The sequence below is a fragment of the Croceitalea sp. MTPC6 genome (assembly GCF_036985525.1).
Taxonomy (GTDB): domain Bacteria; phylum Bacteroidota; class Bacteroidia; order Flavobacteriales; family Flavobacteriaceae; genus Croceitalea.
The window spans coordinates 113,494-228,836 of record NZ_BTGR01000002.1 but is presented as its reverse complement, the minus strand read 5'-3'; the positions used below and the strand labels follow the sequence as shown (position 1 = coordinate 228,836).

Below are 115,343 nucleotides of genomic sequence, written 5' to 3'. Positions count from 1 at the left end.
CCCTTCCCTGCTCATTTCTGTTCGACCCGCAGATAACCGAACTTGTGTTTTTGGCATTACGATACGAGTAGTAGCTACCATGCGTATCATTTCCCAAATGGGTACAGGCTCAATATCTTCCATAGGAGTACCTTCTACAGCAACAAGCGCATTAATTGGAACTGATTCTGGTTGTGGGCTTAAAGAAGCCAATGCTACTAACATACCAGCTCTGTCTTCAACTTTTTCACCCATACCGATAATACCTCCACTACAAACCGTAACATTGGTTTTACGAACATTGTCTATAGTTTCTAAACGGTCTTCGAAAGCGCGTGTAGAAATTACGTCCTTATAGTAATCTTCCGAAGTATCTAAATTATGATTGTAAGCATAAAGACCCGCTTCCGCCAAACGTTTGGCTTGGTTTTCTGTAATCATCCCAAGTGTACAGCAAACCTCCATATCCAATTTATTAATAGTACGAACCATCTCTAAAACTTGATCAAACTCAGGGCCATCCTTTACATTACGCCAAGCTGCTCCCATACAAACTCTAGAACTACCAGATGACTTGGCCCGAAGAGCTTGAGCTTTAACTTGTTGCACAGACATTAAATCATTACCCTCAATATCTGTATGGTAGCGCGCAGCCTGCGGGCAATACCCACAATCTTCTGGGCAACCACCTGTTTTTATTGAAAGTAAAGTGGAAACTTGTACTGTGTTAGGGTCATGGTATTTACGATGTACCGTGGCCGCATCATAAAGCAATTCCATTAAAGGTTTGTTATAAACAGCTAATATTTCTTCTTTGGTCCAATCGTGTCTGATCTCGCTCATAAATCAAAAATAGGAATTCAAAGTTTATTTCTTGTTATCCTTTTCCCTATTTCTAATTAAATAGAGACCTCCAAAGGCAAAAGCAAATTGAATTACCCAAATCATGGTCCTATATTCACTATCCTTTAAAATAGTCCATTTTAAAATCATGATTAGTAAGGCTAAACCAATCAATATTTGCCCAATCAACTTTTTATCCATTTTCTATTGGAATAAAAAAACCAAAGTATGAACTCCGGTTTTGGATTTCATTTATATCTTATTCCTCCTTCTTCTTAGGAGCAGTTGTTTTTTTAGTCTCTGCTTCTGTTTCTTCAGCAGTTACATCTTTACCTTTTAAATATTCGGGCAACTGCATTCCCGCCATATTAAACATTTCCTGCAAAGGAGGAACAGATTTGTACATTCCAGAAATGAAATTAGCTGTGGAATTTTTACCGCCTTCTGACTTTTGACCAGAATCCCAAACCGTAACCTTATCAATTTTAATATTCTTGATAGCTTCAGCCTGAGTTTTAACTAACTCTGGCAACTTATCAGCTACCAATAATAATACGGCATCTTTAGGATTATCTCCCGCAGCTTGAACAATTTTATCCAAACCTTCAGCTTGCTTGCTCAATACTTCAAGGATACCCTGTGCTTCAGCTTGTGCTTTAAATAAGATTGCATCAGCTTCGCCTTTTGCTTTTCTACGTATCATTTCTGCTTCAGCTTCTGCATCAATCTCTACTTTCTTTTTATCGATTTCCGCAGGTACCACAATATCAGCCATTTGAGAACTACGCTCTCTTTCAGCTCTGGCAATTTCGGCGTCTTTTTCCGCAGCGTAAGATTCCTCCAACGCTTTTGCAGATTGTACTTTCTCTGCAGCAATCGCGGTTCGCTCCGCTTCTGCCTCGCGCTGTCTACGTAAAGAATCAGAATTTGCAACATCGATTTTAGCTATGTTCTCACCTTCTACAGCCTTTGCGTTTGCAGCAGCTACTTGAGTTCGTTCATCCTGTAAAGCATTTGCCTCACCAATAGAACCATCCCTATTTTTCTCCGCAACAGATTTACGTGCCGCGTTAATCGCATGTGCTGCAGCTTCTTTACCCAAAGCCTCAATGTATCCAGACTCATCAACAATATCTGTGATATTTACATTGATAAGCTTTAAACCAACTTTCTTTAATTCTGACTCTACACTCTGCGAAATATTGGTCAAGAATTTATCTCTATCCGAGTTTATTTCTTCAATATCCATAGAAGCCACAACCAAACGTAACTGCCCAAAAATGATTTCCTTAGCCAATTCTTGAACTTCTGGCATTCCCAAACCTAAAAGACGCTCAGCAGCATTTTGCATAACACCTGGCTCAGTTGATACCCCAATGGTAAACCTTGAAGGTACATTTACACGAATATTCTGCTTACTCAGGGCATTTGCCAAATCTACTTCAATAGAAATAGGCGTTAAATCCAAATACTCGTAGTCTTGAATTACTGGCCAGATAAAGGCCGCACCACCATGGATACATTTAGCAGAATTCCCGCTACCAACTTTTCCATAAACAACCAAAATCCGATCGGATGGACAGCGTTTGTATCTTCTGATAAATGAAATAATAATGATAAAGAAAAAGAGGATGGCAAACCCGATGGCCAATAATGACGCACCTCCTCCCAATTGTAACGGTATTAGCATATGTTTATGTATTTAAAAGTTGAACGATTAATATTCCATTGTCTGTGACTTCTTTGACTTTCACAACATTACCCTGCACCAAGTCATTATTTTCATCAGTAAGTGCTTCCAATTCCCGTAAAGTACCCTGTACGTTGATGCTCACTTTTCCAATGCTGGAGCGTTTTGCACCAATGGTAAGATATACCTCACCAATTTGGTTTAAAGCATTTTTAAGTTTTAGTGTTCCGCTGTGCTGTAATTTAGCCAGATAGTAAAAAAGTGCTGCCATCGCAGTCATCATCAAAAGACCACAAATGACCGAGACAAATACGGTTATAGCAGTAGACAATCCATTATCCAAACAAGCGATGCCAGACCATCCAAAAATGGTAAAGAAGCCCATTAAATTCTTGAATGATAGAAACTGAAATCCTATGCCTGAATCACCATCAACTTCTGCATCAACGTCCCCACCCATATCATCTGCATCACCACCAACTAGGGTTAGAATTATTAAAACAATAAAAATAGCCGAAGATATTAGTGCGGTAACCCAATATATTTTCTCGAAAAGGCTCAAAGCCGCAAACCAGTTTTCCATGGTACAAAGATGTTGGTTAATAAATCATTTAAGATAAGACATTGCCGAGAATATCGGAAGGCTTATTTTGAAAGTAATATTGAAACTGCATTTCCGCCAAAACCCACTGCATTTACTAAAACACTTTTAATCGATTTGGGACTTTCTTGTTTCTCCGCAAATGGAACCGAAATTGCTTCTTGCTTTTGAAGCATCAATATGGCCATTTCCACGCTGAGCATTCCTGATGCTCCAAAGGTGTGACCTACTTTCCATTTATTTGTAGTTAAAAAAGGCCTTTTGTTACAAAAAACTTTTTTTATTGCATTGACTTCTGACAAATCACCTTTGACAGTACCTGGTGCATGCATAACGATAACATCAACATTATCAGTGGGTTTACCGTCCAAAGCCATCTCCATCGAATCCTGAAAACATTTTGCATCTGTAGATATGGAAACATTATGGATTAAAGGTTCCGTAGCATAACCGACACCTATAATTTTAGCCAAGCTATTAGTAGGATTTCCATTTTCCAAGCAAGCAACAGAAGCTCCTTCTCCAAGGACCATCGTATTTTTGGTTTTTTCTAAATCATGTGCACGACAAGGATACCCTTCGACAAGCTCAGGATGAAAGCTACGCGAAAATGAAACCACATCTTTAGAATAAATTTTTAATGCCTTCATCTGCGCAATAGTGAAAGGAGTTAGCGGCGCTTCACTACCACCAACTAAAAATTTGTCAGTCATTCCGCTGTTAATCCATGCAACACCATTCAACATTGCATGTAAAGCTGTTGAGCAAGTAATAGAATGGGAGATTTCTGGGCCTTTTGTTTTTAAATCATGTGCCACCCAAGATGAGATATTTCCCAACGTTGTAGTTGGTGATGCCAAAGTAGATGTGCCATCCTCTTTTAAGAATTCTTCATGAAATTTTTCAAATAATTCTGTCGCCCCACGAGAAGAACCTAAGTTTATTCCAAAGTTATCGAACGAGGACCAATCGGCTTGCTCAACAGCTTTTCTTGCAGCATAAATCCCATACAGCACAGAAGCATCTAAATTTTTGTATTTGCTATCTGAAGATGCAAGTGCCTTAATTTCATCATTCAATAGTTTAGGAAGCTTTCCAGCCCAAACTAGGTTATTGCCAATTGAAGTTTCTTTTAGGTAATGTGATTTATTTTGGTAAGCTTCCCAAGCTTGCTCTAAGGAATTACCTATGGGAGAAACCGAAGAAATTGCTGTTATAGCTATAGGGTTTTTCAAGTCTAAATAGTAATTCCAACAAAGGTAAAAGTTCTTATCTTCATAAACTTATAATTATATCAACAATGAACAACGAATTAGTACCTCAACCAAGCTGGTGGAAAAGAAATTGGAAATGGGTGGTGCCTGTTGGTGGTTGCCTAACTTTAATTATTGGAGCAATTATCCTTTTCTCTTCTATTTATTTTGGAGTGAGTAATATAATGGAAGAGTCTCAACCTTATGAATATGCGCTTGAATTGATAAATAAAGACGAGCAGCTCTTGGAAATTTTGGGCTCTCCAATTGAAAAAAATGGTATGTTTCAAGGTAATATTAGTTGGACAAATGGTAACAAAAGTGCAAAAATAACCGTACCTATAGCTGGATCAAAAGGAGTGGGTAAATTATATATAGATGCTACAGGGGAGGGTGATGAATGGAACTATCATGAAATTCGTGTAGAAGTTAATGAACAAGAATTTAATTTTTTAGAAGACCCTTCTTCTGAATTCTAATTCTCTAATAGTTCTAAAATCGAATTATAGATTTTTTCCAATTGCTTATTAGTAATTACATAAGGAGGTAGTGCATAAATAGTATTCCCTAAAGGACGAAGATTAACGCCCCGAGACATAAAAAATTGATATAACTCATCTCTTGATTTGCCATAACGATCCATTTTCACGGCTAAGTCAATTGCTAAGATTACTCCAATACTCCGTGCTGCTTTTACCTTTGAATGACTCTCGATTTTGGAAACAAATTTTCGATGTTCGAGTGCTATATAATTCCTTCTTTCGAGAATCTTATCAGAAGACAATAGGTTTATCCCAGCAATTGCTGCTGCACAACCCAAAGGGTGTGCACTAAATGTGTGGGCATGAAAAAAACCCTTGGTCACCTTATCGCTCAAAAAAGCGTCAAAAATCCTTTGAGAACAACTCGTTATACTCAATGGAAACATCCCTGCAGTTAGTGCTTTACTTAAACATATAATATCTGGCTTGTTCTCTAAATAGTCAGATGCAAAGTTTTTACCCGTTTTTCCAAAGCCGGTCATAATTTCATCAGCAACACATAAAATATCTAATTCTTGGCATTTTTTTATAAGTAAGTCAAGGTCTCTAGCCGAATGAAATTTCATGCCTGCTGCTCCTTGTACCAAAGGCTCAAAAACAAAAGCTGCGCAAGAATTGGTTGTAGCAATGGTTCTTATTTGTTTTAAAATAGCATCAATGGTGTCTTCTTGAGGAGTTGGTATTCGTTCTACTTTTAATAGGAAATCCTCGAAAGGACCGTTATAAGAAGATAGTCCCGAGGCACTCATAGCTCCAAATGTATCACCATGAAAACCATCTTCAAAAGCTATTAGGGTATCTCGCTTCTCTCCTTTGTTATGATAATATTGTAAAGCCATTTTTATAGCGGCTTCTACTGCTGTGGAACCATTATCATTAAAAAAGATTTTAGCTTGATTACTTGGTAAAATCTCCACTAATTTCTCAGACAATTCTATCGCTGGCTTGTGAGTAAAACCGCTGAACATCACAAAGTCCAGTTCTTGCATCTGAGCAGCAATTGCATTGGTAATGTATTCATTACAATGTCCATACATTGCAGTATACCAAGAAGCAATACCGTCTATGTATTCATTGCCATCTTCGTCCCAGATTAAGGCTCCTTCAGCCTTAACAATGGCCAAGGGTGGAGCAGCTGTTTTATGCTGGGTTAACGGGTGCCACAAGTATTTTTTATCGCGTTCAACTAAATTTTTTATCTGCTCTAAATCTTTCAAATCCTTCAATTTGGCTACCTTGCAAAGATGGTGATAAAACCAAAAAATAGTAGCTGCCTTGCTTAAAAAAACCATTGCTTACTTTACTTCTTTCTATCATTCCAGCAATGCGAGAAAAACTTTTTTATTCTTCTTTTTGGTTTCACTTGCTATACGGTTCCCTTTTTTCTTTAGGGATTATATCGATAGGGACGAGAGTACTTTTATCTTAATGGGGCAGTCTTGGGTAGATGGTTTTTTACCCTATACACAATTGTGGGATTTAAAACCTCCTATTACTTTTCTGTTTTTTGCAGCTCTAATTTTTGCTTTTGGGAAAAGTTTTCTAGCCATTAGAATAGCTGGGGCTCTTTTGGTCGCTATAACTGCTTTATTCACTTATAAAATTGGGCTTTCCGTATCAAACAAAAAAGTGGCATTTTGGTCAGGGCTGCTCGCAGTTATATTACAGAGTCTTTTTGGAAGCTTACAAGGTGTAATGTCCGAGCATATTTCAATGGTATTTTTTATTCCTGCACTATATCTACTAATCTCTAAAAACAGTACTATTAACTATTTTCTGGCTGGTCTATTATTAGGGCTTTCCCTAATGACCAAGCTGAACCTAGCATACCCAATTCTATTTATTTTTCTTTTCCTGTTCTGGAAAGCTATTAGGCAAAAAGAATTATCTCTCCAACTAATCAAAATTTTAGTTTTGGGAAGTGCAATACTTATAGTCATTCTAGCTACCGCAGCTCCCTATTATTTTAATAATGATTTTCAGTTATGGTGGCAATCTGTCTTTGAAGCACCTATGGCTTATTCCGGTTCTAAAGAGCACTCAATTCTCAATGTTCTCCCTTTTGCTATCGTGGTATTTGTCTTTTTTTACTGGGGAATTAAAAAACAGTTTTTAAATTATAAAGAACCTGGCATACTACTATTGATAATAACTTCTGTTGGAATATTATTTTCGTTTATACAGGCTGGCAAGGTAAATGGGCATTATCTAATACAACTGTACCCTACTTTAATTCTCTTGATTACCATTTCCATATATGAGCTAAGGATTCTTAAAAATCTTAATTACAAGCCAATTGTATTTTTTATTTTGTTGTTAATTCCGATGGAATCCTATTTAGAGTTAAAAAATGTTACACAACACAAAATAAACAAAGGTTCCTTTCATAATGGTGAAGGTGTTACTGTCCCCAATTATTTTAAAGAACACAAATTATCAGCTGATAAAGTGTTGTTTATGGAATATCATATTGGCTATTGGCTATTGAATGAGAAACCTCCAACTAAAGCCGCCACTCATCCCAGCAGTATTTTGAGAGAAGAACTATTCCCTTATATGGAAAATTCAAGAACCACTGAAAGTGAAGAACTTCAATTTATCCTCGAAGAATTTCGGCCAAATTTTATTATTACTAGAAAAAACAGAAGGGTTTTTGATAGAAAAAAGTTAGCTGCAAATTTTTATATGAATTTACAGTTATCAAAAAATTATACTCCTTTAGATACTGTTGATAATGCAATTATCCATCAACGTTTAAAACTCAAGTAATGCTTGTCTAAATTCATTTGCATACTGGCGAACCACCTTTTTGTCAAATTTCTTTTCTTCATTGATCCTTCCTAAAAAAGCAATTCCTGTTTTCTCAAGAATAATACTTTCTGTGGTTGGGTGTTTATCTCCACTGAAGATGATACCTACCTTAAAATTACGTTGTTGCAATGCTTCAATAGTAAGCAGGCTATGGTTAATACTGCCCAGATAATGTCGGGATACAACAATTACTTTATAGTCTGGTTGAATTAAATCCAATATAGTATCAGATTCATTTAAAGGCACCAATAAACCTCCTGCTCCCTCAATAACCAAATGATTCTCTGTTTTTGGCTCCCGAATAGCATCTAGATTAATTTCAACTCCATCTATTTCAGCAGCAGCATGTGGGCTCATGGGCGTTTTTAAGGCATAACTGTTAGGGTAAATAACAGATTTGTCATTGGGAATCAAGCTTTTTATTTTATGACTATCAGAATCCTCCAAATCTCCAGCTTGAATCGGCTTCCAATAATCTGCCTCTAGTGCTTCTGTAATTATTGCTGAAGCAATGGTCTTGCCAACCTCAGTCGAAATTCCAGTGACAAATAATTTCATTGCTCAGTTTTAGTTATAAATTCACAATTGGTACAACGGTACTTTTTGGGCTCAAAGAAAGGAAAGAGTTTATAAAATAGCGTATTGCGTAAATAATGAACTTCAGATTTTCGTTCTTTACAGTTAGGGCATTGAATTAAATTTCCTTTATCATCAACAGCATAGTTACGGACCTCATTAAAAATTTCTTGAGCTCTTTCTTTATCTACACTAAACACCTGTAATTTAATCCCACCAATAGCATTACTAGCAAAGGGCTCCACACCGATAGTGTTCTCGTCTTTTAAGGTTACGGTTATTCCTTCAGACTCCAACCTGCCCTTAATGATCTGTACATCTGCCAAAAATTCAAAACTACCAAGTGTTACCAAATCTTTACTCATACATCCCCTTTTAATATTTGTACAACATTTGTAATTTCTTCTTTTGTATTGAATGAATGTAAACAAAACCGAAGTCGCTCTTTTCCCTCTGGTACTGTTGGCGAAAGAATAGCTTTAACATCAAAACCTTCTTTTATAAGTTTTTCTGAAATATTCTTAACTCTTATATTTCCCTCTATTTCCATACTTTGGATTGCGGAATCACTTTCTATAAAATTATCCTCTAACCCTTGTTTTTTTAACTCTTGCTTAAAATAAACAATGTTTTCCAATAAAAGCTGTCGGCTTCTTTTCCCTTCTGGTGAATTTATAAAATCATAAGCAGCTAAGATTGATGCAATTGCATGAGGTGGTAGAGCCGTTGTATAAATAAAACTCCTTGCAAAGTTTATTAAAAACTCCTTTAACTTTCCACTTCCTAATATAGCTGCTCCGTGACACCCCAATGCCTTACCAAAAGTTATAATTTTAGCGAAAACTTCATTTTGCAAGTTATTCTCACTTACCAATCCTTTTCCGAAAACACCTATTGCATGTGCTTCATCTACCACTAAATGATAGTTATTCTCTTTACATAGCCTAGCTAAAAACCGTAAATCTGGAGAATCTCCATCCATTGAAAAGACAGATTCAGTGACAATATAAATTTCCTTATCCTGGATTCCCGACTCCTTTTGAAATAACAACTTTATTTTAGCATTTAAATCATCTAAGTCATTGTGCTTAAACTTGTATTTTTTTGCATTACTCAATTGAATCCCATCTCGAATGCTGGCATGGCACAATTCATCGTAAAAAATGAAATCTCCCCTTTGTGGAACACATGCAAAAAGTCCAAGGTTTGCATCATAACCTGAGTTAAAAACCAAAGCTGCCTCAACATTATGAAAATTGCTAAGCTGATTTTCTAAAACTTGATATAGCTTGTGATTCCCTGAAAGTAAACGTGACCCTGTTGCTCCATTTTTTGGGGCAGAGGATTTTAAAATTTCTTGCGCTCTTTCTCCAATCCAAGTTTCTTTAGAAAACCCTAGGTAATCGTTAGAAGAAAAATCAATTAAATTATTGCCCAACGGTAGCGTCCGAAAAGAATTTTCAGCTACTCTTTTTTTAAGTTTTTCGATTAGCTTTTTAGGAAAATCAGGCATAGTTCAAATGTAATCTGTTTATTTAAAAACAAAAAACCACTCTAAAAAGAGTGGTTTTTTGTTTTGTAAGAATTGTTTAGCTTAATCTGCCAATACAATCACTTTATTATCTTTCATTTCAATAGTTCCACTAGAGATAGCTAAAACAGTTTCTCCGTTAGCACCCTTTGAGAATTTACTTTGAAAGTCTTCATCAATAGAAATATCTCCTTGTACTTTCACATCACCTTCTTGTAACAATGAAACGATTGGAGCATGATTTTGCAACATCTGAAATTCACCGTTTATTCCTGGAACTGTAACAGATGTTACCTCTCCTGAAAATAAAGTTGCTTCTGGGGATACAATTTCTAAATACATATTTTAAAAGTATTCAGTATTCAGTAGTCAGTAGTCAGTAGCTTTTTTGCTAACTGTTTACTTTTTACTGCTTACTTATTTTATGCTTCAGCTAACATTTTTTCTCCAGCCTCAATAGCCTCTTCAATAGTCCCTTTTAAGTTAAAGGCAGATTCTGGCAAGTGATCTAATTCACCATCCATAATCATGTTAAAACCTTTGATAGTTTCTTTAATGTCTACCAATACCCCTGGGATACCAGTAAACTGTTCAGCTACGTGGAATGGCTGAGAAAGGAAACGCTGAACACGTCTTGCTCGACCAACAGCTAATTTATCTTCTTCGGACAATTCTTCCATACCAAGAATAGCAATAATATCCTGTAATTCTTTATAGCGTTGTAACAACTCTTTTACACGTTGTGCACAAGCATAATGCTCATCTCCTAAAATCTCGGCAGTTAAAATCCTTGAGGTAGAATCCAATGGATCTACAGCAGGATAAATACCCAACTCTGCAATTTTACGTGAAAGTACCGTTGTAGCATCTAAGTGAGCAAATGTTGTAGCAGGTGCAGGATCCGTTAAATCATCCGCAGGTACATATACCGCTTGTACCGATGTAATAGAACCTCTTTTAGTTGAAGTAATACGTTCTTGCATCGCACCCATCTCAGTTGCCAACGTAGGTTGGTATCCTACTGCTGAAGGCATTCTTCCAAGAAGTGCAGATACCTCTGAACCAGCTTGTGTAAAACGGAAGATGTTATCAACAAAGAAAAGTACATCCTTACCTTGACCATCACCAGCTCCATCACGGAAATACTCAGCAATAGTTAATCCTGATAATGCTACTCGAGCACGTGCTCCAGGAGGCTCGTTCATTTGACCAAAAACGAAAGTCGCTTTTGACTCTTTCATAGCTTTCTTGTCTACTTTAGACAAATCCCAGCCACCTTCTTCCATAGAATGCAAGAAGTCATCACCATATTTTATAATTCCTGACTCCAACATCTCACGAAGTAAGTCATTTCCTTCTCTTGTACGCTCACCAACACCAGCAAATACGGAAAGACCACCGTGTCCTTTAGCAATATTGTTAATCAGCTCCTGAATTAATACTGTTTTACCAACACCGGCACCACCGAACAATCCAATTTTACCCCCTTTTGCATAAGGCTCAATTAAATCGATAACTTTAATACCTGTAAAAAGTACTTCGGTAGAAGTGGATAAGTCTTCGAATTTTGGAGCTTCACGGTGAATTGGAAGTCCATTATCTCCAGTTTTAGGCAATTCTTCCAGTCCATCAATTGCATCACCGATTACATTAAAAAGGCGTCCATAAACATCTTCACCTATTGGCATTTGGATTGAACTACCAGTGGCAAATGCTTCAACACCTCTACTTAAACCATCAGTAGAATCCATAGAAATTGTTCTAACGGTATTCTCTCCAATATGTGACTGTACTTCAAGTACTAGTTTAGAGCCGTCGGCGTTATCAATTTCTAATGAATCGTAAATTTTTGGGATTACGGTTCCTGATTCAAATTCAACATCAATAACCGGTCCGATAATCTGTGCAACTTTACCTGTAACTTTCGACATTACTTGCTTATTTCTATTATTCGATTTTTTGGTTAGAAAAAACCCTGTTTTTTCCGGCTGCAAAGATATGTTATTAGGATTTGAAATAGAAACTTCTGAATTCTTTTTTTATATAAAAAAAGGCATCTGTAAGAGATGCCTTTTTCAAATCTTATAAAATTGTTTCTTAAGGGTTTATGGTCCAGGAAACATAGTAAATAGAACCTATTAATCCAGAACCTATAGCTTGAAAGTATTCATCAGCTAAGAGATTTGAACCACCAGCCTTAAATACTGACTTAATACTTGGAACTGAGTAGTTAATCTGAGCATCCAGTACAGAATATGCTGGCACATCTCCATCAGCAAAAGAAGCTTCCCAGAAGAAGCTATCGCTCCATCTATAGTTTACTCCAAAACCAAAGTTTTTAAATAAATCTGTCTTTCCTAAAGATAACTTTACTTTATGCTCTGGAGAGTTAAAATTAACTCTTATGCCTCTAGCTCTCAAATCTTCAGCATCTTCAAGTTTAGTATAAGTATAATTTGCACCTATATCAAAGCCTGCTAATTTAGTGTCAATTCCCAATGTACCACCATAAGAAGTTATTTCTTCTTGCGAATTAGTATACACTTGATAAACTTCAAAATCTCCATTTTGCAATGCTAACAATGATAAACCGCCATCGCCTGCTTCTCCATACAATGGCACTAAAGTTTGCGTTTGAGATATAAAATTGTCGTAGCTGTTATAATAACCGCTTGCATCTATCGTAAATTTACCAACTTGTGCTCTATAACCCACTTCAAAAGCTGTAATCTCTTCGGGTTGAACCAAAGGAGTATTTACTGCTGTAGGATTACCTGCTTCTACCGAAGCTCTAGAAAATGCATTTTCGTAAGCTGCCCTACCCACAATATCAACTGTTGGAGAACCAGTAAATGCTTGACCTTGTTGACTGACGTCAAAAGTCCTTACATCCCTGTCCAAGTTGTCCGGTGCAGAACCTATCAGAACAGCGAGACCAGCGTTCAATCCAATAAATAAATCTTGGGTTGTCGGATTTCTAAAACCTTGCTGAACTGAAGCCCTAAGATTATGATTTCTATTCTCACCTAGAGTTACAGAAAGACCAGCTCTTGGCGAAAAGAAACCATCGAAAAACTCATTCTTATCGTATCTTCCCGATAGTGTTACCTTTAACCTATCGTCCATCATTTTCTTTTGAAATTGTGTATAAGCTCCATACTCTTGATAGCTAATTGGTCCATCAAAATCTGTAAAAATTGTTCCTTGAGAGTTTAGTTCATACTCTCTCCAAGAACCCCCTACTTGAATGTCTGCCCAATCATCTATTAGGTGAGCTAGGTTATAATTTCCATTAACGTGTCTAAATTTAGTATTGTCAATAAACTTTGATCCAGTTGTTAAATCTCCGTCGCTAGTAACTGCATTAAAAGCACTCTGAAACTCAGGAGTGCCTGGAATAAGTCTTCCTGTGTCGGCCACAGCTCTTGCAGCAGCATGGGCTTGCTCATCTGTTGCTTGCACACCAGTACCAACACCTAGTTTAGCACCTATAAAGGTTTGCGCATATTCAGTGAACCATTGCGTATCTGACTTCCACCTTCTATTAATATTGATTCCTGTAAATCTGGTATCGTATGCATCTCCTGAGTTTTCTGCAACAATGTAACCGCGAATAAAAAAGTTATCATTTTTTAGCTCCAGCTTATGTTGCTGCATTTTAAAGCCTGCAACTGAGTAACGATTCGCACCTTGATATATGGTAGTTCCTCGACCAATCCGACCATTATATATTAACTCTAAATCATTGCCAAAAGGTCTGTAGTTAAGCGACCAATCTGCTTTAACACTCTGGGCATTGTAATTAGCTAAATCAGCCTCATTATAACCTGTACGGGTTACAAAAGCAGAACCAACCGTACCTGTTGGAAGACCAGCTGCCGCATCAAAGTTTATTGGAACACCAACTTCATCACCGTACACATTTAAACCATCATACGCGGGGTCTGTTCTATCTGCACCAGGATTATTTAAATCGTCGGTTCTATTGGCATGCCAATCCTCTCCACTTAAAAATGAAAAACTTACTTTACCAGCAAATTTATCACTGAAAGCGTGAGCCGCACGTATACCAAAGTCATAGTAGTTATTGTCTCCAGCAGCTTCTTGAGAGGTAAGGCCGGTCTTTACATAGGCACTTATCCCTTGAAAATCGAATGGGTTTTTACTACGCATAAATAGAATCCCATTAAAAGCTCCTGCTCCATATAAAGCTGAAGAAGCTCCTGGAAGAATTTCAACACTCTGTACATCCAGCTCGTTCATCCCAACCAAATTACCTAATACAAAGTTTAATCCTGGTGCGGTATTGTCCATACCATCAACCAATTGTAAAAAACGAGTATTTGCAAAAGTTGCAAAACCTCTTGTATTTACAGATTGAAATGTTAAACTATTGGTATTGATATCTACTCCTTTTAGGTTTTGAAGACCCCCATAAAAAGACTCCGCAGTTGTGTTTTTAATTTCTTTTAATCCAAAACGTTCCACAGAAACTGGAGATTCAAAAATTCGTTCTGGAGTTCTAGAGGCTGAAATCACTATTTCATCCAGTAAGGTTGATGCTTCATTAAGAACTATTGATAATTCCTGATTATTAGCAGTAACATCAACAGTAGTATCGGTATAACCAATACTTGAGATTCTAAGTTTAAATGGAGGTGTTTCACTTGTAGAAAATGTAAAATTTCCATCAAAATCAGCTACTGTACCCTCAGCCTTGCCAAGTAGTAAAACATTGGCACTTGGCACTGGTTCTCCGTTCTGATCCACTACTTTTCCGGCAACCGTGGTTTGGGCAATTAGTGTTGATCCAAATAGTAAGAAAAAGACAAAAAATAATTTTTTCATTAGTCTTGAATTTGCGTTAAGTCAGTTTTAATTAAGCGTTAATTAATCAAGGCGGAATATACATTTTTTTTGACTTTTGTCTTACTAAAAACAAAAAAATTATGCATGCATAGTACTTTTTTGTGAAAAAATGTGTGTTTCCTCTATTAAATTAATAAAAAAACGACCTGATTAGGTCGTTTTTAATATTAAATATCCTGTAACAATAGTTACTCTACAGTAACTGACTTTGCTAAATTTCTCGGTTGATCTACATTACAACCACGCATTAATGCGATATGATATGATAATAATTGCAATGGAATAGTAGTCAATAATGGAGTCATAGGTTCAGAAGTTTCAGGTACTTCGATTACATGATCAGCAAGCTCTTTAACGGTTTTATCTCCCTCAGTAACAATAGCGATTATTTTTCCACTTCTAGATTTAATTTCTTGAATATTACTTACTACTTTTTCATAATGACCTTTTTTGGTGGCAATAACTACTACTGGCATTTCTTCATCAATCAATGCAATAGGGCCATGCTTCATCTCTGCAGCTGGATATCCTTCAGCATGGATATAACTAATCTCTTTTAATTTCAATGCCCCTTCTAAAGCTACAGGAAAATTATAACCCCTTCCTAAATATAAGCAGTTGGTAGAGTCTTTATATACTTCTGCTATTTGCTCTATCAGTTCATTTGATTCAAGGGTTTTTTCCACTTTGCTGGGAATACCTTCCAATTCGGTTAAAAACTCGTGAAATTTAGATTCCGAAAAAACTCCTTTTTCTTTAGCTAATTTTAATGCTATTAGAGAAAGTACCGTAATTTGAGTCGTGAATGCTTTTGTAGAAGCTACTCCAATTTCTGGACCTGCATGTGTATATGCACCAGCATGTGTTTCGCGAGCTATCGAAGACCCCACAACATTACAAACACCAAAAACAAATGCTCCTTTTTCTTTGGCCATCTTTATGGCTGCCAAAGTATCTGCAGTTTCCCCAGATTGAGAGATTGCGATTAGCACATCTTTATCAGTAATCACCGGGTTTCTATACCTAAACTCTGAAGCATACTCTACCTCTACAGGAATTCTTGCTAAATCTTCAAAAATATATTCTGCCACAAGACCAGCATGCCATGATGTACCACATGCTACAATGATAATTCTATTGGCATTGGTGAACTTTTCTAGGTTTTGATCTATTCCCGCCATTCTTATCAAACCTTGATCAGCTAAAAGTCTTCCTCTATAAGTATCTAAAATTGCCCGTGGTTGCTCATAAATTTCTTTTAGCATAAAGTGATCGTAACCACCTTTTTCTATCTCCTCAAGATTTAATTGAAGCTCTAAAATATTTGGATAGGCAATAGCATCATCCTTGATTTTGCGGAGCTTGATTTCTTTACCAATTCTAATAATGGCCATTTCTTCATCTTCTAAGTAAACGGCATTGTTGGTGAACTCTATAAATGGAGATGCATCAGAGGCAATAAAGTACTCGTTTTCACCAATACCAATAGCCAATGGGCTTCCAAGCTTGGCTACAACGATTTCATCAGGCTTGTTTTTATCAAAAACAGCGATTGCATAAGCTCCAACCACTTGGTTTAGGGCAATTTGAACAGCCTGCCCCAATTTTACCCCTTCTTTCTTTTTTACTTCTTCGATTAGGTTTACAAGTACTTCCGTATCAGTATCCGATTCAAAGGAGTATCCACGTTTAATCAACGCTTTCTTGATAGACTCGTAGTTTTCTATGATTCCATTGTGGATTATTACTAAATCTCCAGAATTTGAATAATGTGGATGTGAGTTAACATCATTTGGAACACCGTGGGTCGCCCATCTAGTATGTCCAAGTCCTAACTTTCCATTTGTGGAAATAGTAACTTCTGCTTTATGTTTTAAATCTTCAACTTTTCCCTTGGTTTTAGCCAAATGGGTTCCTTCCCCATCAAATAAAACAACTCCGGCACTGTCATAGCCCCTGTATTCTAGTCTTTGAAGACCTTTAATAACGATTGGGTAAGCATCTCGGTGACCTATATATCCTACAATACCGCACATAAGTGTATAATTTTTAAGAAGTTAAATGCAAATAGACTATTGCAAATTTAAGGTATGATTTAAAAAATAGTTTAAAAGATAGATTAACTAACGTAAAAAAACTATAAGTCGTACTACTATGCTCTAAGAAAGCTAGTTTGCCTCTGTGTATGAAATTTGAAGCTTTAATTTTTTGGCTTCATCCGCTGCAGAAACATTACTTCCAAAGAGTATCGTTCCCAATGGGTTGACCGAAGACATAATTGGCACATCAATTTCATTTCCAGAACTGCTCATAGCATTAGCAACGTTTAGAATACTAATATTTGAGGTCAAGGTAAGGCCTAGTTTTGCATTGGTTGAATCTCTAACTAGAATATTATTTATGTGCTCGGTGATTTTAACCGTATAATTAATTCCTTTATCACCATCTTTTTCAATAATTCCATCATAGTTTAGAAATAGGCCAAGGGGTGTATCTGCTGTACTGAATTCTGTTGATGAATTATATAAAGGTTGGTTGGTTTCTGCATTGAACAAGTAGAGTCTAGGTGGTTCGATAGTCCCACCAGCCGCGTCTAAGGTCTCTCTGTCAATTGAAAAAACTAAATTTGCCTCATTTATTATCCAATTGTTCTGTTTAATTTCATTAATTATTTCAGAAGCATCAACTTCGTCAAAAAGTTGTATTTCAGTAAATGTTCCCGCGCCTCCTTTTAAATAAATCCGCTCTGCATTCTCGTTATTATCAAGACTAGCTGTAACAGCTGCTGGGTAAGTATCATTATTAAAAGTGTTAACTGCATTCCCTATTACAACATTATTGCCCCTTTGCAGAAAAGTGAGTACATAGTCACGTTCTGCCCTTTCTGTTGAATTAACAGACCCACTATCACCAGAATCATCAGTAACAAAATTATCATATTCATACGTAACAGTTAGATTAGCTCGAGTTAAGTCTAATAATATCATAATATCCGAAGAAGAGTCAATTGAAAAGTGCAACCCTCGTAAAAAGTCATTAAAATTAGATTGACTTAAAAGCTCTGAACCTCCTTCTTTGTCCAACAAATTTGTTTGGAAGAAATCTTTATCCAATTTGATTCTGATTCCTGGATCTAAACGCGTATCAATGGTAAGGGACTCATCCACATCGCTGGTTTCCGGGTCATCTTCATTAAAAAACAAATATTCTTCGTTGCTTACGGTAATCAAAGTATCTGCTAAAACTTCATTTACGAATGCCGGCGAAAACTGTTGGTTTGAAAAATATTCTTGGGATTCTTCAAAATTACTGTTTGGGTCCAAATCTCGGAGAAAGAAGGTAGAATGTTCCACCTTAATTCGAAAAGGTGCATTTCGGTTACCAAAGATACTATCCAAATCAAACTTTCTAGAGAAAGTATTTGCCACAAAGTCGTCATCAGCAGCATCACCTACTCCATCACCATCTGTGTCTGGATTAAAAGGATCCGTTCCCCTAATCCTCTCGTCATTATCTGATAAACCATCTCCATCCTCGTCAGAGTTTGGGTCCAAAGGGTCATCATCAAACTCATCTTCAACCCCATCCCCATCAGAATCTCTATTTGCCTGAGCCAATTGGTATGGTAAATATAGAATTACCTCTTTAACCGTTTCATTTTCGGGTATAGTTGATTCTATATCATCGGTTCCAGCAATATCCTCTGTAGATTGTGACAAATCTCCAAAAGTATTTGAAATACTTCCGTTGTTTGTTGCCAATCTTAGTTGAGAGGTAATCCTAGCTTCTGTTTTACCATAAATTGGATCGTTATAATTACCTAATTGATAAATAGGCAACCTATTGGTCTGTACGGCTTCTATATTTTTGTTGAACGCAAAAACATCAAATTCTGCACTGCCCGTAGTAAAAGGTACTCCAGCTACGACGCCTTCACCAATCGTATTTAACTCTTCTTCACAGGAAGCTATCAACACTACAACAAATACAACGGCTAAAGCCGAAAGTATGTTTTTACCAAAAAAGCTCATGTAATTTATTTTAGAACCTCTGTTTTATAGAAATTAGAATACGCCTCTTCAGATTCTTGAACAGAGACATAGGGCAGAACAGGCTTTTGAAGACTTTCGATATGTTGCTTTAAATCGTCAGAAACCTCTTCTGAGGCTAAAATAATTGCATCTGAATAATCTACTGCTATCTTTAACAAATTATTATAGTCGGGTTCACTAAGTGATTCTATTTTGCCTTCATCAATACCATCAAATGCTATTTTCTTAATCATTTGTTGGTCCAGTTCTCCTTCATAACCTTTACTGTAGACTGAAGTTACAATCTTGCTATCCGCAAAAATTGGTTCATCTGCATAATATTCTCTCAGGTAGAGTGGTAGAAGAGAAGCCATCCAACCTTGCACGTGAATAATGTCTGGGGTCCAGTTGAGTTTTTTAACGGTTTCCACAACACCTTTAGCAAAGAATATTGCCCGTTCATCATTATCAGGGAAAAGATTTCCTTCTTTATCTGTAAATGTTCCTTTCCTCTTAAAATATTCTTCATTATCTATAAAGTAAACTTGAATCCGTTCTTTAGGGATTGAAGCAACTTTAATAATTAAAGGCATATCCATATCGTTGATGACCAAATTCATCCCTGACAAACGGATTACCTCGTGCAGTTGATGCCTTCTTTCATTAATATTCCCATACCTAGGCATGAAAATACGTATTTGACCCCCATTACTGTTGACCATTCTAGGGGCTTCGTAAGACATTAAAGAGACTTGATTCTCTGGGAGGTAAGGCACTAATTCAGAAGATACAAACAATATCTTTTTACCATTCATAAACGCAATTTTTATGTATCTGAAAAAACGTAGCTGCAAAAGTACAAAAATTATGTAGATATGCAGTATTTATAGTATTTTTGCGAGCTTTTATGCTATTTCATGCAAGTAATACATTACAAAAAAGAACTACAAGACGTTTTACTTTCCAAGGATTACAAAAACTGTACCATAGGTTTTGTCCCTACAATGGGAGCATTACATGGTGGTCATATTTCACTTGTTGAAAGAGCAGTAAAAGAAAATGACATTGCTACAGTAAGTATTTTTATCAACCCCACCCAATTTGATAAGAGGGAAGATTTAGAAAAATATCCTGCAGATTTAGAAAAGGACATCTCGTTGTTAAAAAAGGTATCCAATAAGATTTTAATCTTTGCACCTTCTGCTTCAGAAATCTATAGTGGAAATATAACATCTAAAGAATTTAATTTTAATGGCCTGGAAAAAGTAATGGAAGGCGAATTTAGACCTGGTCATTTTAATGGGGTAGCTACCATAGTTGAGCTTTTTTTACTTACGGTAAAACCTACTCGGGCTTATTTTGGGGAAAAGGATTTTCAACAACTTCAAATCATTAGAAAATTAGTTGAACTCAAAAAATTCCCTTTTAAAATAATTGGTTGTCCCATCGAGCGAGAACCTAATGGATTGGCAAGAAGTTCCCGTAATGAAAGACTATCAAATTCAGCCAGGGGAAATGCCGGTTTTATATATGAAACCCTTAAATCTGCCAAAGCAAAATTTGGCACGGAAAGTGCTAAAGTAATTTTGGAGTTCGTAGAAACTGAATTTGAAAACAATGAAATTTTTGAATTAGAATATTTTCAGATTGCAGATGTAGAAACACTGACTCCCATTATAAAAAAGCAAGAAAATATAAAATACAGGGCGTTCATTGCCGTTTACGCTGAAGGCATTCGTTTAATCGACAATATTGCACTGTAAATCAGTAAATTTGTACCATGCAAATAGAAGTTGTAAAATCAAAGATTCATAGAGTGAAGGTCACAGGTGCCGACCTTAATTATATCGGTAGCATTACCATAGATGAAGATTTGATGGATGCTGCAAACATAATTCGAGGTGAGAAAGTTCAGATTGTCAACAACAATAATGGAGAAAGACTGGAAACTTATGCAATACCAGGCCCTAGAGGCTCAGGAGAAATTACACTAAACGGTGCGGCATCAAGAAGGGTGGCCGTTGGTGATGTTTTAATTTTGATTACTTACGGCAGCATGGATATTGAAGAAGCGAAAAGCTTTAATCCTGCATTAGTTTTTCCAAATGAAGAGACTAACTTACTCAACTAGTTTTGAGTGATTCGACCAAAAAATTTCTAAAGACATTTATCCCTATTGCATTGGGAACCTTTCTGGTGTGGTACTCTTATTCGTCTACCTCAGAGGAAGACCGTAAAAATATTTACAGTGCTGTAAAGAATGCAGATTTGTTATGGGTTTTCATATCTATATCCATAGGTGTTCTAAGTCATTTTTCAAGAGCCATTCGTTGGGTTTATTTATTAAAACCTTTGGGCTATAAACCAAAATTATCCAATAGCTTCTTGATTGTCTTAATTAGTTATTTTGCCAATATTTTAATTTTACGTTCAGGTGAGTTTTTGCGTGCAACTGCACTTAACACATATGAAGACATCCCTTTTGAAAAGGGTTTTGGAACTATTGTGACAGAACGTATTATAGATGTTATAATGCTTCTTTTAATCATAGTACTTGCGCTATTCTTGCAAGCAGATATAATATTGGAAATACTTAACAGCAACGGCATTGGTCTTTTTGGCTCATTAGCAGTTCTCATTACAGGAGTATTTGGGCTTATCATAGCAATACGAATCATAAAAAAATCAACTTCGCCATTCGCCTTAAAAATTAAGAACTTTCTAACCGGAATGCTAGATGGGGTACTTAGTATCTCAAAAATGAAAAACAAATGGGCTTTTGTTTTTCATACTTTCTTTATTTGGGGTTGTTACATAGCCATGTTTTGGGTTATTAAATTTACCGTATTAGATACTATTAATTTGCCTGTGGGAGCTTTTCTAGTGGCATTTGTAGCAGGTGCTTTCGCGATGGCCACAACAAATGGTGGGCTTGGTTTTTTCCCTATTGCAGTATCTGCAGCTTTAATGGTTTATGGGGTGAGCGAAAATTCTGGGTTAGCTTATGGGTGGATTATGTGGACTGCACAAACCTTAATGGTGGTTGTATTTGGGGCAATATCTTTTGTCCTCCTTCCGTTATTGAATCGAAACCGATAATACTGATTATCAAAAGTCTAACAAATGACAAAATTCCTTTTGCCACTACTGGCCCTTATTTGCTTTGGTGTAAACGCACAAGTACAAAAAGAAATTTTCGAATCGTTTAAACTTCAAGAAAGAAGGGGTGTCTCTTATTATTTTCCAGAGGATTATACTGAAGACAAAAAGTATCCTTTAATCCTTGTTCTAGATGCAGATTATCTTTTTGACCTCGTTGTAGCCAATGCTAAGTTCTATAGCGAACACAATAGAATGCCACAAGCTGTAGTAGTAGGCATTCATCAAAGCGAAAATGATATAAGGTGGGAGGATTGTGATTATGAGCAAACAACTGGTTTGCCTACAGAAAAGGCAAAATTATTTTATGAGTTTTTAGGTACTGAATTAATTCCTTACTTAGAGACAAACTATAATATTGCTCCGTTCAAAATGTTTATTGGCTATGACATCACTGCTAATTTTGGAAACTACTTTTTGTTTAAGGATACGTCTTTGTTCAATTCTTACTTAACCATATCACCAGTACTCGCTACAGAGATGGAAAGTCGTGTGCCTTCCAGGTTATTGGATTTGGACCAAGAAATATTTTACAATTTAATTTTAGAAAAAGAAAAGACTGATGGTAGGCAGCAAATTTTACAAATGGATAATGCCATCAAATCTATAACTAAAGACAATATTCATTATTTCTTTGATCAATATGATGAACCAGATCATATTTCAATAGCGGCATATGGTATCAGCAAAGCATTTGATAACGTTTTTAAACTGTTTAGACCCATTAGCCCTAAAGAATACAAGGAAAAAATACTAAAATCTGAGGAACCTGTATTCAAATATTTAGAAGATAAGTACGCCCGAATCGAAGATTTGCTAGGTTTTGAAAAAGCAGTAGAGCTCAATGATGTAATGGCAATTTATGCCGGCTCGGCAAAAAAAGAAGATTATGAATCTTTAAAGGAGTTGGCTAAACTTTGCAAAAAGTTTTATCCAGAAACTATGATGGGCTTTTATTTTGAAGGAGAATATTTGGAGTTATTGGGAGAGCCTAAAAAAGCAATGAAAGCCTTTGAAAAAGCCTATCAAATGGAGGAAATTGACTTTTTGACCAAAGATTTGGCCATTGAAAAAATAGATGCTCTAAAAGCAGACTTTGGCTACTAAAATTTAGAACTTAAAACTTATCTTTAGCCAAATTCCTTAACGGTTTATGGCAAAGACCAAAACAGCTTTTTTCTGTCAAAATTGTGGCACTCAATACCCAAAATGGATTGGGCAGTGTACATCCTGCAAACAATGGAACACTGTTGTTGAAGAGGTGGTCCAAAAAGAAGAAAAAAAGGCTTGGAAAACCAATTCAAGTACCCTTCAGAAAACTTTTAAACCTTTGCGGGTTAATGAAATAAGTAGTGATAAGGAAATTCGAATCAATACTCAAGATATTGAGTTTAATCGTGTTTTAGGAGGAGGTTTAGTCCCGGGCTCATTAACATTGCTTGGCGGAGAACCTGGAATTGGAAAAAGTACATTATTACTTCAAATCGCTCTTAAGTTAGCTTACAAAACGCTCTATGTTTCTGGTGAAGAAAGTGAAAAACAGATTAAGATGCGCGCAGATCGCATTCATCCAAATTCTGAGAATTGCTTTATCCTAACCGAAACAAAGACTCAAAATATCTTTCAGCAAATCGTAGCCTTAGAGCCAGATTTAGTTGTTATAGATTCTATCCAGACCTTACATTCAGATTATATTGAGTCAGCCGCAGGTAGTATTTCTCAAATACGTGAATGTACTGCAGAGCTGATCAAATTCGCTAAGGAAAGTAATACTCCCGTTATCCTAGTTGGGCACATTACTAAAGATGGAACTATTGCCGGACCCAAGATTTTAGAGCACATGGTAGATACTGTTCTACAATTTGAAGGTGATCGTAATTATGTGTATCGGATTTTACGCTCTTTAAAAAACAGATTTGGCTCAACTGCAGAATTAGGGATTTACGAAATGCAAGGCAGTGGCCTTCGTGAGGTGAACAACCCCTCTGAAGTTTTAATCTCAAAAAATGACCAAGAATTAAGTGGCACGGCCATCGCAGCAACCGTTGAAGGTATGCGCCCTTTACTTATAGAAATTCAAGCTTTAGTAAGTACTGCAGTTTATGGAACACCTCAACGTTCAGCAACTGGTTTTAATGCTAAACGTCTAAATATGTTGCTGGCTGTTCTAGAGAAAAGAGCAGGGTTTAAGCTTGCTGCAAAAGATGTTTTTTTAAACATTACAGGTGGAATTTCCATTGATGACCCAGCTACCGATTTAGCTGTTATAGCGGCAATTCTTTCAAGTAATAGTGACATTCCCATCGAAAAGGGAGTTTGTTTTGCGGCTGAAGTAGGTTTAGCAGGTGAGATAAGGCCAGTGCAGCGTGTAGACCAACGTATTTTAGAAGCAGAAAAACTTGGATTTCAAACAATTTATGTTTCCAAAAACAATAAAATTGGATTAAAGAAAACCCAAATTCAAGTGAAATTAGCTTCAAAAATAGAGCAAATCGTAATAGAACTCTTTGGCTAGAAAAGTCCTTATCTTTAGGAAACCAATCAGCCGATAATGAAAAAAATCTTCTCATATTTTCTACTTGGAACAGTCATTTTCTCGACTTCTTGCAAAAAAGATGATACCAACAATTCTGAACAGGCAGACTATAGCAATTGGAATGATTATCTAGGAGATTCTGAAAGGTCTCACTACAGTAAATTGACCGAAATTGATACTGTTAACGTACAACAATTGGAACTGGCTTGGAGCTATAAAAGTGGTGGACTTGAAGAAGGCAGGACTACACAAATACAGACCAATCCATTAGTTGTAGGTAACAAACTCTTTGGAGTAAACGCAGCAATAGAATTGTTCGCTATTGATGCAAAAACTGGAGAGGAACTTTGGAAATTTGAACCCAATAGTAAAGACAATTCAGGCTTAGGTTTAAATCGTGGGTTGAGTTTTTGGAAATCCAACTCAAACGAGCAAAGTCGTTTATTTTTCACTTCTGGAAGCAAGTTATATGCGGTAAATATTAAAGATGGAAAAGCAATATCATCATTTGGAAATAACGGAAACATTGATTTAAGAGATGGTTTAGGTCGTAATCCTGAAAAGCTATCTGTGGTCGCCAACACTCCAGGAGCTATTTATCAAAACACCTTGGTCATGGGTACACGTGTTGGTGAAGGTCCTGGTTCTTCTCCAGGTCATATCCGAGCATACAATGTCTTAACTGGCAAAATAGAATGGACATTCCATACTATCCCCCAACCAGGTGAATTTGGTTATAACACTTGGCCAAAAGATGCTTATAAGACAGTTGGTGGAGCAAATAGTTGGGCAGGAATTGCCATGGACCAAGAAAGAGGAATTGCATATGTCCCAACTGGTTCTGCAGCTTTCGATTGGTATGGTGGGGATAGACATGGTGAAAATTTATTTGCAAATTCACTTTTAGCGCTTAATGTAAAAACTGGTGAACGTATTTGGCATTTTCAATTTGTACATCATGATATTTGGGATAGGGATTTACCAGCTCCTCCAAATCTTTTTGAAATGCATCGTGATGGAAAAAAAATTCCTACTGTTGCACAAGTGACTAAAAGTGGCCATATTTTTGTTTTTAATCGTTTGACCGGTGAACCTTTGTTTCCTATTGAAGAAAAACCATATCCAAATTCACTTTTAGAAGGAGAACAGGCACATCCAACACAACCCTTACCAACAAAACCAAAACCTTTTGCAAAACAATTACTAAACGAAGCTGATTTATATGCCCCAAATCAGCCTGCATTTGTGGATGATTTTGTGGACAAAGACCAAAATATAAATCCGCCAACTGTCTTGGATAAATTCAAACAGATTACTTCTAAGGGGCAATTTATACCCATTGACACCACTGGTGTTTTGTTATATCCAGGTGCTGATGGTGGTGCTGAATGGGGCGGGGCTGCATTGGACCCGACCAAAGGAATTATGTATGTGAATTCTAATGAAATGGCTTGGATTGTACGAATGAAAAAAGTAGGAAGTAAAACTGGTGAAAAATCAGACTTTGGTGGTTCCTTAACCCAGATTCATTGTGCTCGCTGCCATGGGGGTGAATTACAAGGTTTAGGCGCAATCCCAGAACTACACAATGTGAAAGCGCGTTTTTCCGTTGATTCTATTCAAAAAATCATTGAAAATGGAAAAGGTGCAATGCCAGGAATGCCAAATCTATCCAATAATGAAATAGAAGGTATTTCCAATTATATTTCTGGAATAGAATCCACAACAGACCATCGTGTGAAAGAAAGTTCCATCAAAGTACCTTATGCAGTAGCCGGTTTTGGTCGTTTTAAAGATAATCGAGGGTTTCCTGTAATGAATCCACCATGGGGAACGCTAAATGCGATTGATTTAAATACGGGCGAATACCTATGGAAAATTCCATTCGGTCATGAAGAAGATTTAAACGACCCTAAATATCCTGTATCCGGCTTAGAAAATTATGGTGGCCCCGTAATAACTGCTAGTGGTGTCTTATTCATTGCTGCCACAAAAGATGAAAAGTTTCGTGCCTATAGCATGAAATCTGGGAATCTCCTTTGGGAGAGTAATTTACCAGCAGGAGGTTACGCTACACCCGCAACCTACGAAATAGATGGAAAACAATATGTGGTTATTGCTTGTGGTGGCGGTAAAATGGGCACAAAATCCGGGGATGAATATCGTGCTTACGCATTGCCAGATTAAGGCGCAGGATTAGGAATCTCATTGTGTATTGCTTCAATCCCTTCCAAAACTTCAGCTGACAAATCAATATTAATGCTATCAATGTTTTCCTTTAATTGCTCCATGGATGTTGCACCAATAATGTTACTGGTTACAAAGTTCCTAGTATTGACAAAAGCAAGTGCCATTTGGGTCAAAGACAAATCATGTTCCTGTGCTAAATCATAATATTTTTGGGTTGCGGTCATAGAGTTTTCACCACTATAGCGATTATAATTGGGAAACAAAGTAACTCTCCCTTTACGTGGTTTTTGTCCACCTAAATATTTCCCGCTCAAAACACCAAAACCCAGAGGAGAATAGGGCAATAATCCTATTTTCTCTCGTATGCAAACTTCAGAAAGTCCTACTTCAAACAATCGATTTAATAGATTATATGGATTTTGAATCGTGACCATTCTAGGCAAGTCTTGATGAACTTTAGCTTCTTCTAAAAAACGCATAGCTCCCCATGGGGTTTCATTAGAAATACCTACATTTCTTATTTTACCTTCTTTTACCAAATCCCTCAACGTTTCCAATATCTGATGGATATTATCCTCCCAAAAATCTGGAGAATCTGCATTAAAACCGCGATGACCAAAAAAGTTGGTATTTCTTTCTGGCCAATGTAGTTGGTACAAATCTATATAATCTGTCTGGAGTCTTTTTAAACTCCCCTCTACAGCTGTAAGAATAGAATCTCTACTAAATCCTGTAGTTCTTATAAACTTGGTATAATCCCCAGGACCCACAACTTTACTGGCTAAAACTATTTCTTCTCGCTTACCTGTTTTTTTAAACCAATTCCCTATAATCTCTTCGGTAACCGCGTACAGTTCTTTTTTTGCAGGAACAGGATACAATTCTGCGGTGTCAAAGAAATTAATCCCCTGTTCCACAGCATAATCCATTTGTTCATGACCTTGTTCTTCCGAATTTTGGCGACCCCAAGTCATGGTCCCCAGACAAATTTTACTTACCCTAATTTTAGTATGTGGAATAAAGGTATATTTCATTAAGACAATTTTTTTGTAAACTTAAATAATTCTATAGCTGTGTGAGTAATAAAACCTGAGGAAAAGAAAAATTACCTGTGCTGTTAGTTATGCTCATCATTTCATTAATGTCATAAATAAAAGTGCCTAACATAACGTCTTTTTTACCATCTAAATTAAAATCTGCCACCTCCATTGTAAGCCAATTCCCGTGTATAGAATTATTAATAAAAGCTGGTTTAAAATTCATGTTCCCAATATTTTCTAAGTAAATCAAACTTTCTTCCGCTTTTCTGTTTTCTGAATATTTGGCAAAAAAAGAAGCTGCCACTATGTCCAAATCGCCATCCTTATCAAAATCTTCGGCCATGGCTTTTCCACAATCATACATTGGGAAGAAAAAAGATTCTTCAAAATTATCTGCACCATCATTTAAATAAATCCTAACACCATGGTATGGCTTTTCTATTGCTGAAAAATCTCTATTATCACCATTGGTAACCATTAAGTCTTGATATCCATCCTCGTTAAAATCATGTAATTCAAAATAGCTTGTGCCATTAACTGGAGAGAACTTAAGTACTATTTTTTCATCAAATTTCCCATCTCCTTGGTTATAATAAATCATTATTTGTTCTCTTGCTTGAGTCATCAAAGCAACTATATCTATTCTACCATCATTATTTAAGTCTTTAGCTTTTGCTTTTCTTGTTCCTGGCAAATAACTCAAAATATTTTCTTCTTCTTTTTTAAAATCATTATACAAGGATAGCGTGCCTTGGTTATGCCCAAAATTGCACACAAGTGCATCTAGTTGACCATCATTATTAAAATCTTCAATCTCAAAATTAACAGGTCTTTTTAGTTGGGAAATGGTCTTTCCTTTGTTTGATTTATCTAATGGCCCAAGACTTCCTAAGTATTGGTCCGATGGTTCTATTTTTCCAATAGTCAATAGAAAAGGGTTGTCCTTTATCGTGAAGTCTATATCAGATGCGGGGCTCTCAAGTTTCATATTTTCTGTGATATTACCAACTGCATCAATTGCATAAAAATTCAGGTAATCCCCAATGTAAAGTTTTGAGTTAGCTTCATCATATTCCAAAAGGGTTACATGTGGCAATGTGCTTTTTCCAATCTCAATAGACTGAAGTGCAAATGGAAATTCATTCGTTTTAATAGTTTCATCTCTTTGGATGACAGCTAGTTCTTGAGGCGCGTTTTCTAGATAGTAGTCTCTAATTAAATTCCATTCATCCTTTTTTATAACAGGCTTCTCTGGATAAACATTCATCTTTTTAATCGCTGGTAATTCTGAAGGGTCTATCCCATCATACCAATTTTTACCTTCAACTTTTAACCCAAGTCTAAAAGCCATATTAGGTAAAACCGTAGTCTCCCAAGTCTCTTTATCTAACTCTTTTGGTTCTGGAAATTTATGACAAGATGAACAATAGATTTTTGCTAAATCTAAGCCCGTTCTTTGTTCCTTGGGATTGGGAAACACTTCTTGATATCCAAAATCACTTTTTGGTTTCTTTATTTTATCTAAAAAAAGAACCCCAACAATCATAGAAACAACTACAAAAACAGAAAAAACTATGTTTTTTGTCATAAGCAATTTTAATCTATCTCTAAAAGAATAGGGCAATGATCACTATGTCTAGCTTCGTTTAGAATTACGCACCTCTTTAATCTGTTTTTTAAAGAATCGTTGACCATACCATAATCCAATCGCCAGCCTTTGTTGTTGTTCCTAGCATTTGCACGATAGCTCCACCAAGTATAGTTATGGGGTTCTTTATTAAAATGACGAAAGCTATCAATAAAGCCACTCTCGATAAAGTTACCTATCCACTCGCGTTCAACAGGCAAAAACCCTGATACATTTTTTAACCCGACCGGATTATGGATATCTATTGCTTTATGACAAATATTATAGTCTCCACAAACAATTAGATTTGGATGGGTTTTACGAAGCTTATTGGCATACTTCTGAAAATCTGCCATATAAGTAAGTTTAAATTCCAACCTGTCCATATTACTACCAGAGGGTAGGTACATGCTCATTACAGAAAGGTCTCCAAAATCCGCTCTAATATTTCTTCCTTCAAAATCCATGTAATCTATTCCTGTGCCATACTCCACATGGTCAGGCTCTTTTCTGCATAGAAGTGCAACCCCGCTATATCCTTTCTTTTGGGCACTGAACCAATAGTTGTATTTGTATCCTGCAGCTTCAAAAAGTGAGACATCCACTTGCTCTTCCATGGCTTTTGTCTCCTGTATACAAACTACATCTGGGTTTACAGATTGTAACCATTCTATTAACCCTTTGTTTAATGCTGCACGGATACCGTTTACATTGTAGGAAACAATTTTCATTAATCAAATTTTGTTTAAAAATAGCTAATTTTAGTGCTTATCATTTACCTTAATTCATCAAAATAAAACCCATGTCAACTATATAGGATTTAAGACCAAAAATCTTAAGAAAACAATCACCAAAGCTGGCGGAAAGATAAGTCAAGATATTTCCTCCTTCCCTAGCGGAAGTCGTTTTCATTTTACAGATTCTTCGGGAAATGATTGGCCATTTCGTTTGAGAAATAAATAAAAAAGCACCCCAATAAAATCAGGATGCTTCTTAGCTATACTTATTTTGGAGTAATTACTTTAAATCAAAACGGTCTGCATTCATCACTTTGGTCCAAGCGGCAACAAAGTCTTTTACAAACTTTTCATTTGCATCATCAGTACCATAGACCTCAGCAACTGCTCTTAGCTCTGTATTGGAACCAAAAATCAAATCTGCCCTAGTTCCTGTCCAAGCTACATTCCCGGTTCTTCTATCACGACCTTCAAAAATGGTTTGACTATCATCAGTAGCTTCCCAAGTATAAGTCATGTCCAATAGGTTTTTAAAGAAATCGTTGGTTAAACTTCCAACGCTATCTGTAAACACTCCATGCTCAGAGCCATCATAGTTTGCCCCCAAAACACGCATTCCACCCACTAGAACTGTCATTTCTGGAATGGAAAGTGCCATTAAGTTCGCTTTATCTACCAATAGGTCTTCTGCCTTAATATCTAAATTAGCATTAAGATAGTTTCTAAATCCATCTCCCAAAGGCTTTAGGTAATTGAACTGCTCAATATCTGTTTGTTCTTGGGTTGCATCACCCCTGCCTTGTGCAAAAGGAACTGAAATATTGTGCCCAGCATTTCTAGCAGCTTCTTCCACACCAGCCGTACCAGCCAATACAATTAAATCTGCCATTGAAACGGTATCCTTAAATTCTTTTTGGATCCCTTCTAGCACATTCAATACTTTATTTAGCTCTTCTGGATTGTTCACTTTCCAACTACGTTGCGGCTCCAATCGTAAGCGTGCGCCGTTAGCCCCTCCTCTTTTATCAGAGTCTCTATACGTTGAGGCTGAAGCCCAAGCAGTTTTCACCATTTCTGAAACAGTTAAGCCAGATGCCAATATCATCTTCTTTAAAGAATCGATATCTGAATCGCTCAAGGTGTAATTCACTTTAGGAATTGGGTCTTGCCAAATCAGCTCTTCACTAGGAACTTCCGGTCCTAAGTAACGGTCAATCGGTCCCATATCCCTATGTGTAAGCTTATACCAAGCACGAGCAAAAGCATCTTCAAAAGCGGCATGGTCTTCATGAAAACGCTTTGAAATTTTAAGATACTCAGGGTCGGTTTTTAACGCAATATCCGCAGTGGTCATCATCAAGGCTTGTTGTCCGTTAGGGTCATCTGCCGTTGGTGCCATTTTTGCTTTAGATGCTGCTGTTGGTGTCCATTGATGCGCTCCTGCTGGACTTTTGGTCAATTCCCAATCGTAGTTCAATAAAACATCAAAATAATCTGCATCCCATTGGGTTGGGTTGGGTGTCCAAGCACCTTCAATTCCACTAGTGATAGTATTTTCTAAAACACCACTTTTGTAGGTGTTTTTCCATCCAGTACTCATCTGCTCAATGGAAGCTCCATGTGGTTCTGCACCCACATATTTGTTGGGGTCTGCAGCTCCGTGCGCTTTACCAAAAGTATGTCCTCCTGCAACTAATGCAACGGTTTCTTCGTCGTTCATTGCCATACGTCCAAAAGTTTCACGAACGTCATGGGCTGAACCCATTGGGTCTGGATTCCCGTTAGGACCTTCTGGGTTTACATAAATCCAACCCATCATCACAGCAGCGAGTGGATCTTCTAGATCCCCTTCTGCATATCTATCTTCATTGGCACCCCACTCTGTTTCGCTACCCCAGTATACATCTTGTTCTGGCTCCCAGATATCTTCTCTACCTCCTGCAAAACCAAAAGTTTTAAAGCCCATAGATTCCAAGGCACAGTTACCTGCCAAAATCATTAAATCTGCCCAAGAGATTTTTCTTCCGTATTTCTTTTTAATGGGCCACAACAAAAGCCTCGCTTTATCAAGGTTCCCATTATCTGGCCAGCTATTGATTGGAGCAAAGCGTTGGTTACCGGTTCCTGCGCCACCACGACCATCACCCACTCTGTACGTTCCTGCGCTATGCCATGCCATACGAATCATAAACCCACCATAATGACCATAATCTGCAGGCCACCAATCTTGCGAGTTTGTCATTAAATCGATTACTTCTTGTTTGAGTTCGTCATAATTGATGCTGTTAAATTCAGCTGCGTAGTCAAAATCTTCACCCATAGGGTCAGATTTTGTAGCATGTTGCCTAAGAATATTCAATTTTAATTCATTTGGCCACCAATCTCTGTTTTTTACGCCACCCCCACCAGTAGCATTTTGTTTTCCACTTAAAAAAGGACATTGGCTTGGGTCGCCATTTCCATTGTGCGCATCGCTCATAGTATGTTGATTTTTTGATTTACGTAATTAATACCCTTAAAAGTAATGCTCTTATAATAAAATAAAAGTGGCAACTAATTTTTTTGGTTTATTCTATCATTAGGAATGCTTATGCTTAAAGTAAAATAGCGTTGGTTTTGGTTATCTTAGTTCCGTACATAAAAGATATATATACAATTGTTAGGTAGTATAATCGAGTAAGTCATGAGCAAACCATGGAAAGATGACGAGTTAAAATCTGCTATTGAGGCTTACATATTCATGCTCGAAAAAACCAGAAATGGCGAGAAACTCAATAAAGCTAAGACTTATCGAGAATTAGCATTGAAACACGGTCGCGATGCTAATGCATTTGAGTATCGGATGTCCAATATCTCTTATGTTTTAGCTCTACATGGTAGACAATGGCTTAAGGGACTTTCACCTCTATCAAATGCTGGACACAATATAGTTACAAGAATGGAGTCAATTCTTAGTAAAATTGAGAATAGACCAATTAACCATTCTGTTATAGTTGAGTCCAAGGTTAATCAGGAGCTATCCAAAACTAAGCTATCAGAACCTAGAGGTAAAATTAAACCGAAAAAGTCAATCTCAGAAGGTATAGTTTACGATAGAGACCCTTCAGTAAAAGCTTGGGTATTAAAAATAGCAAAAGGAGTTTGTGAATTATGCAATAACAAAGCTCCATTCAAGTCTGTTGGCGGGGTGGAATTTTTAGAAGTTCATCACGTAGTTAGGCTGGCTGACGGAGGTCCAGATGTGATTGAAAACGCCGTTGCATTATGTCCAAATTGTCATCGTGAAATGCACTATGGAATAAAACAGTTTGAAAAAATGGAAGTAATTTATGGTAATGTCGGAAGATTAAAGAGATTCTAACGCTGCCTAACAATGGCTATAACTCATGGTTCCCCGCTTGGTCATTTTTTCCTAACTTCAATTAACTAAAAAATGTCTGGCGCTGGCCACGAAGCCATAGCCAAAGCCGATGGTGTAGCATACGCCTGTGACTTTGAGCAATTATTAAATACCATGAACAGAATTGGAATTCAATTTATTGTTGAAAATGTTAAGGAATCTATTGATTTCTACTCAAAAAAAGTTAGGCTTCAATATCGACTGGATTGGTGAAGGACCTTTTTTTGCGATTTTAAGTCGTGATAATTTTAGTGTGCTTTTAAGGCAGTTAAAGCAAAAAAACCTGTCTAGACCCAATAGGGTTCCTTTTATAGAATCCGGCTGGCATACTAAAGGTCAAGAAGCCTGGGATGCTTATATATGGGTTGATAATGCAGATGTATTATTTGAAGAGTTTTCAGAGAAAGGAGTTTCAATCATTAAAAGTTTACAAAACACTGAATATGGAAACAGGGATTTTGAAATTGAAGATTTAGACGGCTATATTCTTTGTTTTGGTCATCACCGTCAATAAATAAAATTTACTCCCTCAGTTTTCATTTAAGGTTAATCCGAGTAGTGGTTATTATTCTTTAAGTTTTGTATAAACTCGTATCAACAACACCTTTCCCATCCTCTAAAACAACAGAAGATAATACTGTTTTCTCCTTTATTTTTAAATTAAATGGCGGAGCTAATAGGTTCACCCCACTTTTCTTATTTAATCGAATTCCTTGTCCTGAGATAATATCCTTATTAGGTATAAAATCACCGTTGGGTAAGTGTTCTGTTACAATTACATATTTAAAATTTACCAGCTTGGAAACTATATTTTGAATTTCAGCATTGGACAAATGTTGCAATACTTGTCGCAGCAATGCGCAATCTCCAGGGGGCAAATCAGTGGTTGCAACATCTAAACAGTGGAATTCTAAGTTTTCTGCTCTAAAATTTTCTTTATTATATGCAATTAGTTCGGGGACAATATCTACTGCAACATACTTTTCAGCATGTTTTACCAATTGCTTGCCCACGTTAAAATCCCCACAGCCTAAATCACATACTATAATTGGATTTTTAAAGGAAGTTAAAAAAGAGGTGACAGCTTTTAGGTAAGGATTTACAATTTCTGGTTCATGCGAACCCTTCCCAGAATAAAATTGGGTATGATTATCTCCCCAAAGTTTTTGCTCGTAAATCTGTTCCATGGCATCTTTCGTGGGCCATGGTTTTTTTATTTTTCTAACTTTGTTAGTGTCCTCCTTCAAAAAAGGAAATATTAGGTTTTAGATACGTTTTAACCATTCTCGCATATCAACTTCTTTGGCGATAATACCTTTTACTTCAGAGAGTTTTACGCGCTGTTGTTCCATAGTATCGCGGTGACGAATGGTGACAGTGTCATCCTCTAAAGTCTGGTGGTCTACAGTAACACAAAATGGGGTTCCATTGGCATCTTGACGACGGTAGCGACGCCCTACGGCGTCTTTTTCGTCATAGGCCACGTTCAAGTCCCACTTCAATTCATCAACCAATTTTTTAGCAACTTCTGGTAAGCCATCTCGTTTGAGCAAAGGAAGTATAGCTGCTTTGGTTGGTGCTAAAACTGCAGGTAACTTTAAAACCGTTCTTGTAGTGTTGTTTTCCAACTCCTCCTCTTGAAGTGAATTAGAGAATACCGCTAGAAACATTCGGTCCAAACCTATTGAGGTTTCTAATACATAAGGCACATAGCTTTTATTTTCCTCTAGGTCAAAATACTGGAGCTTTTTACCTGAATGTTTTTCGTGCTGACTTAAATCAAAATCAGTTCTTGAGTGAATACCTTCTAATTCTTTAAACCCAAATGGGAATTTAAATTCGATATCTGCAGCGGCATCTGCATAGTGAGCCAATTTTTCATGGTCATGAAAACGGTAATTATCCTCACCCATTCCTAACGATAAGTGCCAGTTCATTCGCTTTTCTTTCCAAGTGTCATACCATTCTTGTTGAGTGCCTGGTTTTATGAAGTATTGCATCTCCATCTGTTCAAACTCACGCATTCTAAAGATAAACTGGCGCGCCACAATTTCGTTACGAAAAGCTTTTCCGGTTTGGGCAATCCCGAATGGAATTTTCATTCGACCCGTCTTTTGAACATTCAGAAAGTTCACGAAAATTCCTTGCGCTGTTTCTGGGCGTAAGTATAAATCCATTGCTGAATCCGCCGAAGCTCCTAGTTTTGTACCGAACATGAGATTAAATTGCTTTACATCGGTCCAATTTTTAGAGCCAGAGAGTGGACAAGCGATTTCCAATTCTTCAATCAATGCTTTTACATCAGCCAAATCTTCATTTTCCAAAGATTTTCCCAAACGCTTTAGGATTCCATCTGCCTTTTCTTGATAACCAACTACACGTCCATTGGTTTCCAAAAACTGTTTTTTATCAAAGCTGTCACCAAAACGTTTAGCCGCTTTAGCTACTTCCTTATCAATCTTAGCTTCAATTTTAGCCACATAGTCTTCTACCAAAACGTCCGCACGGTAACGTTTTTTTGAATCTTTATTATCAATTAAAGGATCATTAAAAGCATCAACATGGCCAGAGGCTTTCCAAGTGGTAGGGTGCATAAAAATGGCCGAGTCCAAACCAACGATATTGTCATTGAGTTGTACCATCGCCTGCCACCAATATTCTCGAATATTCTTTTTGAGTTCTACCCCATTTTGGGCATAGTCATAAACAGCACTTAACCCATCATAAATTTCACTGGATTGAAATACATAACCGTATTCCTTAGCATGTGAAATTACCTTCTTGAAAATATCTTCTTGATTTGCCATTGGGCAAAAATAGTACAATGGTCAAAAAGAGTGAAGTTTATTTTAATTGAAATTCTGTAGAGGAAAGTAGGCGCTCATCCTCAAAAACATTTAAGGTATAAATGCCTTCTTCCAAAGAACCTTCTGGAACCGTAATTGCATCACAAACGCTGATTTCTTTACCCAAGTAAACCAGTTCCACTCGCTTACTGTAAGTATTACCCCCAACAGAAACAGTTGTTGCATTATCTTCAATAATGGTCATATTGGGTCCTAAAAATTGGAAATAAATAACTTTTACATTTCCTCTTTCATTTGGATTGCCGAGAACGGTAACACAACCACGAAGTTTTTCAATTGTGGACGCCTTATTGGTATTTAGAGGTCTGCCAGCACGCAAACGGAAGCCCGCTCCCTCAGCATTGCTCATTTTTAAATAACTCTTTACTTTGAGTTCTTTAGCCAATTCTTTGTTTTTTTGGCGCTGTAAGGCTTCAGCCTGTTCCAATGAGGTGGTTTTCCCTCTTAATTCTTGAATCTCTCTACGCGTTTTTTCATACTTATCCACTAAAAGGCTATTGTTATAACGTAAGAAATTGTTCTTCACTTTTAAACTATCAAACCTTAGTTCCAAAACTCGGAGTCGTTTTTGGCTTTCTTTAAGTTTAACGATACTGAAGTTTAACCTACCTACCGAATCTAAAAGCTGTTGTACACGAGTGCGCGATGTCTGTAGTTCTATATCATTAACTTCATTAAGACCAGATAACCTATCTACCTCAACTTTCATTAATGTCAAATCCTTTACCAAGAGTTCTTTCTCGTCTTCTAAATACTTTAATTGAGAAGTAGATTGGGCATAACTGTAGTAGAAAGCGATTAGAATAGCGATAATGACCGCAACTAATGCCGTAAGAATTATTTTATAATTGAATTTAGTATCTTGAGATTCCATCGATAAGAAGCTAATTCAGTAGGTAAAGATTTGACATACTACAGGTTTTCAAAGATAATAAACGATATTAACTACATCCTATTGCCAAAGCTTTGTTTTGGATGTAATACCCAATTATATAGAGGAGAACACCTACTGTGTACCGTTTGTCGAAATGATTTACCGATTACCGATGATAACTTTCTGAAAGAGAACAGGGTAGACCGTATATTTTATGGGAGAATTCCTGTTAAAAAGGCTGGAGCCTTCCTTTTTTTCTCCCAAAATGGTATTGTAAAACAACTTTTGCATCATTTAAAATATAAAAACCAAGAACTGATAGGGGATTTTTTAGGTACTTGGTACGGAGAAATTTTAAAAGAACAAGGAGGGTTAGAAGGCATAGATATGGTAATTCCAGTACCGCTACACCATAAAAAACTTAAAAAACGAGGGTATAACCAAGTTGATGCTTTTGGTGAACAGCTCGCAAAACAACTAGGAGTTCCATTTCTAAAAAATATATTGATCAAAACGGCCAATACTAAAACATTAACGAAGAAAAGCCGATTCAACAGGTGGATGAGCACAAAGGAACTATATAAAATATCCGACTTTGAGCTTTTGAAGAACAAAAAAGTTCTATTGGTAGACGATGTTATTACCACTGGTGCGACTATTGAATCCTGTGGTTCTGCTTTATTAAAAATTGAAGGCTTAGAACTTTATGTAGCTTCCATGGCTATAGTCCCTTAAACTTTTAATGATACTTTAACTATCAAAGTTTTCTAAAATTGAAAGTCATTAATTCTATAATACTGGAAGATGTTGTTTATTTGTTTATCAATTTGATTTTATGCCCTTCTTGAAAAAGATTTTTAGTTTGCTTTTTCTGTTTTTTATTACACTTGCCCTTTGGCAATGTGCAAGAAGGGGCACTCCATCTGGTGGGGATAAAGACATTACTCCTCCCGTCCTCCTTAAGACCGATCCAGAAAACCTGAGTATTAATTTTGACAAAAAGAAAATCAAACTTTATTTTGATGAATATATAAAGCTACAGGATGTTCAAAACCAATTGGTTGTCTCCCCACCTTTAAAATATATCCCAGAAATAAAGCCACAAGGTGTTGCAAGCAAATTCATAGAAATTACGTTTAAGGATACTTTACGAGAAAACACTACCTACACTATTAATTTTGGACAAAGCATTGTGGATAATAATGAAGGAAACCCCAATAGCTTTTTGTCCTATGTTTTTTCTACTGGGGATTATATTGATTCCCTTTCTCTTACTGGCGCTATAAAAGATGCTTACAAAAGAAGCGCAGAGCAGTTTGTGAGTGTCATGCTTTACGAAATTGACAGTATTTATAATGACTCTACCATCTACAAATATCCGCCCAATTATATCACAAATACATTGGATAGCCTTCCATTGTTCTCATTAAAAAATTTAAAAGCAGGGGAATATGCATTGGTTGCCATAAAAGATGAGGGTAAAAACAATGTGTTTGATCAAAGGGCCGATAAAATTGGTTTTTTAACAGATACCATACGTATACCAACGGACAGTATTTATTTGTTGAATCTTTTTAAAGAAAACCCTGACTACAGTATTTCTGTCCCTAGTTATGTTGCTAAAAATCACATTATTTTCGGTTATCAAGGCTCAAAAGATGATTTTAAGATTGAAACATTGACATCATTGCCCGATTCTGTAAAAACATTAATGACTAAAAACCGTGAAAAAGACACTATAGACTACTGGCTTACCCCTACCGATTTAGACTCTATAATTTTCACCATCACTAACGAAAAGAAAGAGCTTATAGATACTTTTACGGTAAAAACCAGAAAGCTCCCTTCCGATTCATTACAGCTGGCGCCAAGCCATAGGGGGAAGTTAAATTTTGAAGAATCCTTTCACATTTTGGCCAACACTCCAATCATTAAAATTGATACCACAAAAATTGCAGTTCTGGATAAAGACACTTTACAAATAACATATAAAGTTCGATTGGATTCCATCATCAATAAAGTTGACTTTGATTTTGAATTAACCGACAATCAGAAATATAATATAGTGCTTTTACCAGGTGCTATTGAAGACTTTTTTGGATTGCAAAATGATACCTTGGTGTCTAATCTTTCCACGGGAAGCTACGCTGATTATGGAAATCTAAGTCTAAGTTTATCCGGTGAAGTAACTTATCCAGTAATTGTTGAGTTAACCGATGAAAAGGGTGAAAAACTTCGTGAAATTTATGCGGAACAACCAAAAACCTTTGAATTTAATAACCTAGAACCAAAAAACTATGGTATTCGAATCATTTTTGATGAAAACAAAAATGGAAAATGGGATACGGGAAATTACCTTAAAAAAATTCAACCGGAGGTCATTAAATACTATCCTGATATTATTGAAATACGGGCAAATTGGGAAAAAAACGAAACCTTTGTCATAACAAATTAAAATGATCTCTGTCTTCCAAAAATTTTAACTTATCCCTATTTAACTTTATATGTTCCTTGGATAAGAATCCGTATAAAACTTCTTCTTTTTCTGAATATACCAAACGCTTGCCCAAAACATCGTAAACCGCAGAATGGCCAGAATATTCATGGCCCAAACCATCTAAACCTATCCTGTTAACACCAATACAGTAACTCATATTTTCAATGGCCCGTGCTTTTAATAAAGTATCCCAAGCTTCAATTCTGGGCTTAGGCCAATTGGCAACATAAATTAAAACATCATAGTCTTCTGTATTTCTTGCCCAAACAGGGAATCTAAGATCATAGCAAATAAGGGGACAAATTTTAAATCCTTTAAAATCAACACTCGTTTTTGACTTTCCCGATTCATAAATTTTATGTTCCCCAGCTAAAGTAAAAGTGTGCTTTTTATCATACTTGTCTACCTTTCCGTTCGGGTAGACAAAAAATAGACGGTTGTAGAATCGTTTACCTTCTTTAAAAACTACGCTACCCATAATAGCAGTTTGTTTTTTAGAAGCTTCCTTTTTCATCCAATCCAAAGTTTCATCCCCTTCCCCGACATTAATATTTTCTGGTTTCATTGTAAAACCAGTGGTAAACATCTCTGGTAAAATAATTAAATCTATTGCAGAAGTGATTGAGTTTATTTTTTCTGAAAAAACTTTTCTGTTCGCTTCAGGGTTTTCCCAAAGTAAATGGGATTGTATCAATGCGACCTTAAGCTCATTCTCCATTAGCTATTTGGGGTATTTTCAAGTAGTTCAATTAGCGGTCTAGAACCAATTACTTTTGCATGGTCTAATGCAGTGTTCCCTTTGGCATCCCTAATATTTGCATCTGCACCATTATCCAGTAAAAGTTTTACTATCTCTGGATGATTAAATGTTACTGCATAGATAAGGCAAGTAGAGCCCATTGCATTTATATGGTTAACATCTGAGCCAGCCTCAATCAAAATCTTTGCGATATTGTTATATCCTTTAAAACAAACCCCCATTAGTGGAGTATTCCCTGACTCATCTTTTCCATTGCCATTTGCTCCTTTCTTAAGAAGAAGCTCCACAACTGGAGCGTGGTTATAATAAGCGGCCAAAATAAGTGGTGTAGAGCCCCTTTTGTCCTTTATTTCAATTAGTCCAGGAGTTCCTTTAAGTAATTTTTCTACTTTATCTAGATCTCCTTTTCTAATGGCTTCAAAAAAAACCTCTGCAGTGTTCATTTATTGTACAATATTCCAGTTATAAATATCGGTTTTTAAATTTATAATAAGTCATGCAAAATGAGCGTTTCTATCATAAAGAGTTAAGTAATTTCCTACTTATTGTCGATTTTTCTTAATTTCACGTGAATTAAATAATACATGGTCAATCCCAAAACTAATATAGATTTTTCAATTCTATCGCAATTGTCATTGCCCGTTGCCCTATTGGACCGTAGGGACTGTTTTGTAGAATGCTCCAGTGAATGGTGCAAACAATTTGGAAAAAACAAAGAAGACTTATTAGGGGGAAAAATTTTTGAGGCATTACCACTGCTTGCTTCCAAGTTTTCATCAATACTTGCTGAAATTGAGGAAAGTGGACATTCAAATTACATTAGTGAAAAAGTAACTTTTGATGATGGACTTGTTAAATGGTTAAAATGGAAAGTGGATTCTGTTGTAATCGCCAATGAAGACTATAAACTCGTCAGCATTGAAGATATTACCAAGAGAAAAAAGAGAGAGGAGCTTATTAACAAGGCAAAAAGAGTAGCTAGAATTGGATATTGGGAGGTAGACCTTAAAGATAATTCTGTTATTTGGTCAGATATAACCAGGGAAATCCATGAAACCAGTGAAGATTATGAGCCTACCTTAGAAGAAGGAATCAATTTCTATAAAGAAGGTAGGTATCGAGAACATATTTCAGAATTGGTAAATAAGGCCATAGCAGAGGGAATACCTTGGGACACAGAACTTATAATCGTTACAGCCAAAGGGAATGAAGTTTGGGTTAGAGCAAAAGGAGAAGCAGAGCGTGTAAATGGAAAACCTATACGGCTTTTTGGAACTTTTCAAGATATAGACCAGAAAAAAAGAGCTCAATTAAAATATACGGAAACATCGGAACGCTTGGCACTTGCCGCCAAAGTGGCAAAAATAGGAATATGGCAATATAACCCTATTGAAAATGAACTTATTTGGGATGATAATATGTTTTCGCTTTATGGTATAAAAAGAGCTGACTTTTCAGGAGCTGTAGATGCATGGGAGTCGAGCATTCATCCTGAAGATAAAGAACGTGGGCAACAGGAATTGGAAATGGCTCTAAAAGGTGAAAAAGAATTCGACACCACTTTTAGAATAGTTAAGCCCAACGGTAACATACACCATATTAAAGCCTTTGCTAACGTAGAAAGAGATGGTAAAGGGAACCCTACTAAAATGTTAGGTACCAATTGGGACATTACCGACTTAAAAACCACCCAACTTCAATTGCAGCGAAGTGAAGAATCATTTGTTGGAGCTTTTGAGAACTCCACAATAGGAATGGCCTTGGTTGGTCTGGACGGAAAGTGGATTCAAGTAAACAAGAGCATCTGTAAAAGCCTTGGTTATGATAAAGACGAATTATTGAAATTAACTTTTCAAGACATCACCCACCCAGAGGATTTGGGTAAGGATATAGACTTATTGCATGATTTAATAAATGGCAATAGGGAAAGCTACCAAATAAATAAGCGCTATTTCCACAAGAATAACAGTATAGTTCACGTATTACTAACAGTTACAGCTGTTCATGGGGTAGAGGGCCATCTTTCACATGTAATATCCCAAATTGTGGATCTATCCAAAATGGTGGAAAGTGAGCATAAGCTTCAAGACTATTTAAAGGTCACCCGTGAGCAAAACAAAAGCCTTTTAAACTTTGCCCATATTGTTTCGCATAATTTAAGATCGCATTCTACCAATATGTCCATGTTGATAGATTTTTTGATTAAAGAAGAAAACATAGAAGAAGTTGACAAAATTAAAGCCATGCTTAAATCTGCTTCTGGTGGTTTAACAGAAACGGTTTCACATTTGAACGAGGTAGTACAGGTACGTACCAGTACCCTTGAAAAAATGAAACCAATAAATTTAGAGAAATCCGTTTATGGGGTCTTAAGAAATTTAGAAGCACAGATTAACGAAATTAACCCTTTTCTAAAAATAGACATTCCCAAGAATCACTTTGTAAATGTAGTTCCTGCTTATTTGGACAGTATTTTGCTAAATCTATTCACAAATGCCATGAAATACAGCTCACCTAAGCGGAAACTTAAAATCAAAGTAGAATCAAAAGAAGAAAATGGAAAAATCATTGTGACATTTGTTGATAATGGATTGGGCTTAGACCTAGACCGTTATGGAACTCGGGTCTTTGGCATGTTTAAAACCTTTCACAAACATAAGGATGCAAAAGGCATTGGGCTCTTTATAACCAAAAATCAAATAGAGGCCATGCGTGGAAAAATAGAAATAGAAAGTAGCGTAGACGTGGGGACAACGTTTATTATGAAATATGAAAAGCCAGTATTATGAAGAAAATTAGCTCTGCATGTATAATTGATGATGACGATATTTTTATCTACGGTACTCGTAGAATAATGCAAGAAGTGCGTTTTTGTGACGACATCGTTGTTTATAAAAATGGAAAGGAAGCAATTGAAGGAATGCAAAATTACTTGAAAGAAGGAAAAAAACTACCCGATGTTATTTTCTTGGACATTAACATGCCCGTAATGAACGGTTGGGATTTTTTAGAAGAATTTATGAGTATCCCAAATTTGAACGAAGGAGATATTTTACTCTATGTAGTTAGCTCTTCTATAGATCCCGCAGATTTGCAAAAAGCAAAAGAATTTAAGCTTGTGAGCAATTACATCCTAAAACCTATAATGCCCAAACAGTTGAATGAAATTATTGGAGCGCCAGCAGATTAAGATATTTAACTGTATTATTGTCTTAAATAACTAAAAAAATCCGTAGAGATGTCCAATCTTTATCTTTACAATCGTTATTCAAGTAATCCCTAACACTAAAGTCTATCACAATGAAAAAATTAATTTTACTAGTAGTTGTCATTCTATTATTCAGTTTTACTACTGAAGATTACGGCATTACCGAACAAGAGCGCGAAAAGGCAATTGAGCATTTGACAAAAACCAGAGACCACATGATGGAAGTCCTTGATGGTTTAACTGAAGAACAATTAGAGTTTCAACCTGCGGAAGAAGCATGGTCTATTGCAGAATGTGTAGAACATCTTGCTATTTCTGAAAATACGTTTAGCGGTCTAATTAAGCAAACTGTTGCCACAGGAAACAATCCTGTACTTAAGGACTCTGTAAAAATGAGTGATGACCAATTGGTTACCATCATCATAGACCGTAGTAATAAAGTTAAAACCAGTGAGCCTTTTGAGCCAAGTGGAAAATTTGGAGACCATGATGCAACTGTAGCGGCTTTTGCAAAGAAAAGGGCAGAGCATATAGAATATGTAAAGACCACTCAAGATGATTTAAGAAACAGATTTAATTCCAATCTTCCTTTTGGTACCGTTGATGCCTACCAACTATTGCTTTTTACTTCTGGCCATACGGAGCGCCATGTGTTGCAAATGGAAGAAATAATGAACGATAACCTTTTCCCAGAAGAAGAATAGAATTTTTATACATACCTGTAAACCGCTTTCTCTCTTTGATTAAGCGGTTTTTTATTCCCTACTACCAGGGGTAAAATCCTCTGGAGCATTTTGAGGCAGATTAGTAGTACCTGCATTACCCATATCGTTGAAGATTGTCCATTCAGAAAAGGTGTAGATGGCATTTGCTTCTGAGATTTCTAAATTTCTTACTGCCCTTCCATCTTCAAATTCATGGTTGGTAGAAGAGCCGTCTTCTCCAACTACTCCGAAAACATCAATCACAGTTCCAAAAGGGTCTACCAATTCTAAATTATCATCTCCATTGGAATCTGCTGGACTGTTAGTGGAAACTCCTAAATCTGGAGGAAAACCATAAACCAGTTCAAACTCTTGGGCATTTGGAGAGATTACGAATGTACTTTCTGCCCCAATATTAAGCCCTGTTAAATCAATGGTTGAGCTTACCTCTGTGTTCGCATTGGTATAACGTCTTAATGACCACCCTTCTAAATCAATCGGTTCAGAAGAAGCATTATACAATTCAACAAAACGGGCACTAGAATTATTATTCGGATCTGCCAATTCTGAAAAGAAAATCTGGGTTGACGTTGTCTGTGATTCTACACAACGTTGGTTTGAAAAATTGATGTCATCCAAATCTCGAATAACCAATAAAAAATCTGTATTCTCTTGAAGCAAGACAGCCGTAATTGTGCCATTGGCTTCTGGAAGTATTTCGCTCTGGAAATCTGAAAAACCCGAATTGAGCACTTTAACTTCATCACCATTACAATCCCTTAAAGTACGTTCTGTTTCTTCGCGAAGCTCCGCAAAAGGTAATCCAAACTCATCCACTATAAATTCCAAACTATCAATCTGTATCAATGTGTTTACCTGATTTGCTCTTAAGTCAGTAATGCTAGATTTGCTTGGCTGTACTTCTACAATGTTATCACAACTCAAAAAAATATGTTCTGGAATTTTTAATGCCGGTAATCTTCCAACAGATGTAGTGCCAAAAGCTGCAAAAGTTCCTCCCAATTTAAAAACCCCTCTGCTTTGCCCTAGATATAAGCCTTTTAACTTAATCAGTATTCTACTCCCAACTTCAAAAAACAAATGAGATTCTCTTAAATCAATCTCTATCTGAAATCCTTCTGTTGGGTCAGTTGGACTATCTTGAAAATGGAGTACGCTAAAAAAGTTTCCAGCTTTGTCAGAAGATATTACATAACCTTCTATTATTAAATCTTCTTGTATCTGTACCAATTCATCTTGATACAAATCTTTTACCTGGGCAAAAGTTGCGTTAGCAATAAGGTTATCTGAACAAGCACTGGAAATAGAATCAAATTCTGTGTTTTTAACACAAGAATCGGTTAGTATTATTAAAAATACGAGTATAAAAATTTGTCTTTTCAATTCTCTTTCATTTATGCCGTCATTTTGAATAAAATGAGAAATCCACTTTTGAGGTTTCTCCCTATGGTCGAAATGACGTTTTGTTTTAAAAACTTATTGCCAAGTTTAAAAAGTAAGTTCTACCAAAGCCATACCAATATTTTGGTGCAAAAGACGGATTATCACGCAAACTGTCCTGTTGCAATTGCCCAAAATTTCCGTTTCTACTCTGTTCATAGCCTCCTGTTCTAAAAACAGTATCAAAAGCATTATTTATGCTTGCAAATACACTAATGTATTTTCCGTTTTTTAACCAAGATTTTCCTCCCACCAAATTCAACAAATAGAAATCGTCCAATTTTGATTGCCTTAACAGATTGGCAACATTCTCATCAGTTGCGTTAGAAAATCGCTCACCTGTATCTGGGTCAAAAAAGAAACTTTGTGTTCTAGTTATCGTAGAAATATTTGCATAATTATTAGCTAAATAATTTGCCGTAGCACCAATCCACCAATATTTTGGGTCGCGGTACTCTATACCTAAAGCAAACGCTTGTTGTGGACCCTGGGCTAAACGGTAATCCTTAATGTTCGCTGCACCCAAATCGATATTGCCCGCAAGATCGATTAAATCTTCTTCCGCCCCAGCAGTATCAAAATTTATCGTAACCGATGGGTTACTTGCGTAAAGGTATTTGGCAACATTTGCAACGGCCGAAAGCTTTACTTGGGATGATAATTGATATTCTAAACCAAGCTCAATTCCCATATGTAATTTATCCAAATCTGTAAGCACTTCCTGTACAAAGTCCGAACCTACCCCAGAATCAACAAAAAAGAAATTTATATCCGTAGTGTTCTGGAACCTGGTATAGAAACCTGAGATCCTTCCAGTAACATCTGGAAGACGAAGAAAATAATTTACATCGACAGTTGAAACGGTTTCACTTTGAATATCAGGGACAATCGCATTGTTCTCTCTAGGATTAACAAAGCTATTTTGTAATACTGGCGCTCTATTAATATAAGCTCCATTTGCCTTGAGCCAATGCCTACCTGTAATCTTATAGGTTAATCCACCTTTAAGTCCATAGTTGGAAAAACTTATTTCTTCGCTTTCGCCCAGTGAATTTTCGACAAATCTTTCGTTTTGAAACAAGCCATTTCTTTGATATTTAGTATTTGAAACTGTTCCAGAAATAAAGCCCAACCACTTTTGTCTTTCAAAGCTCAGTTGCGCAAAACCATTGAGAAGAGTTGCATTCATTTCATAATGATAACTAAAAATGTCATTCTCATTTTTAGTTAGGTAACCATTAATATCATTTTGTGTGTCCGAGAAAGGGTCTATGTCTTCGTGGAAATCAGCTCCTAACAAATCCTGTATTTCTGCATAATTTTCAGAATCTAGCTTGTGATAATTAATTCCAAAATCAATTTTAAAGTGTTGATTTATATTGAGGTTTGCTACCGTTGAAAGTGAGATTTGGGTATCATCCACCGTATCATTATAGTAAACATATGCAGCCTTACCATTACTGTTGGCTTGATAGAAATTTCCCCAATTAACTTGTCTATTCTTTAAAAAGCCTTCCCGTGCCAGAGCCGCATTGGTAAAATCAGCACCTATTGGGTTGTTTATATAAAAACTTGGTAAATATCTATAATAGGTAGGTTCTGGATTAGGTGCATTAAAATAGCCTAAACGACTGCGCGCATTGGTTCCAAATTGATAAGATACACCCGAAGTGACTTTTATTTTTTTGGATTCATAATAATGATTAAGCATTACTATTGGCTCAAAAATATCCCGCTCCCTAGAGTTACGGATGTCCCCATTTTGGTTACCCCAATATGGGTTATATTTATTTCCAACCAATTCAAAGACTTCCTCGGTTATGGCAGAGGAACGCCCTCTCCTGTTCTTTGCCAAAATAGTACTTAGCATAAATGTATTCTTGTCATCTAATTGATATTCCAAACCGCCAAACATGGAATAAGCATCATATAAAGTACCATCTATATAACCTTCTTTGGCCCACCTCCTGGAAGCGGAAAATGTATATGCCAGTCCATTGGTATTTAGACCAGATGTATAGGTGGCCATTAGCCGTCCAAAATAAGTTCTATTTGAAGCAGAGGAAGATAATCGAATCCCTGGCCTAAGATTTGAAGGTCGGGTATTGATATTGGTGTTTCCTAATATACCGCCAAAAGTAAAGTCTGAAGCCTCTAAACCGTTAGAAAATTCTTGATTCCTGATTATATCATTAAGCCCTCCCCAGTTATTCCATTGTGGACGTCCATCAAAAAATTTGTTCATTCTTATCCCATTGATAAGTACTTGACCGTTTTGGGAATCATAGCCACGAACCCTAAAAAATGCTTGACCAAAATCGAAAGCAGCCCTATTTAAAAAGACATCTCTAGTTGCTTGCAATAATCCAGCGGACAAAGACACCGTTTCATCATCATCAGATAAATCTGATTCCGTTAACGTAATCAGATTATCAGTTTGTTCAAAAGTAACATCACTGGTAAGGAAAATTAATCCCAATTCCACATCTGTAGTTTCTAATAAAATAGGCAGGCGTTTTGTAGTATAATATGGAGCAGAAATTTTTAAAATATAAGCCCCTACCAAAGCTGTAGTTAATGAAAATTCACCTTGAGAATTAGACAGACTGGTCTCGCTAGTGCCCTCAATTGAAATTGATACGTTGTCAAGGGGTTCTTTGATGGCAGCCTTTGATATTATTCCAGAAACTGTCAATGTTTCTTGAGCATAGCCTGAAAAGGATATGCAAAAAAACAAGAAAAGTATACGCATGCAATGGTTATGTCTCATTCAATGTTACAATAAAATGTCAGAAAAAACTTGGATTTTTGACAAAACCTTAAATTGTTATTCTATTTTTATACTTCAATGAGAGTTCTTTATTCTTTATTTTTTTTACTTCCTTTTTTCCTGTTTGGACAAACTAAAAAAACATATAAGATTAGAACTATTGCCTTCTACAATGTAGAAAATCTATTTGACACCATAAATGATACTCTAATTTTTGATGACGAGAGAACCTCACTTGGGAGTTACCACTGGACCCAAAAACGCTATCAAAAGAAGATAAATCATATTTCTAAAGTACTTTCTGAAATTGGAAAAGATATTACGAGTACTTCCCCAGATATTATTGGATTATGTGAGGTCGAAAAAGCAGCAGTACTTACAGATTTAGTGCAGCACCAAAACCTCAAGGAAAAGGACTATGGGTTCATTCACTTTGATTCTCCTGACGAAAGAGGTATCGATGTTGCCCTCTTGTATAAAAAAGCATCTTTTCTACCAGACACTTTTAAAAGTCATCGTTTGCTACTATTCAATGAAGAAGGGCATCGTGATTATACTAGGGACCAACTTGTTGTTAGCGGTCTTCTGGATGATGGGCAAGTTTACCTTATCATAAACCATTGGCCTTCCAGAAGTGGTGGTGAAGCAAGAAGCAAACCTTATAGAAAAAAGGCTGCAGAATTAAATAAGCGCATCATAGACTCTATTCAACGGTTGGACGTTACCGCAAAGATTATTAGCATGGGTGATTTTAATGATGACCCACGTGATAACAGCTTTAAAAAGGTTTTAAAAACACGTGGGAAAATAAAGCAATTGGATAGCACATCTTTATATAATCCAATGGAAAAACTATATAAGAAGGGTGTAGGTTCTTTAGCCTACAGAGACAAGTGGAATCTATTTGACCAATTCTTTTTTACATCCAACCTAGTCAAGAATAAAAAAGATAGTTACTCTTTTTGGAAAGCTGGAGTATTTAGTCCCAATTACCTTAAAACTCCAAATGGCCGGTACAAAGGCTATCCCTATCGAACTTATGTAGGCACTACTTATCAAGGGGGATATGCTGATCATTTTCCAGTTTATCTTTACCTGATAAAAGAACATAATTAACACTTTGCTAAACGCAACGCTATCGATTTTTAGCATCTTGGATAAAAACAGCTATGAAAAAGATTGTTTTATACATTGCAGCATTTACACTAATATTATCTTGTAGTACAGATGATGGTAATCCTTGTGCACTGCCCGAAGGGTCTTCTGTAGATGTAGTTACTCAATCTATTTATATAGAATTGGTTGATAGTAATGGTGCCAATCTAATTGCCAATGGCACTTATAATGGTTTGGATATTACTGCGGAAAAAGACGGATTTATTATACGCCCGGTAGTTTTTGACGAAACCCAATTTTTAAGTTTACCAGATTCTGTAAAAGATATTATTGTACTTCAATTATTTGGAGATGAAGGAGAAAATACTTGGTTGCTGAATTTAAATGATAACGAAACCGATGAATTGGTAATCAACTTAAAACATGGAGTGCCAGATCAATGCGGTTTATTCTTATTAGAAGCGCAAGCTATAAGTTATGATGGAGTTTCCCAGGATATTGTACCCTTTGCAGTTTTTGAAAGTGACCCGCTTATTAATTACAAAATTACAGTAGTAAAGTAACCTTAGTTAAACCATTGACTCCATGGTAGCCTGCTAAGAATAAGTAATAGCCCCAAACCATAAAAGATAGCGATACTCTTAAATTTAGCAGCATCTTCCATTTTCTTTTTATGACGTGACCAACCTATTGTAATCAACGCAAGAGCAATAATATTAATAAACGGATGCTCTAAGGCCAACAGTCGTGCGGGTGCATTTAATCCTCCCATCCCTAAAGTTTGTATGGCTTTTAAACCATTTGCAGATGTAAAGTATAAAACCAACCCTATCAACAACTGAATATGGCTAAGAATTAAAGCAAATAGGCTTATTCTTAAATCCTTATCAAATTGAAATTCCTTTTTGCCTAACCAACCCATAAAAGCGTTAATAACAGCTAAAACAAGAATAGCAAGTACAACATAAGCTAGGTAAGAATGAAGGTTTTGTATGATTTCCATAGATGATATTTGATGTCTAAAAATACGAATTCTTTAAACATAAAAAACCCCGCAAAAGCGGGGTTCAAAAATTATATTAATAGCAAGGTTTTAGTTGAAGATGTATCTAACACCCAACTGTGCTTGCCATCTTGAAGATTGAAGACCAAAATCATCCAATTCTTCTATGTTCGGAGTCCCATCATCGTTGTATGCTCCCGAATTAATATCAAAAACCGGTATAGCGCCATCTGTAGATACTGTAGTTAAAGGGCTAACGTTTCCTCGTATAAATTTACGTTTTCCCCAATTCTTGTTCAACAAGTTGGTAAAGTTGAAAATATCTGCAGATAACTGTAGGGTATGTGTTTTTTCACCAAACTTAAGTGAAAAATCCTGTAATAATTTAAAATCAACTACATGGCTCCATGGTCCTCTTACGGCATTACGTTCTGCATAACCACCTCTGTTTTCATTAAGATAGTCTATACTATTGATGAACGTATTTAACTGTTGCCATTTAGCAGCTTGCTCAGCAGCATCCCCAGAAAATTGGATTTCACTAGCATCCCTTGGTATATAGATTAATGCATTATCACGAGAATCATCGTTTAATAAGTCACGAGTATCTCTATAAATAAAACTGTAAGGAGCACTCTGAACACCTTCATAGAAAAGTGCCACCGTTGTCTTAATGTTATCGTTCCACTTAAACTCGTAAGAAGCATTTGCAGTAATTCTGTTACCCAAAGCAAAGTCTGATCTTGTAACTGGTAAATCAGAGTTCTTACCATTTACCGTTTGAATGTTTCTCCATTGTGAACTGTTTTGAGAAGATGTACCGTCAAAAATCTTATTAGATTCACCGTAAGTGTAAGAAACCGAACCTGCAAAACCATTTTCATATGGCTTTCTTAAAGTGAAAGTTGCATTAGTTGCATTTCCTCCACCTGTATTGGATGCTAAAATGATTCTACCGTACGTGTTATCCAATAAATCCCCAAAACTTCTGGTATAAAATGGTCTATTATCAGCCCCTTCATAATTACCTATTGAGGCAGGTATGTTTAAGTTTTCGTAATAGATATCGGTAATAACATCAGTATACAAGAAATCTACAGAAGCAATTAATCCCCAGAAAGGAAGCTTTTGATCTACAGCTATGTTATACTTTACTACCTGTGGTAATTTAAAATCTGCGGCAATTAAGTCAACATTACCGCTAAGACCACCAGTACCTGGTTCAACAGCTCTTGTTTGGTTATTAACATCTGGCTCAAATTCAGTGACGTTAGTGTTAAAAAATCCAGAGAAACCACCGGTAATACCATTATTATTATATGTACCACCTGGCCAAACTAGAGGCAGTCTTGACGTGAATACCCCTAAACCACCACGTATTTGTGTAGTTCTGTTTCCATTTACATCCCAGTTAAATCCTAAACGAGGAGAGAAAACCGCATTACTGATTTCTTGACCAACACGCGCTCCTTGTAAATCTTTTCCAGCAGCTTCAAGAATACCAATAGTAGTTGTATTGAAGTCTTCATTTACTGGTCCTGATTTCCAGACTGGGAGATCAATTCTCGCACCAAAACTAAATTTAAAATCATCGGTTACGTTAAAATCATCTTGCACGTAAAAACCAAACTGAGAGGTTTTAAAATCTGCTGAACCGTCAGATTCATCACCTACTGCAGTACTACCTACCAAGGAATAACCATGCTGGTATTCTTCAGGCTCCAAATTGTTTAAAAATTGATCTAATGCAGAAGTTATTAAGTTTCCATCATCGTCAGTAATGTCTTCATAGTTATAACTACCAAAGTTAAAAGCAAAGAAAAGATTTTTAACATTTGCAAATTCAGCGTTAGCACCTAATGTTATGGTATGTCTACCAGCATAAATCTCAAAATTGTTTGTTATCGTTAGATAGTCAGTATTTAACAGGTTTGCTGTTGAAAAAGGCTCAGCACCAAAATTGATATTTCCATTACCATCTTGAATACTAACCGTAGGGAAAGGGTCTCCTAAAGGATCACGATCGTCACGAACCGTGGTATATCCAACTACTAGATTATTTGAAAATTTGTTTCCAAACCTTGAGTTTAGTTCCAATGCAGTCGAATTGGTATTTGAGACAAAAGACTCCGAACCGTTAAGGAATCCTATACTTCTATTTCCAGAGTTACGAGCTTCTAAGTTATCAGCACCTACATAACTATGTCTAAGTGACAAGTTGTGATCTTGATTAATGTTCCAGTCCAACTTTGCAACTAGCGTGTTACTTTCTAAAGTACTTGCGTTGTTATCAAAGATACCTACATCATAGTTGTAGGTGTTTTGAACAAAGTTTCTAAGATTAGCTAAGTCTGCCTCTGATGCACGTCCGGTATAATTACTGAAGTTAAATGGTTGAGGAATTTCTGATTCACCTCTTTCATAGTTAACGAAAAAGAATAGTTTATCCTCGATTAATGGACCACCCAAACGAACACCATACGTATTTGTTGAGAAATCAGAAATTTTTTCTCTTTCCTCACCGTCACCAACTAAATCTGGCGGTGTTTTACCTACTAAACTTTCATTTCTTGTAAAATAATATGCAGAACCTTCAAACTCATTTGATCCAGAGCGAGTTACTGCGTTTATAGAACCTCCTGAGAAACCAGATTGTCTTACATCAAAAGGAGCAATGTTAATCTGGAAAGTTTCGATAGCATCAACAGATAGCGGGTTAACACCTGTTTGACCACCATTTGTTCCAGAACCTGCCAAACCAAAAACATCATTATTTACGGCACCGTCTACATAAATAGCATTGTATCTATTGTTCTGGCCCGCTAGTGAGATAGAAAAACCATCATTCCCTTCACTTAACTGTGCTTGTGGCGTTAAACGGACAAAATCCGCTAAAGAACGGGAAGCTGCAGGAGTTGTAGCGACTTGACGCTGCGATATGTTCGTTTCCGTACCTGTTTTATTAGATCCAAAAACTCCGTTTGATACTCCGGTAACAACCACTTCATCAAGAGCGGTAGCGGATTCAGCCATTTGGGAACTAATCCTAACTGTTGCCCCAAGGTTTAAAAAGACTCCTTCTTTTACATCATCATTAAAACCAACATAAGAAATGGTTACCTTGTATGGACCTCCTGTACGCATACCAGATATACGATAAAAGCCATCAAAGTCTGTTGCGGCGCCATAAACGGTTCCTGAAGGAACATGGACAGCAACTATGCTGGCACCTGGTAATGGCTCGCCAACATTGTCGGTCACCTTACCACCAATTGCAGATGTGGTAACCCCTTGTGAAAATGCCGTTGCAGAAAAAAGTAATGCAATAGCTACTAAGTAGATTTTTTTCATTTTTAGTGTGTTTAATAGTTTAATTAGCTTTGCAAAAGTCATATATAAAACTAGCTAAAGTGTTAACTTAACGTTAAGAAATATAATATATATAAGTTGTTAAAAGCTTAAAAAACAACAGCTTACAAGATTCTTAAAATTATAAGAATACTACTTAAACCTTAAATTTTTGTAAAAGTGACATTGTGGAAGAATCATGGTTGCCAATATCGGAACTCTCGATATCATTTAATGTGTTTTTGGCAAGTTGTTTGCCCAATTCCACACCCCATTGGTCGTAACTAAAAATATTCCAAATAATACCTTGCACAAAGATTTTATGCTCATACATGGCAATAAGTGCTCCAAAACTCTTTGGGGTGAGTTTATCAATTAGAATAGTGTTTGTGGGTTTATTCCCTTCAAATACTTTAAATGGGGCAAGTCTATCAATATCTTCCTGAACTAAACCATTAGACTTCAGTTCGGTTTTTACCTCTTCCAGACTTTTCCCGTTCATCAAAGCTTCTGTCTGTGCAAAAAAATTGGCCATCAACTTATTATGGTGATCAACATCACCATGCAATGATTGCTTATATCCAATAAAATCTGTTGGAATAACCTTTGTTCCTTGATGTATTAATTGAAAAAAGGCATGCTGGGAATTAGTCCCCGGCTCTCCCCAAATGATTGTTCCTGTTTGGTATGGGGTTTCATTTCCTTCACGGTCAACACTTTTCCCGTTACTTTCCATAATACCTTGCTGCAAATAAGCTGAAAAACGATGCAAATATTGTGTGTATGGAATGATGGCCTCTGTCTCTGCACCATAAAAGTTGTTGTACCAAATACTTAACAATGCTAGATTAACAGGAATATTTTTTTCAAATGGGGTATCCTTAAAATGAATATCCATTTCATTAGCGCCCATTAATAGCTCATTAAAATTTTCATAACCAATAGCTAAAGCGATTGATAGCCCAACTGCACTCCATAATGAAAAGCGACCACCTACCCAATCCCACATTGGGAATACATTTTCTTGGGCAATCCCAAATTCGGCAATTTTTTCTGTATTGGTAGAAACAGCAGCAAAATGGGCTGCAATATCCTCTTGCGAAGCATACTTTAAAAACCATTCTTTTATTGTTGTAGCATTACTAAGCGTTTCTTGTGTAGTAAAGGTTTTTGAAACGACCACAAACAAAGTGGTTTCCGGATTTAATTCTCTAAGGATTTCATGCACATGGTCACCATCTACATTGCTTACAAAATGAAGTTTTAAGTGGTTCTTATAAAACTTTAAAGCCTCTGTAACCATAGCAGGCCCCAAATCTGAACCTCCAATGCCAATATTTACAACATCTGTAAATGGTTTTCCAGTAAGTCCCTTTTTTTCGCCAGAAATGATAAAATCACAAAATGTTTTTATCTGTTCTTTAACCTGATATACTTCTGGTACCACATTCTTACCCTCTACAAAAACAGTGTCTTCCTTTTTTGCACGAAGGGCTGTATGTGAAACTGCTCTACCTTCTGTCTGGTTTATTGTTTCACCACCAAAATAACTGTCTATAGCCTCTTTAAGTTTTACCTCTTCGGCTAGCTGTAACAACAATGATTGAGTTTCATTGGTAATTCTGTTTTTTGAAAAATCTACATAGAAATCTTTCCACTCAACACAGAATTTATTTGCTCGTTGAGCATCTAGTTTAAAAAGTTCTTTAAGATGTTTTTCTTTTATTTCTTCAAAGTGTGAAGAAAGTTTGGACCAAGCTTTAGTTGTTATTGGGTTGATTTTGGGTAGTGCCATTCTGTTGGTTAAGTGTGATTAAATCCTCTTCTTCTTGTTCTTTGGGCAATATATATTCAATGCAATCCAACTGTGTCTTTATGGGTTGAATATGTTCAAAATAGGCTGTTTTTAAAGAATCTGCAAGAGGGTCGGCAGAAGGTAGTTTTTCACGGAGAGGGTCAACTTGTCTCCCATTCTTCCAAAAACGATAACAAACATGTGGCCCTCCAGTATTTCCTGTCATACCTACCCAACCAATTACATCACCTTGGCGCACAAACTCACCTTTTTTAACTTTTTGAGCCCTCATATGTAAGTATTGGGTGCTATAAGTTCCGTTATGTTTTATTTTAACATACTTCCCGTTGCCTCCCCTTCTTCTTGATTCCGTGACCGTGCCATCAGCCGTTGCGACAATGGGAGTACCAATAGCAGCAGCATAGTCGGTTCCTTTGTGTGGGCGAACTTTATAGCCATAATAAGCAATTCTTCTTCTTAAATTATATCTTGAAGAAAGTCTATAACCAAATTTAATTGGCGCCTTTAAAAAAGTGCTGCGTAGATTATTAGCTTCTTGATCATAGTAATCTGTAAGCTGCTTTAATGAATCCGCCACATACGGAAATGCATATATTGGTCTTCCTTTGTGCTCAAAAAAGGCTGCTTTTATAGGGGTGACTCCCGCGTAAATCGAATCATTTATATAGCGTTCATCATAAATAATTTTGAAACGATCTCCTTTCTCCAACCTAAAAAAGTCAATGGTCCAAGCATAAATGTCAGCAAGATTTAAGGTGACATTATAATCTACCCCCAAGGAGTCCATATCCAATGACAAAGAGTTTTTAATTACTCCACCAATCTCTCTCTCTTTATAACTAACTTTTCGTTTACTCTTATAAACTCTTGCGGAATCTTTAAGGTCAAAAACCGTATAGTTTATTTTATCATTTTGATATATAAAAACCTCCGCTTTTGCTGTGGTATCCTTTGATTTTAAAATGAAGTAAGGTTTGCCCACATTAATTTTTCGAACATCGAACGTATCCCTATATTTTTCTGAAATAGTAATTACTTTCTCATAATCAACCTTGTTTTGAAGCATTAATTGACCAAAGCTATCCCCATTTTTGACAGTATCTTGGACCACGTTAAAATCTTCAAAATTGAAACCAAATTGTTTAACTATAGGCTCTTCAACAGGTATTTGAGCTATTTCTACAGCTGGAACAGGCTTGTCTTCCTTACAGGAAACAAGTAATACCAATAACAAAATAGCACCCCAATATTTTTGCATTCTTTTACGCTTTACTCTCTGGATTAAATATGTGATCAACCCATTGTTTTCCCCAGGTGTTCAACTCTTTTTCTGAGTGCAAAGTTGGGAAAAATATTATTTTTTGAAAACTCGGAGGCAAATAGTCTTTCCAATTAGTTCCCCCGGTAGCTTCAACAGACCCTTTATCTTTACCTAAATAACGATATGCAGAACCCATATGCATTAAAGGCCAGTTGACATTTGCATTAAGGTCTAGCTCCTTCAGCACTTCAATTAATTCTGCATTGTTCCTTATATTCTCTGGCAAATCAAGATACTTATTATAAATAGTGCTTCCTTTGACTTGATTGGCAATTCGTAATAACCGTGGAGTATAACGAAATTCAAATTGTTTCAAAGTCAATGTCTTCTCGCCTGTGGTTATATCAGTGGCGCCTTTTTTCCAGTAAATGTGGTCATATAGTTCTTCAATAGAATTGTCATTGGAAAAATCTTCCCGCTCAGTATGGTGAACTAAGTTCTCCATTGGAGTGGCATACAGTTCTATCATTCTGTATTGTGCAGACTGGAATCCACTAGCTGGGAGCAATGCCATCCTATACCGCAGAAATTGCTCACGATTCATCCCTTTTATCATAATGCTAAAAGAGGAAATCAATGCTTTATAATAGCTATTTACTCGATAAACTTTATCAATAAAAAACTGAAGGTCTTGTGATTTGTCTTCTACCAGTTGTTTTTCTTCATGCAGAACCAATTTAAAATACAATTCTGTAATCTGATGGTACATGATGAAAATCTCTTCATCAGGAAAATGAGTTTTTGGTACCTGTATACTTAACAAAGTATCTAAATGAATGTAGTCCCAATACGTTAAGTAGCGTTGGTAAAGAAGTCCGTCTAAGTAAGAACTAAGATCTTGACCCGAGTTTTTAAATTTTTCTTCAAGCTTGTTGATTTGGGACTCAATTAGCTCATCTTTCTTCATCTATAAATCACTTCATAATTATCTTGAACTGATTTTTAAGTCCATTATACCCATCTAAATCTGCTTTTATTGAGCCTACAGCCAAGTCTGCTTTAATACGGATAGGAATCTTATTTAAATCGTTCGATACCCACAAAGTTAAGCTTTCTTGTTCTTTAAAAACCCTACCTGATTGTACATAAGGTCTAAATTTTAAGCATTCTACTTTTCCAAATTTGGTGCGAACTATTTCTTTGCCCAAAAACTTAAGCTTAAATTGGTACACACCATCATCATCATAAAGCATATCCATTACTATGCTTTCATTCACTTTTAAGTCCTCTACCGTGAAATTGTTTCGAAGATAATATGCGGCTGATAGTAAATCTTGGACATTATCATGAATCTCAAAATTGAACTCCTTTTTGTTCTTATTGTCCTTTAATAAAGCTGTGGATTCCTTATAATTAAAATCTATCTCAATATCCTTGGTATACCCGCCTTCATCAATTTTCCTGACAAATCTATATGGCCTATTGTCGTAACGCCCAAAATAACTTTCATAAGTATCATCAACCTTAAAAAAGACCCTTGCTAAACCTGTCGTCTTCCCTTTACCAATTACATGATACACCGGTATGGTATCCAGTTTTTCAGATTCTAATTTTAACGTAGCAAAACTTGCATTAAAAATACCGTAATGGATTCTAAATTTTAACCATTCTCCTGCTTTGTACGCAGGTCTTTTTTGGGCAGTGACATTTATGGCCAAAAAGGCTACAACCAGAAACAAATACTTTTTCATAGCAAATGAAATATCCATAAAATTACTATATAAATGGCTTTTTAAGCGCTTTTTACAATAACTTAAACAAAAGTTGTTCCAAAGTATTGTATAAAAAAAGCCTCGATGTAAACATCGAGGCTTTCTCTAAATAACCAACCAAACTTTAAATTATGAAAAACCAATACTTAAAGTAGTGAGGGAACCACCCCTCTTGTTATACAAATGTACGGTAGGTTTTTACAGTAAATATGGGTTTTAACGTACTTTAACTTAAGTTGATTATAGTTGGTAATCTTTTAAGAATAATTATCTCTTTTTAGGATAATGTTTTGCTAAAACCAATATCCAATACTAAAAAAAACTTCACTATTATTCCTTTGTGGAGACCAAGAATAATAAATCTGCACAGGGCCTAAAAAAGACTCATAGCCATACCCTAGACCATAACCGGAAAAGTTGGGTTCCGTAAACCATTCTCCCGTTCTAAAAAGATCATCATCTACGTTGGCTACATTGGCTGTAAAAAGAATATGATTTTTTGGTGCTACTTCATAATCCAATCTGGCATATGCTTTTACAAAACTGTTTCCTGGCAGGGATAAAAAATCATATCCAAAAAATGGAATAAAATTATGTGTGGGTTCATTTCCAAATCCACCTAAAATAAAATCAAAAGAAGAGACATTTGATGTTCCCAGTTTAAACCCGCCCTCAGTTTCCAAGTTTAAAGTTAAATTATTAAACCAAGTAAAGGCCCCGCCCATTCTGGCTTTGGCAATTGAAAACTCTTTGAAATTATCATTGAAATCTGATGAAAGTAAATAGAAATGAAAATCCCCATCAAAATAGAGACCTTTTGTTGGGAAATATTTATCATCATAGGTGTCCAGCTTTAGCTTGCCATAGGTGCTAAAGTAATTACTGTTCTCAAAAAAAGTGCGGTCATTTGATGGTGGTGGTACTGTGAGGGAGTTGATATTATTATTTATAGTTCTTGTACTATATCTTAACAATTTGTGTTCTAGGCCAATGCTAAAAGCAAATTCTTCTTGCAATACTGTTTGGAGGTATACTTGATTGGTTAAATCCGTTACATCAAGATTAATTTCACTTATGTTGGGATCATCTGGAACATCAAAGTTGGACTGTATCAGTCCAAAATCTATCTCCTTATCAAAATCATTAAAATTAGAGTTAAGTCCAAAACTCCAATAAAATCCTTTGTCCAAATAATATTGAAAATTATAACGTACATAATCTCCTAAAATAAAATCAAAAGAAGCCACATCATCTTTTAAAAGCAAGTTCTTTCTAGTGATGTTTATAAGTGCCGCACTTTTATATAAATCGTCGTAATGCGCACCCATTTTTATATACATCTTGGTAGTGTTCTCTTTTAGCTTTAAAATTAAATCTGTACCAAGTCCATTGGAGACCAACTCATACCTAATTGCTTTAAAGTTGCCTGTAGCTGCCAAATTATTGATTCCTTGTTTTAATTTAGAAAATGGAATCTTATCCGCAAGATTAAAACGAAGCTTCCCCTTAATGTAACCTCTGGTATATCTGTTATTTCCTTCAATAATCATTCTATTGATACTCAAGCTATCCATCGCCTTTCGCTTGGGTTTATTATTCTTTATTTTGGGTTGCTTAGTTGTCAACTGCTTTAATTCTTCCCATTTTTCTTTTGCGCCAATTTCCCCAACTTCAATAATTGTCGACGCTTTTTCAAAATCTATTACCGAAAAATCTTCAATGTTTGGTTGAATATAAATATCTGTTTGTTCCCTCTTTTTTACCATATCATTTACGGTACGGTAATTATTTATTTGTAGCAGGATTTCCGTGGCGGATGATAACGATTCCCGTTTCGCCAATGCGTCTTGGACATCAATCCCAATAATTATATCCGCTCCCAGTTTTTTTACCTCATCGATGGGATAGTTGTTTACAACCCCACCGTCTATGAGTATTTGTCCATCTAGTTCTGTTGGTTCAAACAGAGAGGGTAGAGTACCGCTTGCCATAATGGCTTCAGGCAAATAACCGCTATCTAAAAGTACTGGTTTACCAGTTTCAACATTTGTGGCTATGCACAGGAATGGAATAGGGAGCTTATTAAAATCCCTAATGTCCTTTACATGAAAAAGTAGGCGAACAAATTCATTATAAATATTTTGACCCCCCGAGATAGCCTCGGGGAATGAAACCTTGAAATTATCAAAAGGTAAACCTAGGGCATATCTTTCTGAGTCGTCTTTATCGTAGAACGATTTTGCTCCCCTAGGCACATTGTCTTGAATGAGGGTAGAAAAATCTGTTGACCTAAAAATTGAATCTAATTCACTAGCTGAGTAGCCCGAAGCGTAAAGCGCACCAACTATTGCACCCATACTTGTTCCGCCAACATAGTCGATTTTAACCCCCGCTTCTTCTATTACTTTTAGCGCACCAATATGTGCTAGGCCTTTTGCACCACCACCGCTCAAGACCAAACCAACTTTTGGCTCTTCTTGTGAAAAAGAGGTTAGTGATAAAAAAAACAAAAAGGGTATTAATATTTTCTTCATTTCTAATATCAACTCAATGCAAGGATTCATAGACTTTTTTTGCTTTTGCCATACCTATCGATTTTGCCAAATTATCAACTGATGCCTCCTTAATTCTTTTAACCGATTTAAAGCTTTTTAACAACTGTTCAGCTGTTTTTTCTCCAATCCCTTCTATATTTTCCAATTCTGAGTTGATTGCAGCCTTACTCCGTTTATTTCTATGAAAAGAAATGCCAAAACGATGCGCTTCGTTACGTAACTGTTGAATAATTTTGAGAGTCTCAGACTTTTTATCCAGGTATAAAGGTATGGGGTCCTCGGGGAAATATATCTCTTCCAATCTTTTAGCGATTCCAATAATGGCAATTTTACCCTTAAGCCCTAAAATATCCAAACTTTTAATTGCTGAAGAAAGTTGTCCCTTACCACCATCTATTACTATTAGCTGTGGTAAATCCTTATCTTCATTTATAAGCCTTTTATATCTTCTAAAAACCACCTCTTCCATAGAGGCAAAATCGTCTGGTCCTTCAACAGTTTTAATGTTAAAATGACGATATTCCTTTTTGGCTGGCTTCCCATCCCTAAACACTACACAAGCTGCAACTGGATTACTACCTTGGATATTGGAATTGTCAAAACACTCTATGTGTGTTGGCTGTTCTGATAATCTTAAGTCCGATTTCATCTGTGCCATAATCCTTTTGGTATGGCGGTCGGGGTCGGTGATTTTTATTTGTTTAAATCGTTCTTGTCTAAAGAATTTAGCGTTTCGCGTAGATAAATCCAGCAACTTTTTCTTATCACCCAATTTAGGAACGGTAATCTTTATGGCACTATCTACTTCCACTGGAAAAGGGAGATATAATTCTTTGGAATCTGAATTAAAACGTTGCCTCAATTCAACAATTGCAAGTTGCAACAACTCTGCATCTGTCTCTTCCAGCTTCTTCTTAATTTCCAGTGTATGTGATCTAATTATGAGTCCATGGGAAACTTGCAAAAAATTGATGTAAGCATGTGTCTCATCAGAAAATATAGAGAAAACATCTACATTGCTAATTTTTGGATTAACTACTGTTGATTTAACTTGATAATTTTCCAGCACCTCAATTTTTTCCTTAATACGTTGTGCCTTTTCAAACTCCATATCTTTCGCAAGCGCTTTCATTTGATGTTTGAAATAAAGTAGGGAACTCTTAAAATTTCCCTTAATAATCCCCCTGATATCATCAATCTGTTTGTGATATTCATCAGAATCCTGTAGTCCTTCACAAGGTCCCTTACAATTTCCTAAATGGTACTCCAAACAACGCTTATATTTACCCGACTCCACTTTCTCTTTGGATAAGTCATAATTGCAAGTACGCAAAGGATAAACACTCTTAATAAGGTCCAATAGCGTTTTTACCGTTTTCATACTTGTGTATGGCCCAAAATATTCCGAACCATCTTTAATCAACTTTCTGGTAGGGAATATCCTTGGAAAACGTTCATTCTTAATACAAATCCAAGGGTACGACTTGTCATCCTTAAGCAGAACATTATACTTAGGCTTGTACTTTTTAATAAAGTTGTTTTCAAGTAATAGTGCATCAGATTCTGTTGCAACTACAATATGCTTAATCTTTTTAATCTTTTTTACAAGAACCCGAGTCTTACCATATTCATGGTTTTTAGTAAAATAAGAAGAAACCCTTTTTTTTAAATTCTTGGCTTTACCTACATAAATGATAGTATCTGCTGCATCATAAAATTGATAGACACCGGGACTATTAGGGAGAGAACTTATTTGGACTTCAATAGGCAAATGTGCCATTCGGCTTAAGGAATTAAAATCTGATACGCATTGTTAAATTACTGTCTTTTTTGAAAAACAGGAATCGTTTTTAGCTTTTTAACTCAAATAGTTTAAATAATTCTACTATTCCTTACGCTTAAAAGATTCCACCAGTTATTTTACATTAAGTTAACCCTACTTTTCCATTTTCTTTTTGTTAAAAATTTTGTAAAAACATGTATTTCAACGATAAAATAGAGCAGTTCATAGGTTGTATGTAAAAATTTTCTTTATATTTAAATCAAATTAAAGTTACCCCCTATGGAAAACTATTTAATTGTTTTAGGTATGTATTTGATTTTGATGCTTTTCTTCAAAATCTACTTTGCTGTCTCAACGAGAGAGTAAATTTTATCTAAAACTGCCCCACAGTATCTTCTATCTTTAAGAAGTTAGATGCAAAAAATTGAACTTAGAAAGGCCTACCGAAGCAAGAGAGAAAATCTTAGTTTCGATACAATACAAAGCCAGAGTTTAAAAATTTCTAATAATATACTCCAAATGAAAATTTGGAGTTTTTTGTATTATCATGTTTTTCTCTCGATTACAGAAAGTAAAGAAGTAGATACTTCTTATTTGCTAACACTGCTCCAAGGCAAAGACAAAAATATTATAGTTCCCAAGACAACTTCGAACAATAAGCTAAAAAACTATTTACTGACGGACAATACTGTTTTTAGAAAAAGTAAATGGAATATCCCCGAACCAGTCGATGGCATTCTTATTGACGAAAAACAAATTGAAGTAGTTTTTGTTCCACTCCTTACTTTCGATAAAAAAGGGAATAGAGTTGGTTATGGAAAAGGGTTTTACGATAATTTTCTTCGTAGATGCAACAACGATGTTCTTAAAATTGGACTTTCCTTTTTTGAACCAGAAGAAGAGATTAGTGATATTGGGACATACGATGTTCCATTAGACTATTGTGTTACTCCAGAAAAAGTCTACGAATTCTGAGTCTTAGTTTTTGTGAAGGCTCTCTTATTAAAGAAAATTAAGATTCCAACACCAGTACTTATAGCAGTGTCCGCTATGTTAAAAATAGGTTCAAAAAAACGAAAACTTTTTCCTCCAAAACTTGGGACCCATTCTGGCCAAGTAGTATCTATTAATGGAAAGTAGAGCATGTCCACCACTTTGCCATAAAAAAGATTTCCATAGGGTTCATTCGAAAACAATTCTGCCACTTGGTTATTACTATCATTAAAAAGCAGTCCATAAAAAACTGAATCAATAATATTGCCTAATGCGCCAGCAAATATTAAGGAAACAGCAAGTATTAATACTTTAGGCGATTTCCTTTTTATGATATCATATAACCAGTAACCTATGCCGAATATCGCAAAAAGACGAAAAACGGTTAAAAAGAGCTTGCCCAAAGACTCTGATATTGGTAAAATATCGCTCAACTTTGTTCCCCATGCCGCTCCTTCATTTTCTATAAAAAGAATTTTGAACCAGTTAAAGACCTCAACAGACTCGCCCAAAACAAAATTGGTCTTTATATAAACCTTACTTATCTGGTCAATCACCAAAACCAAAACTATAAGTAAAATAGATTTTTTTAAATTCATTTCTATTAAATAGATTCGGCAAAAATAGCCATATTATTCGGTTTTGTTCACGTAGATGTTCCCCTCTACAGATACTAATTTATAAGTAGAGTCGCCTTCTGCTAGTTTAAACATTTTAACACTCCCATAAGTACTCTTGGCTTCAATCGCGCCCTTATTTGCCATTACATTAATATTTCCTTTCTGGGTTTTTACTTCCACATTTTCACTAACATCTTTAAGCAAACAATCTCCGTTGGCCAAGCTAATTTTTAAATTTCGATATCTCCCTTCTGCAACTACCTTACTATTAGTTCCAAAAACAGTTACATCACAAAACTCAGGTATTGCCAACTTAAGTGCAATGGAAATTACTTTATGTGCACTAAGCTTATCATTTGGGGCTACAAAATTTGGTAAAAAATCTACACTCACTAAAACATTCGAACCATCTTCCTCTAAGCGAACTACCAAATCTTTTGTATACTCCCCTTCGATATAAGCTTCTATCCTTAATTCTTTATTTTTTGAAGTGCTTAACTCTACCAAATAGCAGTTTTTAGTATCTAGTTGTATGTATTGCTGATCTGGATTAAGGATAGCTTTTTCAACAACCTTTTGACCTACCAAAAACTGGGGAAAAAGAAAAATGAATATGAGTAAATATGAAGCTTTCATCAACAAAAAAACGCCCTAGGGCGTTTTGTTATTTCTGCATATTCTTAGCCTCAATGCTCAGTGTCGCGTGCGGCACCAACTTTAAGCGTTCTTTATTTATTAATTTACCGGTAACGCGGCAAATACCATAGGTCTTATTCTCAATACGAAGCAATGCATTCTTTAAATCACGTATAAATTTCTCCTGTCGAATGGCCAATTGCGTATTTGCTTCTTTGCTCATAGTTGCAGAGCCTTCTTCAAAGGCTTTGAATGTAGGTGAAGTATCGTCTGTGCCGTTATTACCATCATTCATATAAGAGCTCTTTAGTAACTCTAGGTGACTTTTTGCCTTCTCTATTTTTTTTTCGATTAAAACCTTGAACTCCCCAAGGTCTTTATCTGAGTATCTAACTTTTAAATCTTCTGCCATTTTTAGTGTTTTTGGATAAACAATTTAGTGTTCACGTCATCGAAAGCAATTACCGTGCCTTCATCTAAACGCTCTTCATATTTTAATTCTGCGGTTAGTGTTTCGCTTTTTAAATAGGTTTCATTGTTTTCAATAGCCTTTTCAATATGGCCATCTTTCAATATGCTCAGTTCAATTTTATCGGTAACTTCAAAACCAGATTCTTTCCTTAGATTTTGAATTCTATTTACCAATTCTCTAGCTATTCCTTCATTCTTTAAATCTTCGTTTATGGTAATATCCAATGCTACCGTTAAAGATCCAGAATTTGCAACTAGCCACCCTTCTATATCTTGAGAGGTGATTTCTACATCTGACAACTGTAATTTAATACTTTTATTTTCCAAGTCTAGCGATATTTCGCCTTCTTGCTCAATTTTTTGGATATCCTCCTGTTCTAAAGCATTAATTGCGTTTGAAACAGCCTTCATATCTTTTCCAAATTTTGGTCCCAAAACCTTAAAATTGGGTTTTATCTGTTTTACCAAAATATCAGAAGCATCATCCATCAATTCAATTTCCTTTACATTCACTTCTGATTTGATCAAATCAGAAACAGCTTCGATTTCATTTCGTTGCTCAATGTTTAGAACAGGCACCATTATTTTCTGCAAGGGTTGACGAACTTTTATCTTTTCCTTTTGACGGATAGACAAGACCAACGACGAAATCTTTTGCGCAGTCTGCATTTTGCTTTCAAGGTTTGAATTTACCACTGAAGCATTAAACTCTGGAAAGTTCGCTAAATGTACACTCTCATAACCTTCTTTACCTGTTACCTTATTTAAATCTTTATATAAGCTATCCATAAAGAACGGAGCAATGGGTGCAGATAACTTTGCCACGGTTACCAAGCAGGTATATAAAGTTTGGTATGCCGAAATCTTATCATGCTGGTAATCTCCCTTCCAAAAGCGCCTTCTACTTAAACGTACATACCAGTTACTTAGGTTTTCTTGTACAAAGTCTGAAATAACACGAGCTGCCCTAGTCGGCTCATACTCATTATAGGCTTCATCTACTTTTTGGATAATGGTATTCAATTCCGATAGAATCCATTGGTCCAATTCAGGTCTATCTTTTAATGGTATTTCTTCTTCAGAATAGCTGAATTCATCAATGTTTGCATATAGTGAAAAGAATGAATAGGTATTATACAACGTGCCAAAGAACTTTCGTTTAACCTCAACGATACCATCAATATCAAACTTTAGATTATCCCATGGATTTGCATTTGAAATCATATACCACCTTGTGGCATCTGCACCATGTTCTGGGAGCGTTACAAATGGGTCAACGGCATTGCCCAAGCGTTTGGACATTTTCTTGCCCTCTTTATCCAGTACAAGTCCGTTTGAAACCACATTTTTATAGGCTACTGAATCAAAAACCATAGTGCCTATAGCATGCAGCGTATAAAACCAACCTCTAGTTTGATCTACCCCTTCTGCGATAAAATCTGCTGGGAAGGTTTCATTATTATCTATAAATTCTTTGTTCTCAAAAGGATAATGCCATTGTGCATAAGGCATGGAACCGCTATCAAACCAAACATCAATAAGGTCAGACTCGCGCCTCATAGGTTTCCCAGAAGCAGAAACCAAAGTAATTTGGTCTACAATGTTTTTATGTAAATCGATTTTATCATAGTTGGCTTCACTCATATCACCAACCACAAAATCTTCGAAAATGTCCTTTTCTAGAACTCCCGCTTCAATAGCTTTTGTCATTTCGGCCTTCAATTCTCCCACAGAACCAATCATTAGTTGTTCAGTCCCATCTTCCGTACGCCAAATAGGCAATGGAATACCCCAATATCTTGAACGGGAAAGGTTCCAATCATTCGCATTTGCCAACCAATTCCCAAAACGACCATCACCTGTAGACTTTGGCTTCCAGTTTATGGTTTGGTTCAAAACAAACATACGGTCTTTGATATCTGTCACTTTTATGAACCAAGAGTCCAATGGATAATATAAAATAGGCTTGTCCGTGCGCCAGCAGTTAGGATAACTGTGAACGTACTTCTCTACCTTAAAGGCTTTGTTCTCTTCTTTTAGTTTAATAGCGATTTCAACATCAATGGAACGTTCGGGAGCTTTTCCATCGTCATAATATTCATTCTTCACATATTTACCACCAAACTCTTTCAATTCTGGTCTAAACTTCCCTTGTAAGTCCACTAATGGAACAGGGTTTTTATTTTCGTCCAAAACCAATAGTGGTGGAACCTCTGGTGATGCTTGTTTGGCAACTAGGGCATCATCTGCACCAAAAGTAGGGGCGGTATGTACAATACCGGTACCATCTTCTGTAGTTACAAAATCCCCAGCAATTATTCGAAAAGCATTTTCTGGATTCTTATATGGGCTAGCATAGTCTATAAGTTGCTCATACCTTATTTCCAACAAGTCCGAACCTTTACACTCGGTAGCAATTAGGTATGGTATTTTTTTATTTTCTTTTGAAAAGCTGGAAAGCTCTGAAACATCTTTGGTTTCATAAAATTTACCTCCAAATTGCTTTCCTATCAGGTTTTTGGCCAAAATCACATGGACAGGCTCAAAAGTATATTGATTGTAAGTAGCAACCACAACATAGTCAATTTTACTGCCTACAGTTAACGCAGTGTTACTTGGCAAGGTCCAAGGTGTGGTCGTCCAAGCCAGAAAGTGTAAATGGTCATACCTTTTTAAGAACTCTGGCAATGAACTTTCAACAGCCTTGAATTGTGCAGTTACCGTTGTATCCGTAACATCTTGATAAGTCCCCGGCTGATTTAATTCATGTGAGCTCAGTCCTGTTCCTGCCTTTGGAGAATATGGCTGAATGGTATATCCCTTATATATTAACCCTTTGTCATAAATCTGTTTTAGCAGCCACCAAACAGATTCCATGTATTTAGACTTGTAGGTGATGTAAGGGTCATCCATATCTACCCAATACCCTACTTTTTCTGTCATTTCATTCCAAACATCCGTGTAGCGCATGACCGCTTTTTTACAGGCTGCATTATATTCCTCGACAGAGATTTTTGTCCCAATGTCTTCTTTGGTAATCCCCAACTCTTTTTCAACTCCAAGTTCAATAGGCAGTCCGTGGGTGTCCCATCCAGCTTTACGCTTTACCTGATACCCTTTCATGGTTTTGTACCTAGGAAAAATATCCTTTATTGTACGTGCCATTACATGGTGAATCCCAGGCATCCCGTTTGCGGATGGCGGTCCTTCGTAAAAGACATAGCTTTCCTTACCTTCACGAGTAGAAATGCTCTTTTCGAAGATGTTGTTCTCCTTCCAGTAGTTGAGTACCTCATCGGCAACTTTTGGTAAGTCTAATCCTTTATATTCCGCAAACTTCATATTCTTTTGGCGTCTAGAATTCCAAGTTTGCAAAATTAAAAAATAAGACGGAATTAGACAGTATTCAGTGACTTAAATACTGATAAGGTGTCTAATATTTAGAGATTTACATCTAAATCTTGTTTTTAACCGTATATGTACAATAACAAACACAAAAACTATTAAGATGAAAAAAGTATTTTTAGCCGTATTGGCATTATCAATGACAGCTTCTGTTTTAACTTCTTGTAAAGACGCCGCAAAAAAAGCTGAAGAAGCCGCAGAAACAACTGAAAATGCATTAGAAGAAGCAGGCGACAATCTAAAAGAGGCAGGTGAAGATGCAATGGACAAGGCTAAAGAAGCTGGTGAAGAAATGAAGGAAGCTGGTGAACAAGCCATGGACAGTATCAAAAAAGCTGGTGAGAACCTTAAGGATGGTGCAGAAAAAATGGCTGATGATGCCAAAGACGCTGCTAACAAAGCTGGTGACGAAATGAAAGATGCTGCCAATAAAGTAGCCAAAGAAGTAGAAGAAGCTACTGACGACAACTAAGTCTAAGTAACTATTACAATTCAGAGCCCCAATCTATTAAGATTGGGGTTTTTTTATTAAAACTTATACCCCAGCCCCAAAATTAAATTTACACCAGGAGCAACAATACCTGAAGAATAGGTGCGATACCGTTGGTTGGTCATGTTCTCCAAACTTAATGTAGTCTTTAACGCATTGGAAATTTGATATTGCGAACGAAAATTTAAGGTATACCAAGAAGGGGAGAAAGGGTCTCCATTTTCGTCACTCGCATAAATAAAAGGTTTATTACGTTCTGAAAGTGCCAAATCTGCAAAAGGGATTTCCCCATTATAGTTCAAGAAAAAATCTGCTTTCCATTTTTGATTTTTCCAAATAACGTGAGCATCCGCAAAAGTTGGCGCTACATGGCGTGCAGCAGAATCAGTACCATTATCATCTTCTTCAACACCTTCGGTTAAAGTCAGATTTCCTAAAAAAGACCAATTTTCGTTCATAAACGCCTCTATACCAAACTCAAAGCCATATACATAGGCCTTTGCAGCATTTTGTATGGCCTGTACATTGCTCAGCTCGCCGTTATATTCGATTTGAGATTGTCCATTGAACTCAAAATCTCTCCGTACTAGGGCATCCACTAAATAAGTATAGTATGCAGCGCCTTTTAAAACCAACTTATCATTAAAGTTTTTACTTATACCTAGTTCCCCATTGTAAGCATACTCAGATACCAAATCTGGGTTGGGGACGACTACAGAACCAGGTTCAGAATCGAACACTTTCCCGATGTCATCGATATTAGGTGCTCTAAAACCTGTTGAGCCATTTAAAGTTACTTGTATATCTGCCTTTGGAAACCAACTTATACCCAAACTACCTGTAAGGGCGCCCGAGCTTACATTGGCTTCATCAAAAGGAAAAGGGAAAAAAGTGGTGTCAAATTCCGCATCTACGAAAACATGGCTATAGCGAAGTCCAGAAAGTATGGTTAGGTTAGGCTTTATCTGATACTCTCCATTTAGATAACCTGCCAATGTTTGCCATGTAGATCCATCTGGATGCCTGGATACCGCACCTGTAATTTCATTTGTTTCTATATTTAAATCTTGACCTATAGAACCTATTTTATTGAAAATATACTCGGCTCCATAATACAGCCGAAGATTGCCAATCTTTTTATTTTCAAAATCCAAATTCAAAGACAAGGCATCCACTTGCTCTGTAGTAGTACTTCTTATTATATCTTGAAAATCTCTACTATTTCGGCTTTCTTCAAAAAACTGATAGGCAGTGGTGATTTTTAAACGATCATAAAATCGGTTTTTACCCTTTTGAGTTATTTGCAGATTACCCATAAACCATTTTTGTGGTCCATAAAACCATTCTGCAGAGCGCAATCCATCACCATCACTGTTAGGCCTTATCAACCTATCATAACGTGAATAATCTGAGGTTTCCGAATAATACAATCCTAAATCGTAGTCCCAATTCTTATTGGGTTTATATCGAAATTTTTGCAAAAAATTAATTTGGTCATATCCTGAAGGAATCTGTTTTTTTGGATTTGGATTTTCCTTTAACACATCCTCACCATTTTCACGGATTACAAAATTATTTCTTAAATAGGAGTCTGGCCCGTGTTCTCCCATTACCAAATTATCAAAATTGTTATACGTAAAACTTGTATATGATGCCCAAGTTTGATGTCCTAAATTAAAATCTAGATGAACCGTATTTTCTGTATTTGCAGATGCAAAACGAAAATCTGCCTTGCCAGAAAAAGTAAGGCTATCCGTATATGAAAATCTGGGATCCTTTGTAAAAAAATTCATGACCCCCCCAATGGCATCACTTCCATAGATTACGGAACCAGGACCAAAAATGACCTCAGTATTTTTAATGGTAAAGGGGTCTACAGAGATTACATTTTGCACATTGCCGCCCCTAAAAATTGCATTGTTCATCCGGACACCGTCAACGGAAAGCAACAATCTATTTGTTGCAAAGCCCCTAATCATTGGGCTTCCACCACCTAACTGACTTTTTTGAACAAATACTTTACCGCTATTCTGCAATAAATCTGCCGAGGTTTGCGGGTTTGTAAAAGCTATGCTTCTTGCATCTATGGAAACAATTTTTTGGGGCACGTCCTTGCGTTGTTGTTCCCATTTAGAAACAGACATGACGACTTCATCCAATTGTTCTGGCTTTACATTTAGATATACTCGATTACCCCTTTTTGCTATTTGGGCCCTTGTTGTTCTATAAGCCTCATAACTAATATGCTTAAAGGTAATACGCTCATTCTGATCAAAAATGGATAGGTCGCAACTCCCATCAAAATCCGTTACCGCAGTTTTTGATTTGTCCTGGTTAAAAACAGCTACATTAAGCACTGTATTGCCAGAATCAGCATCTAGAACAACTACTTGTTGGGCTTTGGCTGATAAGGAAATAAATAGTAGAAATACAAAAAAAACTACATAGCGCATACTAGTCAAAAACTGCATTTAAAACGGCCAAAGATTTGGGTTTTCTAAATCCGTGCAAATGTAATTCAAAATAGAGAATAACTGATTTTAAAAGCGATTCACGGATACTCTTGGCTATTTTTATTCCATATAGTGCATCAAAATTTATGCCCAAAAGTCTTTTGAAGTATACTGTGCTCTCTTTCTCTATTAAAGGGTTTAATGTTGGGGCCATTACAAACTGACCTTCAAGTAAGTCAAAATATGCTTCTTCCCCTGCTGATTGCTCCGGGTAGAATCCTAAAAATTTGGTCAAGTTCAGTAAAAATAACAGGTGAAAATTGGCGATTTTTTCATTCGCATCCAACCAATCAAAGCTGTTTTCCAAATAGTTATACAAGCTTGAGTCTTGCTCTTCCTCTTGAATACTGTTCCCAAGCATTTCTGCTAAAAAAAGTACTAGGCTGTTCTTTATAATATCTGTGTGCAAGGTTTTATAAGGACTGATTACCCTAGCCTCCCGGATAGTTTCAAGTGTGCCCTTATTTTTATGGTTGGCAGTAATCTCCAATTGTGTCAAGGGTTGAAAATATGCAGCTTTTAACTTTCCTTTTTTAGAGGAAAGCACTCCTTTGAGCAGATATGATTTTAATCCATCGGACTGAGTAAATAGCTTGACAATTAAACTGGTGTCGCCATATTTTAATGAAGAAAGTACAATTGCTTTAGTGGTTACTTGCATTTAAAAAAGTTGGCAGTTACAGTCAGTGGTAAAGTTAGTTACTACTGGCCATAACTGCCTACTAAAGATTATAAACTATTTATGAAACTTAGATTACTCCTTGTGCCAACATAGCATCTGCAACCTTTACAAAGCCAGCGATATTTGCCCCCTTAACATAATTACAAAAGCCATCTTCTTTTCCATATTCCACACAAGAATCATGGATGTCTTCCATAATATCTTTAAGTCTTTGATCTACTTCTTCTCTAGACCAACTAATACGTAATGAGTTTTGAGACATCTCCAAACCAGAAGTTGCAACCCCTCCAGCATTAGAAGCTTTTCCTGGGGCAAATAATATTTTCGCCTCATGAAATTCATGAATCGCTTCTGGAGTAGAAGGCATATTTGCACCTTCTGCTACAGCCATACATCCGTTTTTCACTAAAATCTTAGCATCATTGCCACCTAGCTCATTTTGAGTTGCACATGGTAGGGCAATATCACAAGCAACTTCCCATGGTGTTTTTCCTTTATGGAATTCAGCAGAAGCATATTTATCAGCATATTCCGAAATTCTTCCACGACGGTTATTTTTTAAATCCATCACAAAAGCTAATTTATCCTTATCGATACCGTCTTTATCGTAAATATATCCTCCAGAATCTGAAAGCGTCAATACTTTTCCACCTAAGTGTAGTACTTTTTCAGCAGCATATTGTGCAACATTACCAGAACCAGAAATCACAATATTCTTTCCTTTAAAAGATTCTCCTTGAGTTTTAAGCATACTGTCTGCAAAATATACAGTACCATAGCCTGTTGCTTCTGGGCGAATTAAAGAACCACCCCAAGAACGACCTTTACCAGTAAGTACTCCAGTAAACTCGTTCCTAATCTTTTTATACATTCCAAATAGAAACCCAATCTCACGCGCACCAACACCAATATCCCCTGCAGGAACATCTGTATTAGGACCAATATGTCTATTCAATTCCAACATAAAGGCATGGCAAAAACGCATCACCTCATCATCAGATTTTCCTTTTGGGTCAAAATCCGAACCTCCTTTACCACCACCCATTGGCAAGGTTGTTAAACTATTTTTAAACACTTGCTCGAAAGCTAAAAACTTTAAAACACTGGCATTTACCGTTGGATGAAAACGAAGTCCCCCTTTGTAAGGACCGATGGCAGAATTCATTTGAATTCGGTATCCTCTGTTCACATGAATTTCACCATCATCATCCACCCATGCAACACGAAAAGAAATCAATCGCTCTGGTTCCACCATTCTTAAAAGAATGTTTTTTCCATTGTAAATTTCATGCTTAGCGATATAAGGGATTACCGTTTCAGCCACCTCTTGTACCGCTTGGATGAATTCTGGCTCGTGCCCATTTCTGGCAGTAACCTCATCCATAAATGCTTTGATTTTTGCTTCCATAAAATCAGATTGTTAATTTTTTAAACCAATGAGCTAATCATTGGCTGCTTTTATTGAATTAGGAATATGACGGCAAAATTATGTTATTTAAATAATTTGAACCCTTATTTTTTGAAAATATTTCAAAAAGGATTATCCTATTGCCTGTTCCAAATCCGCTATCAAATCATCTGCATCTTCGATTCCAACACTCAAGCGTATTAAAGCATCTACCACGCCACTTTTTTCTCGCTCTTCTTTAGGAATACTTGCATGGGTCATACTTGCTGGGTGTCCAGCCAAACTTTCAACACCTCCCAATGATTCCGCAAGGGTAAAAACCTCCAACTTTTCTACAATCTTAATAGCGTCATCATAGCTACTTCCATTTGGAACAAAAGAAATCATCCCACCAAAATCATCCATCTGCGCTTTTGCCACATCATGGTTCGCATGATTTTCAAAACCTGGCCAATATACTTTTCCAATCTTTGGATGTTTCGCTAAATATTCTGCAACTGCTTTACCATTTTCACAATGGCGTTGCATACGTACATGCAATGTCTTAATTCCTCGAAGAGTTAAAAAACTATCCATTGGTCCGCAAACTGCACCGCTTGCATTTTGTATGAAGTATAGTTTATCTGCCAAATCCTTGTCTTTAACAACCAAAGCTCCCACAACAACGTCACTATGTCCACCCAAGTATTTGGTGGCAGAATGCATTACAATATCAGCACCTAAATCCAATGGTCGCTGTAAATAGGGAGTAGCAAAAGTGTTATCTACCGCCAACAATAAATTGTTCTTTTTGGCAAGACTGGCGACAGCTTTTATATCTATCACGTTCATCATTGGATTGGTAGGTGTTTCTACCCATATCAATTTTGTATTGGCATTTATTTTCTCCTCAATTTTTGCCACACTTTGCATTCCAATAAAATGGAACTTAATTCCAAATTTTTCAAAAACCTGTTTAAACAAACGGTAACTACCTCCATATAGGTCATTGGTAGAAACTACTTCATCCCCAGGGTTCAATAATTTAATTACAGCATCAATAGCTGCCAAACCACTACCAAATGCCAGTCCATAGTTGCCATTTTCAATGCTTGCCAAGGAATTCTCCAAGGCTGTTCTTGTTGGATTGGCGCTACGCGAATATTCAAAACCTTTATGCCCTCCTGGTGTAGATTGTGCATAGGTTGAAGTTTGATATATTGGAGGCATTACCGAGCCATAAGCCGCATCTAGTTCTTGCCCTCCATGAATTGTTTTACTATTGAACTTTAAGTCTTTTTTGCTCATGCTATCTATTTATGTTTACAAAGGTATTGTTAAGTTTTGGAGTAATCAATCCGTCAATACTAGAGAGAGTTCCTATTTTTGACATCCAATTCACCACTTAATGAAAAAACCTATTGCCTTTATTTTTTGTTTATTACTGCTTCTTGGTTGCGAAAACGAATCAAAACTTACTTTTGAAAACCTCCAACTAGAAAATGAACCATGTCCTGATTGCCCAAAAATCAATATTGCCATTCCCAAAGTTTTAGATGAGACTAGAATTGCAAAAGCTGTAAATACCGCTTTAAGAGAAGAAATTATTGCTGTACTCCGATTTGAAGAAGAGGAAGAAGAAATAAACACTATCCAAAAAGCGATGAGTTCCTTTGCAAGAGGAAATCATGAGTTAGGACAAATGCTAGGCCAAGAAGTTGTACCATGGGAGGCGAATTTTGAAGGGAAAATTAGCTATGAGGATGCTACTTTACTGTGCATACGATTAAAAACATATAGTTTCCTTGGTGGTGCCCATGGTTACAATGCTGTAACCTTGTTGAATTTTGACAAACAAAAGGGAAACGAAATAGAGGGCCATCAACTCTTCAAAGATTACGAAGGCTTTAGAGAGTTTGCTGAAGAAAAGTTCAGAATTCAGGAAAATATCCCCCCAAATAGTAACATCAACGACACGGGATTTATGTTTTTGGGAAATTCTTTTGACCTACCGCAACAGATTGGTTTAGTTAAGGAAGGCGTTTTGCTCCAATACAATCATTATGAAGTAGCAACCCATGATGAAAATATTGTTTTGATAATTCCTTTTAAAGAAGCAAAACCGTTCCTAAAAAATTCTTATCAAAAAACTATACTTTGACTTTTTTTAAAGTAAAAATAACCCCTAAATAAAGGTCTTTGTAGAACAAACTAAATACGATTGCGGCATTGCAAAGTTAAAACATATCTAATATTCTAGATATATAAATATAATTTCTATATTTGTCATGTGAATATAGTAGAAATAAGTAAAGTATTATCAAATAAAACTCGGGTAGATATCCTTAGGTGGCTAAAGAATCCTGAGGACAACTTCCCTCCCCATCAAGATATAGATCATTTTAACGATGGTGTTTGTGTTGGTTTTATTCAGGATAAAAGTGGTTTGTCACAATCCACTATTTCTACTTATTTGAACTCCATGCAAAATGCAAATTTGGTTATACCTACTAGACATGGAAAATGGACTTATTATAAAAGAAATGAAAAAGTAATCAAAGCATATACGAAAACCCTTAAAGAAGAATTGTAATTTTTTACATAATCATATCTATAAATAGCGAAATATAAAAATGATAGTAAATGCCACATGTTCTAATGTAGAACCAAAACTTAAAAAAGAAAGTGTTTTAGTCTCCCTTCTTAAATGGTTTTTAAGCCAAAAGATTGATGGGGCGGAATATATGTCTAAAACAAAATAAATATGAAAACAATAGGATTAATAGGAGGTATGAGCTGGGAATCTACAAAAGTTTACTATGAATACATGAATAAGCTGGTAAACCAACGAATGGGAGGTTCACATTCGGCTAAAATCATGATGAGCTCAGTTGATTTTGCCCAAATTGAAACGCTAAGTTTTAGTGGTGATTGGGAATCCATTGGAGAACTAATGGCACAACATGCCCTAAAATTAGAAAAGGCAGGTGCAGATATAATAGTACTTTGCACCAATACTATACACTTGGTCAGCGATGCAATAACAAAAGCAATAACGATTCCTTTTCTACATATTGCTGATGCAACTGGCAAAGCCATTCAAAAAGAGGGGTTATCAAAAATTGCTTTGTTGGGAACCAAGTTTACCATGGAAGAAGATTTTTACACTAAAACTTTAGAAGAAAAATATGGTTTAGAAGTCCTAATACCTGAACCCCATGATCGCGAGATATTACAAAACATGATTTACAATGAATTGGTAAAGGGCAAGTTTACAGAAGAAGCCAAGGACAAGTGTTTACAGATTATTTTAAAATTAAAAAGTAAAGGTGTTGAAGGAGTAGTTTTAGGCTGTACAGAACTGCCTATTTTAATTCCCGATGGAGAAGTCGAAATTCCTACGTTCAATACCACATTGATACATTCAAAAATGGCAGTAGATTTTGCCTTATCCTAGTCTTATGAAAATACTAGTAGTTGGTGGTTACGGAACCTTAGGTAAAAAAGTAGCAGCACATTTTGGCCAAACCAATAATGTTATAATAGCAGGCAGAACAAAAGGTGATATCATCGTTGATATTTCAGATTCGGCCTCCATCCGTAAAATGTTCAAAAGCTTGGGAAACTTAGATGCCATCATCTGTATAGCTGGCGAAGCAAAATGGGCCAGTTTTAATGAACTCCAAGAGGAAGATTACTACATAGGGATAAAAAGCAAGCTCATGGGACAAGTAAATTTAGCTAGGATTGGAAAAGATTATCTAAATCCTAATGGTTCCATAACTTTGACCACAGGTATTTTAGCAGATGACCCAGTAATTAATACCACAAGTGCTGCAATGGTCAACGGGGCAATTCATAGCTTTGTAAAAGCTGCCGCATTAGAAATGGAAAATGGTATTAGGATTAATGCGGTTTCTTCTGGCTTAGTGGAAGATGCCATTGAAAAGTACAACGATTACTTTCCCGGTCACAATCCTGTTCCCATGAAAAAGGTAGTGAACGGTTATGTAAAAAGCTTACTTGGAAAGGGCAATGGTGAAATTATCAGAATTTACGAACACTAGAAAATACTTGATTTATGAAAAAAATATACCACTTAGAAACCTGCAAGACCTGTCAAAAAATCTTAAAAGAATTGGAACCCCTTGATGGAATTGAGCTGAGAGAAATAAAGTCAAAAGGAGTAACACCTGAAGAACTGGAAGAAATGCGAGCTTTGACCGACTCTTATGAATCATTGTTCAGCAGACGTGCTATGTTGTTCCGCCAACGTGGACTTAATAACCAGGAGTTGGGTGAAGATGACTACAAAAACTTGATTCTTGAGCATTATACATTTCTTAAACGTCCTGTTGTTGTGGTAGACGACCAAATCTTTATTGGCAATGCCAAAAAAGCTGTTGAAGGAGCTAAGGCAGCACTGCATTAATGAGTAAAAGAACCCTAGCTTTTTTAGCAGCCTTTGGGGCAACTACCATATATGCTTTAAACCATACCATTGCTAAAGGGGTAATGCCAGATTATGTAAAACCTTCTGGGTTTATTCTCATGAGGGTTGTAGGAGTGGCCATACTTTTCTGGAGCATCTCATTTCTAGGCCCAAAAGAAAAAATTGAAAAAAGAGATTGGGGCAGAATGTTCCTAGCTGCCATTTTGGGCATGGTCGTTAATATGTTGGCCTATTTTAAAGGATTGGAACTTTCTACTCCAATTAATAGTTCTGTATTAATGACGATAAGTCCAATTATAGTGATTATCCTATCTGCAATTTTTTTAAAGGAACGAATAACATTAAATAAAGGCCTTGGAATTGCCTTAGGTTTTATTGGTGCCGTAACGCTTATCCTTTTTGGAGCCAAACTGCGGCAAGATGCTCCTAATATTGCTTTAGGCAACATTTTCTACATCATTAACGCAACCGCCTATGGTGCTTATCTTATCGTGGCCAAAAAACTATTGGTAAAGTACCATCCGTTTACGCTAATGCGATGGCTGTTTCTTATTGCAGTGTTGATTAACCTTCCAATAGGATTGCCAGAACTATTGGAAATCCAATGGGCCACTATGCCTTTATGGGCCTATGGAACCATAGTTTTTGTCATTGTTTGCACTACTTTTTTGACCTACCTGTTCAATATTTTTGCAATGACCCAACTTAAAGCATCCACCATAGGGGCTTTTATATACCTACAGCCACTCATAGGTATCCTATTTGCTGTAATTACAGGGAAAGATGTACTTACTTTGGTTAAAATTATAGCCACTGGGCTACTACTATTGGGTGTGTATTTAGCAAGTAAAAAAGTAAAGGTAAAATCGTAGTTAGCCAACGATATTTTTCTGGTTATCTTAGTTCCGTACATAGAAGATATTATATAGATTATTAATGATCTATATAATTGTTGTGGCTAATTTGAACCAACATAATGAGATTATTCAGAAGAGTAAGACAAAAGCTGATTTTGGACAATAAAAAAATTCAATATCTAAATTATGCTTTAGGAGAAATTCTATTGGTAGTAATCGGGATTTTGATTGCACTTCAGATAAATAATTGGAATCAGTCAGTAAAAGACAAAAAATCCTTGAATGAATATTTGATAAAAATCAAATCCCATACATTGGAAGATATGAAGCAGTTAGAAGAATTATCAAAAGGAAGAAAACAAATTGCAGACCTCTGTAAAAAAGCACGAAATAGCATCTTAAGTAAGACTGAAAATGATAATCTTTTTTTGTTCAAGATAAGTGGTACTGCTTTTGTCGATTTCTATTTCAAACCGAATTCAGGTGGTTATGAATCATTGAAAAATTCTGAATATTATGGTAAAATAAACAATACGAAGCTTGATTCACTTTTGGCTAAATATCACGGTTTAGTAGATATTATTGCAGAAAATGAGAAGAGTTATAACCAATATACAGTACACCAGGAGAATTATCTCGATACGCAATTCGATAGGTCACTTATTTTGGCTTCTGCATTTATGTCCTTAGATTCTTTAGCAACAAAAGCCACACCTCAATCGGAATATGACCAGACATTTATTGAATATACAGCGAAACCAGCTTATAGAAATGTTATTAGTTTAGCTGCATGGCAATTCGATACGATGATTAATCAATATCATCAATTAACAGAATTAGGGCATTTGATTATAGAGGAAGTAGATGCAACAACCACAGACTAAAACAGAAAATGATAAAAAACAAAAAAGTCAGGTGGATTATACGAATTTTGTTGCTCCTTGGAACAGCAATATCCATGTTTTTCGTTCCTTGGATTTTGGTAAAAGCTTGGATTTTACCGCTCCCCGAAACTGTTCAAGAACAAGTAGATGAGGCAATTGGACATGGATTTGATGGCATGATTGTTTACGTAGACCAAACAGGGAAGCCACCAACATTTTACACAGGTGGTTGGAAGGATAGACAAAAAAAAATACCTGCCAACCCAAAATCATTGTTCAAAATTGCCAGCATTAGCAAGTTATATACGGCTGTAGCAGTCACTAAATTGGTCAAAGAAAAGCGTTTGGCTTTTGACAAAACACTTGTCGATTATCTTCCAGAACTAAAAGGTAGAATTGAAAATTCAGAAAAAATCACTTTGCAGATGATGATTCAACATCGTTCTGGTATTCCAAATTTCACAGACAATCCCGCTTTTTGGGACAATGAACAGGAGAATAGTAAAGATGCCCTAGATTTTGCCCTAGACTTACCAGCAAGATTTAAACCAGATAAGGGGCATGAGTATTCAAACACAAATTATTTGTTGCTTCGCAGGATTATGGACGATATATTAGGATATAGCCACCATGAGTATATTAAAGAGAAAATATTGATTCCCCTAGAACTAAAAAATACTTTTTTTTCGATTTCTGAAGTTGATTTAGATGATGTAATGAGCGGATATTATGTTGGGCATGACGAAGATTTTAAAGCTAATGAATACGGAATGTTGGCAACAGCAGAAGATGTTGGTATATTCTTGCGAGCCTTAAACAATGGTTCAGTATTTAACGAAGGAGAACAGGAAATCTATCCCTACGAATACAATCATGGGGGGTTGGTTATTGGCTATCAAAGCCTTGCAGAATACCACAAGGATATAGACGCGGTAGTAATTCAATTTATTAATACAACAGATTTTAATGGTTATGAATGGAACTTATCGGAAATTACAATTAACCGAATTGTAAAAATCATTAGAAAGAAAAACTAGCCACAACAATGTGTATTAAGTAATAGCAGTTTAAGCGATAAAACGACAGTATAAACACAAAACTAAGGTCAGTGCAAGACTGGAAAACTAATTAGTAAAAACCCGCTAATATTCATAGTCGACACTGTTAACACACATTTAAAAAACATTGTAACTGAATGAAAAATTTTGAAAACCGACTAAAAGGTGGACATCCAAATTCATTGGGGAACACCATAGAAGTTGTTGAAGAAGTATTGGCAGAAAATGAGCTTTTCAACGAATTGTTTAATTGCTATTTCAGTAATGACGAAATTGTTAGATTACGGACGTCAAATGCCATGAAACGGATTTGTAAAGCGAAAAAGGCAATCTTAGTTCCCTATGTTGATCAATTTTTGACTGACATTGCTAATATTGACCAAGCATCAACAAAATGGACTTTATCACAGCCTTTTGGTATGCTCGAAAAGGATATGGATGACAAACAAATTGAACAGGCTAAAAAGATTATGAAAAACAATCTTGTGAATCACAACGATTGGATTGTTTTGAACCAAACAATGGATACATTGACTCAATGGTCTAAAAAAGATGAAGATTTAAAAGTGTGGATTAAGCCACATTTGAAAAGGTTAGCTAAGGACAAACGAAAATCTGTTTCAAATCGTTCAAAAAAAATGTTAGATAGTATTAATTGATAATTCTTTGACCAACCCTTTTTTTAAAAGCCTAGCATCAATTCAAATCCTTAGGTACTCGAGCAAATTTTCGGGTATCTTCTTTCGTCAAAATCTTAAAATCTTTAGTGCGTTCCACTTGATCAAAAGCATCCATAAAAACTTGGGGTAGCCCAGTTAATTTTCGTTCTGCTAAATCCATCCAAGCGCCCATCATTTCACAACGTGCAAAGTTTTTGCCCTTGGCATCATAAAAGTTATGTTCAAACTCAAAGAACATTCCATCCTCGCTCATGCCTTTAAAGCCCAAAGAAACCTGTACCGGTTTCCCAGCAAATACCTCTTTAAAATAATACATATGTTCATAGAATACTACAGGACCAATATTATATTGCGCCATGGTCTTTTGGTTAAAGCCCAATTGCCCTAAGTATGCCATACGGGTATGGCTCATAAAATTAATATAGGCAGAGTTGGCCAAGTGCCTGTTGGCATCTAAATCGCTCCAACGGATGTCAAATTCTTTTAAAAACATAATTGCAATTTTTGTTATGCATGCATAAGAGTTGCCAAAAATAACATAGATTTGAAAAACCTCTTTACTAGAGGTCAATTAAATTTTGAACTATGAGCACAAAAGCACCGTTTATCAACGACCTTTCCTTACCAGCAATAGCTGCACCCATGTTTTTGATTTCGGGACCAAAACTGGTCATCGAATGTTGTAAGAATGGTATTGTAGGTACTTTCCCTGCTTTGAACCAACGTACCAGCGAGGGTTTTGAAGAATGGCTCATTGAAATTAAATCGGCCTTAGCCAATTTTGAAAAAGAAACAGGAAAAAAACCAGCTCCTTTTGGAGTAAACCTTATTGTTCACCCAACAAATCCTAGATTGGAAGCGGACGTGAAATTGTGTATTAAACATAAAGTGCCCTTGATAATCACTTCTCTAGGGGCGGTATCGATGGTCATAGATGCCATACACAGTTATGGGGGATTGGTTTTTCATGATGTGATCAAAAAACGCCATGCCGAAAAAGCAGCAGGTGCGGGAGTTGATGGTTTAATTCTGGTTGCTGCTGGTGCAGGGGGACATGCAGGTACCATAAACCCCATGAGCCTGATAGCAGAAATCAAAAAATTCTTTGATAAAACCATAATACTTTCTGGTTGTATCTCCACAGGGCGTGATATCGCTTCAGCAATGCAAATGGGAGCAGATTTAGCATACATGGGAACTCGTTTTATCAATGCCGATGAAAGCAAAGCCCCGCAAGAATATAAAGACATGATTATTGAAGCTGGAGCTAGTGATGTTACATACACAGCAGCAATTTCTGGGGTACATGCAAATTTTTTGGCCGCAAGTTTAAAAGCCGCTGGTCTTACCGAAGAAGACCTTAAAAAAGACACTAAAATTGACTTTGGAAAAGAATTGGATACTGAAGCCAAAGCTTGGAAAACCATTTGGTCCGCTGGACAAGGAGTAACAACTATAGAAAACACCATTCCCGTAGCGGATCTAGTGAGTCAACTTAAAGACGAGTTCAAAAGTTCTATAGAGGAACAACACAAGCTACTCCAAACCTTTCCAAAATAAATTAGGCTTCAACTGTTTCGGTATTCTTAAGGTCTGTCAAAAATTGATGCACTTGGCTTACGGCCATAGACCCCTCGCCAACTGCAGAGGCAACTCTTTTTACTGAGCCTTTGCGTACATCCCCAACTGCAAAAAATCCTGGAATACTGGTTTCCAAAGATTGTGGTTTACGTTTTCTAAAGATTTCACATTTGAACAAGTCGTCTTCCTCAATTCCTGAACCTGTGCAAATAAACCCTCGCTCATCCGTAGCCACAAGTCCGTCTAACCAATCTGTGCAAGGCTTTGCGCCAATAAATGTAAATAGGTTTGTTATGTTCTCTTCTTTAAGTGTTCCTTCCCTATTCTCTAAAACCAATGATTCTAAATGAAACTGACCATGTAATTCTTTTACTTCCGTATTTAGGTGAACTTTTATGTTTTCTGCTGCTTCAATCCTTTGCACGAGATAATTGCTCATTTTGGACCCCAGATCACCACTCCTCAAAATCACATTGACTTCTTTGGCATGATTTGCCAAAAACAAAGCTGCTTGACCTGCAGAATTTCCTCCTCCAACAACACCTACAAGCTCATTCATACATGCCGAAGCATTCATCCCGGTAGCAGAATAATAAACTCCGCTGCCTTCGTATTTTTCAATGTTTTCAATAGGTAGTTGACGATAGTTAGCTCCCGTGGCTGCCATTATCGCTTTTGTCTTTATATTTTTTCCGTTGGTTGCTTGGAGAATAAAATGGCTGCCTGTATGTTCAATACTTTCCGCTTTGTGGGGAATTGAGATATTACAACCAAATTTTTGTGCTTGTACATAAGCCCTGTTCGCTAAATCACTACCTGAAATACCCGTAGGAAAGCCCAGATAGTTTTCAATCTTAGAACTTTTCCCTGCTTGTCCTCCTGGAGATTTACTGTCTATGGTAACCACACTAAGGCCTTCAGAAGCTGCATAAACACTAGCTGCCAGACCAGCAGGACCCGCGCCAATTACCAAAAGATCAAAGACCTTGTCTTCAAAATCCATCAAGACTCCTGCATAACGTGCCAATTCATCTAAAGATGGATTCTGACAAACTTTGGCATCACTATTGATCAAAATAGGAAGATCATCTATGGAAAGGTTAAAGTTTTTGAGTAACTCCTTAGCTTGTTCAGAAGTGTCCACATCCAAAAAGTTATACCAAATATGGTTTTTGTCCATAAAATCGCGAATGGCATACGTTTCTTTTGAAGTACTTGAGCCTAAAAGTTTAATTCCTCCAACAAATTCACTCAAAACAGTTTCCTGTCTTTGTAAAAAAGCATTCAATAAAACATCACTAATATCACTATGCTTTGCAATAGCTTCTTTTAGTTTTTTTGGCTTTATCCTAATTACACAAGTATTTGGTTTCGCAATAGCATTAAATTGTGCTCCTCTATTAGACAGCATTCCACTATCGCCAGTAAACTCATTTTTTTGATGTACCACAATAATAGTATCATTATTGTATGGGTCTTCTATACTAACTTCTCCTTCCAATACCACAAAAAAGTCATATTGGAGATCCCCCAAACTAAACAGTGTGGTCTTGGTTTCACAACTCTCAACCTTACCATAATTTTTTAAGATTGTTATTTGCCTTGGAGTAAGTTCTGGAAATCTAGGGTCTTTCATTTCTTATATTTTGTTATCGTTTTATCAATGTAGCACCACAACCAATTTTCACCTGGTTCTGCAGAACTTATGACCGGGTGGCCGTGAGAAGCAGCATGTTTACTTGCATGTTTGTTTGGTGAACTATCGCAGCATAATGTTATGCCACATTCTTGACAGGTTCGCAAATGCACCCATGTGCCTCCAGTTTTTACACAGGTTTCACATTCATAATTTGATGCCTCCTTAACCAAGGATATTGCGTCTAAGTGAGTACATTTTTTACTTCTTAGCTTCATGTAATTAAAAATACAACAAACTTTATCTTTCTCTTTAACTAAAAGATAATTCTGAAAGATTTAAGTAATTTTAAGACCTAATCTAGTTACATGTATATTAAAAGAAACATAGGCTGGGGCATTATTATGCGCTTTGCTTGGAAAAATCTACTGTTTTTTATCCTTTATGGAACTATTATTTTTTCATTGTACCATATTTTAGAATGGAAACATATTGATATCCCTTTTCAGCCACTATCGGTTATAGGTATTGCGGTTGCTTTTTATATTGGTTTTAAAAACAGTCAGAGTTATGATCGTTTTTGGGAAGGTCGTAAAATATGGGGAGGCATCGTTAACTACTCCAGAACATGGGCAAATAATGTACTTAGTTTAGTGGAAAATGACCGCGGTGCACAAATTACTTTGATCTACAGACATATTGCTTGGATCAACGCACTTAGAATTCAACTTCGCCAACCCAATAGTTTTTCGATTAAAGAAACCCGCGCAGTAGAACGTCTTTTTAACAAACATGGGGAACGCAACCCTGCTTGTGATGGTTTTGAACTACTTCTTGGTCCCGAAGAAGTAGAAGATCTGGAGAATCGTAAAAACGTGGCGACCCATTTAATTAAAAATCAAGGTTTACAACTAAAAAAGCTTTTAGCTGAAGAAAAAATAACTGAGTTTGATAAGCAACTTTTTCATAATAATTTAGAGGAAATGTATAACCTACAAGGCAAGTGTGAACGCATCAAAAATACCCCTTTTCCAAGGCAATATGCCTATTTTAGTACCGTATTTACTTGGATTTTTGTTTTGTTGCTACCCTTTGGACTGTTGAATGTTTTTGAATCTCAACTTATGGAATTGGAAGTAGGGAACAACTGGTGGTACATTGTATTAATGATTTTCTTTTCGGTTTTGATTTCTTGGATTTTTACGACTATGGAAAAAATTGGCAGTAATAGTGAAGATCCTTTTGAAGGGAGAATCAATGATGTGCCCATGACTGCTCTATGCAAAACTATTGAGATAGATTTACGGGATATGCTCGATGAGGAAAACCTACCGGAAAAGACCAAGCCCATACACAATATTTTGTACTAATGCCTTTAGTGCCATCAAGCTATAAGCCACCCTTTCCCTTTAGGAACGGTCACTTTTCCACCATTTACTCCGGTGTTTTTAGAAAAGTACATGGTTTGGTTCAAAAAAGGGAAAGGGTGACCTTGTCTGATGGTGATTTTTTGGATTTGGATTGGAGTGAAAGCAAAACCCCCACAAAAAAGGTTGTGATTTTATTGCATGGCTTGGAAGGAAACGCACAAAGACATTATATCACCGGAAGTGCAAAAAAATTCAACCAAAACAGCTTTGATGCCTGTGCCGTAAATTTTAGGGGATGTAGTGGAGAACAAAATCGTTTGTTTAAATCTTACCATTCTGGTGCAACTGGTGATTTGATTGAAGTTATAGAACATATACTAAATAACAAATCTTACTTGGAAATCTATATTATGGGATTTAGCCTTGGTGGAAATCTGGCACTTAAATATTTAGGGGAAGGCAATAAAATTCCACAACAATTAAAAGGTGTGGTTGGGGTATCGGTTCCATGCAGTTTAAAAAGTGCTAGTGATGAGCTGTTAAAATCCAAAAACGCCATATACTCCAAGCGTTTTAAAAAGCACTTATTGGCAAAGCTTTATCAAAAGCAACAACATTACCCAGATAAAATTTCAATAGAAGAAATTAAATCCATAGCGACACTTAAAGATTTTGACGATGTCTACACAAGCAGAGCGCATGGATTTGTAGATGCTTACGGTTATTATCAAAAATGTAGTTGCAAACAATTTTTAAATAAGATTACGGTTCCCGGTTTAATTCTTAATGCAAAGAACGATTCTTTCTTAGGTAACGATTGTTATCCTTATGACGAGGCTTTGGAAAATCCAAACCTTCACCTTGAAGTGCCAGATTTTGGTGGTCATGTTGGTTTTTGGGGAAGAAAAAATATAAGCTACGCAGAAAAAAGAGGTGTAGAGTTTTTAAACACTGTTTAGCATATTGTTTCAAAAACAAATAGGTTTTGTAAGCGCGCTAAGTTTAACTTATATTAGTAGTCCTAATCCATGTAACGATTAAAAAACAGTAAAATGAAAAAAGTAATTCTACTCATTGCCTTAGGAGCTTTTATAGCGAGTTGCGGAGGAAAGAAAGAAGAAAAGAAAGATGGTTTTGAGGTAAGTCGAACCAAATCTGCAGACAAAAAAGAAGAAAGTGCAGGAGTCCCTATAGATTTAGACAACAAAGGGGTAGGTCCTATTAAGAATTTGGATTTTGATGATGATATCGACACTGAAATGGCTGCTCGTGGTGAAGCTAAATTTAATGCTATCTGTGTGGCTTGTCATATGGCAGAGCAACGAATGATTGGTCCTGCGATGAAAGGTGTTTATGAGAGAAGAAGTCCGGAATGGGTAATGAATATGATTTTAAATCCTGATGGAATGCTAAAAGAAGACCCTATTGCAAAAGCACTCCTGAAAGAGTATAACAATGCCATAATGCTAAATCAAAACCTAACAGAGGATGAAGCACGTGATGTGGCAGAGTATCTACGCACCCTATAATTAAAAAAATCAAACAATTTAGGTGCCGTTACTCGTACAGTAGAGTAACGGCATTTTTTATACTACAAACTCTAGAATTATGAGAAAAATCTGTCTTTTATTATTGCTCATTGTTACCAGTAATTTACTGCAATCACAATCGATTGTTGGAGCATGGGAAACCAAGATACCTATTGACTCTGATCATGTCAGAGGAGATTTTAAAATTGTTTTTGTGTTTACTAAATACCATCATGTAGCAACCATTTTCGAGGCTAAAACCGGAGCTTTTATGGCCACTTTTGGAGGCTCTTGGTCTATGGATGGGGATACCATTGCACAGACTATTGAATTTGACACTGAAAATCCCGATAGGATTGGTACTACAAAGTCATATGAAATTAAATTGGAAAATAACCAGCTAAATATGAAAGGTGATAACATGACACTTAAGCGTATTGATGATGGCACGCCTGGAGCACTTTCGGGTGCATGGTTAATGTCTGGCCGCAAACGTAATGGGGAATTTAGGACACGAGACATCAATAGACCTCGAAAGACCATGAAGATACTTTCAGGAACTCGTTTTCAATGGATAGCGTATAATACCGAAACCAAACAATTTATGGGAACAGGTGGGGGAACTTATACTACTATTGATGGTAAGTACACTGAAAATATTGAGTTCTTTTCTAGGGATGATTCAAGGGTTGGAGCTAGCCTTAAATTTGATTTTGAATTAAAAGATGGTGATTGGCACCATTCGGGATATAGCAGTAAAGGGGATCCACTTTATGAAGTTTGGAGCTTGCGAAAAAACTAACTGTTAACTTTATCGTCTCAATAATTGATCATGAACAAACTTCTTTTTTTACCTATATTATTTTTCACTCTTTATCTTCAAGCACAAGACATGAAACTTCCCTACCACCAAATTCCAGATTATCCAGAAGATTATGGTTCAGGTAATTTAGTAAGCAGAATGATAGACGGTTTGGGTTATCGTTATTATTGGGCAACTGAAGGATTAACAGTTGATGATTTAAATTATAAGCCTTCAGAAAACGGAAGAACCACCTTGGAAACATTACAACATTTGTATGGTCTCTCATTAACCATAGTCAATGCTCCAGAGAACAAGCCAAATGTGAGGCCTATGGATTTCACCATCTTTAGTTATAAGGAATTAAGAGAGAAGACTTTGTTTAATCTTAAGAAGGCAAGCGAATTATCTCTGGGAAAAACTGCTGGTGAAATCGAAAGTTTTAAAGTCATTTTTCAACGTGGTGATAAACAATTTGATTTCCCATTTTGGAATATGCTCAATGGACCTATAGCAGATGCCATTTACCATACGGGGCAAATTGTAGTTTTACGTAGGGCTTCAGGAAATCCTGTAAATCCGGGGATGAATGTTTTCACTGGAAAAACTAAGGAAAATTAAAGCCCCCAAAGTTTAAAAGGGTTATTCCCTTCTTCCTTTTCCTTATTTATTTTATCTACGACCACTTTATAGGTTGGGTCTTCCATCACATTCACCTCAATAATATCCTCAGCATTTTTTAACAATCTAACACAGTCTCTGCTCAAGTGTCTTAGATGCACTTTTTTACCTGCTTTGGCATAACGTTCCGTGATTTTATTCAATGCTTCTATCCCGGACATATCTGCAACACGACTCTCTTGAAAATCTATAATAACTTCCTCAGGGTCATTCTGAACATCAAATTTTTCCCCAAATAGTGTTGTAGAGCCAAAGAACAATGGCCCATAAATTTCATAATGCTTTATGCCATTTTCATCGATATGCTTTCTAGCACGAATCCGTTTTGCATTCTCCCAAGAATATGCTAATGCAGAAATAATAACACCCAATAAAACTGCTATAGCCAAGTTATGGGTTATCGCTGTAATTAATGTTACTAAAATCATTACCACAACATCAGAATTTGGCATTTTTCTAAAGGTCTTAAAACTGGCCCATTCAAAAGTACCAATGGCTACCATAAACATTAGCCCTACTAAAGCTGCCATAGGTAAACGTTCTATTAGACTACTACCGAACATGATAAATACCAAAAGCATAATTGCAGCAGTTATACCAGATAGTCTAGCTCTGGCCCCAGATGAGGTATTAATTAAACTCTGACCTATCATAGCACAGCCACCCATACCAGATAAAAATCCAGATAAAATGTTTGCTGTTCCCTGCGCTACGCATTCTTTGTTTCCTCGACCGCGGGTTTCGGTTATTTCATCAATAATATTCAACGTTAACAAACTCTCTATTAAGCCTACTCCTGCTACAATACCAGCATAAGGAAGAATAATTAGAAAAGTTTCCCAAGTTAGGGGTATTTGTGGTATTGAAAGTGGCGGAAAACCACCTTTTATAGATTCTCCTTCACGCATGGTATCCGCTACGGTTAATGTATCAACTCCAAAACCTATAACTATTGCCGAAACCACTACAATTGCCAATAAAGATGAAGGAACAGCTTTGGTCAACTTTGGCAAGCCCCATATGATAAACATGGTTAAAAGTGTTAGCCCCAACATAATATACATAGGAGAACCTGATAGTAACTCTTCTGTTCCCTTTTGATAAAAATTAGGAAATTGCGCCATAAAAATGATTATGGCCAGACCGTTTACAAAACCAAACATTACTGGGTGTGGAACCAAACGAATAAATTTTCCCAAGCGCAATATTCCAGCTAAAATTTGTAATGCCCCTGCTATAATAACTGTAGCAAAAACATAATTCAATATGGTTTCTGGTTCAATCCCAGGAAATGTGTTTTTTAGCTCAAGAATCAACCCCACAAAAATAACTGCTACAGCTCCTGTAGCTCCAGAAATCATTCCAGGTCGTCCACCCAAAATTGCAGTAACTAAAGCCAAAATAAAAGCAGCATAAAGTCCTGTGAGTGGAGAAAATCCTGGAATAAGTGCAAAAGCGATAGCTTCTGGAACCAGTGCCAATGCAACTGTAAGCCCTGAAAGGATTTCAGTTTTATAGTCTACTTTTTGCTTAAAGTCGAAAAGGTTTAGGTATTTTTTCATGATAACCTGTTTGAAGCCGGCAAAAATAGCACTATTACTTTAGTAAGCCACAGAAAATCAAATTTTTAAGAATATGGTGATTTACCAACTTTTTAAGCCCAATAATTTCTCTCCCAGCTCATTTAATTTAGCAGTTTCATATTTTGTTTGCTCCCATTTCCTAGGGTCGCCAGGAAAAGCATAACCTTCTGGTGCTATTCTATGCTTCCAAGAGTTAATACGCCAATTACGTAACTTATCGTTATCCTCTTCGGCAGGCATCATTGAAATATACTGCGCAATACGCACTTTATCTTTTGACCTATTTGGACGAATTCCATGGGGTTCCGTACTGTTAAAAATCAATAAATCACCAGCTTCCATTTTAACCTTTACGATTTTATCTTTTAAGCCATCCAAGCTTGGTTGAAAACGGTCCCTGTCATCGGGTTGGCTCAATTTCCAAGTATCGTAGTTTCTGTAGAGCCAAGGAATACACTGAAAACCACCCATATTATCATCTGTTTGATCTGCAAGCGCCAATACTCCCTGCACATTTTGTGGTTTGGTTTCTGGGTCATAATCCCAATGGATAAATCCTTCTCTCTCCTCATCGGGTCTTTGAGGAAAATTTAAGTTCGCCCTATCTATGGTAACCCATAGTTTCTCCGTTCCCCAAACATCTACAAAGGCATCATGTACACGTTGCATTTGTCTATTGCTCCATAGGTACTGATGGTTATATACTTCTACCATTCCTGTTCCAGCAAGTTCTTTCATTTTTATCTCTGCCCTTGGAGGAGCATACCATGTATTGGAGTCGTTCGGGTCCTTTTCATCAAACTCCCATAAAAAATCTGCTGTAGCTTTTGCCTGTTTTTTTGGAACTGCATTTTTAATGACTATATATCCGTTATGCATCCAAAATTCCCAATCCTCTTCCGAAAGCACTCTCAGGGCATTTCTGTTAGACCGATCGTTTAATCTTAATTTACTGCTTGTAGCGGTTGACGGGTTTCCTGGGATATCCTTATGTGCCTTGTTGGCCATTTCAATTTTGCCTTCTTTTATATTCATAACTAGAAAGTTATGAAAAATAGCACAAAAAAACCGCCCCGGGCTTAAGATGCTCTGGGGCGGTTTCTAACTAAATAACCAACCAAAAAACTTATTGTAATAGTCGTGGACTATTTATATTCCTTACAGTTTACGCTTGCGTGTAACATTCATCTTTTTGTTAGCAGATTTTACCCGCTTTTTTTCAACTCCATTTTCGGACTTCAAATACTGTACAAATCCTCTGCCACCAAACTCATAGACCGTTTCACTAGCTACATGGTAAAGTTCTACAGTACTATCATCAATAACGTAAAGTTCAAAGTAATCATTGCCCAGAAAATCGTAATCCAATGTTAAAGTTTTAAGGGTTTCATCATTGGTATCAAAGACCTCATAATCTCCTTCATAATCCCATTGTAGATTTGCTAAGGGTGTACCTGAAGCATCTATTGAAGACCTAAAGTAACCTCCACCATCTGAGAAGAATTGTAAAAAGTTTTCATCATCAAATTCATTTAATGCACCTACTTCACTTGTAAATGTTTTTTCCCAAGCACCATACTCCTGAAGTAAGTAATTTATGTTCTCATAAAAGACCCTATCATAATCAAAATTATTGCGCTGATAACCGTTTAAAAAGTAAGATGTGTTTGACCTAGAATCATAAAGCTCCAAAGTACTATTGTTAACAGCATAAACTTCCAATGCCCAAAGTCCGTCGACATCGTGGTCAATTTCTACAACTCCGTTCAAAGTTCCGTAAGAACCTACATCTATACCAAGGCCATCACCCGTTTTACCAATCCCCACTATATTATTGTTGGCAAACACAATCCCATTGTTAAAAGAGATGGTAAATGCGCGTTGTAAAAAAGGTATTTCCCCATTGCCTTCTGTGGCATTTATATCTACGTACCACAAGTCATAAGATTGTAATGCCCTGTCCGTATTAAAAGGTGATTCTACAATTATATTATCATCTAAGATGACTTCTGTATAACATGAACTAGCCAATAGTGCAATGCCCAATATTCCAAATAGTAATTTTTTTGTTCCCATAATTTTTTGGTTTAATGATTTGTATAATAGTAACCAAGCACCATGCCAAATTGTATATCATGCTTATAATCAATTATTTATATTAAATAATAGGTTTTCTCTACCTTAGCTACATTATTAAGCTTAAAGCTGTACAAATTGAAAATATCTGTTTTAGGAGGGGGGAGTTGGGCAACGGCCATTGTTAAAATGTTGACTGAAAACTCAGATGATGTACATTGGTATATGCGTAGTACTTACGCTATTGAACACATTAAAAAAGAAGGGCATAATCCCAACTATTTAAGTTCCGTAGAATTACATAACGACCGGATAGTTTTAACAAATTCCATAGATGAAGCAGTTGGGGCGACTGATATTCTTGTTTTTGCAATTCCGTCTGCTTTTTTAGAAACGGAGCTTCAAAAATTAACGGTATCAATCAAAAACAAAATTGTCTTTTCTGCCATAAAAGGTATTGTTCCCGAAACTGGATTGATTGTCGGTGAACATTTTTATGAAAAGTATAAAATTCCCTTTGAAAATATTGGCGTGATTACAGGGCCATGCCATGCTGAAGAAGTTGCGCTAGAAAGACTTTCCTACCTAACCATTGCAAGCGCAGATGAAGAAAAAGCAGAATTATTGGCAGACCATTTAAAAAGTCATTATATAAAAACCAAAATATCTGATGATATTATTGGAACTGAGTATGCGGCCATGCTAAAGAACATCTATGCCATAGCTGCCGGAATTGCACACGGTCTAAGTTATGGGGATAATTTCCAGAGTGTATTAATGAGTAATGCCATTCGCGAAATGAAACGTTTTATCGACCGTGTCCATAAAATGAAGCGTGACATCAATAACTCTGCTTACCTAGGAGATCTTTTAGTGACAGGATATTCAACATTTAGCCGTAACCGCATGTTTGGGAATATGATTGGTAAAGGGTATACGGTAAAAAGTGCCATGATGGAAATGAATATGGTCGCCGAAGGGTATTATGCCACAAAAAGTGCACATTTACTCAACCAAAAACACGAAAAAAAGTCTAAAACACCTATAATTAATGCAGTTTATAGTGTACTTTATGAAAATAAGGACGTCAAAAAGACTTTTAAAAAACTAACAGATAAGATTGATTAGGCTCTTTCCAAAGAAAAATTAGAATGGGTATCCAACTCTGCTTCCAATTTCTCTTTAAAGTCTAAAATTTGCGCCTCATCATAATTGTAAGCCTTTTCAAAATCATTTAATACTGGCCCCATATAGGTTCTAATACTCTCAATATCAAAATACAAACGACCAGTCCTACGGATAAAGAAATCCATTGGGTTCAAAACCATTTCTTTTTCAATACCAAACTGTAGCTCAGCTCGTAACATTCTTAAATGAGCCTCTTTATCTTCAAAAGAAGTATATCCCAAAAGTATATCCTCAGTTTGTTTGCCGTAATTCGTAACTAAATACCAAGCATCATATTCTGTAAAACCATCTCCTTTTATTCTATCAAAAACTTCAGAGATATACTTTTTTACATGCTTGAACTTTTTAAAATCACTGCCGCATAAAGGGATTTTATCCGTAGTGCATTCCTCGGAATCCACCCCGTAATCTTCCTCCATCTTTTTGGCAATGCGATTGACAACACGTTCGGCCATTTTACGATACCCGGTAAGTTTACCACCAGCAATACTTACCAATCCAGTATCAGAAGTAAAAATTTCATCTTTTCTGGAAAGCTCAGAAGCAGATTTTCCTTCTTCGTGAATAAGAGGTCTAAGACCCGCCCATGACGAAATGATATCATCCAATTCTAAATTAATCTCAGGGAACATATTATTTACAGCAGAAATTAAATAAATGGCATCTGCTATATCCGTTCTTACATTATCCTTATCCAAATTAAAGTTCGTATCCGTTGTTCCCACGTAAGTTATTTTCCCCCTAGGTATCGCAAACATCATCCGCCCATCTGGGATGTCAAAATACACAGATTGTTTTACTGGAAGTTTTTCAAATGGAAATACCAGATGCACCCCTTTGGTCAAATGAAGACGTTTTCCTTTTTTGGAATTATTGGTACTTCTTAACTCATCCACCCACGGTCCGGCCGCACTAATTACATATTTTGATTTAATGTTAAACTGAATCCCAGTAGCAACATCCATAACTTTTACGCCAGCTACTTTTTCGTCTTCATAAATAAAGTCTTCTACCTCGGCATAATTCAACGCTGTTGCCCCATAATTAAGGCTTGTTTTTATATTCTCGATGGTTAGCCTAGCATCATCCGTGCGGTATTCTGCATAATATCCTGCTCCATTGAGGATTTTTTTAGGCAACAATGGTTCTAATTTTAATGCTTCCTTTTTTTCTAGCATTTGTCGCTTATCATCACCTGTAACCTGTGCTAAAATATCATAGACCTTTAGACCAATTGAGGTAAGCCACTTACCATAAGAACCTCCTTCGATTAACGGTAGAAGCATTTTTTCAGGCAATACCAAATGTGGTGCCAACTTGTGAACGATGGCACGCTCTGAACCAACCTCTTTTACCAACCAAAAATCGAACTGTTTTAAATACCGTAGTCCTCCATGAATCAATTTTGTAGATTTACTGCTAGTGCCAGAAGCAAAATCTTTTTTTTCTACCAAAGCTACTTTCATTCCACGAGAAGCGGCATCAAGTGCAATACCCCCTCCAGTTATTCCACCTCCAATAACAACCAAATCATACGTTTCATTGGAAAGCTGTTGAATTATTTCTTTTCGTTCAAGATTAGAAAATCTAGTTTTCTTTTTCATTATAGCGACTTTATGCAAAGATGTAAAAAATTAGTATGCTACTCTATGCTATTTTTGTTTTTATCTAATTATTATGGCTTATTCCCAATGGCTTATTCCCAAAATCGTACTCTCGTTCAACCAAACATATTCTCACTTTATACCAAGAATACCACTCCTCCATGCCTTTTTGTTGTACAACCTTATGGTCTATATTGGCTTTCCAATTGGCTATAGCTTCTTTTGTTTTCCAGTAGCTAATAGATATTCCCAAACCTGAGCGGGCACTTTCAAAATCTAAAAAACCAGGTTGTTTACGTGCCAATTTCTCCATTTCTTCCGCCATGATTCCATATCCGTTATCACTTGGTGTTCTTGTATTCGTAAAAATTACAGCATAATAAGGTTTTTGTAATTCCATTATAAGATGTATTCCTTTTCTATAAAGTAATTAACGATTGCTTCTTTCATTAAAACGGTTTGTTCTCCAGCTTTAAGAGGCGGTAACTCTTCCTTAACAGTATAATGGGGCCAGCCATCATCATCAAAAAAATCAAACTCATAATAGCCATAAGGCTCCAAAAGCCTACAGATAGCTATATGCATTAAATGAACCTTTTCGTCTTTTTTATATTTTTTTTGGTATTGCCCCAACTCTTGTAAGCCCACTAAGTAGATAATAGCATCCAGTTCCAGAATATCACCATCAGCAAATTGTTCAGAAAGCTTTTCTGTAAGTATTTGCCAACGCTCTTTTAAAACAGTATCTCTAGCCATAAAATAACCAAAAATCAAAGGTACAAATCAATATCCTATATTTGTTAAAACACTGTTATCATGAGTTTTTTGGATATTGTTTTGGGCATTCTTCTGGTGTGGGGACTTTATAAAGGACTAAAAAACGGATTGTTTGTAGAACTCGCATCATTAGTTGCATTGGTAGCTGGTATTTACGGGGCGATTCATTTCTCTTATATCGCAGGTGATTATCTCTATCAAAATATGGAGTGGAGCGAAAAATACATTAAAGTAACTGCCTTCTTAATTACATTTATTGCCATTATTGTCTTGGTGGGCCTTGCAGGTAAATTACTCACTAAGATTGCAGACTTTGCTATGCTAGGTCTGTTGAATAAAATAGCTGGAGGAATTTTTGGGGCTTTAAAAGTGGCCATTATTTTAGGAGCAATGCTAATATTTTTTGAAAAAGCAACTGCATCATTGAACTTTATAAATAAAGAAACCCAAAATGAGTCTATTTTATATGGTCCCGTTAGGGATATTGGGGCGTTTATCTTTAGCTGGGGTTTAAAAGAAGACAATCCAAAAACCGAAACGGACAACTCAAATTTGTAGTTCCTCCAATAAATATTACCCCATACCGAAAAACGTAATTTCCTGACCGTATCCTTTCAAAAAAATAAGTAATATTGCCTTCTTGTTTCTACGAAAGTTAGAAATGAAGTTTCCCCAAAATCTTCGTTTGAACTGCCTCTTTAAAGAACACACTAATGAGAACGGCAGTATTTTTAAGACAACTATTTTTTATAGGTATCCTTTTTACTTTATCATGTTCTTCTGAGTCCAGAGAAGAAATAGTGCAACTAAATTCCGTTAATGATATTAAACTGGAAACTCAAGTTATGGAGCTTATAAACTCCCATCGAGAGTCTTTAAGTTTAAGCCCATTAATTCTAAATGTAGTTGCGTACAATTATGCAAATGACCACAATGATTATATGATTTCAAAAGGAAGTATAAGCCATGATAATTTTAATGTAAGAGCTTCAAAAATTTCATCTGAAGCAAATGCCAAGGAAGTTGGTGAGAATGTTGCCAAGGACTACTTATCCGCCAAAGCTGTTTTTGAGGGTTGGATCAATAGCCCCGAACATAAAGAAAATATAGAAAGTGATTTTACACATACGGGTTTAAGTGTAAAAAAAGATTCTAATGGCAATTTATACTACACCCATATTTTTTTCAAATAACAAAATACAATTGTACTTATTGTAGTTTAACGATAGTTTTTGCATTTGCTCTATAACACGTATTTTCTTACATGGTTAAAAAGAAGGTTTATTACGCCAAACTGCTAAAAAAGGCATGAAATGTATGTTTTAGACGATGAAAATTTCTTTGTATTTCATCGATAAGCCCTTATATATCCCTATTTTACACATTGTCGAAATTTTATAGCATCATATAGGTTTTTTGTTCCATAAAGTTAATGTTGGTTGTAGGTTCGCAGAGCAAATGATAAATAATCAATTGCAAAGTAGAATGAAAATATTCCCCCAAATCATGAAATTACGTTACGCATTTTTATTGTTTTTTATTGCAGTTTTAACTTCTTGCACCGCTCCTTCAATCCAAGATGAAGAAGCACTGTTTAATAACGAGGATACATTAATAGAAAGTGTTGAAGCCAATGCTTCTACTGTAGAAAAAGAAGTACTGGATATCGTAAATTCCCATAGGGAAGAAATGGGGTTAAATAAACTGGAGTTCAGCAATGACACCCATAAGTACGCTAACGAGCATACAGACTATATGATTGCGAAAGGAAAAATAAGCCATGATAATTTTAATGAAAGGGCAAATAGTATATCTAACGAAACTGGTGCTACCATAGTAAAAGAAAATGTAGCCAAAAATTATCCTAAAGCTGAGCAAGCATTAAACGGTTGGTTAAATAGTAATTCACACAAAAAAACAATTGAAGGAGATTTTACGCATACCACTATAAGTGTAAAAGCTGATAAAAAAGGTAAATTATATTATACGCAGTTATTCTTTAAAAAATAATAGTATTTGGTTAAAAATTAAATAAGTGTTTTAAATTAAGTATTTGAGGTTTGGAGAAAAAGGTCTGTAGTAATACAGGCCTTTTTTATTTGTATTTACTCTTAGAAAATGATTTTATACCTTACAAGAAAAACAAAATGATTCCAATACTAGCTAAAATACTTACTGCACTGGTCGCGCTAATGCATATTTACTTTTTATGGCTAGAAATGTTCGCATGGACAACCAGAGGAAAAAAAGTGTTTCGAAATTTTCCTTCAGATTTATTTGAACCAACCAAAAGTATGGCTGCAAATCAGGGTTTGTACAATGGTTTCCTTGCTGCGGGTTTAATTTGGTCAATGTTCATAAATGACTCTCTATGGGCAATAAATGTCGCTTTATTCTTTCTTTCCTGTGTTGCGGTCGCTGGGATTTATGGTGGTATTTCGGTTTCAAAAAAGATATTCTTCGTTCAAGCTGTTCCAGCTCTTATTGCAATGGTTTTTTGGCTAATAATTCGATTTGATTTTGCGTAATTAGGAACGTAGTAACAGGACTATTATTTGTAGTTTTGTGAAAAATCTAACAATACCTTTTCAAAAAGTTATAAAATGTCAAAAATTGCTTCTGCTTTTGGTTTAGATAAAGCCCTCGTTCTACTGGGATTAAAAGATATAAATTCAGGCACTTCTACTGGCTCTATCAATTTTGGTTCTGGTAGTCTTATCGAGTCTTACTCCCCTGTTGATGGTACTTTAATTGGTAAAGTAAAGAGCACGACAAAAGAAGACTATGAAAAAGTATTGGATAGCGCCACTAAAGCTTTTAGTCATTGGAGAGTGGTTCCTGCACCCCAAAGAGGTGAAATGGTACGCCAATTTGGAGAAAAGCTTCGAGAACTTAAAGAGCCTTTGGGGAAACTGGTTTCTTATGAAATGGGGAAATCTTACCAGGAAGGTCTTGGTGAAGTCCAAGAAATGATAGACATCTGCGATTTTGTAGTAGGCCTTTCAAGACAATTGCATGGATTAACTATGCATTCTGAAAGACCCGGACATCGCATGTACGAGCAATATCATCCTTTAGGAATTGTTGGTATTATTTCAGCCTTTAACTTTCCCGTAGCCGTATGGGCATGGAATACTGCTCTGGCATGGATATGTGGCGATGTTTGTGTCTGGAAACCATCGGAAAAAACGCCCTTATGTGGTGTTGCTTGTCAAAATATTATCGCTGAAGTATTAAAAGACAACAACTTACCAGAAGGTATTTCATGTTTAATAAATGGGGATTATAAAGTTGGAGAGTTCATGACCCAAGATAAACGCATTCCTCTGATTTCTGCAACAGGCTCTATTAGAATGGGGAAGATTGTGGCACAAGCTGTTGCAAGTAGATTAGGTAAATCTTTACTAGAGCTTGGCGGCAACAATGCAATAATAGTTACTCCAGATGCTGATATTAAAATGACTGTGATCGGAGCTGTATTTGGTGCGGTTGGTACTGCTGGGCAACGTTGTACCTCAACACGTAGATTAATAGTTCATGAATCAATGTATGAGCAAGTAAAAAATGCTGTGGTCGATGCCTACAAGCAATTGCGAATTGGTAATCCTTTGGATGAAAACAATCACGTTGGACCCTTAATTGATACTGCCGCTGTAAATATGTACCGTAAAGCTTTGGAAAAAGCAAAAAAAGAAGGCGGTACTGTTTTGGTTGAAGGTGGAGTACTCACAGGAGAAGGTTACGAAAGTAGTTGCTACGTAAAGCCTGCTATTGTGGAAGCGAACAACAATTTTACCATTGTTCAAGAAGAAACTTTTGCTCCAATACTCTATTTGCTTAAATATTCTGGTGAGGTAGAAAATGCTATTGCACAACAAAATGGTGTAGTACAAGGTTTATCCTCAGCAATCATGACCAATAATCTTAGGGAAGCTGAACGATTCCTATCAGCCGCTGGAAGCGATTGTGGTATTGCAAATGTCAATATCGGCACTTCTGGTGCAGAAATTGGTGGCGCTTTTGGTGGAGAAAAAGAAACTGGTGGTGGTCGTGAAAGTGGTTCGGATGCATGGAAAATTTACATGCGCAGACAGACCAATACCATAAATTACACTACAGAATTACCGCTGGCACAAGGGATTAAGTTTAATCTATAATAGCATAAGTGTTACTAGGATTGATTAATAAATAAAAACCGCTGCCCCACTAAGAACAACGGTTTAAAACCAACTTAACTAACTCAAACTTAATATTTGAAAACCCTATCTCAATGCCGGAACTTTGTCGGGAGAAACAGGGTTATTACCAAAATTTTCCTCTAATTTCTTGTTATTCCCTAAGAAACCGATTTACACTCATACAACTGGTAGAGAAAATTGTGTGTGTGGTAACTTTTAATCTCTTTTTGGCAAAGACATAACCTTGAGATTGCCGATAAAATTTTATGCCCAACTATTTGGTAATTAAGATTTAATGTCAAGATTTTAACTTTTTTAAGAGATTTTTAATACTTTGTAGACATAAACACTAATTATAATTAACATGAGTAGAAATTTAAGATATCTACTAGGAATGATTATTGTCATCCTAGCAGGAATCTATTTTTATCTAAGCTGTTGCAGTGAATGCGGAAACCAAATGGGTGATACCGATACTAAAGCAGTTGAAAATGAAATAGTTCCACCCAAAAAAGAACCTGATGCAACTTCTTTCCCTTTCTCATTTAAAGATGGGGACTACGCCTTTGAGGTTCAAGACAATTTTAACTTCAATCTTTCTTCCGCTTCTTTTCTAACACCTTTATCGGACAAGGTTGGAGACGGGATAGAAAATTTGAGAGTTTATCTATCTGAAAATTCTAGTAGGATTATTAATGTTACTGGTTTGTACAAAGGAGAAGAAACAAATAATACCGCTTTTCCAAATCTAGGATTAGCTAGGGCCAATAAAGTAAAAAATTATTTTGTTTCACAAGGTATTTCTTCAGCTCAAACCAACACCTTCGGAAGGTTGATGGATGATTTTTTGCCTCTCGATAATACGCTCTTAGGACCCGTTACCTATGAGATTACCCAGCAAGCTGAAGGTTCCGAAGAACAATTGAAAGCACTTTATGATGAAATAAAAGCCAATCCTTTGGTTCTGTATTTTAATACTGGTGAAGCGGCAATTAACCTAACCCCAGAACAAAGGGAGAAAGTAGCTAAAATCTCTAGATATTTGGACAAGGTCGATAATTCTACCTGTAGTGTGGTAGGCCATACAGACAACACGGGTTCTAGAACCACAAATATTAGGTTAGGATTGGAGCGTGCAGACTTTGCCATGGCCTACCTAATAAAAAATGGGATTCAAGCTTCAAAAATAAAAACAAGTTCTAAAGGACCAGATTCGCCAATTGCAACTAATGCAACTGAAGAGGGTAGGTCTAAAAACAGAAGAACTGTAGTAACATTAAACTAAATAATACAACACTAAAAATATAAAAGATGGATTTTGAAAATATGAATATCTGGTGCTGGTTAATCCCGCTTCTTACTGGTTTGCTTTGTGGCATTATAGGTTATTACTGGGGTAAAGGCAAAAGTGAAGTAATTGATAATTCTGCTGAGCTTAAAGCCTTAGAAGATAAAAATACACGTTTACAAGCAGATTTGGATGCTTGTAACAAAAAGTTAGTTGCTGCACCTGTTGCTACTCCAAAGAAAAAGGCTACGCCAAAAGCCAAGGTTGCTGCTGCTTCCATTGCCCCTGCAGCATTTGATGCGAATGCAGCAAAAGCTGCTTTTGGTAAACGTATTAAACAAGATGATCTTAAAATAGTTGAGGGTATTGGGCCAAAAATAGAGGGCCTCTTCCATAACTTTGATATCAAAACTTGGAAAGCACTTTCTGAAGCTTCCGTAGCCAAATGTCAAGAAGTTTTAAACTCTGGTGGAGATCGTTATCGTATACACGATCCAGCTTCGTGGCCAATGCAATCTAAAATGGCTTATAAAGGAGACTGGAAAAAACTTGCAAAATGGCAAGATGAACATAAAGGAGGAAAGCTGTAGTACTCCCTATTTTAAATAACCAACATAAAAACCGGTCTCTGAAGAGGTCGGTTTTTTTACAACATTCCGTTAGCTTCTACCCATTTGAACTTATATTGTTCTTGCTCAAATATCATACGTTCAGATATTCGTTGTAGCCTATCTGGTAATTTCATTAAATAATCACGAGCTTTTTCAGCTTGGTCAGAAAGTTGTCCTAAATTACCTATATCCCAGTAGTCATTTAGCTTCTTAAGTATATCTATATAATCTTGAGCGGTATAAACACCCAAGCGCTGAGCACAATTAGAGAACAGTTCAAAAGCAGTGCTTATCTCTCCTCCAGATTCTCGTAAAAAATGAGCGGGCATCACAATTTTCTTTTTCATCATGTCTGCATAGGCCAATAACATTCCATTTGGATCTTGACCTAAAATAGTCTTTACAAATTCGCGATAAGCTAGATGATGGCGCATTTCGTCACCTGCAATAATAGTACACATTTTCCCCAAAAGTGTATTGCCCTTTTGTTTTGCCATTTTCCCAACTCGTTTATGGGAAATGTTGGTCGCCAATTCTTGAAAAGTAGTATAGACAAAATTTTTATATGGGTCCCTATCCGTCCCAATATCAAATCCATCAGCTATTAAATGTTGTGTAGTAATCTCAATTTCTTTCATATCTACCCTACCAGATAGGTACAAATATTTATTAAGGACATCACCATGCCTATTTTCTTCAGCAGTCCATGCACGCACCCATTTGGCCCAACCGTTTTCCTTTCCATCATGCTGATCTATTCCTTCGACATCCATCAACCAAGATTCATAGGTAGGTAGAGCTTCTTCAGTAATGGTATCCGCGACTAAAGTCACCCAAAAGTCGTACCCTAATTCTTTAGATTCTTCCCTAATTTGTTCAACCTCATTAAAAAAAGTATCTTCTTGGGAGTTGGGCAAAAAATCTGTCGGTTGCCATATCTTTTCAGGTGGCACCAAGAAATCCTCCATAAACCCTGCTACTTTTGGTTCAATGGCCTGCATTACTTCTAATCGAATATTCTTTGCCGACATAGCTTAATTTTCAGCTAAGGTCTTTATAATATTCTAAAAATTGGACTGAAGTCTTTAATTTCTTCCTTTTTCGTTTGGATATAGTGTTTGTACTGGGTCACTTTGCCAAAATTCTTTGGTCTTCACATCCATGACTGTCAATGGACCTTTAAATGCTGCACCGGTATCTATATTCCAAACATTAGCTCCTTTTTGGGGCTCTGCATGTCCAATTTTAGATACGGGTGTGTGTCCAATAAATATCTCCTTATAATGAGATAACCTTAGGGGGAAATCCTCGTGACCTTCTTTTAAATTTGGATTTATAGCCTTAGCCAACTCCCAAAGTGTCCTATCCCAATAGAATAATTGGTCAAAATATTCGTAAGCTATTCCTTTTAGGTTAGTGTAACCCGCATGTAGATATAGGCGATTGTCCTCATCCAAATAAGTGTTTTCAAGAGATTCAAAAAATCTAAGGTGTGCACTCCAATTTTCCTTTCCAGCTTTAAGGTAAGAATCTCTAGTGGCAGTACCCCCATGTGCCAACCATTGTGGATTTTCTTTTCCACTAATCATCCACTCCCTACAGAGTTCATCATGGTTTCCCCTTATAAAAGTACAATTATGGGTTTCCTTCAACTCCATTAACAATTCAACGGTTTCAAAAGCTTCGCTCCAAGAATCCACATAATCCCCCAAAAAAACAAGATGGTCTTTTTTAGTGATTTTTGCACGTTCTAAAATTTGAAGGATTGCTCTTTTTCCAGAATGGATGTCTCCAATGACAAGTCTCCGCATTAAATTAAAATTTCGACAATAATAGCCACTAATGGTCTTTTGAAAGAAAACTTAATGTAAAGTTTTGATAGAAATATTTATCCTATTAGTTAACACGCTGGTATTTCATCGATTATACGAAATCGTTACAGGTTTTAACATTTTTTTTTAATACTTTTTACCAGCTAATCAAATGTAATTCAAATGAAAAAAATTTTACCTAAAACATTCTTCAAATTTTGTTTATCACTGATATTTCTAATACCGATTGGAATACAGGCTCAGACAAAAGATTTAAAGACTTCACACGACGCCCCGCAAAAAGGGCATGCGCTCTACAAGAAAACTAAAATCTATGATAGTAAAACTGGTCCTGTAGGAGCAAAGCCAAAAGCTGTAGCTGACCGAGCTCTAGATAGGTTAGAGCATGAATTCATCTTATTGAGAGATCCTTATACTTTAGAAATTCCAAAAAACATCTTACAAAAAGAAGCTGAATTTTCAAAAGGTATAAACCCAACAGATTTGAAAAAGGAAGCTACGGCACAATTTGCAAAAAACAGGAATAATAGACGCCGTTTCTCTTATTTTTCGCAAAGAGGCCCAGATAACGTTGGAGGTCGAACACGAGCTCTTGCCATAGACAGAAATAATGAAAATGTAATTCTTGCGGGTGGTGTCTCAGGAGGTTTATGGCGCTCTCAAGATACTGGAAAGACCTGGAGGCGAGTTACAAGAAAACGCCAATCACCGAGCATTACTGCCATAGTTCAAGATCCAAGGCCTCGCAGGAGTAATATTTGGTACTACGCATCTGGCGAAAGGTTTGGAAATTCTGCAAGTGCAGCAGGTGCTTTCTATCAAGGCAACGGAATTTACCAGTCTTATAATGGTGGTAGAAGCTGGAATTTGCTAAGAAATACAGACGACGACGATCCTACATCATTTTCATCTTTTGACCTCATCAATAGCCTTGCCGTAGACCCACGAAACGGGGATTTATACGCCGCAACTTTCGATGGTTTATATCGATCTCAGAATTTAAATGGCCGAAGAACCTTTGAACAGGTCTTATCTAGTGGTTTTGATAATACTACAGAAGTAATGATTACCCCTTTGGGCAAAATCTATGTTACCGTAGATGTAAGAAGTGAAAACGGCGGCTTTTTAGTTTCTGATGATGGAGAAAATTTTACCTCCATCACACCACCAAATATTGTTCCCGTCTTTGGAAGAACTGTTATGGCCTATGACCCTTCTGATGAAAATCGAGTTTACTTCTTTTCTAGCGATTTAACCGGCTCAACACCTGCCTTTCTGTGGAGATATCAAGCAGATGCTGAAACCGATGAAGAGCGATGGGTAGATTTAACCGCCAATTTACCAACAAATATTGGAGGACCCGTAGGCGATCTAAATCTTCAAGGTTCTTACAACATGATCATCAAAGTACATCCTACGAACCCTGATTTAGTATTCTTGGGCGGAACAAATTTATATCGCTCTACTACAGGTTTCACAACACCTACAGGTGCTGAAGGATGGATTGGAGGATATAACATTCGAAACGATATCTCATTGTACCCAAACCAACATCCTGATCAACACAACTTGGTGTTTTTCCCATCTAATCCAGATAGGGCCTTATCAGCAAATGACGGTGGTGTACAACTTACAGAAGATATTACTGCAATTACTCCAGACCCGACTGTTGAAGATGTTGATTGGATATCATTGAACAACGGTTATGTTACAACACAGCCTTATGCTATTTCAATCGACCCAGAAGCGAATAGCGATGATATTGTAGCTGGTTTTCAAGACAATGGTACATGGTTTACAGATTCTACAGATCCAAAAGCACCTTGGGTAAGCGATTTTAGTGGAGATGGTTCTTTTAATGCTATTGCAGATGGTGGCCTAACCCGCTATGTTTCTGCACAAAGAGGAGTTGTTTTCCGATTTAATTTTGATGAAGACGGAAACTTTATCTCCTTCGCTAGGGTACAACCATCAGGAGCCACAGGGTTTGCTTTTATCGCTCCGTTCATTCTTGACCCTGTAAATGACAATATCATGTATATGCCTGCTGGAGATAGGATTTGGAGAAACAATAACTTAGATGAAATTCCATTATTCTCTAATGCAACAACAGATGTAAATTGGGTGGAGCAAACTCAGACTGCAACACCGGATGGTTCTTCAATTTCTGCTCTAGAAGCATCAAAATTTCCCGTTGCCAATACCCTATACTACGGAACAAGCACGGGCGGTATTTTCAAAGTAGAGAATGCCAATCTTGATGACCAACCAGTTATCGACCTTTCTTCAGGTAAAGGCTTGCCACCAGGTAATGTCAATGACATCTATGTTGACCCTACAGACGATAAGAGAGTATTTGTAGTTTTCTCAAACTATAATATACCAAGTCTATTTATGAGCGAAGATGGTGGTGAAAATTGGGTCAATATTAGTGGTAACTTAGAAGAAAACCCTGACGGCTCTGGCACAGGACCTTCAGTTCGTTCATTTGCAATCAGCGGTAATAACAACCTCTTTTTTGTAGGAACAAGTACAGGTCTTTACATCACTTACAGGCTTAGAGGCGAAAAGACACGATGGTATAGAGAATCAGGTGTTATTGGCAACGCTGTAGTTGTTGATGTGAAAACCCGAAAAGATGGTTTTATGGCTTTGGCAACGCATGGTAATGGTATTTTTGATGCTTCTTTTTTTGCGAGCCAAAGTCCAGAGGCCAAACTTAGCGTCTCTTATTTGTTACCTGACCTAACAGTGCCAGTAAATGTAGAACCTTTTGAGATAGATGTAACCGATTTGTTCGTCAGCTCAAAGTCAAATGCTTCAATCTCAATAGAACTCACCAATAGCAATCCTGATTTGGTTTCAACAGTATTAAATGGCAACACTTTAAGTGTTTCAATTGCGCCAGAAGCTGAGGGTTCAGCAGCGATTGGACTTATTGCTACTTCAGGTAGAGAGCAAGTAGCCGAAGGTTTTACCGTAAATGTAGTCGAGCAAGCTATTTATGAACAATTGGGGCCTGCAACGCAAAGCAGGCCTTCACAGCTTTTCTTAGACTTTAACGCATTGGCTCAATCTGCTGATGATTTTATAATTCCGCAAGGCACTTCTTGGACGGTTAGAAGTATTATAGCGGATGGCTTTGCAAATGGTGCTCCAGCTCTTACAGATGCCACGGTGGTTATCTATGAGAATAATGATGGTGCTCCTGGCAATGAAATCTATAATAGTGGGTCTATTGTTCCAAGCTCTGATCCATTAAACACCAACCTTGAGCTCGAACTTCCTGAAGAGATTGAACTCGATGGCGGTTCGTACTGGCTTTCGGTCTATACTAATTTGGCCTTTAATGGTGGGCAGCAATGGTTTTGGGCTTCTCAACAGAATGTTATAGGCAATGAAGGGGCTTTTAGAGATCAGTTTGATCTATTTGGAACTGGTGCCGTTGATTGGACTCCATTTTCGCAATCACTTTCGGGAGGTGTTCAAGAAGATCTTATTTTCCAAATTTTTGGTTCGGTGAATCAATCGGGTGGTTCTGAAGAAATACTTGAAACTTCAACTGAGGCTTTAGATGATGTTATATTAGCCAATGAAAATCTGACTGAAATTGACGCCAATATTACAGCAACTGTTTGGCCAAACCCTTCTACAACCGAGTTTTTCTTTTCGATGAAGAACAGTTTAGATGTTAAGGTAACAACAAGAGTCTATAATATCATAGGTCAATTGGTTTATGAAAAAGCCAATATAGATACTGGCAGCACCTTCTCTTGGAATTCAACAGGGCAGCCTTCTGGTATTTACATGGTAAAAATTCAGGGTGCCAAGACCAACAAAAGTTTTAAGATTATTAAAAAATAAAAGACTAAATATTAATTAAGGAAAGGGGCATAGAAATTCTGTGCCCTTTTTCATTTAATGGAAGTCTATTGTACAGTATTCAACGTATTTATTTATGCATACATTTAAGATATTAACTTTAGTCTGTAAATTTATAATGATAAAAGTTTCAAAAATGAAATCACTAATACTCCTTTTCTCTTTATCAATCAGTCTTGCTTGCGACACTCCAAACAATGTTTTGGAAACAAGTTCAAGTGATAGCTTAGAAGAAACATCTGATAATAGTGGTCAAGAACAACAATCTGTCTCGCCCAATACCATTACACTAATGGTTAAAATATTAGAAATTCATGAGTCTATTGATATCTGTGGTATTTCAAAATCAAACGTAATCGGTACAGAAGTGATGAAAGTGGTACAAAGTGGGTCTAGTATCGTTAACAAGCCCAATGTCAAAGATAAAATGCTGTTAGATTTTATTTTGTTCCCAAAAGATTTGAACAAGAATACTACCATTGAGGTAAAAGCAACAGAATCTTTATGTCAAGATGGTTCAAAGACCTATTTTACCATTGCTTCCCATAAAATTTTAAAGTAACCCCTTTTTGTAGTTATCTTAGGCTTAATTAAGCATATTTTCTATGAAACAGGTATTCTGCATCGGCGAACTTTTAATAGATTTTGTTGCCGAAAATCAAATAGGTAATCTCTCTAAAGCTGCTGTTTTTACAAAAAAGGCAGGAGGAGCTCCCGCCAATGTTGCCTGTTCTATTGCCAAACTGGGAGGACATAGCTCTTTTATAGGCTGTGTTGGGAAAGACCCATTTGGTAGTTTTCTTCTTGAAGTTCTTAAAAATGAAAACGTGGATATTTCCATGGCACAACGCTCAAAAACTTTTACAACTCTAGCCTTTGTGTCCATTGCAGAAGATGGGGAGCGGGATTTTGTTTTCAGCCGTGGGGCCGATAGTGAACTCAAATATGATTCCTCTTTAAAAACATCCTTTAAAAAAAATATTCTTCATTTTGGAGCCGCAACTGCTTTGTTGGGAGGTTCATTGGAAGAAGCTTATGGACACTACCTTTTTGACGGCCTCTGTAACGAATCATTTATAAGTTTTGACCCTAATTATAGAAGCGACTTGTGGAAGGATGAAGAAGAAATTTTTATAAAAAAGTGTTTGCCCTTTGTAGAAAAATCACATCTATGTAAGTTTAGTTTGGAAGAGGCATTGTTATTGTCAGGAAAAGAAAACGTTGAAGAGGCATGCGCTCATTTACATGAAATTGGAGCAGATATAATTACTGTCACTTTGGGAAAAGAAGGTACTTATGTGAGCACTAAAAAACTTAAAAGAATTGTGCCAAGTATTAAAGTTTCGCCTGTAGACACTACTGGAGCTGGAGATGCATTTATTGGTTGTTTACTTTTTCAAATCGCTCAACTTTCAAATATAGAAAGTGTTTTTGAAGATGGTCAAGGATTACTTAAAATGGTGGAAAAAGCAAATAGAGCAGGTGCTATCACAACTACAAAATTTGGAGCTATTGTTGCTTTGCCCAATAAAAAACAATTAGAAGCTTAGCATGAATCAAGCTGCACTGCACAAATTGCTTTCTTCAAAAGAAAAGGCACAGAATCTAGATGGGTTGTTTGAGCTTCGTTTAGCAACTAATCTCACTTTAATCAAGGATTTGTTTTTTTCATTATATCTAGAAGAAAATCATTCCAAAACGTTTCAGAAGTTACTTGACCAACTGCCAAAATTATTTAAAAGCAGACCAGAGAATCTAAAGCAACAAGATGTTGCACGTTTGGAAATTAGAAATTGGTATCAATCAGAGAGAATAGTAGGAACCCAACTATACGTAGACCACTTCAACAAAGATTTGAAGGGTTTACATGAAAAACTATCCTACTTTGAAGATTTGGGCATCAACTTTTTGCATTTAATGCCCATAACCACTAGACCTAAGGGAGAAAATGATGGTGGTTATGCAGTAAATAGTTATACCCAAATAGACAAGAAATATGGAACACAAAAAGATTTTGCAAAACTGACAGCTGAACTACAGAAAAGAGAAATGTTTTTGATGCTAGACTTTGTTGTTAATCATACTTCTAATGAATATCCATGGGCAAAGAAAGCAATAGCAGGGAATAAAAAATACCAAGATTATTATTATACGTATTCTGACCGCAACATTCCTGATGAATTTGAAAAAACCTTGCCTGAAATATTTCCTGAGACAGCTCCTGGCAATTACACCTATGTGCCAGAAATGGACAAATGGGCAATGACTTGTTTTAATAGCTATCAGTGGGACTTAAATTATACAAACCCTGAGGTGTTTCTAGAAATGCTTACCAATTTGGTGAACCTTGCCAACCTTGGAGTGGATGTAGTTCGCTTTGATGCGCTAGCTTTCCTTTGGAAAAAGATGGGGACCATTTCGCAAAACCTTCCCGAAGCGCATAAGATAACAGCACTTTTTAGAATGTGCCTTCAAGTCGTTGCTCCGGGCACAGTTTTATTGGCAGAGGCCATAGTAGCCCCAACTAATATTATAAAGTACTTTGGGGAAGGAAATAGAACTGGAAATGAGTGTGAAATTGCATATAATGCTTCTTTAATGGCATTACTATGGAATTCCATTGCGACAAAAAGGACTTCGCTACTACATAAAAGTTTGACCAATATTCCCCAAAAACCAAAAGATTGTACATGGATCAATTATATCCGATGTCATGATGATATTGGGCTTGGCTTAGATGACAGATTTATCCAAGAAATGGGTTGGAACCCAAATGAACATCGAAAATTCTTATTGAATTATTATTGCCAAAAACTGGATTGGTCACCTGCAAAAGGAATGCTCTTTATGTACAACCCAAAAACTGGTGATGGTAGAATTACTGGAAGTGCAGCTTCTTTGCTAGGACTTGAAAAAGCACTGGAAGAAAATGATGATAAGTTAGTTGAGGAAGCAGTAAATAAAATAATTATGTTGCATGGTATTATTCTGTCTTTCGGAGGAATACCTTTAATTTACGCGGGAGATGAGATAGCAACCTTGAATGACTATTCTTTCCTTGAGGATAAAAATAAAAAAGGAGATAGCCGTTGGGTTAATAGACCTTATCATAATTGGGGTGCTGTCTCTAATTTAAAATCTAAAAACACTCCACAAGGAAAAGTGTTTTTTGCTTTAAAAAAGCTAATTGCACTTCGTAAAAAGCATAGTTTTTTTGCTGATTCTAATAATCTAGAACTATTTCACTTTGGAAATGAACATATTCTAATTTTTGAAAGAAAAGGTCAAAAGAAGAATGGGGTTCTGGTCATCTGCAATTTTAACAATTCTCTTGAAGTTATAGATGGAGGTTTTATTACAAAGCTTGGTTATCTTAAAAATCAGGAATACAAAGACCTTATCTCAAACAAAAAGACCAAATTGAATAGTGGGTTTTTGGAGTTGAATCCGTATCAGTTGTTGTGGTTAGAGAAAATCTAGCTATAACGCACTTTTCTTAAAACCCTTAAAGATTCTTTCAGTGAAAGATGTAAACGCCTATCTGTTTTTTTTAATACAGATCGAGCATTTTCCATCTGCTCTTTAGCTTCTTCAAAACCATTTAAATAACATATGAGATACGTATCTGGCAAATGGTTTAAATCCTCTTTTTCCACTGTTGTTAGTTGAATCCCCTTTTCCAACTTCTTCAACAATGCATTATTAGTATTTAAAATATGATGGAGTGTTTTCTTATCATATTGTGGTGGGTCAAAAACTAAATCGCTATTAATGGTATATTTTCCATTCTCAGAAAATGTAATGGTCACTTCTTCCAGAGGATAATATTTTTGTCGCTTTCCTAGACCTAATTGCACATATTCTAATGTAGTAAACGAGTCTTCATCATAAGAAATCGTAATCTCATCCAATGCGGAATAGAATAGTTTTACTTGTTCGTTAATCAATTCGATATCCACACGGGAATAATACACCTCCTTTCCAACTTTTTTTTGATTTCCCGCCCAGCAAACCACAAATTGTTCTTTAAAAACTTTATAATTACTGGTAAGATCTGCATGTCTATTATTGATGAAATCGATGACACCATCAAGGGTTAATTCAATATTATTCCGAGCATGTTGCTCTATTGTAGCAACTTTTTCAGAATTGATGTCTTCTAATTTTATATCAAATGCCTTTGGCAGACTTATACTCCCTTCACGAAAGAAAACAGCTCCCCCATAATATTTCCATATATTTTTTCTGAGCGCACAAACCTTTCCGTTGGAAGTTATGGTAACCAACCCTACTACTTTTCCCTCCTCTAAATGAGGAAACGGAATGTTTTCATAAGCAATTTTTGGAGGATTATCCAAGTAGGCGTTTACCAAATTTTGAATCTTACTATCATCAAAAAAATCAACCCCAATAATGGTATTGTCTTCATCCTCCACACCAACCACAATAAAAGAATTATTAAAAGGATTGCTATTGGCAAGTGCGCAGACATGTTTTAAGAATTTGGCTTTGCCTTCTTTTTCCCCAATAGCTATAAAACGCTTTTTGTCGTAAAAGCTATTTTCGTCGTTATGTGCGAGAAGATTTTTGACAAGAAGACGTTTGTTGATCATAGTGCTTTTTTCACAATGGTACTACTTGCTTGTGCAGTACACATGACCACTAAATCTGCAATATTTACATGGTATGGTCGGGTAACAACAAAATGAATAATATCCGCTATATCTTCTGGCTTTAATGCCTGAAATCCTTGATAAACCTTAGCTGCCTTTTCTATATCACCTTTAAAACGGACCTCACTAAATTCGGTCTCGACCAAACCTGGGTTTATGGCTCCAACGCGGATTCCGTATTCGTTTAAATCTAGGCGCATTCCTTGATTAATAGCATCTACCGCATGTTTTGAGGCACAATAAACGTTTCCTTTTGGATAGACTTCCTTACCTGCAGTAGAACCAATATTTATGATATGGCCCGATTCTTGCTCCACCATCTGAGGCAAAATAGCCTTAGAAACATATAGAAGGCCCTTTACATTAATATCCAGCATTGCATCCCAATCATCAAGGCTCGCTTCGTTTACTTTATCCAAGCCGTGGGCATTGCCAGCATTATTAATCAAAATATCAATTCTTGAAAAATCTAAGGGTAAAGAATTAATTTCATCAAAAACCAAATCTCTGTCTCGAATATCAAAGTTGAGAGTAGTGACCTTGGTCTCTGCGCCAAGTTTTTCCTTTAAATCTTTAAGCCTTTCTTCCCTGCGCCCACATAAAACTAGCTTGAACCCATTCTTAGCAAAAAGTTCTGCGGTGGCTCTTCCTATTCCACTTGTAGCTCCGGTAATTAAAACAGTTTTGGACATATTTATGGTACTTGTTCTCCTTTACTTGCTTCCAACAGCAAAAACCAGTCTTGCAATTCTAATTTTATCTTGCATGCATCTAATGACCCTTTCAGCCGTTCTTTTGTAGCTGTTCCCACTACGGGATAAATATTGACAGGATGGTGCAAAATAAAAGCTAGCAACAATTGACTCTCATCAGCATCATACTTTTCTTTTAAATCACCAATCAATTTTTCAATACGGGAGTTTTGTTTATCCTTTTCCCTAAAAAAAGTCCCCAAGGGACTCCATGCCATTGCAGTTCTATTCTTGGCAATACAATCATCAAAAGTACCATCATACATTGGATTCGTATGCGTTAAAGAAAACTCTACCTGATTGGTCGAAACCGGAACCTCAGTTTCTAAAAGAGCAATTTGTGTAGGAGTAAAATTGGAAACTCCAAACTCTTTTATTTTACCATCTGCTTTTAATTTTTGAATTGCCTCTGCTATTTCCCCCGGCTCCATTAACGGACTAGGACGATGCAATAAGAGTAAATCCAGATATTCTGTATGGAGTTTTTGTAAGGATTGCTCGGCAGACCAAATAATATACTCGGCATCGTATTGGTAATGGGCAACTTTGTTTTTACGCCCACTGGTCATTTGAATTCCGCACTTACTTATAAGCTGTATTTTGGAACGTCCAACACCACTTTCGACAAAGGCTTTTCCAAAGTCACTTTCTGTACCATAATCACCGTAAATATCAGCGTGATCAAAGGTGGTAATTCCAATGTCAGCGCAATGGTTTATTAAATCAGCCATTTCTAAAGTGGAAAGCTGTTTCCCCCAACTTCCCCAAGTCATCGCGCCAGCTATAATTTTGGAGTATAAATTTGTTTCTTGCATACTGAGTGAAAATATAAAATTAATCCCTTAAACTCTTCATAAAACTTGGGGTTTCAAAGTTTTTTTAACCAATAATTAACAGGTCAATTTTAAATAAATTTTCATTTTGCACTCTGTTAAAATTCTTAATTTCAATTTAAGTAATC

General features: G+C 36.4%; 102 protein-coding genes (1 of these 102 running past the window's edge). 46 read left to right on the top strand and 56 right to left on the bottom strand.

Features of this window, described 5'->3' with window-relative positions:
• The 5 genes from bioB to AACP56_RS05425 form a co-directional block, all read right to left on the bottom strand.
• Positions 1 to 822, bottom strand: partial view of a biotin synthase BioB gene (gene bioB, locus AACP56_RS05445; protein WP_339336622.1) — the 5' portion only. 279 nt of this gene lie to the left of the window's left edge; 822 of the gene's 1,101 nt are visible here — the first part of the coding sequence; the start codon lies at positions 820 to 822; its stop codon lies beyond the left edge, outside the window.
• Between the two features lie 24 nt (positions 823 to 846).
• The gene (locus AACP56_RS05440; protein ID WP_339336620.1) at positions 847 to 1,023 is read right to left on the bottom strand and encodes a hypothetical protein; all 177 of its coding nucleotides are present in this window, start codon (positions 1,021 to 1,023) and stop codon (positions 847 to 849) included.
• 58 nt (positions 1,024 to 1,081) lie between these two features.
• Positions 1,082 to 2,512 carry a flotillin family protein gene (locus tag AACP56_RS05435; RefSeq protein ID WP_339336618.1) on the bottom strand — a complete coding sequence of 477 codons (1,431 nt, stop codon included), beginning with the start codon at positions 2,510 to 2,512 and terminating at the stop codon, positions 1,082 to 1,084.
• 4 nt (positions 2,513 to 2,516) lie between these two features.
• Entirely contained in the window at positions 2,517 to 3,095 is a 579-nt protein-coding gene (locus tag AACP56_RS05430) for a hypothetical protein (RefSeq protein WP_339336616.1), read from the bottom strand.
• 62 nt (positions 3,096 to 3,157) lie between these two features.
• On the bottom strand, positions 3,158 to 4,348 hold the full coding sequence (locus AACP56_RS05425) for a beta-ketoacyl synthase N-terminal-like domain-containing protein (protein ID WP_339336614.1): 1,191 nt from the start codon (positions 4,346 to 4,348) through the stop codon (positions 3,158 to 3,160).
• Positions 4,349 to 4,413: 65 nt separating this feature from the next.
• On the opposite strand from AACP56_RS05425, the gene AACP56_RS05420 reads away from it, so the two are divergent.
• Positions 4,414 to 4,845, top strand: coding sequence for a cytochrome c oxidase assembly factor Coa1 family protein (locus AACP56_RS05420; protein WP_339336612.1), 432 nt, complete (start codon positions 4,414 to 4,416; stop codon positions 4,843 to 4,845).
• On the opposite strand, the gene bioA is transcribed toward AACP56_RS05420, so the two are convergent.
• Positions 4,842 to 6,125, bottom strand: a complete 1,284-nt coding sequence (gene bioA, locus AACP56_RS05415) for an adenosylmethionine--8-amino-7-oxononanoate transaminase (RefSeq protein ID WP_339336610.1) — start codon at positions 6,123 to 6,125, stop codon at positions 4,842 to 4,844. The two genes, AACP56_RS05420 and bioA, sit on opposite strands and share 4 nt — an antisense overlap.
• 58 nt (positions 6,126 to 6,183) lie before the next feature.
• Here bioA and AACP56_RS05410 point away from each other — a divergent pair, with 58 nt between their 5' ends.
• On the top strand, positions 6,184 to 7,677 hold the full coding sequence (locus AACP56_RS05410) for an ArnT family glycosyltransferase (protein WP_339336608.1): 1,494 nt from the start codon (positions 6,184 to 6,186) through the stop codon (positions 7,675 to 7,677).
• Here the strand turns inward: AACP56_RS05410 and bioD are convergent.
• The 9 genes from bioD to AACP56_RS05365 form a co-directional block, all read right to left on the bottom strand.
• The gene (bioD, locus tag AACP56_RS05405; RefSeq protein WP_339336606.1) at positions 7,663 to 8,277 is read right to left on the bottom strand and encodes a dethiobiotin synthase; all 615 of its coding nucleotides are present in this window, start codon (positions 8,275 to 8,277) and stop codon (positions 7,663 to 7,665) included. The two genes, AACP56_RS05410 and bioD, sit on opposite strands and share 15 nt — an antisense overlap.
• Positions 8,274 to 8,660, bottom strand: a complete 387-nt coding sequence (locus tag AACP56_RS05400) for a DUF2007 domain-containing protein (protein ID WP_339336604.1) — start codon at positions 8,658 to 8,660, stop codon at positions 8,274 to 8,276. The genes bioD and AACP56_RS05400 overlap by 4 nt, the downstream gene beginning before the upstream one ends.
• Positions 8,657 to 9,808: an aminotransferase class I/II-fold pyridoxal phosphate-dependent enzyme gene (locus tag AACP56_RS05395; RefSeq protein WP_339336602.1), complete on the bottom strand. Its 1,152-nt coding sequence runs from the start codon at positions 9,806 to 9,808 to the stop codon at positions 8,657 to 8,659. The genes AACP56_RS05400 and AACP56_RS05395 overlap by 4 nt, the downstream gene beginning before the upstream one ends.
• Positions 9,809 to 9,889: 81 nt before the next feature.
• Positions 9,890 to 10,168, bottom strand: coding sequence for a F0F1 ATP synthase subunit epsilon (locus tag AACP56_RS05390; protein WP_339336600.1), 279 nt, complete (start codon positions 10,166 to 10,168; stop codon positions 9,890 to 9,892).
• 80 nt (positions 10,169 to 10,248) lie between these two features.
• The gene (gene atpD / locus AACP56_RS05385; protein ID WP_339336598.1) at positions 10,249 to 11,757 is read right to left on the bottom strand and encodes a F0F1 ATP synthase subunit beta; all 1,509 of its coding nucleotides are present in this window, start codon (positions 11,755 to 11,757) and stop codon (positions 10,249 to 10,251) included.
• Positions 11,758 to 11,923: 166 nt separating this feature from the next.
• Positions 11,924 to 14,674, bottom strand: a complete 2,751-nt coding sequence (locus AACP56_RS05380; RefSeq protein ID WP_339336596.1) for a TonB-dependent receptor — start codon at positions 14,672 to 14,674, stop codon at positions 11,924 to 11,926.
• Between the two features lie 209 nt (positions 14,675 to 14,883).
• A complete protein-coding gene (gene glmS, locus AACP56_RS05375) occupies positions 14,884 to 16,731 on the bottom strand; it encodes a glutamine--fructose-6-phosphate transaminase (isomerizing) (protein ID WP_339336594.1) in 1,848 nt (615 codons plus the stop codon).
• 132 nt (positions 16,732 to 16,863) lie between these two features.
• The gene (locus AACP56_RS05370) at positions 16,864 to 18,726 is read right to left on the bottom strand and encodes a DUF4270 domain-containing protein (RefSeq protein ID WP_339336592.1); all 1,863 of its coding nucleotides are present in this window, start codon (positions 18,724 to 18,726) and stop codon (positions 16,864 to 16,866) included.
• A 5-nt stretch (positions 18,727 to 18,731) separates the two neighbouring features.
• Complete coding sequence (locus AACP56_RS05365; RefSeq protein WP_339336590.1) at positions 18,732 to 19,541, bottom strand: glycogen/starch synthase; 810 nt, start codon at positions 19,539 to 19,541, stop codon at positions 18,732 to 18,734.
• Positions 19,542 to 19,643: 102 nt separating this feature from the next.
• On the opposite strand from AACP56_RS05365, the gene panC reads away from it, so the two are divergent.
• Genes panC through AACP56_RS05335 form a run of 6 tightly spaced genes read left to right on the top strand, consistent with a single transcriptional unit; the run spans position 19,644 to position 26,608 of the window.
• Positions 19,644 to 20,489 carry a pantoate--beta-alanine ligase gene (gene panC / locus AACP56_RS05360; protein ID WP_339336588.1) on the top strand — a complete coding sequence of 282 codons (846 nt, stop codon included), beginning with the start codon at positions 19,644 to 19,646 and terminating at the stop codon, positions 20,487 to 20,489.
• 17 nt (positions 20,490 to 20,506) lie between these two features.
• Positions 20,507 to 20,857 (top strand): aspartate 1-decarboxylase, encoded by a 351-nt coding sequence (gene panD, locus AACP56_RS05355; RefSeq protein ID WP_339336586.1) that lies wholly within the window; start codon positions 20,507 to 20,509, stop codon positions 20,855 to 20,857.
• A 2-nt stretch (positions 20,858 to 20,859) separates the two neighbouring features.
• The gene (locus AACP56_RS05350) at positions 20,860 to 21,825 is read left to right on the top strand and encodes a lysylphosphatidylglycerol synthase transmembrane domain-containing protein (protein ID WP_339336584.1); all 966 of its coding nucleotides are present in this window, start codon (positions 20,860 to 20,862) and stop codon (positions 21,823 to 21,825) included.
• A gap of 24 nt (positions 21,826 to 21,849) precedes the next feature.
• On the top strand, positions 21,850 to 22,992 hold the full coding sequence (locus tag AACP56_RS05345; protein ID WP_339336582.1) for an alpha/beta hydrolase: 1,143 nt from the start codon (positions 21,850 to 21,852) through the stop codon (positions 22,990 to 22,992).
• A gap of 46 nt (positions 22,993 to 23,038) precedes the next feature.
• Entirely contained in the window at positions 23,039 to 24,400 is a 1,362-nt protein-coding gene (gene radA, locus AACP56_RS05340; protein ID WP_339336580.1) for a DNA repair protein RadA, read from the top strand.
• Positions 24,401 to 24,436: 36 nt separating this feature from the next.
• Entirely contained in the window at positions 24,437 to 26,608 is a 2,172-nt protein-coding gene (locus AACP56_RS05335; protein ID WP_339336578.1) for an outer membrane protein assembly factor BamB family protein, read from the top strand.
• Here the strand turns inward: AACP56_RS05335 and AACP56_RS05330 are convergent.
• From AACP56_RS05330 to katG, 4 genes are all read right to left on the bottom strand, one after another.
• On the bottom strand, positions 26,605 to 27,645 hold the full coding sequence (locus tag AACP56_RS05330; RefSeq protein WP_339336576.1) for an NADP(H)-dependent aldo-keto reductase: 1,041 nt from the start codon (positions 27,643 to 27,645) through the stop codon (positions 26,605 to 26,607). The genes AACP56_RS05335 and AACP56_RS05330 overlap by 4 nt on opposite strands.
• Positions 27,646 to 27,676: 31 nt before the next feature.
• Positions 27,677 to 29,239: an FG-GAP repeat domain-containing protein gene (locus AACP56_RS05325; RefSeq protein ID WP_339336574.1), complete on the bottom strand. Its 1,563-nt coding sequence runs from the start codon at positions 29,237 to 29,239 to the stop codon at positions 27,677 to 27,679.
• Between the two features lie 8 nt (positions 29,240 to 29,247).
• Positions 29,248 to 30,009, bottom strand: coding sequence for an exodeoxyribonuclease III (locus tag AACP56_RS05320; protein ID WP_339336572.1), 762 nt, complete (start codon positions 30,007 to 30,009; stop codon positions 29,248 to 29,250).
• A 286-nt stretch (positions 30,010 to 30,295) separates the two neighbouring features.
• On the bottom strand, positions 30,296 to 32,494 hold the full coding sequence (gene katG / locus AACP56_RS05315) for a catalase/peroxidase HPI (RefSeq protein WP_339336570.1): 2,199 nt from the start codon (positions 32,492 to 32,494) through the stop codon (positions 30,296 to 30,298).
• 204 nt (positions 32,495 to 32,698) lie between these two features.
• Here katG and AACP56_RS05310 point away from each other — a divergent pair, with 204 nt between their 5' ends.
• Both AACP56_RS05310 and AACP56_RS05305 read left to right on the top strand, forming a co-directional pair.
• On the top strand, positions 32,699 to 33,376 hold the full coding sequence (locus tag AACP56_RS05310) for an HNH endonuclease (RefSeq protein ID WP_339336568.1): 678 nt from the start codon (positions 32,699 to 32,701) through the stop codon (positions 33,374 to 33,376).
• Between the two features lie 187 nt (positions 33,377 to 33,563).
• Positions 33,564 to 33,929: a hypothetical protein gene (locus AACP56_RS05305; RefSeq protein WP_339336566.1), complete on the top strand. Its 366-nt coding sequence runs from the start codon at positions 33,564 to 33,566 to the stop codon at positions 33,927 to 33,929.
• Between the two features lie 58 nt (positions 33,930 to 33,987).
• Here AACP56_RS05305 and AACP56_RS05300 read toward each other — a convergent pair whose 3' ends face one another.
• Genes AACP56_RS05300 through AACP56_RS05290 form a run of 3 tightly spaced genes read right to left on the bottom strand, consistent with a single transcriptional unit; the run spans position 33,988 to position 37,156 of the window.
• Entirely contained in the window at positions 33,988 to 34,662 is a 675-nt protein-coding gene (locus AACP56_RS05300; protein ID WP_339336564.1) for a class I SAM-dependent methyltransferase, read from the bottom strand.
• Between the two features lie 18 nt (positions 34,663 to 34,680).
• A complete protein-coding gene (locus AACP56_RS05295) occupies positions 34,681 to 36,222 on the bottom strand; it encodes a glycine--tRNA ligase (protein WP_339336562.1) in 1,542 nt (513 codons plus the stop codon).
• Positions 36,223 to 36,259: 37 nt separating this feature from the next.
• Positions 36,260 to 37,156, bottom strand: coding sequence for a hypothetical protein (locus tag AACP56_RS05290; protein WP_339336560.1), 897 nt, complete (start codon positions 37,154 to 37,156; stop codon positions 36,260 to 36,262).
• Between the two features lie 81 nt (positions 37,157 to 37,237).
• On the opposite strand from AACP56_RS05290, the gene AACP56_RS05285 reads away from it, so the two are divergent.
• Entirely contained in the window at positions 37,238 to 37,891 is a 654-nt protein-coding gene (locus AACP56_RS05285) for a ComF family protein (protein ID WP_339336558.1), read from the top strand.
• Positions 37,892 to 37,991: 100 nt separating this feature from the next.
• Positions 37,992 to 39,611, top strand: a complete 1,620-nt coding sequence (locus tag AACP56_RS05280) for an Ig-like domain-containing protein (RefSeq protein WP_339336556.1) — start codon at positions 37,992 to 37,994, stop codon at positions 39,609 to 39,611.
• On the opposite strand, the gene AACP56_RS05275 is transcribed toward AACP56_RS05280, so the two are convergent.
• Complete coding sequence (locus tag AACP56_RS05275) at positions 39,598 to 40,371, bottom strand: amidohydrolase (protein ID WP_339336554.1); 774 nt, start codon at positions 40,369 to 40,371, stop codon at positions 39,598 to 39,600. The two genes, AACP56_RS05280 and AACP56_RS05275, sit on opposite strands and share 14 nt — an antisense overlap.
• Complete coding sequence (locus AACP56_RS05270; RefSeq protein ID WP_339336552.1) at positions 40,371 to 40,856, bottom strand: ankyrin repeat domain-containing protein; 486 nt, start codon at positions 40,854 to 40,856, stop codon at positions 40,371 to 40,373. Before AACP56_RS05270 ends, AACP56_RS05275 begins: the two co-directional genes overlap by 1 nt.
• Positions 40,857 to 40,997: 141 nt before the next feature.
• Here AACP56_RS05270 and AACP56_RS05265 point away from each other — a divergent pair, with 141 nt between their 5' ends.
• The 3 genes from AACP56_RS05265 (at position 40,998) to AACP56_RS05255 (ending at position 44,325) form a co-directional block, all read left to right on the top strand.
• Positions 40,998 to 43,202 (top strand): PAS domain-containing sensor histidine kinase, encoded by a 2,205-nt coding sequence (locus tag AACP56_RS05265; RefSeq protein ID WP_339336550.1) that lies wholly within the window; start codon positions 40,998 to 41,000, stop codon positions 43,200 to 43,202.
• Positions 43,199 to 43,603 (top strand): response regulator, encoded by a 405-nt coding sequence (locus tag AACP56_RS05260; RefSeq protein ID WP_339336548.1) that lies wholly within the window; start codon positions 43,199 to 43,201, stop codon positions 43,601 to 43,603. The genes AACP56_RS05265 and AACP56_RS05260 overlap by 4 nt, the downstream gene beginning before the upstream one ends.
• A 110-nt stretch (positions 43,604 to 43,713) precedes the next feature.
• The gene (locus tag AACP56_RS05255; RefSeq protein WP_339336546.1) at positions 43,714 to 44,325 is read left to right on the top strand and encodes a DinB family protein; all 612 of its coding nucleotides are present in this window, start codon (positions 43,714 to 43,716) and stop codon (positions 44,323 to 44,325) included.
• Between the two features lie 51 nt (positions 44,326 to 44,376).
• On the opposite strand, the gene AACP56_RS05250 is transcribed toward AACP56_RS05255, so the two are convergent.
• Both AACP56_RS05250 and AACP56_RS05245 read right to left on the bottom strand, forming a co-directional pair.
• Positions 44,377 to 45,729, bottom strand: coding sequence for a DUF5689 domain-containing protein (locus tag AACP56_RS05250; RefSeq protein WP_339336544.1), 1,353 nt, complete (start codon positions 45,727 to 45,729; stop codon positions 44,377 to 44,379).
• Between the two features lie 85 nt (positions 45,730 to 45,814).
• Positions 45,815 to 48,538 (bottom strand): carboxypeptidase-like regulatory domain-containing protein, encoded by a 2,724-nt coding sequence (locus AACP56_RS05245; RefSeq protein ID WP_339336542.1) that lies wholly within the window; start codon positions 48,536 to 48,538, stop codon positions 45,815 to 45,817.
• A gap of 96 nt (positions 48,539 to 48,634) precedes the next feature.
• Between AACP56_RS05245 and AACP56_RS05240 the strand changes: the two genes are divergently transcribed.
• Positions 48,635 to 49,672, top strand: a complete 1,038-nt coding sequence (locus AACP56_RS05240; RefSeq protein ID WP_339336539.1) for an endonuclease/exonuclease/phosphatase family protein — start codon at positions 48,635 to 48,637, stop codon at positions 49,670 to 49,672.
• A 53-nt stretch (positions 49,673 to 49,725) separates the two neighbouring features.
• Complete coding sequence (locus AACP56_RS05235) at positions 49,726 to 50,235, top strand: hypothetical protein (RefSeq protein ID WP_339336537.1); 510 nt, start codon at positions 49,726 to 49,728, stop codon at positions 50,233 to 50,235.
• 2 nt (positions 50,236 to 50,237) lie between these two features.
• Here the strand turns inward: AACP56_RS05235 and AACP56_RS05230 are convergent, their stop codons facing one another.
• The 8 genes from AACP56_RS05230 to uvrC form a co-directional block, all read right to left on the bottom strand.
• Positions 50,238 to 50,675: a hypothetical protein gene (locus AACP56_RS05230; protein ID WP_339336535.1), complete on the bottom strand. Its 438-nt coding sequence runs from the start codon at positions 50,673 to 50,675 to the stop codon at positions 50,238 to 50,240.
• Positions 50,676 to 50,765: 90 nt separating this feature from the next.
• Entirely contained in the window at positions 50,766 to 54,026 is a 3,261-nt protein-coding gene (locus AACP56_RS05225) for a TonB-dependent receptor (RefSeq protein ID WP_339336533.1), read from the bottom strand.
• 154 nt (positions 54,027 to 54,180) lie between these two features.
• Positions 54,181 to 55,818 carry a glucose-6-phosphate isomerase gene (pgi, locus tag AACP56_RS05220; protein WP_339336531.1) on the bottom strand — a complete coding sequence of 546 codons (1,638 nt, stop codon included), beginning with the start codon at positions 55,816 to 55,818 and terminating at the stop codon, positions 54,181 to 54,183.
• Positions 55,784 to 57,097, bottom strand: a complete 1,314-nt coding sequence (locus AACP56_RS05215; protein WP_339336529.1) for a M23 family metallopeptidase — start codon at positions 57,095 to 57,097, stop codon at positions 55,784 to 55,786. Before AACP56_RS05215 ends, pgi begins: the two co-directional genes overlap by 35 nt.
• A 4-nt stretch (positions 57,098 to 57,101) precedes the next feature.
• Complete coding sequence (locus tag AACP56_RS05210) at positions 57,102 to 58,067, bottom strand: tryptophan 2,3-dioxygenase family protein (protein ID WP_339336527.1); 966 nt, start codon at positions 58,065 to 58,067, stop codon at positions 57,102 to 57,104.
• 7 nt (positions 58,068 to 58,074) lie between these two features.
• Positions 58,075 to 58,851 (bottom strand): DUF3108 domain-containing protein, encoded by a 777-nt coding sequence (locus tag AACP56_RS05205; RefSeq protein ID WP_339336525.1) that lies wholly within the window; start codon positions 58,849 to 58,851, stop codon positions 58,075 to 58,077.
• 314 nt (positions 58,852 to 59,165) lie between these two features.
• Entirely contained in the window at positions 59,166 to 61,406 is a 2,241-nt protein-coding gene (locus AACP56_RS05200; protein WP_339336523.1) for a patatin-like phospholipase family protein, read from the bottom strand.
• Between the two features lie 13 nt (positions 61,407 to 61,419).
• The gene (uvrC, locus tag AACP56_RS05195) at positions 61,420 to 63,207 is read right to left on the bottom strand and encodes an excinuclease ABC subunit UvrC (RefSeq protein WP_339336521.1); all 1,788 of its coding nucleotides are present in this window, start codon (positions 63,205 to 63,207) and stop codon (positions 61,420 to 61,422) included.
• Positions 63,208 to 63,624: 417 nt separating this feature from the next.
• Here uvrC and AACP56_RS05190 point away from each other — a divergent pair, with 417 nt between their 5' ends.
• Positions 63,625 to 64,185 carry a 5-formyltetrahydrofolate cyclo-ligase gene (locus AACP56_RS05190; protein WP_339336519.1) on the top strand — a complete coding sequence of 187 codons (561 nt, stop codon included), beginning with the start codon at positions 63,625 to 63,627 and terminating at the stop codon, positions 64,183 to 64,185.
• Here the strand turns inward: AACP56_RS05190 and AACP56_RS05185 are convergent.
• From AACP56_RS05185 to ileS, 4 genes are read right to left on the bottom strand one after another with little or no spacing between them, the layout of a single operon-like run.
• The gene (locus AACP56_RS05185; protein WP_339336517.1) at positions 64,173 to 64,802 is read right to left on the bottom strand and encodes a lipoprotein signal peptidase; all 630 of its coding nucleotides are present in this window, start codon (positions 64,800 to 64,802) and stop codon (positions 64,173 to 64,175) included. The two genes, AACP56_RS05190 and AACP56_RS05185, sit on opposite strands and share 13 nt — an antisense overlap.
• 33 nt (positions 64,803 to 64,835) lie before the next feature.
• Complete coding sequence (locus AACP56_RS05180) at positions 64,836 to 65,459, bottom strand: DUF4097 family beta strand repeat-containing protein (RefSeq protein WP_339336515.1); 624 nt, start codon at positions 65,457 to 65,459, stop codon at positions 64,836 to 64,838.
• 28 nt (positions 65,460 to 65,487) lie between these two features.
• The gene (locus AACP56_RS05175) at positions 65,488 to 65,871 is read right to left on the bottom strand and encodes a TraR/DksA family transcriptional regulator (RefSeq protein ID WP_339336513.1); all 384 of its coding nucleotides are present in this window, start codon (positions 65,869 to 65,871) and stop codon (positions 65,488 to 65,490) included.
• A gap of 2 nt (positions 65,872 to 65,873) precedes the next feature.
• Positions 65,874 to 69,272 (bottom strand): isoleucine--tRNA ligase, encoded by a 3,399-nt coding sequence (gene ileS, locus AACP56_RS05170; protein ID WP_339336511.1) that lies wholly within the window; start codon positions 69,270 to 69,272, stop codon positions 65,874 to 65,876.
• A 166-nt stretch (positions 69,273 to 69,438) separates the two neighbouring features.
• Between ileS and AACP56_RS05165 the strand changes: the two genes are divergently transcribed.
• Positions 69,439 to 69,807, top strand: coding sequence for a hypothetical protein (locus AACP56_RS05165; RefSeq protein WP_339336509.1), 369 nt, complete (start codon positions 69,439 to 69,441; stop codon positions 69,805 to 69,807).
• A gap of 56 nt (positions 69,808 to 69,863) precedes the next feature.
• On the opposite strand, the gene AACP56_RS05160 is transcribed toward AACP56_RS05165, so the two are convergent.
• The 4 genes from AACP56_RS05160 to AACP56_RS05145 all read right to left on the bottom strand — a co-directional run bounded on the left by AACP56_RS05160 (position 69,864) and on the right by AACP56_RS05145 (position 75,715).
• Positions 69,864 to 72,296, bottom strand: coding sequence for a TonB-dependent receptor (locus AACP56_RS05160; RefSeq protein ID WP_339336507.1), 2,433 nt, complete (start codon positions 72,294 to 72,296; stop codon positions 69,864 to 69,866).
• On the bottom strand, positions 72,280 to 72,999 hold the full coding sequence (gene recO / locus AACP56_RS05155; protein ID WP_339336505.1) for a DNA repair protein RecO: 720 nt from the start codon (positions 72,997 to 72,999) through the stop codon (positions 72,280 to 72,282). The genes AACP56_RS05160 and recO overlap by 17 nt, the downstream gene beginning before the upstream one ends.
• 88 nt (positions 73,000 to 73,087) lie before the next feature.
• Positions 73,088 to 74,428: an NADP-specific glutamate dehydrogenase gene (gene gdhA / locus AACP56_RS05150; protein ID WP_339336503.1), complete on the bottom strand. Its 1,341-nt coding sequence runs from the start codon at positions 74,426 to 74,428 to the stop codon at positions 73,088 to 73,090.
• A 132-nt stretch (positions 74,429 to 74,560) separates the two neighbouring features.
• The gene (locus tag AACP56_RS05145) at positions 74,561 to 75,715 is read right to left on the bottom strand and encodes a cystathionine gamma-synthase (RefSeq protein ID WP_339336501.1); all 1,155 of its coding nucleotides are present in this window, start codon (positions 75,713 to 75,715) and stop codon (positions 74,561 to 74,563) included.
• Positions 75,716 to 75,815: 100 nt separating this feature from the next.
• On the opposite strand from AACP56_RS05145, the gene AACP56_RS05140 reads away from it, so the two are divergent.
• The 9 genes from AACP56_RS05140 (at position 75,816) to AACP56_RS05100 (ending at position 82,318) form a co-directional block, all read left to right on the top strand.
• Positions 75,816 to 76,568, top strand: coding sequence for a PdaC/SigV domain-containing protein (locus AACP56_RS05140; RefSeq protein ID WP_339336499.1), 753 nt, complete (start codon positions 75,816 to 75,818; stop codon positions 76,566 to 76,568).
• Positions 76,569 to 76,697: 129 nt separating this feature from the next.
• On the top strand, positions 76,698 to 77,000 hold the full coding sequence (locus AACP56_RS05135; protein WP_339336497.1) for an ArsR/SmtB family transcription factor: 303 nt from the start codon (positions 76,698 to 76,700) through the stop codon (positions 76,998 to 77,000).
• Between the two features lie 171 nt (positions 77,001 to 77,171).
• The gene (locus AACP56_RS05130) at positions 77,172 to 77,864 is read left to right on the top strand and encodes an aspartate/glutamate racemase family protein (RefSeq protein WP_339336495.1); all 693 of its coding nucleotides are present in this window, start codon (positions 77,172 to 77,174) and stop codon (positions 77,862 to 77,864) included.
• A 4-nt stretch (positions 77,865 to 77,868) separates the two neighbouring features.
• Positions 77,869 to 78,474, top strand: a complete 606-nt coding sequence (locus AACP56_RS05125; protein WP_339336492.1) for a short chain dehydrogenase — start codon at positions 77,869 to 77,871, stop codon at positions 78,472 to 78,474.
• Positions 78,475 to 78,488: 14 nt separating this feature from the next.
• A complete protein-coding gene (locus AACP56_RS05120) occupies positions 78,489 to 78,839 on the top strand; it encodes an arsenate reductase family protein (RefSeq protein WP_339336490.1) in 351 nt (116 codons plus the stop codon).
• Complete coding sequence (locus AACP56_RS05115; RefSeq protein ID WP_339336488.1) at positions 78,839 to 79,732, top strand: DMT family transporter; 894 nt, start codon at positions 78,839 to 78,841, stop codon at positions 79,730 to 79,732. Before AACP56_RS05120 ends, AACP56_RS05115 begins: the two co-directional genes overlap by 1 nt.
• 104 nt (positions 79,733 to 79,836) lie before the next feature.
• Positions 79,837 to 80,601 carry a DUF6090 family protein gene (locus AACP56_RS05110; protein WP_339336486.1) on the top strand — a complete coding sequence of 255 codons (765 nt, stop codon included), beginning with the start codon at positions 79,837 to 79,839 and terminating at the stop codon, positions 80,599 to 80,601.
• Between the two features lie 8 nt (positions 80,602 to 80,609).
• Entirely contained in the window at positions 80,610 to 81,638 is a 1,029-nt protein-coding gene (locus AACP56_RS05105; RefSeq protein WP_339336484.1) for a serine hydrolase domain-containing protein, read from the top strand.
• A gap of 158 nt (positions 81,639 to 81,796) precedes the next feature.
• Positions 81,797 to 82,318 carry a hypothetical protein gene (locus AACP56_RS05100; protein WP_339336482.1) on the top strand — a complete coding sequence of 174 codons (522 nt, stop codon included), beginning with the start codon at positions 81,797 to 81,799 and terminating at the stop codon, positions 82,316 to 82,318.
• 37 nt (positions 82,319 to 82,355) lie between these two features.
• Here the strand turns inward: AACP56_RS05100 and AACP56_RS05095 are convergent, their stop codons facing one another.
• A complete protein-coding gene (locus tag AACP56_RS05095) occupies positions 82,356 to 82,832 on the bottom strand; it encodes an acyl-CoA thioesterase (protein WP_339336480.1) in 477 nt (158 codons plus the stop codon).
• Positions 82,833 to 82,924: 92 nt separating this feature from the next.
• On the opposite strand from AACP56_RS05095, the gene AACP56_RS05090 reads away from it, so the two are divergent.
• Positions 82,925 to 83,899, top strand: a complete 975-nt coding sequence (locus AACP56_RS05090) for an NAD(P)H-dependent flavin oxidoreductase (protein ID WP_339336478.1) — start codon at positions 82,925 to 82,927, stop codon at positions 83,897 to 83,899.
• A 1-nt stretch (position 83,900) separates the two neighbouring features.
• Here AACP56_RS05090 and AACP56_RS05085 read toward each other — a convergent pair whose 3' ends face one another.
• A complete protein-coding gene (locus AACP56_RS05085; RefSeq protein WP_339336476.1) occupies positions 83,901 to 85,556 on the bottom strand; it encodes an FAD-dependent oxidoreductase in 1,656 nt (551 codons plus the stop codon).
• Positions 85,553 to 85,834, bottom strand: a complete 282-nt coding sequence (locus AACP56_RS05080) for a UBP-type zinc finger domain-containing protein (RefSeq protein WP_339336474.1) — start codon at positions 85,832 to 85,834, stop codon at positions 85,553 to 85,555. Before AACP56_RS05080 ends, AACP56_RS05085 begins: the two co-directional genes overlap by 4 nt.
• Before the next feature lie 90 nt (positions 85,835 to 85,924).
• On the opposite strand from AACP56_RS05080, the gene AACP56_RS05075 reads away from it, so the two are divergent.
• The 5 genes from AACP56_RS05075 (at position 85,925) to AACP56_RS05055 (ending at position 89,878) form a co-directional block, all read left to right on the top strand.
• The gene (locus AACP56_RS05075; RefSeq protein ID WP_339336472.1) at positions 85,925 to 86,926 is read left to right on the top strand and encodes a bestrophin family protein; all 1,002 of its coding nucleotides are present in this window, start codon (positions 85,925 to 85,927) and stop codon (positions 86,924 to 86,926) included.
• Entirely contained in the window at positions 86,926 to 87,885 is a 960-nt protein-coding gene (locus AACP56_RS05070) for a YheT family hydrolase (protein ID WP_339336470.1), read from the top strand. The genes AACP56_RS05075 and AACP56_RS05070 overlap by 1 nt, the downstream gene beginning before the upstream one ends.
• A 93-nt stretch (positions 87,886 to 87,978) precedes the next feature.
• Positions 87,979 to 88,455, top strand: a complete 477-nt coding sequence (locus AACP56_RS05065; protein WP_339336468.1) for a c-type cytochrome — start codon at positions 87,979 to 87,981, stop codon at positions 88,453 to 88,455.
• Positions 88,456 to 88,534: 79 nt separating this feature from the next.
• Positions 88,535 to 89,257 carry a membrane or secreted protein gene (locus AACP56_RS05060; RefSeq protein ID WP_339336466.1) on the top strand — a complete coding sequence of 241 codons (723 nt, stop codon included), beginning with the start codon at positions 88,535 to 88,537 and terminating at the stop codon, positions 89,255 to 89,257.
• A 30-nt stretch (positions 89,258 to 89,287) separates the two neighbouring features.
• Positions 89,288 to 89,878, top strand: a complete 591-nt coding sequence (locus AACP56_RS05055) for a DinB family protein (RefSeq protein WP_339336464.1) — start codon at positions 89,288 to 89,290, stop codon at positions 89,876 to 89,878.
• Here the strand turns inward: AACP56_RS05055 and AACP56_RS05050 are convergent.
• From AACP56_RS05050 to AACP56_RS05040, 3 genes are all read right to left on the bottom strand, one after another.
• Positions 89,875 to 91,500 carry a SulP family inorganic anion transporter gene (locus tag AACP56_RS05050; RefSeq protein WP_339336462.1) on the bottom strand — a complete coding sequence of 542 codons (1,626 nt, stop codon included), beginning with the start codon at positions 91,498 to 91,500 and terminating at the stop codon, positions 89,875 to 89,877. The two genes, AACP56_RS05055 and AACP56_RS05050, sit on opposite strands and share 4 nt — an antisense overlap.
• 81 nt (positions 91,501 to 91,581) lie before the next feature.
• Positions 91,582 to 92,556: a phytanoyl-CoA dioxygenase family protein gene (locus tag AACP56_RS05045; RefSeq protein ID WP_339336459.1), complete on the bottom strand. Its 975-nt coding sequence runs from the start codon at positions 92,554 to 92,556 to the stop codon at positions 91,582 to 91,584.
• A 123-nt stretch (positions 92,557 to 92,679) separates the two neighbouring features.
• Positions 92,680 to 93,597 (bottom strand): nicotinic acid mononucleotide adenyltransferase, encoded by a 918-nt coding sequence (locus AACP56_RS05040; protein WP_339336456.1) that lies wholly within the window; start codon positions 93,595 to 93,597, stop codon positions 92,680 to 92,682.
• 129 nt (positions 93,598 to 93,726) lie between these two features.
• On the opposite strand from AACP56_RS05040, the gene AACP56_RS05035 reads away from it, so the two are divergent.
• Positions 93,727 to 94,725: an NAD(P)H-dependent glycerol-3-phosphate dehydrogenase gene (locus tag AACP56_RS05035; RefSeq protein ID WP_339337026.1), complete on the top strand. Its 999-nt coding sequence runs from the start codon at positions 93,727 to 93,729 to the stop codon at positions 94,723 to 94,725.
• Here the strand turns inward: AACP56_RS05035 and AACP56_RS05030 are convergent.
• From AACP56_RS05030 to AACP56_RS05020, 3 genes are all read right to left on the bottom strand, one after another.
• The gene (locus AACP56_RS05030) at positions 94,722 to 96,389 is read right to left on the bottom strand and encodes a glycerol-3-phosphate dehydrogenase/oxidase (RefSeq protein ID WP_339336454.1); all 1,668 of its coding nucleotides are present in this window, start codon (positions 96,387 to 96,389) and stop codon (positions 94,722 to 94,724) included. The genes AACP56_RS05035 and AACP56_RS05030 overlap by 4 nt on opposite strands.
• Before the next feature lie 64 nt (positions 96,390 to 96,453).
• The gene (locus AACP56_RS05025; RefSeq protein ID WP_339336452.1) at positions 96,454 to 96,789 is read right to left on the bottom strand and encodes an antibiotic biosynthesis monooxygenase family protein; all 336 of its coding nucleotides are present in this window, start codon (positions 96,787 to 96,789) and stop codon (positions 96,454 to 96,456) included.
• On the bottom strand, positions 96,789 to 97,145 hold the full coding sequence (locus tag AACP56_RS05020) for a hypothetical protein (protein ID WP_339336450.1): 357 nt from the start codon (positions 97,143 to 97,145) through the stop codon (positions 96,789 to 96,791). Before AACP56_RS05020 ends, AACP56_RS05025 begins: the two co-directional genes overlap by 1 nt.
• Before the next feature lie 60 nt (positions 97,146 to 97,205).
• Here AACP56_RS05020 and AACP56_RS05015 point away from each other — a divergent pair, with 60 nt between their 5' ends.
• The 7 genes from AACP56_RS05015 (at position 97,206) to AACP56_RS04985 (ending at position 103,222) form a co-directional block, all read left to right on the top strand.
• Entirely contained in the window at positions 97,206 to 97,724 is a 519-nt protein-coding gene (locus tag AACP56_RS05015; RefSeq protein ID WP_339336448.1) for a CvpA family protein, read from the top strand.
• 155 nt (positions 97,725 to 97,879) lie between these two features.
• A complete protein-coding gene (locus AACP56_RS05010; protein ID WP_339336446.1) occupies positions 97,880 to 98,359 on the top strand; it encodes a CAP domain-containing protein in 480 nt (159 codons plus the stop codon).
• Positions 98,360 to 98,672: 313 nt separating this feature from the next.
• The gene (locus AACP56_RS05005) at positions 98,673 to 99,176 is read left to right on the top strand and encodes a CAP domain-containing protein (RefSeq protein WP_339336444.1); all 504 of its coding nucleotides are present in this window, start codon (positions 98,673 to 98,675) and stop codon (positions 99,174 to 99,176) included.
• Positions 99,177 to 99,316: 140 nt separating this feature from the next.
• Positions 99,317 to 99,694 (top strand): DUF1304 domain-containing protein, encoded by a 378-nt coding sequence (locus AACP56_RS05000; protein WP_339337025.1) that lies wholly within the window; start codon positions 99,317 to 99,319, stop codon positions 99,692 to 99,694.
• A gap of 75 nt (positions 99,695 to 99,769) precedes the next feature.
• Positions 99,770 to 101,323 (top strand): L-piperidine-6-carboxylate dehydrogenase, encoded by a 1,554-nt coding sequence (gene amaB / locus AACP56_RS04995; RefSeq protein WP_339336442.1) that lies wholly within the window; start codon positions 99,770 to 99,772, stop codon positions 101,321 to 101,323.
• Between the two features lie 385 nt (positions 101,324 to 101,708).
• Entirely contained in the window at positions 101,709 to 102,629 is a 921-nt protein-coding gene (locus AACP56_RS04990) for an OmpA family protein (protein WP_339336440.1), read from the top strand.
• A gap of 26 nt (positions 102,630 to 102,655) precedes the next feature.
• Positions 102,656 to 103,222, top strand: a complete 567-nt coding sequence (locus AACP56_RS04985; RefSeq protein WP_339336438.1) for a hypothetical protein — start codon at positions 102,656 to 102,658, stop codon at positions 103,220 to 103,222.
• 56 nt (positions 103,223 to 103,278) lie between these two features.
• On the opposite strand, the gene AACP56_RS04980 is transcribed toward AACP56_RS04985, so the two are convergent.
• Positions 103,279 to 104,274 carry an acyl-ACP desaturase gene (locus AACP56_RS04980; RefSeq protein ID WP_339336436.1) on the bottom strand — a complete coding sequence of 332 codons (996 nt, stop codon included), beginning with the start codon at positions 104,272 to 104,274 and terminating at the stop codon, positions 103,279 to 103,281.
• A 54-nt stretch (positions 104,275 to 104,328) separates the two neighbouring features.
• Positions 104,329 to 105,054, bottom strand: a complete 726-nt coding sequence (locus tag AACP56_RS04975) for a metallophosphoesterase family protein (protein WP_339336434.1) — start codon at positions 105,052 to 105,054, stop codon at positions 104,329 to 104,331.
• Between the two features lie 183 nt (positions 105,055 to 105,237).
• Here AACP56_RS04975 and AACP56_RS04970 point away from each other — a divergent pair, with 183 nt between their 5' ends.
• The 4 genes from AACP56_RS04970 (at position 105,238) to AACP56_RS04955 (ending at position 112,437) form a co-directional block, all read left to right on the top strand.
• Positions 105,238 to 108,939 carry a T9SS type A sorting domain-containing protein gene (locus tag AACP56_RS04970; RefSeq protein ID WP_339336432.1) on the top strand — a complete coding sequence of 1,234 codons (3,702 nt, stop codon included), beginning with the start codon at positions 105,238 to 105,240 and terminating at the stop codon, positions 108,937 to 108,939.
• Positions 108,940 to 109,093: 154 nt separating this feature from the next.
• Positions 109,094 to 109,519 carry a hypothetical protein gene (locus AACP56_RS04965; RefSeq protein ID WP_339336430.1) on the top strand — a complete coding sequence of 142 codons (426 nt, stop codon included), beginning with the start codon at positions 109,094 to 109,096 and terminating at the stop codon, positions 109,517 to 109,519.
• Between the two features lie 43 nt (positions 109,520 to 109,562).
• Complete coding sequence (locus tag AACP56_RS04960; RefSeq protein WP_339336428.1) at positions 109,563 to 110,507, top strand: carbohydrate kinase family protein; 945 nt, start codon at positions 109,563 to 109,565, stop codon at positions 110,505 to 110,507.
• 1 nt (position 110,508) lies between these two features.
• On the top strand, positions 110,509 to 112,437 hold the full coding sequence (locus AACP56_RS04955; RefSeq protein WP_339336426.1) for an amylosucrase: 1,929 nt from the start codon (positions 110,509 to 110,511) through the stop codon (positions 112,435 to 112,437).
• Here AACP56_RS04955 and AACP56_RS04950 read toward each other — a convergent pair.
• Genes AACP56_RS04950 through AACP56_RS04940 form a run of 3 tightly spaced genes read right to left on the bottom strand, consistent with a single transcriptional unit; the run spans position 112,434 to position 115,197 of the window.
• Positions 112,434 to 113,570 (bottom strand): ATP-binding protein, encoded by a 1,137-nt coding sequence (locus tag AACP56_RS04950; protein ID WP_339336424.1) that lies wholly within the window; start codon positions 113,568 to 113,570, stop codon positions 112,434 to 112,436. The genes AACP56_RS04955 and AACP56_RS04950 overlap by 4 nt on opposite strands.
• Entirely contained in the window at positions 113,567 to 114,322 is a 756-nt protein-coding gene (locus AACP56_RS04945) for an SDR family NAD(P)-dependent oxidoreductase (protein ID WP_339336422.1), read from the bottom strand. The genes AACP56_RS04950 and AACP56_RS04945 overlap by 4 nt, the downstream gene beginning before the upstream one ends.
• Positions 114,323 to 114,324: 2 nt before the next feature.
• The gene (locus AACP56_RS04940) at positions 114,325 to 115,197 is read right to left on the bottom strand and encodes an aldo/keto reductase (RefSeq protein ID WP_339336420.1); all 873 of its coding nucleotides are present in this window, start codon (positions 115,195 to 115,197) and stop codon (positions 114,325 to 114,327) included.
• Positions 115,198 to 115,343: the final 146 nt, after the last annotated feature.

What these genes read in the sequence shown, in the direction of transcription:
- AACP56_RS05075 (WP_339336472.1), top strand. Translation starts at nt 85,925, where the DNA reads ATGTATATTAAAAGAAACATAGGCTGGGGCATTATTATGCGCTTTGCT.
- AACP56_RS05235 (WP_339336537.1), top strand. Translation starts at nt 49,726, where the DNA reads ATGAAAAAGATTGTTTTATACATTGCAGCATTTACACTAATATTATCT.
- AACP56_RS05055 (WP_339336464.1), top strand. Translation starts at nt 89,288, where the DNA reads ATGAACAAACTTCTTTTTTTACCTATATTATTTTTCACTCTTTATCTT.
- AACP56_RS05100 (WP_339336482.1), top strand. Translation starts at nt 81,797, where the DNA reads ATGAAAAATTTTGAAAACCGACTAAAAGGTGGACATCCAAATTCATTG.
- AACP56_RS05010 (WP_339336446.1), top strand. Translation starts at nt 97,880, where the DNA reads ATGAGAACGGCAGTATTTTTAAGACAACTATTTTTTATAGGTATCCTT.
- AACP56_RS05310 (WP_339336568.1), top strand. Translation starts at nt 32,699, where the DNA reads ATGAGCAAACCATGGAAAGATGACGAGTTAAAATCTGCTATTGAGGCT.
- AACP56_RS05040 (WP_339336456.1), bottom strand. Translation starts at nt 93,597, where the DNA reads ATGGGAACAAAAAAATTACTATTTGGAATATTGGGCATTGCACTATTG.
- panC (WP_339336588.1), top strand. Translation starts at nt 19,644, where the DNA reads ATGCAAGTAATACATTACAAAAAAGAACTACAAGACGTTTTACTTTCC.
- AACP56_RS05015 (WP_339336448.1), top strand. Translation starts at nt 97,206, where the DNA reads ATGAGTTTTTTGGATATTGTTTTGGGCATTCTTCTGGTGTGGGGACTT.
- AACP56_RS05190 (WP_339336519.1), top strand. Translation starts at nt 63,625, where the DNA reads ATGCAAAAAATTGAACTTAGAAAGGCCTACCGAAGCAAGAGAGAAAAT.
- AACP56_RS05320 (WP_339336572.1), bottom strand. Translation starts at nt 30,009, where the DNA reads ATGAAAATTGTTTCCTACAATGTAAACGGTATCCGTGCAGCATTAAAC.
- AACP56_RS05090 (WP_339336478.1), top strand. Translation starts at nt 82,925, where the DNA reads ATGAGCACAAAAGCACCGTTTATCAACGACCTTTCCTTACCAGCAATA.
- AACP56_RS05025 (WP_339336452.1), bottom strand. Translation starts at nt 96,789, where the DNA reads ATGGAATTACAAAAACCTTATTATGCTGTAATTTTTACGAATACAAGA.
- AACP56_RS04960 (WP_339336428.1), top strand. Translation starts at nt 109,563, where the DNA reads ATGAAACAGGTATTCTGCATCGGCGAACTTTTAATAGATTTTGTTGCC.
- AACP56_RS04990 (WP_339336440.1), top strand. Translation starts at nt 101,709, where the DNA reads ATGAGTAGAAATTTAAGATATCTACTAGGAATGATTATTGTCATCCTA.
- AACP56_RS05440 (WP_339336620.1), bottom strand. Translation starts at nt 1,023, where the DNA reads ATGGATAAAAAGTTGATTGGGCAAATATTGATTGGTTTAGCCTTACTA.
- AACP56_RS04945 (WP_339336422.1), bottom strand. Translation starts at nt 114,322, where the DNA reads ATGTCCAAAACTGTTTTAATTACCGGAGCTACAAGTGGAATAGGAAGA.
- AACP56_RS05180 (WP_339336515.1), bottom strand. Translation starts at nt 65,459, where the DNA reads ATGAAAGCTTCATATTTACTCATATTCATTTTTCTTTTTCCCCAGTTT.
- AACP56_RS04980 (WP_339336436.1), bottom strand. Translation starts at nt 104,274, where the DNA reads ATGTCGGCAAAGAATATTCGATTAGAAGTAATGCAGGCCATTGAACCA.
- AACP56_RS05175 (WP_339336513.1), bottom strand. Translation starts at nt 65,871, where the DNA reads ATGGCAGAAGATTTAAAAGTTAGATACTCAGATAAAGACCTTGGGGAG.
- ileS (WP_339336511.1), bottom strand. Translation starts at nt 69,272, where the DNA reads ATGAAGTTTGCGGAATATAAAGGATTAGACTTACCAAAAGTTGCCGAT.
- AACP56_RS05245 (WP_339336542.1), bottom strand. Translation starts at nt 48,538, where the DNA reads ATGCGTATACTTTTCTTGTTTTTTTGCATATCCTTTTCAGGCTATGCT.
- AACP56_RS05060 (WP_339336466.1), top strand. Translation starts at nt 88,535, where the DNA reads ATGAGAAAAATCTGTCTTTTATTATTGCTCATTGTTACCAGTAATTTA.
- AACP56_RS05160 (WP_339336507.1), bottom strand. Translation starts at nt 72,296, where the DNA reads ATGCAGTTTTTGACTAGTATGCGCTATGTAGTTTTTTTTGTATTTCTA.
- AACP56_RS05365 (WP_339336590.1), bottom strand. Translation starts at nt 19,541, where the DNA reads ATGAATGGTAAAAAGATATTGTTTGTATCTTCTGAATTAGTGCCTTAC.
- AACP56_RS05120 (WP_339336490.1), top strand. Translation starts at nt 78,489, where the DNA reads ATGAAAAAAATATACCACTTAGAAACCTGCAAGACCTGTCAAAAAATC.
- AACP56_RS05380 (WP_339336596.1), bottom strand. Translation starts at nt 14,674, where the DNA reads ATGAAAAAATTATTTTTTGTCTTTTTCTTACTATTTGGATCAACACTA.
- AACP56_RS05255 (WP_339336546.1), top strand. Translation starts at nt 43,714, where the DNA reads ATGAAAAAATTAATTTTACTAGTAGTTGTCATTCTATTATTCAGTTTT.
- glmS (WP_339336594.1), bottom strand. Translation starts at nt 16,731, where the DNA reads ATGTGCGGTATTGTAGGATATATAGGTCACCGAGATGCTTACCCAATC.
- AACP56_RS05080 (WP_339336474.1), bottom strand. Translation starts at nt 85,834, where the DNA reads ATGAAGCTAAGAAGTAAAAAATGTACTCACTTAGACGCAATATCCTTG.
- AACP56_RS04970 (WP_339336432.1), top strand. Translation starts at nt 105,238, where the DNA reads ATGAAAAAAATTTTACCTAAAACATTCTTCAAATTTTGTTTATCACTG.
- AACP56_RS05230 (WP_339336535.1), bottom strand. Translation starts at nt 50,675, where the DNA reads ATGGAAATCATACAAAACCTTCATTCTTACCTAGCTTATGTTGTACTT.
- radA (WP_339336580.1), top strand. Translation starts at nt 23,039, where the DNA reads ATGGCAAAGACCAAAACAGCTTTTTTCTGTCAAAATTGTGGCACTCAA.
- AACP56_RS05345 (WP_339336582.1), top strand. Translation starts at nt 21,850, where the DNA reads ATGACAAAATTCCTTTTGCCACTACTGGCCCTTATTTGCTTTGGTGTA.
- AACP56_RS05215 (WP_339336529.1), bottom strand. Translation starts at nt 57,097, where the DNA reads ATGCAAAAATATTGGGGTGCTATTTTGTTATTGGTATTACTTGTTTCC.
- AACP56_RS05165 (WP_339336509.1), top strand. Translation starts at nt 69,439, where the DNA reads ATGAAAAAAGTATTTTTAGCCGTATTGGCATTATCAATGACAGCTTCT.
- AACP56_RS05435 (WP_339336618.1), bottom strand. Translation starts at nt 2,512, where the DNA reads ATGCTAATACCGTTACAATTGGGAGGAGGTGCGTCATTATTGGCCATC.
- AACP56_RS05210 (WP_339336527.1), bottom strand. Translation starts at nt 58,067, where the DNA reads ATGAAGAAAGATGAGCTAATTGAGTCCCAAATCAACAAGCTTGAAGAA.
- AACP56_RS04950 (WP_339336424.1), bottom strand. Translation starts at nt 113,570, where the DNA reads ATGATCAACAAACGTCTTCTTGTCAAAAATCTTCTCGCACATAACGAC.
- gdhA (WP_339336503.1), bottom strand. Translation starts at nt 74,428, where the DNA reads ATGGAAGCAAAAATCAAAGCATTTATGGATGAGGTTACTGCCAGAAAT.
- AACP56_RS05130 (WP_339336495.1), top strand. Translation starts at nt 77,172, where the DNA reads ATGAAAACAATAGGATTAATAGGAGGTATGAGCTGGGAATCTACAAAA.
- AACP56_RS05110 (WP_339336486.1), top strand. Translation starts at nt 79,837, where the DNA reads ATGAGATTATTCAGAAGAGTAAGACAAAAGCTGATTTTGGACAATAAA.
- AACP56_RS04985 (WP_339336438.1), top strand. Translation starts at nt 102,656, where the DNA reads ATGGATTTTGAAAATATGAATATCTGGTGCTGGTTAATCCCGCTTCTT.
- AACP56_RS05275 (WP_339336554.1), bottom strand. Translation starts at nt 40,371, where the DNA reads ATGGAGAATGAGCTTAAGGTCGCATTGATACAATCCCATTTACTTTGG.
- AACP56_RS05265 (WP_339336550.1), top strand. Translation starts at nt 40,998, where the DNA reads ATGGTCAATCCCAAAACTAATATAGATTTTTCAATTCTATCGCAATTG.
- AACP56_RS05225 (WP_339336533.1), bottom strand. Translation starts at nt 54,026, where the DNA reads ATGAAAAAAATCTACTTAGTAGCTATTGCATTACTTTTTTCTGCAACG.
- AACP56_RS05290 (WP_339336560.1), bottom strand. Translation starts at nt 37,156, where the DNA reads ATGGAATCTCAAGATACTAAATTCAATTATAAAATAATTCTTACGGCA.
- AACP56_RS05420 (WP_339336612.1), top strand. Translation starts at nt 4,414, where the DNA reads ATGAACAACGAATTAGTACCTCAACCAAGCTGGTGGAAAAGAAATTGG.
- AACP56_RS05295 (WP_339336562.1), bottom strand. Translation starts at nt 36,222, where the DNA reads ATGGCAAATCAAGAAGATATTTTCAAGAAGGTAATTTCACATGCTAAG.
- uvrC (WP_339336521.1), bottom strand. Translation starts at nt 63,207, where the DNA reads ATGGCACATTTGCCTATTGAAGTCCAAATAAGTTCTCTCCCTAATAGT.
- AACP56_RS05005 (WP_339336444.1), top strand. Translation starts at nt 98,673, where the DNA reads ATGAAATTACGTTACGCATTTTTATTGTTTTTTATTGCAGTTTTAACT.
- AACP56_RS05200 (WP_339336523.1), bottom strand. Translation starts at nt 61,406, where the DNA reads ATGAAGAAAATATTAATACCCTTTTTGTTTTTTTTATCACTAACCTCT.
- AACP56_RS05095 (WP_339336480.1), bottom strand. Translation starts at nt 82,832, where the DNA reads ATGTTTTTAAAAGAATTTGACATCCGTTGGAGCGATTTAGATGCCAAC.
- AACP56_RS05400 (WP_339336604.1), bottom strand. Translation starts at nt 8,660, where the DNA reads ATGAGTAAAGATTTGGTAACACTTGGTAGTTTTGAATTTTTGGCAGAT.
- AACP56_RS04940 (WP_339336420.1), bottom strand. Translation starts at nt 115,197, where the DNA reads ATGCAAGAAACAAATTTATACTCCAAAATTATAGCTGGCGCGATGACT.
- amaB (WP_339336442.1), top strand. Translation starts at nt 99,770, where the DNA reads ATGTCAAAAATTGCTTCTGCTTTTGGTTTAGATAAAGCCCTCGTTCTA.
- AACP56_RS04975 (WP_339336434.1), bottom strand. Translation starts at nt 105,054, where the DNA reads ATGCGGAGACTTGTCATTGGAGACATCCATTCTGGAAAAAGAGCAATC.
- AACP56_RS04965 (WP_339336430.1), top strand. Translation starts at nt 109,094, where the DNA reads ATGAAATCACTAATACTCCTTTTCTCTTTATCAATCAGTCTTGCTTGC.
- AACP56_RS05395 (WP_339336602.1), bottom strand. Translation starts at nt 9,808, where the DNA reads ATGCCTGATTTTCCTAAAAAGCTAATCGAAAAACTTAAAAAAAGAGTA.
- AACP56_RS05280 (WP_339336556.1), top strand. Translation starts at nt 37,992, where the DNA reads ATGCCCTTCTTGAAAAAGATTTTTAGTTTGCTTTTTCTGTTTTTTATT.
- AACP56_RS05270 (WP_339336552.1), bottom strand. Translation starts at nt 40,856, where the DNA reads ATGAACACTGCAGAGGTTTTTTTTGAAGCCATTAGAAAAGGAGATCTA.
- AACP56_RS05205 (WP_339336525.1), bottom strand. Translation starts at nt 58,851, where the DNA reads ATGAAAAAGTATTTGTTTCTGGTTGTAGCCTTTTTGGCCATAAATGTC.
- katG (WP_339336570.1), bottom strand. Translation starts at nt 32,494, where the DNA reads ATGAGCGATGCGCACAATGGAAATGGCGACCCAAGCCAATGTCCTTTT.
- AACP56_RS05240 (WP_339336539.1), top strand. Translation starts at nt 48,635, where the DNA reads ATGAGAGTTCTTTATTCTTTATTTTTTTTACTTCCTTTTTTCCTGTTT.
- AACP56_RS05115 (WP_339336488.1), top strand. Translation starts at nt 78,839, where the DNA reads ATGAGTAAAAGAACCCTAGCTTTTTTAGCAGCCTTTGGGGCAACTACC.
- panD (WP_339336586.1), top strand. Translation starts at nt 20,507, where the DNA reads ATGCAAATAGAAGTTGTAAAATCAAAGATTCATAGAGTGAAGGTCACA.
- AACP56_RS05325 (WP_339336574.1), bottom strand. Translation starts at nt 29,239, where the DNA reads ATGACAAAAAACATAGTTTTTTCTGTTTTTGTAGTTGTTTCTATGATT.
- AACP56_RS05145 (WP_339336501.1), bottom strand. Translation starts at nt 75,715, where the DNA reads ATGAGCAAAAAAGACTTAAAGTTCAATAGTAAAACAATTCATGGAGGG.
- AACP56_RS05260 (WP_339336548.1), top strand. Translation starts at nt 43,199, where the DNA reads ATGAAGAAAATTAGCTCTGCATGTATAATTGATGATGACGATATTTTT.
- AACP56_RS05070 (WP_339336470.1), top strand. Translation starts at nt 86,926, where the DNA reads ATGCCTTTAGTGCCATCAAGCTATAAGCCACCCTTTCCCTTTAGGAAC.
- AACP56_RS05140 (WP_339336499.1), top strand. Translation starts at nt 75,816, where the DNA reads ATGAAAAAACCTATTGCCTTTATTTTTTGTTTATTACTGCTTCTTGGT.
- AACP56_RS04955 (WP_339336426.1), top strand. Translation starts at nt 110,509, where the DNA reads ATGAATCAAGCTGCACTGCACAAATTGCTTTCTTCAAAAGAAAAGGCA.
- bioD (WP_339336606.1), bottom strand. Translation starts at nt 8,277, where the DNA reads ATGAAATTATTTGTCACTGGAATTTCGACTGAGGTTGGCAAGACCATT.
- AACP56_RS05330 (WP_339336576.1), bottom strand. Translation starts at nt 27,645, where the DNA reads ATGAAATATACCTTTATTCCACATACTAAAATTAGGGTAAGTAAAATT.
- atpD (WP_339336598.1), bottom strand. Translation starts at nt 11,757, where the DNA reads ATGTCGAAAGTTACAGGTAAAGTTGCACAGATTATCGGACCGGTTATT.
- AACP56_RS05050 (WP_339336462.1), bottom strand. Translation starts at nt 91,500, where the DNA reads ATGAAAAAATACCTAAACCTTTTCGACTTTAAGCAAAAAGTAGACTAT.
- recO (WP_339336505.1), bottom strand. Translation starts at nt 72,999, where the DNA reads ATGCAAGTAACCACTAAAGCAATTGTACTTTCTTCATTAAAATATGGC.
- pgi (WP_339336531.1), bottom strand. Translation starts at nt 55,818, where the DNA reads ATGGCACTACCCAAAATCAACCCAATAACAACTAAAGCTTGGTCCAAA.
- AACP56_RS05085 (WP_339336476.1), bottom strand. Translation starts at nt 85,556, where the DNA reads ATGAAAGACCCTAGATTTCCAGAACTTACTCCAAGGCAAATAACAATC.
- AACP56_RS05185 (WP_339336517.1), bottom strand. Translation starts at nt 64,802, where the DNA reads ATGAATTTAAAAAAATCTATTTTACTTATAGTTTTGGTTTTGGTGATT.
- AACP56_RS05125 (WP_339336492.1), top strand. Translation starts at nt 77,869, where the DNA reads ATGAAAATACTAGTAGTTGGTGGTTACGGAACCTTAGGTAAAAAAGTA.
- AACP56_RS05430 (WP_339336616.1), bottom strand. Translation starts at nt 3,095, where the DNA reads ATGGAAAACTGGTTTGCGGCTTTGAGCCTTTTCGAGAAAATATATTGG.
- AACP56_RS05305 (WP_339336566.1), top strand. Translation starts at nt 33,564, where the DNA reads ATGTTAAGGAATCTATTGATTTCTACTCAAAAAAAGTTAGGCTTCAAT.
- AACP56_RS05370 (WP_339336592.1), bottom strand. Translation starts at nt 18,726, where the DNA reads ATGAGCTTTTTTGGTAAAAACATACTTTCGGCTTTAGCCGTTGTATTT.
- AACP56_RS05105 (WP_339336484.1), top strand. Translation starts at nt 80,610, where the DNA reads ATGATAAAAAACAAAAAAGTCAGGTGGATTATACGAATTTTGTTGCTC.
- AACP56_RS05065 (WP_339336468.1), top strand. Translation starts at nt 87,979, where the DNA reads ATGAAAAAAGTAATTCTACTCATTGCCTTAGGAGCTTTTATAGCGAGT.
- AACP56_RS05045 (WP_339336459.1), bottom strand. Translation starts at nt 92,556, where the DNA reads ATGAATATAAAAGAAGGCAAAATTGAAATGGCCAACAAGGCACATAAG.
- AACP56_RS05335 (WP_339336578.1), top strand. Translation starts at nt 24,437, where the DNA reads ATGAAAAAAATCTTCTCATATTTTCTACTTGGAACAGTCATTTTCTCG.
- AACP56_RS05390 (WP_339336600.1), bottom strand. Translation starts at nt 10,168, where the DNA reads ATGTATTTAGAAATTGTATCCCCAGAAGCAACTTTATTTTCAGGAGAG.
- AACP56_RS05030 (WP_339336454.1), bottom strand. Translation starts at nt 96,389, where the DNA reads ATGAAAAAGAAAACTAGATTTTCTAATCTTGAACGAAAAGAAATAATT.
- AACP56_RS05020 (WP_339336450.1), bottom strand. Translation starts at nt 97,145, where the DNA reads ATGGCTAGAGATACTGTTTTAAAAGAGCGTTGGCAAATACTTACAGAA.